General features: G+C 73.2%; 108 protein-coding genes and 1 pseudogene (2 of these 109 cut by a window edge). 66 read left to right on the forward strand and 43 right to left on the reverse strand.

Features of this window, described 5'->3' with window-relative positions; genetic code table 11:
* Nucleotides 1-174, reverse strand: partial view of a helix-turn-helix transcriptional regulator gene (locus ACIP9D_RS05510; RefSeq protein ID WP_350868825.1) — the 5' portion only. Its footprint begins 147 nt before the window's first position; only the first 174 of its 321 coding nucleotides appear in the window; the start codon lies at nucleotides 172-174; the stop codon falls past the left edge of the window.
* Between the two features lie 81 nt (nucleotides 175-255).
* Here ACIP9D_RS05510 and ACIP9D_RS05515 point away from each other — a divergent pair, with 81 nt between their 5' ends.
* Nucleotides 256-1,134: an LLM class flavin-dependent oxidoreductase gene (locus tag ACIP9D_RS05515; RefSeq protein WP_350868509.1), complete on the forward strand. Its 879-nt coding sequence runs from the start codon at nucleotides 256-258 to the stop codon at nucleotides 1,132-1,134.
* A 43-nt stretch (nucleotides 1,135-1,177) separates the two neighbouring features.
* On the opposite strand, the gene ACIP9D_RS05520 is transcribed toward ACIP9D_RS05515, so the two are convergent.
* Nucleotides 1,178-1,609: an ASCH domain-containing protein gene (locus ACIP9D_RS05520; protein ID WP_350868507.1), complete on the reverse strand. Its 432-nt coding sequence runs from the start codon at nucleotides 1,607-1,609 to the stop codon at nucleotides 1,178-1,180.
* 114 nt (nucleotides 1,610-1,723) lie between these two features.
* On the opposite strand from ACIP9D_RS05520, the gene ACIP9D_RS05525 reads away from it, so the two are divergent.
* Complete coding sequence (locus ACIP9D_RS05525) at nucleotides 1,724-2,251, forward strand: alpha/beta hydrolase (RefSeq protein ID WP_350868505.1); 528 nt, start codon at nucleotides 1,724-1,726, stop codon at nucleotides 2,249-2,251.
* A gap of 21 nt (nucleotides 2,252-2,272) precedes the next feature.
* Here the strand turns inward: ACIP9D_RS05525 and ACIP9D_RS05530 are convergent, their stop codons facing one another.
* A complete protein-coding gene (locus ACIP9D_RS05530; protein WP_350868503.1) occupies nucleotides 2,273-2,824 on the reverse strand; it encodes a phosphoribosyltransferase family protein in 552 nt (183 codons plus the stop codon).
* 187 nt (nucleotides 2,825-3,011) lie between these two features.
* Here ACIP9D_RS05530 and ACIP9D_RS05535 point away from each other — a divergent pair, with 187 nt between their 5' ends.
* From ACIP9D_RS05535 to ACIP9D_RS05550, 4 genes are all read left to right on the forward strand, one after another.
* Nucleotides 3,012-3,635 carry a septal ring lytic transglycosylase RlpA family protein gene (locus ACIP9D_RS05535; RefSeq protein ID WP_350868501.1) on the forward strand — a complete coding sequence of 208 codons (624 nt, stop codon included), beginning with the start codon at nucleotides 3,012-3,014 and terminating at the stop codon, nucleotides 3,633-3,635.
* Nucleotides 3,636-3,735: 100 nt separating this feature from the next.
* The gene (locus ACIP9D_RS05540; protein ID WP_350868499.1) at nucleotides 3,736-4,863 is read left to right on the forward strand and encodes a PP2C family protein-serine/threonine phosphatase; all 1,128 of its coding nucleotides are present in this window, start codon (nucleotides 3,736-3,738) and stop codon (nucleotides 4,861-4,863) included.
* 151 nt (nucleotides 4,864-5,014) lie between these two features.
* Nucleotides 5,015-6,871, forward strand: coding sequence for an acyl-CoA dehydrogenase (locus tag ACIP9D_RS05545; RefSeq protein WP_350868498.1), 1,857 nt, complete (start codon nucleotides 5,015-5,017; stop codon nucleotides 6,869-6,871).
* Nucleotides 6,872-7,348: 477 nt separating this feature from the next.
* Nucleotides 7,349-7,618: a DUF6458 family protein gene (locus ACIP9D_RS05550; protein WP_013730795.1), complete on the forward strand. Its 270-nt coding sequence runs from the start codon at nucleotides 7,349-7,351 to the stop codon at nucleotides 7,616-7,618.
* Nucleotides 7,619-7,657: 39 nt separating this feature from the next.
* Here the strand turns inward: ACIP9D_RS05550 and ACIP9D_RS05555 are convergent, their stop codons facing one another.
* Nucleotides 7,658-8,194: a histidine phosphatase family protein gene (locus tag ACIP9D_RS05555; protein ID WP_350868496.1), complete on the reverse strand. Its 537-nt coding sequence runs from the start codon at nucleotides 8,192-8,194 to the stop codon at nucleotides 7,658-7,660.
* A gap of 113 nt (nucleotides 8,195-8,307) precedes the next feature.
* On the opposite strand from ACIP9D_RS05555, the gene ACIP9D_RS05560 reads away from it, so the two are divergent.
* Entirely contained in the window at nucleotides 8,308-8,598 is a 291-nt protein-coding gene (locus ACIP9D_RS05560; RefSeq protein ID WP_350868495.1) for a DUF6458 family protein, read from the forward strand.
* A gap of 57 nt (nucleotides 8,599-8,655) precedes the next feature.
* Here the strand turns inward: ACIP9D_RS05560 and ACIP9D_RS05565 are convergent, their stop codons facing one another.
* Nucleotides 8,656-9,333 (reverse strand): hemolysin III family protein, encoded by a 678-nt coding sequence (locus tag ACIP9D_RS05565; RefSeq protein WP_350868493.1) that lies wholly within the window; start codon nucleotides 9,331-9,333, stop codon nucleotides 8,656-8,658.
* A gap of 109 nt (nucleotides 9,334-9,442) precedes the next feature.
* Here ACIP9D_RS05565 and ACIP9D_RS05570 point away from each other — a divergent pair, with 109 nt between their 5' ends.
* Genes ACIP9D_RS05570 through ACIP9D_RS05580 form a run of 3 tightly spaced genes read left to right on the forward strand, consistent with a single transcriptional unit; the run spans nucleotide 9,443 to nucleotide 11,683 of the window.
* Complete coding sequence (locus ACIP9D_RS05570) at nucleotides 9,443-10,093, forward strand: allophanate hydrolase subunit 1 (RefSeq protein ID WP_350868492.1); 651 nt, start codon at nucleotides 9,443-9,445, stop codon at nucleotides 10,091-10,093.
* A complete protein-coding gene (locus ACIP9D_RS05575; protein ID WP_350868490.1) occupies nucleotides 10,090-10,947 on the forward strand; it encodes a biotin-dependent carboxyltransferase family protein in 858 nt (285 codons plus the stop codon). Before ACIP9D_RS05570 ends, ACIP9D_RS05575 begins: the two co-directional genes overlap by 4 nt.
* Nucleotides 10,931-11,683 carry a 5-oxoprolinase subunit PxpA gene (locus tag ACIP9D_RS05580; protein WP_350868488.1) on the forward strand — a complete coding sequence of 251 codons (753 nt, stop codon included), beginning with the start codon at nucleotides 10,931-10,933 and terminating at the stop codon, nucleotides 11,681-11,683. Before ACIP9D_RS05575 ends, ACIP9D_RS05580 begins: the two co-directional genes overlap by 17 nt.
* 42 nt (nucleotides 11,684-11,725) lie before the next feature.
* On the opposite strand, the gene ACIP9D_RS05585 is transcribed toward ACIP9D_RS05580, so the two are convergent.
* The 6 genes from ACIP9D_RS05585 to pdhA form a co-directional block, all read right to left on the reverse strand.
* Nucleotides 11,726-13,558, reverse strand: a complete 1,833-nt coding sequence (locus ACIP9D_RS05585; RefSeq protein WP_350868487.1) for an NHL domain-containing thioredoxin family protein — start codon at nucleotides 13,556-13,558, stop codon at nucleotides 11,726-11,728.
* A 134-nt stretch (nucleotides 13,559-13,692) separates the two neighbouring features.
* Entirely contained in the window at nucleotides 13,693-16,317 is a 2,625-nt protein-coding gene (locus ACIP9D_RS05590; protein ID WP_350868485.1) for a hypothetical protein, read from the reverse strand.
* A 343-nt stretch (nucleotides 16,318-16,660) separates the two neighbouring features.
* Nucleotides 16,661-16,798: a hypothetical protein gene (locus ACIP9D_RS05595; RefSeq protein ID WP_350868483.1), complete on the reverse strand. Its 138-nt coding sequence runs from the start codon at nucleotides 16,796-16,798 to the stop codon at nucleotides 16,661-16,663.
* 222 nt (nucleotides 16,799-17,020) lie between these two features.
* Nucleotides 17,021-18,511 carry a dihydrolipoamide acetyltransferase family protein gene (locus ACIP9D_RS05600; RefSeq protein ID WP_350868482.1) on the reverse strand — a complete coding sequence of 497 codons (1,491 nt, stop codon included), beginning with the start codon at nucleotides 18,509-18,511 and terminating at the stop codon, nucleotides 17,021-17,023.
* On the reverse strand, nucleotides 18,508-19,497 hold the full coding sequence (locus ACIP9D_RS05605; protein WP_350868480.1) for an alpha-ketoacid dehydrogenase subunit beta: 990 nt from the start codon (nucleotides 19,495-19,497) through the stop codon (nucleotides 18,508-18,510). Before ACIP9D_RS05605 ends, ACIP9D_RS05600 begins: the two co-directional genes overlap by 4 nt.
* Complete coding sequence (gene pdhA, locus ACIP9D_RS05610; RefSeq protein ID WP_350868478.1) at nucleotides 19,497-20,672, reverse strand: pyruvate dehydrogenase (acetyl-transferring) E1 component subunit alpha; 1,176 nt, start codon at nucleotides 20,670-20,672, stop codon at nucleotides 19,497-19,499. Before pdhA ends, ACIP9D_RS05605 begins: the two co-directional genes overlap by 1 nt.
* 524 nt (nucleotides 20,673-21,196) lie before the next feature.
* On the opposite strand from pdhA, the gene ACIP9D_RS05615 reads away from it, so the two are divergent.
* Nucleotides 21,197-21,967 carry a hypothetical protein gene (locus tag ACIP9D_RS05615; RefSeq protein WP_350868476.1) on the forward strand — a complete coding sequence of 257 codons (771 nt, stop codon included), beginning with the start codon at nucleotides 21,197-21,199 and terminating at the stop codon, nucleotides 21,965-21,967.
* Between the two features lie 65 nt (nucleotides 21,968-22,032).
* Nucleotides 22,033-22,659 (forward strand): phosphatase PAP2 family protein, encoded by a 627-nt coding sequence (locus tag ACIP9D_RS05620; protein ID WP_350868475.1) that lies wholly within the window; start codon nucleotides 22,033-22,035, stop codon nucleotides 22,657-22,659.
* A gap of 106 nt (nucleotides 22,660-22,765) precedes the next feature.
* Here the strand turns inward: ACIP9D_RS05620 and ACIP9D_RS05625 are convergent, their stop codons facing one another.
* The 3 genes from ACIP9D_RS05625 to ACIP9D_RS05635 form a co-directional block, all read right to left on the reverse strand.
* Nucleotides 22,766-23,980, reverse strand: a complete 1,215-nt coding sequence (locus ACIP9D_RS05625; RefSeq protein ID WP_350868474.1) for a hypothetical protein — start codon at nucleotides 23,978-23,980, stop codon at nucleotides 22,766-22,768.
* 53 nt (nucleotides 23,981-24,033) lie between these two features.
* On the reverse strand, nucleotides 24,034-25,698 hold the full coding sequence (locus ACIP9D_RS05630; RefSeq protein WP_350868823.1) for a GTPase: 1,665 nt from the start codon (nucleotides 25,696-25,698) through the stop codon (nucleotides 24,034-24,036).
* A 129-nt stretch (nucleotides 25,699-25,827) separates the two neighbouring features.
* Nucleotides 25,828-27,642: an ABC transporter gene (locus ACIP9D_RS05635; RefSeq protein WP_350868473.1), complete on the reverse strand. Its 1,815-nt coding sequence runs from the start codon at nucleotides 27,640-27,642 to the stop codon at nucleotides 25,828-25,830.
* A 222-nt stretch (nucleotides 27,643-27,864) separates the two neighbouring features.
* On the opposite strand from ACIP9D_RS05635, the gene dnaK reads away from it, so the two are divergent.
* From dnaK to ACIP9D_RS05660, 5 genes are all read left to right on the forward strand, one after another.
* Nucleotides 27,865-29,727 carry a molecular chaperone DnaK gene (gene dnaK, locus ACIP9D_RS05640; protein ID WP_350868472.1) on the forward strand — a complete coding sequence of 621 codons (1,863 nt, stop codon included), beginning with the start codon at nucleotides 27,865-27,867 and terminating at the stop codon, nucleotides 29,725-29,727.
* A gap of 47 nt (nucleotides 29,728-29,774) precedes the next feature.
* Complete coding sequence (gene grpE, locus ACIP9D_RS05645; RefSeq protein WP_350868471.1) at nucleotides 29,775-30,530, forward strand: nucleotide exchange factor GrpE; 756 nt, start codon at nucleotides 29,775-29,777, stop codon at nucleotides 30,528-30,530.
* An 85-nt stretch (nucleotides 30,531-30,615) separates the two neighbouring features.
* The gene (dnaJ, locus tag ACIP9D_RS05650) at nucleotides 30,616-31,803 is read left to right on the forward strand and encodes a molecular chaperone DnaJ (protein ID WP_350868470.1); all 1,188 of its coding nucleotides are present in this window, start codon (nucleotides 30,616-30,618) and stop codon (nucleotides 31,801-31,803) included.
* Nucleotides 31,804-31,831: 28 nt separating this feature from the next.
* On the forward strand, nucleotides 31,832-32,275 hold the full coding sequence (locus ACIP9D_RS05655) for a heat shock protein transcriptional repressor HspR (RefSeq protein WP_350868468.1): 444 nt from the start codon (nucleotides 31,832-31,834) through the stop codon (nucleotides 32,273-32,275).
* Nucleotides 32,276-32,406: 131 nt separating this feature from the next.
* Entirely contained in the window at nucleotides 32,407-32,598 is a 192-nt protein-coding gene (locus ACIP9D_RS05660; protein ID WP_350868466.1) for a hypothetical protein, read from the forward strand.
* 185 nt (nucleotides 32,599-32,783) lie between these two features.
* Here the strand turns inward: ACIP9D_RS05660 and ACIP9D_RS05665 are convergent, their stop codons facing one another.
* The 4 genes from ACIP9D_RS05665 to ACIP9D_RS05680 all read right to left on the reverse strand — a co-directional run bounded on the left by ACIP9D_RS05665 (nucleotide 32,784) and on the right by ACIP9D_RS05680 (nucleotide 35,406).
* Nucleotides 32,784-33,215 (reverse strand): hypothetical protein, encoded by a 432-nt coding sequence (locus ACIP9D_RS05665; protein WP_350868464.1) that lies wholly within the window; start codon nucleotides 33,213-33,215, stop codon nucleotides 32,784-32,786.
* A gap of 180 nt (nucleotides 33,216-33,395) precedes the next feature.
* Nucleotides 33,396-34,601 carry a cation:proton antiporter gene (locus tag ACIP9D_RS05670; protein ID WP_350868462.1) on the reverse strand — a complete coding sequence of 402 codons (1,206 nt, stop codon included), beginning with the start codon at nucleotides 34,599-34,601 and terminating at the stop codon, nucleotides 33,396-33,398.
* 5 nt (nucleotides 34,602-34,606) lie between these two features.
* A complete protein-coding gene (locus tag ACIP9D_RS05675; protein ID WP_350868460.1) occupies nucleotides 34,607-35,107 on the reverse strand; it encodes a TrkA C-terminal domain-containing protein in 501 nt (166 codons plus the stop codon).
* A gap of 80 nt (nucleotides 35,108-35,187) precedes the next feature.
* On the reverse strand, nucleotides 35,188-35,406 hold the full coding sequence (locus ACIP9D_RS05680) for a winged helix-turn-helix domain-containing protein (RefSeq protein WP_350868458.1): 219 nt from the start codon (nucleotides 35,404-35,406) through the stop codon (nucleotides 35,188-35,190).
* 240 nt (nucleotides 35,407-35,646) lie between these two features.
* Between ACIP9D_RS05680 and ACIP9D_RS05685 the strand changes: the two genes are divergently transcribed.
* Nucleotides 35,647-35,910: a hypothetical protein gene (locus ACIP9D_RS05685; protein ID WP_350868456.1), complete on the forward strand. Its 264-nt coding sequence runs from the start codon at nucleotides 35,647-35,649 to the stop codon at nucleotides 35,908-35,910.
* Nucleotides 35,911-36,072: 162 nt separating this feature from the next.
* Here ACIP9D_RS05685 and ACIP9D_RS05690 read toward each other — a convergent pair whose 3' ends face one another.
* The gene (locus ACIP9D_RS05690) at nucleotides 36,073-37,209 is read right to left on the reverse strand and encodes an epoxide hydrolase (protein WP_350868454.1); all 1,137 of its coding nucleotides are present in this window, start codon (nucleotides 37,207-37,209) and stop codon (nucleotides 36,073-36,075) included.
* Nucleotides 37,210-37,294: 85 nt separating this feature from the next.
* Here ACIP9D_RS05690 and ACIP9D_RS05695 point away from each other — a divergent pair, with 85 nt between their 5' ends.
* The 15 genes from ACIP9D_RS05695 (at nucleotide 37,295) to ACIP9D_RS05765 (ending at nucleotide 50,111) form a co-directional block, all read left to right on the forward strand.
* The gene (locus ACIP9D_RS05695; RefSeq protein WP_350868453.1) at nucleotides 37,295-37,948 is read left to right on the forward strand and encodes a helix-turn-helix domain-containing protein; all 654 of its coding nucleotides are present in this window, start codon (nucleotides 37,295-37,297) and stop codon (nucleotides 37,946-37,948) included.
* 86 nt (nucleotides 37,949-38,034) lie between these two features.
* Nucleotides 38,035-40,626, forward strand: coding sequence for an ATP-dependent chaperone ClpB (gene clpB, locus ACIP9D_RS05700; protein WP_350868451.1), 2,592 nt, complete (start codon nucleotides 38,035-38,037; stop codon nucleotides 40,624-40,626).
* Nucleotides 40,627-40,769: 143 nt separating this feature from the next.
* The gene (locus tag ACIP9D_RS05705) at nucleotides 40,770-41,150 is read left to right on the forward strand and encodes a hypothetical protein (RefSeq protein ID WP_350868449.1); all 381 of its coding nucleotides are present in this window, start codon (nucleotides 40,770-40,772) and stop codon (nucleotides 41,148-41,150) included.
* Between the two features lie 71 nt (nucleotides 41,151-41,221).
* Nucleotides 41,222-42,058, forward strand: a complete 837-nt coding sequence (locus tag ACIP9D_RS05710) for a hypothetical protein (protein WP_350868447.1) — start codon at nucleotides 41,222-41,224, stop codon at nucleotides 42,056-42,058.
* An 81-nt stretch (nucleotides 42,059-42,139) separates the two neighbouring features.
* Entirely contained in the window at nucleotides 42,140-42,763 is a 624-nt protein-coding gene (locus tag ACIP9D_RS05715; RefSeq protein ID WP_350868445.1) for a DUF4178 domain-containing protein, read from the forward strand.
* Entirely contained in the window at nucleotides 42,764-43,270 is a 507-nt protein-coding gene (locus ACIP9D_RS05720; RefSeq protein WP_350868443.1) for a DUF2617 family protein, read from the forward strand.
* Nucleotides 43,267-43,692, forward strand: coding sequence for a DUF4247 domain-containing protein (locus ACIP9D_RS05725; protein WP_350868441.1), 426 nt, complete (start codon nucleotides 43,267-43,269; stop codon nucleotides 43,690-43,692). Before ACIP9D_RS05720 ends, ACIP9D_RS05725 begins: the two co-directional genes overlap by 4 nt.
* A 34-nt stretch (nucleotides 43,693-43,726) precedes the next feature.
* A complete protein-coding gene (locus ACIP9D_RS05730; RefSeq protein WP_350868439.1) occupies nucleotides 43,727-44,149 on the forward strand; it encodes a DUF350 domain-containing protein in 423 nt (140 codons plus the stop codon).
* Nucleotides 44,149-44,940 carry a hypothetical protein gene (locus tag ACIP9D_RS05735; RefSeq protein WP_350868437.1) on the forward strand — a complete coding sequence of 264 codons (792 nt, stop codon included), beginning with the start codon at nucleotides 44,149-44,151 and terminating at the stop codon, nucleotides 44,938-44,940. The genes ACIP9D_RS05730 and ACIP9D_RS05735 overlap by 1 nt, the downstream gene beginning before the upstream one ends.
* Nucleotides 44,937-46,505, forward strand: a complete 1,569-nt coding sequence (locus ACIP9D_RS05740) for a polyamine aminopropyltransferase (RefSeq protein WP_350868435.1) — start codon at nucleotides 44,937-44,939, stop codon at nucleotides 46,503-46,505. The genes ACIP9D_RS05735 and ACIP9D_RS05740 overlap by 4 nt, the downstream gene beginning before the upstream one ends.
* A 117-nt stretch (nucleotides 46,506-46,622) precedes the next feature.
* Nucleotides 46,623-47,435 carry a hypothetical protein gene (locus tag ACIP9D_RS05745; protein ID WP_350868433.1) on the forward strand — a complete coding sequence of 271 codons (813 nt, stop codon included), beginning with the start codon at nucleotides 46,623-46,625 and terminating at the stop codon, nucleotides 47,433-47,435.
* A gap of 72 nt (nucleotides 47,436-47,507) precedes the next feature.
* Nucleotides 47,508-48,152 carry a hypothetical protein gene (locus tag ACIP9D_RS05750; protein WP_350868431.1) on the forward strand — a complete coding sequence of 215 codons (645 nt, stop codon included), beginning with the start codon at nucleotides 47,508-47,510 and terminating at the stop codon, nucleotides 48,150-48,152.
* A gap of 9 nt (nucleotides 48,153-48,161) precedes the next feature.
* Nucleotides 48,162-48,971: an SDR family oxidoreductase gene (locus ACIP9D_RS05755; protein ID WP_350868429.1), complete on the forward strand. Its 810-nt coding sequence runs from the start codon at nucleotides 48,162-48,164 to the stop codon at nucleotides 48,969-48,971.
* Between the two features lie 165 nt (nucleotides 48,972-49,136).
* The gene (pyrE, locus tag ACIP9D_RS05760) at nucleotides 49,137-49,676 is read left to right on the forward strand and encodes an orotate phosphoribosyltransferase (protein ID WP_350868428.1); all 540 of its coding nucleotides are present in this window, start codon (nucleotides 49,137-49,139) and stop codon (nucleotides 49,674-49,676) included.
* A 57-nt stretch (nucleotides 49,677-49,733) separates the two neighbouring features.
* Nucleotides 49,734-50,111: a metalloregulator ArsR/SmtB family transcription factor gene (locus ACIP9D_RS05765; RefSeq protein WP_350868426.1), complete on the forward strand. Its 378-nt coding sequence runs from the start codon at nucleotides 49,734-49,736 to the stop codon at nucleotides 50,109-50,111.
* Between the two features lie 56 nt (nucleotides 50,112-50,167).
* Here ACIP9D_RS05765 and ACIP9D_RS05770 read toward each other — a convergent pair whose 3' ends face one another.
* The 4 genes from ACIP9D_RS05770 to ACIP9D_RS05785 all read right to left on the reverse strand — a co-directional run bounded on the left by ACIP9D_RS05770 (nucleotide 50,168) and on the right by ACIP9D_RS05785 (nucleotide 56,605).
* Nucleotides 50,168-50,881 carry a VTT domain-containing protein gene (locus tag ACIP9D_RS05770; RefSeq protein WP_350868424.1) on the reverse strand — a complete coding sequence of 238 codons (714 nt, stop codon included), beginning with the start codon at nucleotides 50,879-50,881 and terminating at the stop codon, nucleotides 50,168-50,170.
* 159 nt (nucleotides 50,882-51,040) lie between these two features.
* Nucleotides 51,041-53,566: a polynucleotide kinase-phosphatase gene (locus ACIP9D_RS05775; protein WP_350868422.1), complete on the reverse strand. Its 2,526-nt coding sequence runs from the start codon at nucleotides 53,564-53,566 to the stop codon at nucleotides 51,041-51,043.
* Nucleotides 53,563-55,020 carry a 3' terminal RNA ribose 2'-O-methyltransferase Hen1 gene (locus ACIP9D_RS05780; RefSeq protein WP_350868420.1) on the reverse strand — a complete coding sequence of 486 codons (1,458 nt, stop codon included), beginning with the start codon at nucleotides 55,018-55,020 and terminating at the stop codon, nucleotides 53,563-53,565. The genes ACIP9D_RS05775 and ACIP9D_RS05780 overlap by 4 nt, the downstream gene beginning before the upstream one ends.
* Before the next feature lie 82 nt (nucleotides 55,021-55,102).
* Nucleotides 55,103-56,605 carry a hypothetical protein gene (locus ACIP9D_RS05785; protein ID WP_350868419.1) on the reverse strand — a complete coding sequence of 501 codons (1,503 nt, stop codon included), beginning with the start codon at nucleotides 56,603-56,605 and terminating at the stop codon, nucleotides 55,103-55,105.
* A 161-nt stretch (nucleotides 56,606-56,766) separates the two neighbouring features.
* Between ACIP9D_RS05785 and ACIP9D_RS05790 the strand changes: the two genes are divergently transcribed.
* Together ACIP9D_RS05790 and ACIP9D_RS05795 are read left to right on the forward strand one after the other, a co-directional pair.
* Nucleotides 56,767-57,252 carry a SigE family RNA polymerase sigma factor gene (locus tag ACIP9D_RS05790; protein ID WP_350868417.1) on the forward strand — a complete coding sequence of 162 codons (486 nt, stop codon included), beginning with the start codon at nucleotides 56,767-56,769 and terminating at the stop codon, nucleotides 57,250-57,252.
* Nucleotides 57,249-58,304: an LCP family protein gene (locus ACIP9D_RS05795; protein WP_350868416.1), complete on the forward strand. Its 1,056-nt coding sequence runs from the start codon at nucleotides 57,249-57,251 to the stop codon at nucleotides 58,302-58,304. The genes ACIP9D_RS05790 and ACIP9D_RS05795 overlap by 4 nt, the downstream gene beginning before the upstream one ends.
* A 109-nt stretch (nucleotides 58,305-58,413) precedes the next feature.
* Here ACIP9D_RS05795 and ACIP9D_RS05800 read toward each other — a convergent pair whose 3' ends face one another.
* Entirely contained in the window at nucleotides 58,414-58,626 is a 213-nt protein-coding gene (locus ACIP9D_RS05800) for a hypothetical protein (RefSeq protein WP_350868415.1), read from the reverse strand.
* Nucleotides 58,627-58,763: 137 nt separating this feature from the next.
* Between ACIP9D_RS05800 and ACIP9D_RS05805 the strand changes: the two genes are divergently transcribed.
* Nucleotides 58,764-59,147: a phage holin family protein gene (locus ACIP9D_RS05805; RefSeq protein ID WP_350868413.1), complete on the forward strand. Its 384-nt coding sequence runs from the start codon at nucleotides 58,764-58,766 to the stop codon at nucleotides 59,145-59,147.
* A 161-nt stretch (nucleotides 59,148-59,308) separates the two neighbouring features.
* Nucleotides 59,309-60,334, forward strand: coding sequence for a class II fructose-bisphosphate aldolase (gene fbaA, locus ACIP9D_RS05810; protein WP_350868411.1), 1,026 nt, complete (start codon nucleotides 59,309-59,311; stop codon nucleotides 60,332-60,334).
* 58 nt (nucleotides 60,335-60,392) lie between these two features.
* On the opposite strand, the gene ACIP9D_RS05815 is transcribed toward fbaA, so the two are convergent.
* Entirely contained in the window at nucleotides 60,393-61,595 is a 1,203-nt protein-coding gene (locus ACIP9D_RS05815; protein ID WP_350868409.1) for a hypothetical protein, read from the reverse strand.
* 248 nt (nucleotides 61,596-61,843) lie between these two features.
* Between ACIP9D_RS05815 and ACIP9D_RS05820 the strand changes: the two genes are divergently transcribed.
* Nucleotides 61,844-62,272, forward strand: coding sequence for a DUF3151 domain-containing protein (locus tag ACIP9D_RS05820; protein WP_350868407.1), 429 nt, complete (start codon nucleotides 61,844-61,846; stop codon nucleotides 62,270-62,272).
* Nucleotides 62,273-62,326: 54 nt separating this feature from the next.
* Here the strand turns inward: ACIP9D_RS05820 and ACIP9D_RS05825 are convergent, their stop codons facing one another.
* Both ACIP9D_RS05825 and ACIP9D_RS05830 read right to left on the reverse strand, forming a co-directional pair.
* Nucleotides 62,327-64,144, reverse strand: a complete 1,818-nt coding sequence (locus ACIP9D_RS05825) for a chromosome partitioning protein (RefSeq protein ID WP_350868821.1) — start codon at nucleotides 64,142-64,144, stop codon at nucleotides 62,327-62,329.
* 798 nt (nucleotides 64,145-64,942) lie between these two features.
* Nucleotides 64,943-65,989, reverse strand: a complete 1,047-nt coding sequence (locus tag ACIP9D_RS05830) for a hypothetical protein (RefSeq protein WP_350868405.1) — start codon at nucleotides 65,987-65,989, stop codon at nucleotides 64,943-64,945.
* Nucleotides 65,990-66,112: 123 nt separating this feature from the next.
* On the opposite strand from ACIP9D_RS05830, the gene ACIP9D_RS05835 reads away from it, so the two are divergent.
* From ACIP9D_RS05835 to ACIP9D_RS05855, 5 genes are all read left to right on the forward strand, one after another.
* Nucleotides 66,113-67,402: an adenylosuccinate synthase gene (locus tag ACIP9D_RS05835; RefSeq protein ID WP_350868403.1), complete on the forward strand. Its 1,290-nt coding sequence runs from the start codon at nucleotides 66,113-66,115 to the stop codon at nucleotides 67,400-67,402.
* A gap of 196 nt (nucleotides 67,403-67,598) precedes the next feature.
* A complete protein-coding gene (locus tag ACIP9D_RS05840; protein WP_350868401.1) occupies nucleotides 67,599-68,537 on the forward strand; it encodes a type IV toxin-antitoxin system AbiEi family antitoxin domain-containing protein in 939 nt (312 codons plus the stop codon).
* A gap of 95 nt (nucleotides 68,538-68,632) precedes the next feature.
* Nucleotides 68,633-69,883, forward strand: a complete 1,251-nt coding sequence (gene purD / locus ACIP9D_RS05845) for a phosphoribosylamine--glycine ligase (RefSeq protein ID WP_350868399.1) — start codon at nucleotides 68,633-68,635, stop codon at nucleotides 69,881-69,883.
* Nucleotides 69,884-69,942: 59 nt separating this feature from the next.
* Nucleotides 69,943-70,464 (forward strand): SigE family RNA polymerase sigma factor, encoded by a 522-nt coding sequence (locus ACIP9D_RS05850; RefSeq protein ID WP_350868397.1) that lies wholly within the window; start codon nucleotides 69,943-69,945, stop codon nucleotides 70,462-70,464.
* Nucleotides 70,457-71,302 (forward strand): hypothetical protein, encoded by an 846-nt coding sequence (locus ACIP9D_RS05855; protein WP_350868395.1) that lies wholly within the window; start codon nucleotides 70,457-70,459, stop codon nucleotides 71,300-71,302. The genes ACIP9D_RS05850 and ACIP9D_RS05855 overlap by 8 nt, the downstream gene beginning before the upstream one ends.
* Nucleotides 71,303-71,315: 13 nt before the next feature.
* Here ACIP9D_RS05855 and ACIP9D_RS05860 read toward each other — a convergent pair whose 3' ends face one another.
* The 3 genes from ACIP9D_RS05860 to ACIP9D_RS05870 form a co-directional block, all read right to left on the reverse strand.
* Nucleotides 71,316-72,878, reverse strand: a complete 1,563-nt coding sequence (locus tag ACIP9D_RS05860) for an AMP-binding protein (protein ID WP_350868393.1) — start codon at nucleotides 72,876-72,878, stop codon at nucleotides 71,316-71,318.
* A gap of 215 nt (nucleotides 72,879-73,093) precedes the next feature.
* Nucleotides 73,094-74,308 carry an acyl-CoA dehydrogenase family protein gene (locus ACIP9D_RS05865; protein WP_350868391.1) on the reverse strand — a complete coding sequence of 405 codons (1,215 nt, stop codon included), beginning with the start codon at nucleotides 74,306-74,308 and terminating at the stop codon, nucleotides 73,094-73,096.
* A gap of 1 nt (nucleotide 74,309) precedes the next feature.
* Complete coding sequence (locus tag ACIP9D_RS05870; protein WP_350868389.1) at nucleotides 74,310-74,762, reverse strand: SCP2 sterol-binding domain-containing protein; 453 nt, start codon at nucleotides 74,760-74,762, stop codon at nucleotides 74,310-74,312.
* A 74-nt stretch (nucleotides 74,763-74,836) separates the two neighbouring features.
* On the opposite strand from ACIP9D_RS05870, the gene ACIP9D_RS05875 reads away from it, so the two are divergent.
* The gene (locus ACIP9D_RS05875; protein WP_350868387.1) at nucleotides 74,837-75,475 is read left to right on the forward strand and encodes a TetR/AcrR family transcriptional regulator; all 639 of its coding nucleotides are present in this window, start codon (nucleotides 74,837-74,839) and stop codon (nucleotides 75,473-75,475) included.
* Here ACIP9D_RS05875 and ACIP9D_RS05880 read toward each other — a convergent pair.
* A complete protein-coding gene (locus ACIP9D_RS05880) occupies nucleotides 75,450-76,091 on the reverse strand; it encodes a DedA family protein (protein ID WP_350868385.1) in 642 nt (213 codons plus the stop codon). The genes ACIP9D_RS05875 and ACIP9D_RS05880 overlap by 26 nt on opposite strands.
* Nucleotides 76,092-76,261: 170 nt before the next feature.
* Here ACIP9D_RS05880 and ACIP9D_RS05885 point away from each other — a divergent pair, with 170 nt between their 5' ends.
* Complete coding sequence (locus ACIP9D_RS05885; RefSeq protein ID WP_350868383.1) at nucleotides 76,262-77,407, forward strand: histidine kinase; 1,146 nt, start codon at nucleotides 76,262-76,264, stop codon at nucleotides 77,405-77,407.
* Between the two features lie 16 nt (nucleotides 77,408-77,423).
* Nucleotides 77,424-78,065: a response regulator transcription factor gene (locus ACIP9D_RS05890; RefSeq protein WP_350868381.1), complete on the forward strand. Its 642-nt coding sequence runs from the start codon at nucleotides 77,424-77,426 to the stop codon at nucleotides 78,063-78,065.
* A 12-nt stretch (nucleotides 78,066-78,077) separates the two neighbouring features.
* Here ACIP9D_RS05890 and ACIP9D_RS05895 read toward each other — a convergent pair whose 3' ends face one another.
* The 3 genes from ACIP9D_RS05895 to ACIP9D_RS05905 are packed head-to-tail and all read right to left on the reverse strand — an operon-like array spanning nucleotide 78,078 to nucleotide 81,001.
* Nucleotides 78,078-78,695 carry a DedA family protein gene (locus ACIP9D_RS05895; protein ID WP_350868379.1) on the reverse strand — a complete coding sequence of 206 codons (618 nt, stop codon included), beginning with the start codon at nucleotides 78,693-78,695 and terminating at the stop codon, nucleotides 78,078-78,080.
* A gap of 54 nt (nucleotides 78,696-78,749) precedes the next feature.
* A complete protein-coding gene (locus ACIP9D_RS05900; RefSeq protein ID WP_350868377.1) occupies nucleotides 78,750-79,646 on the reverse strand; it encodes a MaoC/PaaZ C-terminal domain-containing protein in 897 nt (298 codons plus the stop codon).
* Nucleotides 79,646-81,001, reverse strand: a complete 1,356-nt coding sequence (locus tag ACIP9D_RS05905; protein ID WP_350868375.1) for a 3-oxoacyl-ACP reductase — start codon at nucleotides 80,999-81,001, stop codon at nucleotides 79,646-79,648. The genes ACIP9D_RS05900 and ACIP9D_RS05905 overlap by 1 nt, the downstream gene beginning before the upstream one ends.
* Nucleotides 81,002-81,056: 55 nt before the next feature.
* On the opposite strand from ACIP9D_RS05905, the gene ACIP9D_RS05910 reads away from it, so the two are divergent.
* From ACIP9D_RS05910 to purB, 4 genes are all read left to right on the forward strand, one after another.
* The gene (locus tag ACIP9D_RS05910; RefSeq protein WP_350868373.1) at nucleotides 81,057-82,349 is read left to right on the forward strand and encodes an acetyl-CoA C-acetyltransferase; all 1,293 of its coding nucleotides are present in this window, start codon (nucleotides 81,057-81,059) and stop codon (nucleotides 82,347-82,349) included.
* A 149-nt stretch (nucleotides 82,350-82,498) separates the two neighbouring features.
* Nucleotides 82,499-83,536, forward strand: a complete 1,038-nt coding sequence (locus ACIP9D_RS05915) for a glycosyltransferase family 2 protein (protein ID WP_350868371.1) — start codon at nucleotides 82,499-82,501, stop codon at nucleotides 83,534-83,536.
* A gap of 109 nt (nucleotides 83,537-83,645) precedes the next feature.
* Entirely contained in the window at nucleotides 83,646-86,099 is a 2,454-nt protein-coding gene (locus tag ACIP9D_RS05920) for a hypothetical protein (RefSeq protein WP_350868370.1), read from the forward strand.
* A 90-nt stretch (nucleotides 86,100-86,189) separates the two neighbouring features.
* Nucleotides 86,190-87,614: an adenylosuccinate lyase gene (purB, locus tag ACIP9D_RS05925; RefSeq protein WP_350868368.1), complete on the forward strand. Its 1,425-nt coding sequence runs from the start codon at nucleotides 86,190-86,192 to the stop codon at nucleotides 87,612-87,614.
* A gap of 105 nt (nucleotides 87,615-87,719) precedes the next feature.
* Here purB and ACIP9D_RS05930 read toward each other — a convergent pair.
* Together ACIP9D_RS05930 and ACIP9D_RS05935 are read right to left on the reverse strand one after the other, a co-directional pair.
* Nucleotides 87,720-88,283, reverse strand: a pseudogene (locus ACIP9D_RS05930) (YbjQ family protein).
* Between the two features lie 23 nt (nucleotides 88,284-88,306).
* Nucleotides 88,307-88,987 (reverse strand): DUF1986 domain-containing protein, encoded by a 681-nt coding sequence (locus ACIP9D_RS05935; RefSeq protein WP_350868366.1) that lies wholly within the window; start codon nucleotides 88,985-88,987, stop codon nucleotides 88,307-88,309.
* 370 nt (nucleotides 88,988-89,357) lie between these two features.
* Between ACIP9D_RS05935 and purS the strand changes: the two genes are divergently transcribed.
* From purS to ACIP9D_RS05955, 4 genes are all read left to right on the forward strand, one after another.
* Nucleotides 89,358-89,621: a phosphoribosylformylglycinamidine synthase subunit PurS gene (gene purS / locus ACIP9D_RS05940; protein WP_350868365.1), complete on the forward strand. Its 264-nt coding sequence runs from the start codon at nucleotides 89,358-89,360 to the stop codon at nucleotides 89,619-89,621.
* Nucleotides 89,618-90,301, forward strand: coding sequence for a phosphoribosylformylglycinamidine synthase subunit PurQ (gene purQ / locus ACIP9D_RS05945; RefSeq protein ID WP_350868364.1), 684 nt, complete (start codon nucleotides 89,618-89,620; stop codon nucleotides 90,299-90,301). Before purS ends, purQ begins: the two co-directional genes overlap by 4 nt.
* 70 nt (nucleotides 90,302-90,371) lie before the next feature.
* Nucleotides 90,372-93,068: a phosphoribosylformylglycinamidine synthase subunit PurL gene (purL, locus tag ACIP9D_RS05950; protein ID WP_350868362.1), complete on the forward strand. Its 2,697-nt coding sequence runs from the start codon at nucleotides 90,372-90,374 to the stop codon at nucleotides 93,066-93,068.
* A gap of 4 nt (nucleotides 93,069-93,072) precedes the next feature.
* On the forward strand, nucleotides 93,073-93,828 hold the full coding sequence (locus ACIP9D_RS05955; protein WP_350868361.1) for a 2-phosphosulfolactate phosphatase: 756 nt from the start codon (nucleotides 93,073-93,075) through the stop codon (nucleotides 93,826-93,828).
* A gap of 113 nt (nucleotides 93,829-93,941) precedes the next feature.
* Here the strand turns inward: ACIP9D_RS05955 and ACIP9D_RS05960 are convergent, their stop codons facing one another.
* Nucleotides 93,942-95,714 (reverse strand): hypothetical protein, encoded by a 1,773-nt coding sequence (locus ACIP9D_RS05960; RefSeq protein WP_350868359.1) that lies wholly within the window; start codon nucleotides 95,712-95,714, stop codon nucleotides 93,942-93,944.
* 512 nt (nucleotides 95,715-96,226) lie between these two features.
* Here ACIP9D_RS05960 and ACIP9D_RS05965 point away from each other — a divergent pair.
* From ACIP9D_RS05965 to amcA, 5 genes are all read left to right on the forward strand, one after another.
* Nucleotides 96,227-96,580 (forward strand): sterol carrier family protein, encoded by a 354-nt coding sequence (locus tag ACIP9D_RS05965; protein WP_350868357.1) that lies wholly within the window; start codon nucleotides 96,227-96,229, stop codon nucleotides 96,578-96,580.
* A gap of 168 nt (nucleotides 96,581-96,748) precedes the next feature.
* Complete coding sequence (purF, locus tag ACIP9D_RS05970; RefSeq protein WP_350868355.1) at nucleotides 96,749-98,290, forward strand: amidophosphoribosyltransferase; 1,542 nt, start codon at nucleotides 96,749-96,751, stop codon at nucleotides 98,288-98,290.
* A gap of 61 nt (nucleotides 98,291-98,351) precedes the next feature.
* Nucleotides 98,352-99,506 (forward strand): phosphoribosylformylglycinamidine cyclo-ligase, encoded by a 1,155-nt coding sequence (gene purM / locus ACIP9D_RS05975; RefSeq protein ID WP_350868353.1) that lies wholly within the window; start codon nucleotides 98,352-98,354, stop codon nucleotides 99,504-99,506.
* A 130-nt stretch (nucleotides 99,507-99,636) separates the two neighbouring features.
* On the forward strand, nucleotides 99,637-100,740 hold the full coding sequence (gene amcB, locus ACIP9D_RS05980; RefSeq protein ID WP_350868819.1) for a cyclophane-forming radical SAM peptide maturase AmcB: 1,104 nt from the start codon (nucleotides 99,637-99,639) through the stop codon (nucleotides 100,738-100,740).
* On the forward strand, nucleotides 100,709-100,945 hold the full coding sequence (gene amcA / locus ACIP9D_RS05985; protein WP_350868351.1) for a multiple cyclophane-containing RiPP AmcA: 237 nt from the start codon (nucleotides 100,709-100,711) through the stop codon (nucleotides 100,943-100,945). The genes amcB and amcA overlap by 32 nt, the downstream gene beginning before the upstream one ends.
* 134 nt (nucleotides 100,946-101,079) lie before the next feature.
* Here amcA and ACIP9D_RS05990 read toward each other — a convergent pair whose 3' ends face one another.
* Both ACIP9D_RS05990 and ACIP9D_RS05995 read right to left on the reverse strand, forming a co-directional pair.
* Nucleotides 101,080-101,295 (reverse strand): DUF3073 domain-containing protein, encoded by a 216-nt coding sequence (locus ACIP9D_RS05990; protein ID WP_088996883.1) that lies wholly within the window; start codon nucleotides 101,293-101,295, stop codon nucleotides 101,080-101,082.
* A 305-nt stretch (nucleotides 101,296-101,600) separates the two neighbouring features.
* Entirely contained in the window at nucleotides 101,601-102,683 is a 1,083-nt protein-coding gene (locus ACIP9D_RS05995) for a Glu/Leu/Phe/Val dehydrogenase (protein ID WP_350868349.1), read from the reverse strand.
* A gap of 173 nt (nucleotides 102,684-102,856) precedes the next feature.
* Here ACIP9D_RS05995 and ACIP9D_RS06000 point away from each other — a divergent pair, with 173 nt between their 5' ends.
* On the forward strand, nucleotides 102,857-103,696 hold the full coding sequence (locus tag ACIP9D_RS06000; protein WP_350868347.1) for a hypothetical protein: 840 nt from the start codon (nucleotides 102,857-102,859) through the stop codon (nucleotides 103,694-103,696).
* Between the two features lie 251 nt (nucleotides 103,697-103,947).
* Complete coding sequence (locus ACIP9D_RS06005) at nucleotides 103,948-104,157, forward strand: BldC family transcriptional regulator (RefSeq protein ID WP_007073996.1); 210 nt, start codon at nucleotides 103,948-103,950, stop codon at nucleotides 104,155-104,157.
* Nucleotides 104,158-104,212: 55 nt separating this feature from the next.
* Here ACIP9D_RS06005 and ACIP9D_RS06010 read toward each other — a convergent pair whose 3' ends face one another.
* Nucleotides 104,213-104,602, reverse strand: a complete 390-nt coding sequence (locus tag ACIP9D_RS06010) for a PPOX class F420-dependent oxidoreductase (protein WP_350868345.1) — start codon at nucleotides 104,600-104,602, stop codon at nucleotides 104,213-104,215.
* Between the two features lie 53 nt (nucleotides 104,603-104,655).
* Between ACIP9D_RS06010 and ACIP9D_RS06015 the strand changes: the two genes are divergently transcribed.
* Nucleotides 104,656-105,435: a methyltransferase domain-containing protein gene (locus ACIP9D_RS06015; protein WP_350868344.1), complete on the forward strand. Its 780-nt coding sequence runs from the start codon at nucleotides 104,656-104,658 to the stop codon at nucleotides 105,433-105,435.
* 70 nt (nucleotides 105,436-105,505) lie between these two features.
* Here ACIP9D_RS06015 and ACIP9D_RS06020 read toward each other — a convergent pair whose 3' ends face one another.
* Nucleotides 105,506-105,802, reverse strand: a complete 297-nt coding sequence (locus ACIP9D_RS06020) for a hypothetical protein (protein WP_350868342.1) — start codon at nucleotides 105,800-105,802, stop codon at nucleotides 105,506-105,508.
* Nucleotides 105,803-106,038: 236 nt separating this feature from the next.
* Between ACIP9D_RS06020 and ACIP9D_RS06025 the strand changes: the two genes are divergently transcribed.
* Both ACIP9D_RS06025 and ACIP9D_RS06030 read left to right on the forward strand, forming a co-directional pair.
* A complete protein-coding gene (locus tag ACIP9D_RS06025) occupies nucleotides 106,039-106,896 on the forward strand; it encodes a 3-hydroxyacyl-CoA dehydrogenase family protein (protein ID WP_350868340.1) in 858 nt (285 codons plus the stop codon).
* A 52-nt stretch (nucleotides 106,897-106,948) separates the two neighbouring features.
* Nucleotides 106,949-107,692, forward strand: a complete 744-nt coding sequence (locus ACIP9D_RS06030) for an enoyl-CoA hydratase/isomerase family protein (RefSeq protein WP_350868338.1) — start codon at nucleotides 106,949-106,951, stop codon at nucleotides 107,690-107,692.
* A gap of 73 nt (nucleotides 107,693-107,765) precedes the next feature.
* On the opposite strand, the gene ACIP9D_RS06035 is transcribed toward ACIP9D_RS06030, so the two are convergent.
* Nucleotides 107,766-109,115: an ABC transporter substrate-binding protein gene (locus ACIP9D_RS06035; protein ID WP_350868336.1), complete on the reverse strand. Its 1,350-nt coding sequence runs from the start codon at nucleotides 109,113-109,115 to the stop codon at nucleotides 107,766-107,768.
* A gap of 165 nt (nucleotides 109,116-109,280) precedes the next feature.
* On the opposite strand from ACIP9D_RS06035, the gene ACIP9D_RS06040 reads away from it, so the two are divergent.
* Both ACIP9D_RS06040 and ACIP9D_RS06045 read left to right on the forward strand, forming a co-directional pair.
* Nucleotides 109,281-109,670: a hypothetical protein gene (locus ACIP9D_RS06040; protein WP_350868334.1), complete on the forward strand. Its 390-nt coding sequence runs from the start codon at nucleotides 109,281-109,283 to the stop codon at nucleotides 109,668-109,670.
* A 52-nt stretch (nucleotides 109,671-109,722) separates the two neighbouring features.
* A complete protein-coding gene (locus ACIP9D_RS06045; RefSeq protein ID WP_350868332.1) occupies nucleotides 109,723-110,430 on the forward strand; it encodes a DUF2786 domain-containing protein in 708 nt (235 codons plus the stop codon).
* Nucleotides 110,431-110,453: 23 nt separating this feature from the next.
* On the opposite strand, the gene ACIP9D_RS06050 is transcribed toward ACIP9D_RS06045, so the two are convergent.
* Nucleotides 110,454-110,628, reverse strand: the final stretch of a protein-coding gene (locus ACIP9D_RS06050; protein WP_350868330.1) for an SRPBCC family protein. It continues 350 nt past the right edge of the window; 175 of the gene's 525 nt are visible here — the last part of the coding sequence; its start codon lies beyond the right edge, outside the window; its stop codon occupies nucleotides 110,454-110,456.

The following is a 110,628-nucleotide window of genomic DNA, read 5'->3' on the forward strand; positions in this document are numbered from 1 at the left end:
CCGATCGTGCGCGACGAGCCCCTGCGCGACGAGCCGGTCCAGCGCGGTGTAGAGCGTCCCGGGCAGCAGGTGGACGCGGGCCTCGGAGATCGCGGCGACGTCCTGAATGATGCCGTAACCGTGCCGGGACCCGCCGGCGAGCGCGGTGAGGATGAGGAAGGTCGGCTCGCGCATGGAGGCCACGGGCTGACGATAGATAGATGATCGATACATGGTCAAGGCCCGTTCCCGGCCCGCCCGGCTAGGCTGGCGATCATGCGGATTGGCATCGTGATCCTTCCCGACCAGCGTTGGTCCGAGTCGCAGCGGCGCTGGCGGCAGGCGGACGAGTGGGGCTTCGACCACGCCTGGACGTACGACCACCTGGGCTGGCGGGACCTCGTCGACGGGCCCTGGTTCGACTCGATCACCACCCTGACCGCGGCGGCGACGGTCACCTCCCGGATCCGCCTCGGCACCCTCGTCGCCTCGCCCAACTTCCGGCACCCGGCCGCCTTCGCCCGGCAGATCACCGCGCTCGACGACGTCTCCGACGGTCGGCTGCTACTGGGCATCGGCGCCGGCGGCATCGGCTTCGACGCCACCGTGCTCGGCGGCGAGACCCTGCCCCCACGCCAGCGGGTGGACCGGTTCGCCGAGTTCACCGAGCTGCTCGACCTGGTGCTCCGGCAGGACGGCACCACCTGGCGCGGCGAGTGGTTCGCCGCCGTGGACGCCCGCAGCAACCCGGGCTGCGTACAGACCCCGCGGGTGCCGTTCGTGCTGGCCGCGAACGGTCCGCGTTCGATGCGGCTGGTGGCCCGCTTCGGTCAGGGCTGGGTCACCACCGGCACCGACGCCGACGACCTGGCGGCCTGGTGGGACGGGGTCGCCGAGCTCTCGGCGCGACTCGACCGGACGCTGGACGAGGCCGGCCGCGACCCGGCCAGCCTGGACCGGTACCTCTCCCTGGACGCGGCCCCGGTCTTCTCGCTGAGCAGCGCCGACTTCTTCGCCAGCCAGGTCGAGCGGGCGGCCGGCCTGGGCTTCACCGACGTGGTCACCCACTGGCCCCGGGCCAGCAGTTGGTACGCCGGGGACGAGGAGATCCTGGTGGACGTGGCCACCCGCCTCCTGCCGGAGCTGCGCGGCTGAGACGCGCGGGCGGCCCGCGCGACCTACCTCCCGCGCGGGTTGCTCAGGTGCCGAGGTCGCCGGTGCCGATGCCGCCCTCGTCGGCGGAGGTGAGCCGGAAGCGCAGGCAGGCGATCTCCGTGTCGTCGGTGACCGTCGTGCCGAGACGTGCCCAGTAGGCGGCGTGGCCGGAGCGCCAGTCCTCGATCGAGCGGTCCCCCTCGCCCTCCGACCGGGCGAAGTCCCAGCTGACGTCGGCGAAGCGGACCACCTCGACGCCGGTGATCTGCACGACCCCCACCAACTGGTCGGCGTCGTCGACCAGGACCAGCCGCTCGCCGACCTGCTCCAGCTCCTCGCCCTCCGCGGCGTACTCGGTGAGCAACCCGGCGGTCGCGGTCTTCACTCCGGCGAGCACCAGGGCGTTCAGGTTCGTCCGCAGCTCACCGGGGGTGCCGAGAGCGAGGGTGCGCAGTCCGCCGATCCGAGGCCACATCCTGCCGAGGCTAGGCGAGAGCCCTCGCCCCCGCCGCCGGTTTTCGTCCACCCCCGCGCCGCCGCCGCTGGCGTTACGGTGACGGAGCGGCTGTCGGAGGATGAGGAGGCGATCATGGCGGATCGGCGGGCGGTGCTCATCCCTGGGCAGGGCTACGACACCCGGGCTCCGCTCTTCGCCTACATCGGCGAGGCGCTCCGGCGCTCCGACTTCGACCTGCACGAAATCTCGTGGCAGGTGCCCGGCGGGCTCGGCCAGGACCAGCTCGGCGCCTGGGTGGCCGAGCAGGTCGCCGCGAGCCTGACCGAACCGACCGACCTGGTGGTCGGCAAGTCGCTCGGCAGTCTCGCCGCGCCGCTCGCCGCCGAGCGGCAGGTGCCGGCTGTCTGGCTCACCCCGCTGCTGCACATGCCGGAGGTGGTGGCGGCGTTGGAGCGGGCCACCGAACCGTTCCTGCTCATCGGTGGTGGCGCGGACCCGTTGTGGGACGGCCCGCTGGCCAGCCGGCTCACCCGGCACGTGCTGGAGATCCTGGACGCCGACCACTCGCTGCTGGTGCCCGGTCCGATGGTCGCCTCGGCGGACGCGCTCGGCCGGGTCTGCATGGCGGTCGAGGAGTTCGTCCGGATCACCTCGGTCTAGCGGGCGCCCCTCCGCGGAACCTCAGTCGGGCAGGTCGGTGGCGGTGACCAGGGCGCGGACCCGCAACTCCGCGGCGACCTCCGGCGGGCAGTCGACGGCGACGGCGGCGGTGCCGACCGGCTCGGCCCCGCGGGCCGCGCAGATCTCATAGAGGGCACGGACCTGGGCGCCGGTGGCCACCCAGTCGTCCACGACCAGCACCCGGTCGCCCGGCGCGAGGTGCCGGTCCCGGACGGCCAGGTCGACCCGACGACCCCGGAAGTCCGGTGGGCTCTGCGCCCAGGTCAGTGGACCGGCCGGCAGTCGACCGTCGCCCGGTTTGTGCGCGGCCACGAATCCCACCCCGAGCGCGGTCGCGGCCAGCGGGCCGACCAGCAGACCGGTGACCGCGGGAGAGACCACCACGGTCGGCCGGGCGGCGCGGAACGGGGCCACCAGGGCGGGCCCCAGCGCGGCCAGCACCGTCGGGTCCCGCCACCAACCGGACACGTCGCTGACCAGGTGGCTGGCGCCGGGGCCGGGGTCGATCCAGCGGATCAGGTGGGCCAGACGTTCGGTCAGCTCGGCGGGCATCTGCCCATCTTCGGCCACCGGCTCGGCGCGGGCGGGCAGTGGGGCCGGCTGGCCGACGGTGGGTCGGATGATCGGCTACACGTATCCCTGCATATACGGGCATACCACCATGATCACGTTGACTTCGGAAGTACTTCTCTCGTTACGGTCCGACCCGGCTTGTTGGCACGACGAAAGGACCGGGCTGGTGGCTGGTAGGCACCTCCGTACCCGCAGGATCTCCTCGCCGGCCGGCATTGCGGCCACGGCGGCGGTCGGGGTGGCGCTCGCCATCGGCGGCACCGTCGGCACCGTGCAGCTGACCTCGGGTTCGGCCGAGTCCCGCCCGGTCGCCGTCGACCTCACACCCACCACCGCGGCGAGCACGCCGGCACCCAGCTCGCCGGCCGCGTCGCCGAGCGTGAGCAGCACGCCGAGCCCGACCGCCAGCCGCTCGGCGCAGGCGGCCTCGCGCGGCAAGGCGCGCACCGCCGCACCGAAGCCCTCCCCGACCAAGCGGAAGACGACGGCGCCGGCTCCGAAGGTGCTGGAGAGCGGCAGCTGCGGCGCGTCGTTCTACTCCGACGGGCAGTTGACCGCGAACGGCGAGAACTTCAACCCGGACGAGCTGACCGCGGCGCACAAGACCCTGCCGTTCAACACCAAGGTCCGGGTGACCAACCCGGCCAACGGCAAGTCCGTCACGGTACGCATCAACGACCGCGGGCCGTTCATCGACGGCCGCTGCCTCGACCTGTCCCGGGCCGCCTTCGCCACCATCGCCTCCCTGGACGTCGGCGCGACGACGGTCCGGTACGAGGTGCTCGGCTGACCCGGTGCTCGACGGCGATCGGACCGGTGTCGCGATCCAGCCGGGCAGAACCTCCTCAGACGACGGGCCAGGTTCATTCACCCGTTCACGTCAATCAGGCATGCTGTCCCTCGTACGCACGCATCCCTTCCAGTCGGGCCGTAGCCCGCTGAGCCCCGGATCCCGCGCCGGCCTCGGCGCGGCCCTCGCCCTGCTCGTGATCGTCTCGGCGATCGAGCTGGCGGACGGCCGGCCGGCGCACTACATCGCGCTGATGGTGGGGGCTCCGTTCCTCGCGGCGGCGCTGGCGTCCTGGCGGGTGGTGCTCGGCGTGGGCATCGCGGCCACCGCGATCGGGACCGCCTTCGCGCTCTGCGACTGGTCGATCTCCCTGGTCAACGGCGTGAACGTGGCGGGCATCACGCTGGCCACCGCGATCGCGGCCTCGGTGGCCTCGGTGCGCCAGCGGCAGGCGGAGCGGATCGCCGAGCTGACCAAGCTCGCCGCGGTCGCCCAGCAGGCGGTGCTGCGCCCGCTCGGCCCGCAGGTCGGCACGCTCTCGGTCGCCGGGCGCTACATCTCCTCCACGGCCACCGCGGAGATCGGCGGTGACCTGTACGAGGCGATCGACACCCCGTACGGCGTCCGCATGATCATCGGTGACGTACGCGGCAAGGGCCTGGACGCGGTCCGGTTGGCCAGCATCGTGCTCGGCTCCTACCGGCACGTGGCGTACGAGCGGGCCGACCTGCGCGCGGTCGTCACCGACCTGGACCGGGCGGTGGCCCGCAGCGTGGGCGACGAGGACTTCGTGACCGCCGCGCTGGTCGAGGAGCGGGGTGGCACCCTCACGATCGTCAACTGCGGGCACCCGCCGCCGTTGCTGCTGCGGCGCGGCGCGGTGATCCCGCTCGAACCGCCCGCGCCGGCGCCCCCGCTCGGCTTCATGCCGGTGGTACGGCCCCGGGTCGAGCGGCTGGAGCCGGGTGACCGGCTGCTGCTCTTCACCGACGGGCTGGGCGAGGCGCGCCGGGACGGGGAGTTCTTCCCGACCGCCGACCGGGCCTGGCGGCTGCTCGGCCACGGCACGGTCGCCGACGGGCTGGCCTCGCTGGAGACCGCGCTGGTGGAGTGGGTGCACGGCCGGCTCGACGACGACATCGCGCTGGTCCTGATGGAGTACGCCGGTCCCCGCACCGGGGCGACGGCGGCTGTGCCGAGCTGGGAGGTCGGCGCGGCGGAGAGCTGACATACGCTCGCCTGACGTGCCGGGGGCACACCCGAACCGGAAGTGTGTAATGGCTGTCACTTCGGCGATCATCTTGTCGCTGCCTACCCACCGGTAATACAGTCGGGGTTACTGATCGGTAACACCTGTCCGGAAGCGGGGGCCAGCGAGCATGACCCACTACAAGAGCAACCTTCGGGACCTCGAGTTCAACCTCTTCGAGGTCTTCGGGGCGGACCGGGCGTTCGGCCAGGAGCCGTACTCCGACCTTGACGTCGACACCGCGCGTAGCTTCCTCGCCGAGGTCGACCGCCTCGCCCGCGAGGATCTGGCCGCCAGCTACACGGACAGCGACCGGAACCCGCCGGTCTTCGACCCGGCCACGCACACCGCGCCGCTGCCGGAGTCGTTCAAGAAGTCGTACCGCGCGTTCATGGAGTCCGAGTTCTGGCGGCTGGACCTTCCCCCGGAGCTGGACGGCACCAACGCCCCGCGGGCCCTCTGGTGGGCGCTCGCCGAGCTGGTCCTCGGCTCGAACGCCCCGGTCTGGATGTACGCCTCCGGCCCGTCCTTCGCCCACGTGCTGCACGTCGAGGGCACCGAGCGGCAGAAGAAGTGGGCCAAGCTCTTCATCGACAAGCAGTGGGGCTCCACGATGGTGCTGACCGAGCCGGACGCCGGTTCGGACGTGGGCGCCGGCCGCGCCCGCGCCATCCAGCAGCCGGACGGCTCGTGGCACATCGAGGGCGTCAAGCGCTTCATCACCTCAGGTGAGCACGACCTGACCGACAACATCGTGCACTACGTGCTGGCCCGCCCGGTGGGCGTCGAGGGCGTCGGCGGCCCGGGCACGAAGGGTCTCTCCCTCTTCGTCGTGCCGAAGTTCCACTTCGACGAGGAGACCGGCGAGCTGGGCGAGCGCAACGGCGTCTTCGCCACCAACGTCGAGCACAAGATGGGCCTGAAGGTCTCGAACACCTGCGAGATGACCTTCGGTGAGCACGGCGTACCGGCCAAGGGCTGGCTGCTCGGTGACCGGCACGACGGCATCCGGCAGATGTTCATGATCATCGAGTACGCCCGGATGATGGTCGGCACCAAGGCGATCGCCACCCTCTCCACCGGCTACCTGAACGCCCTCGAGTACGCGAAGAACCGGGTCCAGGGCGCCGACCTGATCCAGCAGGCCGACAAGGCAGCGCCTCGGGTCACCATCACCCACCACCCGGACGTGCGGCGTTCGCTGCTGATGCAGAAGTCGTACGCCGAGGGCCTGCGCGCGCTGGTCCTGTACACCGCCTCCTGGCAGGACAAGGTCGCCATCGCCGAGGCGGCCGGCGACGAGAAGGCCACGGCGCTCGCGAAGCGGGTCAACGACCTGCTGCTCCCGCTGGTCAAGGGCGTCGGCTCGGAGCGGGCGTACGAGCTGCTCGGGCACGAGGCGCTGCAGACCTTCGGCGGCTCGGGCTTCCTGCAGGACTACCCGCTGGAGCAGTACGTCCGGGACGCCAAGATCGACACCCTGTACGAGGGCACCACCGCGATCCAGAGCCTCGACCTGGTCTTCCGGAAGATCGTCCGGGACAACGGCAAGGCGCTGATGGCGGTCGCCGGCGAGATCCAGGAGTTCATCACCTCCGAGGCCGGCAACGGCCAGCTCAAGGAGGAGCGTCAGGCGCTCGGCAAGGCGCTCGCCGAGATCCAGACCATGCTGGGCGTGATGACCGGCTGGCTGGGCGAGGCGCAGGGCGGCGACGCCCGGGCGCTCTACAAGGTCGGGCTGAGCAGCCGGCGGTTCCTGCTGGCGATCGGCGACCTGGTGGTCGGCTGGCTGCTGCAGAAGCAGGCCGACGTGGCCCTGCGCGCGCTGAGCGGCGAGGTCTCCACCGCCGACCAGGCGTTCTACACCGGCAAGGTGGCCGCCGCCCGGTTCTTCGCCCGCGAGGTGCTGCCCCGCATCGGCGCCGACCGGCGGATCATCGAGGGTGCCGACCTGGAGATCATGGACCTCCCGGAGGAAGCCTTCTGAGGCGTGGCCCGCGCTCCGGCGCGGGCGCACGGCCGGACCTGCTCCGGCCACGAACCGGCACGACGGCCGGCGGGCAGCAGCCCGCCGGCCGTCGCCGTGCCGGCCCGGGCCGCGCTGCGGCCCGTGGCGGCGGCCCCGTTGTACGCGGGGCGGTGGCACGCCTTGGCCGCCCTGCTCTGCTTCAGCGGAGGCAACAGGATGGTGCGGGCGGGCGGCGGCCTGCCCTCTCGCCGCCTTTGCTCTGCTTCAGCCGAGGCGACACTCCGAGCCCGAAAGTGTTGCCGCCGCTGAAGCAGAGCAAAGGGTGTGCGTAGGGGGTTATCGCCGCCGCGCCCGTTCTGTGCCGAGTGTCCGGTTGCCAGGATGCGGTGGCGCATTCGGTGAGCCGAGCCGGGTAGCCCGTGGCCGTGGCGGGTAACCGTCGCCGGACCACGTCAGAACGCGCCCGGAGCCACCGCACGGGGGAGTGCAGCGCACATGGGCATTGGTAGTGGGATCTTCCTGATCGCGATCGGCGCGATCCTGACCTTCGCCATCAGAGCCAACGTCTGGTGGGTCGACCTGCGCGCGGTCGGCTGGGTGTTCATCCTGGCCGGGTTGGGCGTCCTGCTCACCACGCTCTGGTTCTGGCAGGACCGGCGCAAGCGGGCCCGCACCCTCATCGTGGAGGAGAACCGGCTGTCTCATCCGACGGCGATGATGCCGCCGCCGCCGGACCCACCGCCGCCGACCGCGCCACCCTCCTGAGCCATGTGACGCCGAGCCACCCGCCGACCGGCGGGTGGCTCAGCCGCGTGCGGTGTGCCGGTCGATGATCTCCGAGCCGCCCCGGTCCAGCTCGGCCCAGGGCTGCGATCCGCGGTGCACGGCCAGGTCGGTGGTGCGCAGCCCCTCCGGGTCGGCCCGCTGCGGGTCGAGCAGCGCCGACAGCAGCGAGATCCCCGGGTTGTGCGCGATCAGCAGCACCGTGCGGGCCATCGGATCCACCCGGCGGATCAGGGCCAACAGGTCCTCCGGGTGCGCCTCGTAAGCGTCCGGCTCATACCGTACGTCCGGGCGGGGACCGGCGGAACCGCCCTCCGGTGGCGCACCGGTCATGCCCATCGCCACCCCGTGCCAGGTCTCCCGGGTCCGCCGGGCGTTGGAGCAGAGCACCACGTCGGGCAGCAGACCGTGCTTGGCCAGCCAGGCGCCGGCGGCCTCCGCGTCGGCCCGCCCTCGACTGGTCAGTGGCCGATCCGCGTCCGGAGTCTCCTCGGACTGCACGGCCTTCGAGTGCCGCAACAGCACCAGTGTCCGTTCCCCGGCGTACCCGTCCGTCATGCCCCCAGCTTGCCCGATTGGCGATCACGGTGCCGGGGTAAGTCGATGGGTGCCGCAACCTCACCGATGGCCGCGGCGGGAAGTAACGCCAGCTGACAGCCGAGGAGGCGACGATGGGCATTGGTGGCAGCATTTTCCTGATCGCACTGGGTGCGATCTTCGCGTTCGCCGTGGAAGCCGACCTGGGCTGGCTCAACCTGGCCGTCGTCGGATGGGTGCTCATGCTCGCCGGTGTCGCGGGCCTGCTCGTCACCCTCTACTTCTGGAACAGCCGCCGGCGCACGGTGGTCACCAGCGCCCCCGTCCGCGAGGACCGCGTGGTGACCGACCGGGTGGTGCCGGCGCAGGACGACCGGGTCGTGCAGGAGTACCGCGAGGTGCGTCGGCCCGGCCGCACGGTCTGAGCCAACCACTGCTCCCGAGGGCCCCGCAGCGTCGCGGGGCCCTCGGTGTGCCCGGGCTCAGGCGAAGAGCGCGAAGTAGATCGCGATGTGGTGGCAGATCGCGGCCACCAGGGTGCAGGCGTGGAAGAACTCGTGGTGGCCGAAGACCGTCGGCCAGGGGTTCGGCCGGCGCAGCGCGTAGAAGACCGCGCCGACGCTGTAGATCGCGCCTCCGGTCAGCAGCAGCACCAGCGCCGTCACCCCGCCCTGGTGCAGGATCTGCGGCAGCATCGCCACCGCCACCCAGCCCAGCGCCAGGTAGAGCGGGGCGGAGAGCCAGCGGGGGGCGTGCGGCCAGATCATTTTCAGCGCCACGCCGGCGAGTGCGCCGCCCCAGACCGTGGCGAGCATGATGGTCGCCAGGCGCTGCTCCAGCAGCAGCACGCAGAACGGCGTGTACGTCCCGGCGATGAACACGAAGATCATCGAGTGGTCCATCCGGCGCATGATCTGGTAGCCCCGCTCCGACCACACGCGACGGTGGTAGAGCGCGCTGGTGCCGAAGAGCCCGCAGACGGTCAGGCTGTAGACGACGCAGCTGACCAGGGGCGCCCAGCCCGGCCGGGTGGCGGCGATCGAGCAGAGCACGATCCCGCAGACCAGGGCGACGAAGAACGCGTACGCGTGCAGCCAGCCGCGCATCCGGGGTTTACCGATGTCGACCGGCTTGAGCCGAAGCGGTGCGGAGGTGGTCACCACAACAGGCTACGACACCGTAGGTTACTTGGAAGTAGTGCGTCTCGTCACGCGGATCCATCCGCGACGGTGTGTACCACGCCAGGCCGCGGTCGGCGAAGATGGCGGGATGCGGATCCGGCCGGTCGGGGCGCACGCCCTGCTGCTCGACTGCGCGGAACCCGGCGCGCCGGCCGGGGTCGACCTCGCCGCTCGGGTGGAGGCGTGGCGGGCCGAGCTGTCCCGCCGCCGCGATCTCGGTGAGTTGACCGCCGTCGAGATCGTCCCGGCGGCCGCCACCGTCCTGCTCGACGGGGTCCCGGACCCGGCGACGACCGCCCGGTTGATTGCGAGCTTGGTTCCGCGTCCGGCCGCCGTGGCGGGCGCCGCCGGGACGGTCGAGGTGCCGGTGACGTACGACGGCGCTGACCTGCCGGTCGTCGCGGAGCACTGGGCGACCACCGTGCCGGCGGTGGTCGAGCGGCTGGCCGGCACCGAGTTCCGGGTGGCCTTCTGCGGTTTCGCGCCCGGCTTTCCCTACCTGACCGGGCTGCCGGCCGAGCTGGCGCTGCCCCGGCTGCCCACCCCCCGCCCCCGCGTGCCGGCCGGCTCGGTCGCCCTGGCCGGCCCGTACGCCGGCATCTACCCGAGCGCGTCGCCGGGTGGCTGGCTGCTGGTCGGACGGACCGAAATGGTGCTCTTCGACGTCGCCGCCGACCCGCCGGCCCGGCTGACCCCGGGCACCCGAGTCCGCCTCGCGAACGACGGGCGCTCAGCATGACCGGTGCCCTCGAGGTGCTTCGGGCCGGGGCGCTCACCACGGTGCAGGACCTGGGCCGGCCCGGCTTCGCCCACCTCGGCGTGCCCCGTTCCGGCGCACTGGACCCGACCGCGATGCGGCTGGCGAACCGGCTGGTCGGCAACCCGGAGTCGGCCGCCGGGCTGGAGGTCACGCTGACCGGTTGCGCGCTGCGGCTGACCCGGGCGGCCACCGTCGCCCTCATCGGCGCCGAGGTGGAGGTCCGGGTGGACCAGCGTCCGGGCGACGCGGGCCGGCCGCTCTCCGTACCGGCCGGGGCGGTGCTGCGGATCGGCCCCGCCCGGCGCGGCGTACGCAGCTGGCTGGCGGTCTGCGGCGGGATCGACGTACCGCCGGTCCTGGGCAGCCGCTCCACCGACACCCTCTCCGGGCTGGGCCCGCCCGCGCTGCGCGACGGTGACCGGCTGCCCCTCGGCGTGCCGGTCGGGCCGCCCGCACCGGTCGACCTCACCGTCGGCCCGTCGCCCCGCGACGAGCTGCGGCTCGCCGTCCGGCTCGGCCCGCGCGACGACTGGTTCACCCCGGCCGCGTTCGACCGGCTCTTCGACACCGCGTACACGATCAGCCCGGTGAGCAACCGGGTCGGCGCGCGACTGGTCGGCGCGGACCTGCCCCGCGCGGTGCCGGGCGAGCTGCCCAGCGAGGGGATCGTGCTCGGCGCGGTGCAGGTGCCGGCGGACGGCCAACCGTTGATCTTCCTGGCTGACCACCCCACCACCGGCGGCTATCCGGTCATCGGGGTGGTGGCCGACGTGACCCCGCTCGCGCAGGCCCGGCCAGGTACTACCGTCAGGTTCCATGGACCTCAACGCTGACCTGGGCGAGGGATTCGGCATCTGGCGGCTCGGCGACGACGAGGCGCTACTGGGCCTGGTCACCTCCGCGAACGTCGCCTGCGGCTTCCACGCCGGCGACGCGTCCACGATGCGCCGGGTCAGCGAGGCCGCGGCGCGCCGCGGTGTCGCGGTGGGCGCCCAGGTCGGCTACCGGGACCTGGCCGGGTTCGGCCGGCGACACATCGCGTACGACTTCGCGGAGCTGCGCGACGAGGTCGTGTACCAGCTCGGCGCGCTGGACGCCTTCTGCCGGCTGTTCCGCACCCGGGTCCGCTACCTGAAGCCGCACGGCGCGCTCTACCACGCGGCGGCGCGTGACGAGTCCCAGGCGGCGGCGCTGGTGGCGGCGGTCGGCGAGTACGACGATCAGCTGCCGTTGCTCTGCTCGTCCGGGTCGGTGCTCGCCCAACTGGCGGTCGGTGCCGGGCTGCGGGTGGTCGCCGAGGGCTTCGCCGACCGTGGCTACCTGCCCAACGGCACCCTGGTGCCCCGCGGCGCGCCGGGTGCCCTGGTGACCGACCCGGAGCAGGTCGCCGAGCGCGCGCTCCGGATGGCCACCGAGCGGACCGTGGTGGCGGTGGACGGCAGCGTCGTTCCGTGCCCGGTCGAGTCGATCTGCCTGCACGGCGACAGCCACGGGGCGGTCGCCGCCGCGGAGATGGTCCGCGCCTCGCTGATCGACGCCGGCGTCCAGCTCAGCCCCTTCGCCGGCTGAGCGCGGGCCCCGGCGCTCAGCGCCGGGGCCCGGAGTCGGGTCTCAGGCGTCCAGACCGCGCAGGACCAGCGGCAGGCGGGCGACGCCGGTGTCGACCACCCGGACCGGCACGCCCCAGTCCTGCCGGGTCAGGTGGCAGGCCGCGTGCTCGACGTCCGCGTCGCAGGTCGCCGCCTGCGCGGTCACCTGCAGCACGCCGCCGGTCACCTCGCCGTTGACCACCAGTCGGCGGGACAGCTCGGTACCGCTGCCGGCCCCCTCGACGAGCAGCTCGGGCGGCGAGGCGGAGATCACCAGCCGGGTGGACGGCCCGTACGTCTCGTCCAGCTTCTGGCCGGGCGCCGGGGTGAAGATGATGTCCAGGGTCAGCTCGCCGGCGGTGACGTCGGTCGGCTTCCGTTCGGTGCGGTGCCGGGGGCCGTCCACCGTGCTCGCGCCGGCAGCGGAGAGCGCGCCGGGGGCGAGCCGGGTGAGCCGGTGCGCGGCGGACTCGACCACCAGCACCTCGCCGTCCGGGGTGAGCACCAGGTCGCTCGGCTCGGCCAGGCCGTCGGCGACAGTGGAGACCTGGGCGGTCTCCGGGTCGAAGCGCCGGACAGCACCGTTGTAGGTGTCGGCGACCAGCACCGACCCGTCGGGCAGCGCGCACACCCCCAGCGGATGCTGGAGCAGCGCCGTCTCGGCCGGCCCGTCGACGTGGCCGAAGTCGAAGAGCCCCTGCCCGACCGCGGTGCCCATCACCCCGTTCTCGATGTACCGGATCGCACTGGTCTCGCTGTCGGCGATCCAGAGCCGGGTGCCGTCGGCGGAGACGGAGAGCCCGGAGGGCTGCGCCATCCACGCCTCGGCCAGCAGGCCGTCGCGGAGCGCCTCGACGGTGGTGCCGGCGTACATGCCGGCGGTCCGCTTGATCGGATCGAACCACCAGAGCTGGTGGATGCCGGCCATCGCGATGATCAGCTTGTCGTCGTGCCAGGCCAGGTCCCAGGGGGAGGAGAGGTCGACCGAGAGCGCGTCGTGCGCGTGGTCGTCGACCGTCGAGCGCCACTGCCGCCCGGTGCCGGCGACCGTGACCACCTCACCGGTCGTGAGCCGTACGCCGCGCAGCAGGTGGTTGACGGTGTCCGCGACGACCAGGTCGTAGCCGGCCACCTCGGCCACGTGCTTCGGGAGCAGGCAGAGCCCCTGCGGCTCGGAGAAGGTCGCCGCCCCGGCGGGCCCGTCGGCCCGGCCCCGGCTGCCTGAGCCGATCCGGCGGACCAGCCGCTCGCCGTCCGGGGCCAGCTCGGCCAGCGAGTGCCGGGCCGAGTCGGAGACCAGCAGGTTGCCGGAGTCGAGCAGCACGGCCTTGCCGGGGAAGCGCAGCGTGGTCTCCGGCTCGGCGGGCGGGACGTAGGGGCCGTCGCCCCGGTGCAACGTGCCCTTCGCCTCGTGGGTGGCGATCAGCTCGTCGATCAGCCGGGCCAGGCCCTCGGCGTGACCCTCGCCGGCCATGGTGGCCACCACGTAACCCTCGGGGTCGATCACCGACAGGGTCGGCCAGGCGCGAGCCGCGTACTGCTGCCACGTGATCAGCTCGGGGTCGTCGAGGACCGGGTGGTGCACCCCGTACCGCTCGACCGCCGCCGCCAACGCGTCCGGGTCCTTCTCGTGCTCGAACTTCGGCGAGTGGACGCCGATCACGACGAGCACGTCTCCGTACTTCTCTTCCAGCGGGCGCAGTTCGTCGAGCACGTGCAGGCAGTTGATGCAGCAGAAGGTCCAGAAATCGGCCAACACGATCTTGCCCCGGAGGTCGGCGAGCTTCAGCTCACGCCCACCGGTGTTCAGCCAGCCCCGACCGCGCAGCTCGGGGGCCCGTACTCGTGCGCTCATGCGTCCAGTCTGCCGGAGACCGGTGGCCGGGTCGGCCGGTACCCCGAGCGGGCTCGATCACACCTCTTTGGCGACCGGACGCGGACGCGAACGGCGGGGCCACGGAGGTCCGTGGCCCCGCCGTCGGGATGGTCCTACTGTCCGGCCGGCTTCAGGCAGAGCACCCGGTTGGACCCGCCACCCGACAGCTCCACCCGCGGCTGGGCCGGGTCGGCGCACTTGTCCTTGTTGTCCACCTTGGAGGTCACCGTGAACGCGTTGGCCTCGCCGCAGTCGGCGGCCACGGCACCCTCGCCGTCCTGCTTCACGCAGGTGCCGACGGCCGGGTCGAACGCCGGCGCCTCGTTCCCGCCGCCGACCTTGCCGAGCAGCATGAGCAGACCCAGCGGTACCGCCAGGATGAGCACCGCGGCGACCAGCACGGCCGCCAGCACCCGGCCGTTGCGCACCTTCGGCGTCGGCGCCTCGACCTTCGGCTCCTCGTCCGGCTTGAACGCGTCGAAGCGTCCCTGGTCGGACTCGGAGGCGTTCGGCGTGGTCGGCCCCCAGGACGGCAGGGGCTGCTGCTGCGGAGGCGGCGGGAACGGCGGGGGGAACCCGCCGGGCGCCGGGTCGGCCGCGCCGGGCGGACCGTAACCGGGCATCCCACCCATGCCGGGGTCGCCGTGCGGCGAAGCCGGCGAGCCGAACGGGTCAGCCGGCCGCTCCGTCCCGGGGTGCGGGCGCACGCCGTTCATCGGCCGGTTGCTGCTCGGCGCGTCGACGAAGGACGGCACGCCCGGTGGGAACGCCGGTGGGGCGGACGGGCCGGAGTTCAGCGGCGGGTTCTCGGCGAAGCCGCTCGGCGGCGACACCCGGTCGTCGAAGCGAGGCTCCGGCCCGGACTCGGGCCGGTGCTCCACGCCGTACGGGTCGGGCTCGGCCTGCGCCGGCTCGTCCGCGGTCTCCTGACGGGCCGGACGGCCGTAGACCCGGGGCTGCGGGGCGGGTGAACCCGTCGGCCGCATGGCCTGGTCGGTCGGGGGCATCACCCGGCTGGCCAGCGGCACCGAGGCGCTCGCTGCGGCCCGGCCCACCGCGCCGGCGTCGGCCTGCGGTACGGACGCGCGCGCGGCCGCACCCGACTCCGGCGAGGTACGCGGCGCGGGCACCACCGGCCCGGCCGACGACGGCTCCTCGTTGCGGGCCTCGGCCTGACCCCAGCCGGACTGCTCCTGCTCGTACGACTGCCCGGCACCGTCGCCACCGGCCCGGTCGGGCCAGTCGGCGCGCTCGCCCGCCGGGGCGCCGTACGGGGCCGGCGAGCCGAACTCGGCCGGCGGGGCGTAGTCGGCGGGCGGGGCGGCGGCCAGGCTGGCACCGGGTACCCGCTGCTCCTGCGGGGGCAGCGGCACCGCGTTGGCCGGTGAGATGCCCGGCGCGGGGCCGGGCTGGTAGACCGGCTGCTCCTCGGCCTGTTCCGGGGCGCGGCCAGCCGCCGGGTCGGCGTCGGCCCGACCCCACGCCTCGCTGGCCGACCACGGCTCGACCTCCGACGCGGCGGGCCGCTCGGCGCCGGTCCACTGCGCGGGGCTCTCCGCGCCCCAGGCCGGCGCGGAGTCGGCGCCGGGCACGCTCGCGCTGGCCCGGGCCGGCGCGCCGTTCGGCTCCGCGGCAGCCCAGCCGCCGGGGCGGGCGGCGTCGTCCTGAGCCGAGCCGGCAGGGCTCTCGCCCCAGCCGGCCGGGGCGGCGTTGCCCTGCGGCCGCTCGTCGTTCTGCGCGATCATCCAGTCGGGCTGTCCCGGCCGGTCCTCCGGCGCGGCGGCGGTACCCCAGCCGGCCGGCTGCGCGGCCTCGTCCGGCTGTGCCCCGGCCGCTGCCGGCCAGCCGCCGGAGCCGGCCGGGTCCTGCTGGCTGGCCCAGCCGCCGGAGGCTGCCGGGTCCTGCTGCGCGGCCCAACCGCCGGAGCGGGCCGGGTCGTCCGCCGTCGGCACCTGCGCGGCGCCGCGTACGGCGGGCTCGGGCTGGCCCCAGGCCGGGGCCGACTGCTCGGCCTGTCCCCAGGTCTGGCCGGACTGCTCGGCCTGGCCCCAGGCCTGCTGACCGTTCTGCTGGCCACCGTCGGCCCAGCCGCCGGCGTTCGCCGGGGCGTCCTGCTGCGCGGGCCCGTCGGACCAGCCGCCGTTCGCCGGGCCGGGCTGCCCGGTCCCGGCCCAGCCGTCGGCGCGGCCCGGGTCGTCCTGCGCTGCGGTGCCGGCGGCCTCCTGCTGGGCCCAGCCGCCGGAGCGGGCCGAGTCGTCCTGGGGCCAGGCCTGCGTAGCCGGCGCGGGGGCCGGCACCTGTGCCGCACCCCGGGCGGCCGGCTGGGACTGCGCCCAGGCGGGCTGCTCGGCGCCGGCCCAGGCCGGGCCGGGCTGCTGCTCAGGCTGCGCACCCCAGCCGGGCTGGGCGGTACCGGTCGCGGCCCAGGCCGGGCCGGGTTGCTCGGGCTGGGCAGCTTCGGTGCTCGCCCACGGGCCGGGTTGCCCCGCCTCGGCGGGCGGCGGCACCTGCGCGGTGCCCCACTGCGGAACCGGGGGCTGGTCCTGCTGCCCCGCCCAGGCGGGGGCGGGCGGGTTGGAACCTGCCGGCGGCGGGGGCGCCCAGCCCAGGTCCGGGCCGGCGGCGCCGTAGCCGTTCCCCGGCTGCGCCGGCCGGTCGCCGTACGGCGCCGGTCCGCCGGCGCCCGGTGGCACCTCGTCCGGCTCCTGGCCGGGGTGGTGCGGGCCCTCGGACGTCATCGGTGCGCCTCCTCCATCACATTCGGCCGCCCGTGCCGATCGGTCTCCTCGGCAGGGCTGCCGGTGTCGCCGGCATGCCGGCCGTGCCGGGCTCCCCGCACCGTATCCGGTGGCCGCCCACGGCCTCCGGGGAGCACCGGTCGTCACTCCCTGTGGCCGGACGATGTCGAACTGCTTCTATCGGCTCGACCTCTCCGGGCCGGCGGGCGACGACCGAAGCCCACCGTACCGGGCGCTGCGGCTAGGTGGAATCCCGGTGCCGACGGGTGTGAAACGCCGATGACCCGCCCGGGGCGTCCGGGCGGGTCATCGATCTGGAGGAGAAGAGGAACGTCGTGGTGCGTCAGCTCATGTGACGCTGGGCGATGGCGAGAAGCTCCTCGCGGACCGCCGGCGAGTTCGCCGAGCGCAGCGCGTGCTCGATGGCACGCGCGCGGCGGGTGGCGTCGCGACGGGTCCGGATCCGCTCGATCATGCTCATGGTGTCTCTCCTCCTGGCTATTCGGTTGTCAGCCCCTGGTGTCTCTATTTAACCGCACCAGGGAGCCAACTTCCATCGATTATTAGGTGAGCTGAGACACCAGCCGAACAATCGAAGGTGAAACCGGTCGGCTGCTTAGGTTTCCGTCTGCCAATGGACACGGCCGGTGTGCCGGGCGTTAACCCGAGGCACACCGGCCGTGGCTGGTGCAGAAAGGACCGGTCAGGTCCAGGCGAGCAGCGCCGCCTCCGGGTCGGCGAGGAAGTCGCCGATGTCGCGGAGGAACTTCGACCCGAGCTCACCGTCGATGATCCGGTGGTCGAAGGAGAGGCCCAGCGTGGTCACCTGCCGCGGGCGGACCTTGCCCTTGTGCACCCAGGGCATCTCCCGGACGGCACCGAAGGCCAGGATCGCCGACTCGCCCGGAGGCAGGATCGGCGTACCGGTGTCCACGCCGAACACGCCGACGTTGGTGATGGTCAGGGTGCCGCCGGACATGTCCGCCGGCGAGGTGCGGCCGGCCTTGGCCGTCTGCACCAGCCCGGTCATCGCGTCGGCCAGCTCGCGCAGCGTGAGCCGCCCGGCGTCCTTGATGTTCGGCACGATCAGGCCGCGCTCGGTGGCCGCCGCGATGCCGAGGTTGACGTACTCCTTGACCACGATCTCGTCGCCGGCCCAGGTCGAGTTGACCATCGGGTGCCGCTTGACCGCCAACAGCACCGCCTTCGCCACCAGCAGCAGCGGCGAGACCCGGACGTCGCGCCACTCCCGCCGGCCGCGCAGCCGGTCCAGCGCCTTCATCGCCCGGGTCATGTCGACGGTCAGGAACTCCGTCACGTGCGGGGCGGTGAAGGCCGACCGGGACATGTTCTCGGCGGTGAGCTTGCGTACCCCCTTGACCGGGATGCGCTGCTCGCGGTCCACGCCGAAGCTCGGTGCCGTCGTGCCGACCACCGTCGCCGCGATCGGCTCGGCCGCCGCCACGGCCCCGCTCGCCGCCTGCTGCACGTCCTCCCGGGTGATCGAGCCCAGCGGGCCCGACCCGGTCAGCGTGCTCAGGTCGACGCCGAGGTCCTTGGCGAGCTTGCGTACCGGCGGCTTGGCCAGCACCAGCCCGCCGACCGCCGTGCCGCCCTGCCCGTTGCGGCCCGGCGCCGGCACGGCCGCCGGCTGCGGGGCCGGCGCGGCCGGCGCGACCGGCGCGGGGGGCGTCGCGGCCTGCGCCGGGACGGCGCCCTTGCGCGGGCGGCGCTTCGCCGCGGTGGTACGCGGGCCGTAGCCCACCAGCACCGCGGTCCGCCCGCCCGGGGCGGGGCCGCCGATCAGACCCGGCTCGACCATGCCCTCGGCCGGCGCCACCTCGACCGCCGCCAAGGACGCGGCCGACGGGGTGGGCAGGTCGCCGCTGGGCTGACCGGTGGTCGACGGTGTGTCCGGGGTGTCCAGCGGGCCGGCGTCCGGGTCGGTGTCGATCGCGATGATCGGCGTGCCGACCTCGACCGTGGTGCCCTCCGGGTGGAAGAGCCGCTGCACCCGCCCGGCCCACTTCGCCGGGATCTCCACGGCCGCCTTGGCGGTCTCCACCTCGACGATCGGCTGGTTCAACTCGATGACGTCGCCGACCTTGACCAGCCAGCTGAGGATCTCGCCCTCGGTCAACCCCTCGCCCAGGTCGGGCAGGTTGAATTCCTTGATCCGGGACATGTCGCTCACCAGCCGAAGGTGCGGTCGACGGCGTCGAGCACCCGGTCGAGGTCGGGCAGGTACTCCTCCTCCACCCGGGCGGCCGGGTAGGGGATGTCGAAGCCGGTCACCCGCAGCACCGGCGACTCCAGCGAGTAGAAGCACTGCTCGGTGATCCGGGCGGCCAGCTCGGAGCCGAGACCCAGGTTGGACGGGGCCTCGTGCACCACCACGGCCCGGCCGGTGCGCTTCACCGACTCGTAGACCACGCCCAGGTCGAGCGGGGAGATCGTGCGCAGGTCGATGACCTCCAGCTCCCGACCGTCCTCGGCTGCGGCGGTCGCCGCGTCCAGGCAGGTCCGGACCATCGGCCCGTACGCCAGCAGGGTGACGTCGGTGCCGGGCCGGACCACCCGGGCCGAGTGCAGCGGGTACGCGTCGGACAACGGCGCGTCCAGGTCGACCGGGCCCTTCTCCCAGTAGCGCCGCTTGGGCTCCAGGAAGACGATCGGGTCGTCGGAGGCGATGGCCTGCTGGATCATCACGTAGGCGTCCTGCGGGTTGGCGCAGGAGACCACCTTCAGGCCGGCGGTGTGCGCGAAGTACGCCTCCGGCGACTCGGAGTGGTGCTCCACCGCGCCGATGCCGCCGCCGAACGGGATCCGGATCACCATCGGGATGCTGAGCTTGCCCCGCGAGCGGTAGTGCATCTTCGCCACCTGCGACACGATCTGGTCGTACGCGGGGTAGACGAAGCCGTCGAACTGGATCTCGCAGACCGGCCGGTAGCCCCGGATGGCCAGGCCGATCGCGGTGCCGATGATGCCGGACTCGGCGAGCGGGGTATCGATCACCCGCTGGTCGCCGAAGTCCTTCTGGAGCCCGTCGGTGATCCGGAAGACGCCGCCGAGCTTGCCGACGTCCTCGCCCATGATGACGACCTTGGGGTCGTTCTCGAGAGCGCGGCGCAGGCCGGTGTTCAGGGCCTTGCCGAGGGTGAGCGTCTCCGTGGCCATCAGTGGGCGCTCCCCTCGAACGACTCCATGTAGCGGCTGAACTGCGCGCGCTGCTCGTCGAGCAGCGGGGACCCGGTGGGGTAGACGTGGTCGAACATCGTCACCGGCTCCGGGTTGGGCATGGCGAGCACGCGCTCGCGCAGGTGCACCGACTCGCGGCGGGCCTGCTCGTCGACCTCGGCGAAGAAGTCCGCGTCGGCGATCTGCTGCTTCTCCAGGAACACCTTGACCCGGGCGATCGGGTCCTTGGCCTGCCACGCCTCGACCTCGCTGGCGATCCGGTAGCGGGTCGGGTCGTCGGAGGTGGTGTGCGCGCCCATCCGGTACGTGTACGCCTCGATCAGGCTCGGGCCCTGCCCGTGCCGGGCGTTGTCCAGCGCGGTGCGGGTCACCGCGTAGGAGGCCAGCACGTCGTTGCCGTCCACCCGGACACCGGGGAAACCGAAGCCGGCGGCCCGCTGGTAGAGCGGGATCCGGGTCTGCCGCTCCAGCGGCTCGGAGATCGCGTACTGGTTGTTCTGGCAGAAGAAGACCATCGGGGCGTTGAACACGCCGGCCCAGACGAAGGCCTCGTTGACGTCACCCTGGCTGGTGGCGCCGTCGCCGAAGTAGGCGATCACCGCCTCGCCGTCCTCGGTGCCGGTCTTGCCGTCCATCGTGATGCCCATGGCGTAGCCGGTCGCGTGCAGGGTCTGCGCCCCGATCACGATCGTGTACATGTTGAACTTGAACTCGTTCGGGTCCCAGCCGCCCTGGTCGACGCCGCGGAACAGGCCGAGCGGCATGATCGGGTCGATGCCCCGGCAGTAGAGGACGCCGTGCTCCCGGTAGGTCGGGAAGGCCATGTCCTGGGTACGCAGCGCCCGGCCGGAGCCGACCTGCGCCGCCTCCTGCCCGAGCAGGCTGGCCCAGATGCCCAGCTCACCCTGACGCTGCAGGGCGGTGGCCTCGGCGTCCAGCTTCCGTACCAGCACCAGGTCGCGGTAGAGGCCGCGGTACTCCTCGTCGGTGAAGTCGACGCGGTACACGGTGCCGTCCCGCCCGGTGAAGCTCTCGATCCGCTCACCCTCCGGGGTGAGCAGCTGTACCAGGTCCGGGTCGCCGACCGCGGACTTCCTGGAGCGGGGTGCGGCCCGCCTGCCGCGGGTGGTGACCCCGGGGTCGCCCTTTGCCATCCGTCTCTCCCTGTCGTCTCTGCGTCGGCACCGGGGGGTGACCCGGCCGCGCAAATCCTGCACCTGTCCGGCCGGTGCCGGACGGGTTCCTGGCGGCCGCGCCTAGCCCGGGTGGGGGTTGCCGCGCGGCGCGAGCCGGATTCGGTGCCGAACCCGGTTCGGGAGCGCCGGCGCCCAGCCGTACCTGCCGCGAGGGTGCGCGGAGGCCGCGGCTGCGTTGCCGTCGTGGTCCATATTCGCAGAGCAGGTGAGTGGGCCCACAAGTACGCCCGCCCTTCCGGCTGGCACCAAATTGCTTCGCGGCATTTGTCAACATCAGGCCCGTCGGATGCCGCTCGACGATCCGGTGCTGATTCGTCACCGTTCGGCCAGTTGGGTGTGTCGACACGCTGTGGAGGGCTGGTCAACGCAGCGTCACTAAGCCAGGCTGATTGCCGTGGGATCGCCACGATCGGGTGGTTTGCCGCATCTCCGGGTCACGTCCGCGTCCCGGTCCGTCCACGGTCGACAATGAGGGAGGCGTGGTGTCCGAGCCAGCCGACGGTCCCGGTACGCCGCTGCTCGGTCGGCACCGCTCCACCAACGGCGGCTACCGCCGGGTGGTCGGCGCGCACCGTGCCCGCGGCTCGGCCGCGCCGGCCAAGGGCTACCTCTTCACCGTCGCGCTGCTCGCCGGCACCGCGTCGATGCCGATCCTGGCGGCGATCAGCGCCGGCTCGGCCACGGTGGGCAGCACCGCCCTGCCGGACAACAGCACCCCGTTCATCCCGACCCCGTCGGTCGGGCCGGTGGTCATCCCGCTGCCGGTGACCAGTCAGCCCGCACTCCCGCCGGCCCGCCCGGTGATCACCCCGTCGGCCGCCAACGGCTGGTCGCCCGGGGTCGCGCTGGAGACGCCGGACCGCCCGGACCGCCCGGACCAGGCCGGGCCGCGTCCACCGGGCCTCGGCCGGCCGGTGCCGCCGGCCCCGCGCCCGCCCCGGCCCAACCCGCCCTCCGCCTCGCCGAGCCCGTCGCCGACGCCGACCGGGTCGCCGACCGGCGGGCCGTCACCGACGGCGTCCGCGACCAGCACCATCTCGGTGCCGCCCCGGCCCACTCCCACCGGGACGCCCAGCCCCACCCACTCGGCACCACCGGACAGCCCGCCCGAGCCGACCGATCCGCCCGCGACCCTGACCGCCGGCCCGACCCCCAGCAGCGCCGGGAGCCCGACCCCGCCGGCCGCCAGCACCGTTCCGGCGCCCCGGGAACCGGTGGACCCGCACCCGGCCACCTCACCGCCGGTACGGTGACGATCAGAAGCGGCTGAGCCGTCCCGGCCCGTGCCGGCCGGCGGTGCGGGAGCGGAGGAGACGGCGTGGGCGGCGGTGCGGAACCCCGTCCGGGCACCGTCGCCCGGCCCGGTCCGACGTTGCGCCTGGCGCGGCTGGTCACCGAGCTGACCGCGCCCGCGGTGCTGGTCTCGGTGCTGATGCTCACCATCGGCTGGCACAGCGCCCGGGGCGGTGCCCACGGGCTCGCCTGGGGGCTGCTGGCCACCGTCTTCGTCAGCGGCATCCCGTTCGCGTACATCCTCGGCGGGGTGCGGCGGGGCCGGTTCACCGATCACCATGTGGGGCTGCGCGAGCAGCGCAGGGTGCCGTTGCTCTTCGGGCTCTGCTCGGTCGCCGCCGGGCTGGCCCTGCTCGCGGCGCTCGGTGCCCCGCGTCCGGTGCTGGCGCTCGCCGCGGCCGGCGTGGTCGGCCTGGTGGTCGCGGTGACCGTGAGCCACTGGTGGAAGATGTCCATCCACTCGGCGGTCGCCGCCGGCACCGTGGTCGTCCTGGTGCTCACCTTCGGGGCCCGGCTGCTGGTCACCGCCCCACTGTTGGCCGTCGTCGGCTGGTCCCGGGTCCGGCTGGGCGACCACACCACCACCCAGGTGGTCGCCGGTGGCCTGGTCGGCGGGCTGGTCGCCGGCGTGGTCTTCGCCGCGCTCCGCTGACCGGCCCTCCGCCCCTTCCCGCCGATCATGAGGTCCGCGGCGATGTCGATCCCCTTCCTCGCCGCAGACCTCATGATCAGTCCGATCGAATGGGTAGGGGTGGGGGTCAGTCGTCGGCCAGTCGGTGCCGGTTGGCCTCGATCCAGGCGTCCAGCGCGGCCGGGTCGTCCGGGTCCACCCCGTCGGCCATCAGCTGCGCCACCGCCGCCGTCGCCGGGCTGCGCCGTTCGCCGGTGCTGTAGAGCCGGGCGAACTCCGGCACCATCTCCTCGATCGCCGTGTCGGTCTGCTCCGCCGCCGACTCGGGCAGGCCGCGCCGGTGGGCCGCGTAGCCGGCCCAGGCCCGCAGCACCCGGGGCAGCATCGCGGCGTCGTCCATGTCCAGCACCGCCCGCCGGTGCACCCAGTCGAGCAGGAACAGCCCGGCGACCGCCGGGCTCCAGCGCAGCGGGTCGGCATCCGGGAAGGTCGCCGCGTGGTCGAGCAGCAGGCTGAGGCAGAAGTGCAGCGAGGCCAGCTCGGGGCCGTCGACGGTGTCCAGCCCGGCGCGGGCCGCCTCCGGCGAGGCGAGGAAGCGCCGGACCAGCTCGGTCCGGTCGTCGGCGGAGAGCTGTTCGGGCTCCCGGGGCGCCGGCAACGACGCGGCGGGCAGCAGCGCCAGCCGGGCGCCGACCAGCGCCCGGTCGGTGGCGAGCGACCCCTCGCCGGGCAGCTCGCCGAGGTCGTCCGTGATCAGCAGGTGCCGGGCCACCTCGCTGCGCATCCGGGCCGGGTCCTCCTCCCGGAACCAGGTCAGGTCGTCGCTGGCGCACATCTGCCGGACCTGCTCCAGGATCCGCTCGGCGGGGCCGCCGACGAAGACGTCCTTGGTGATGCCGATGTTGTGGTCGACCAGGGCCACCAGCGCGTGCTCCGGGCCGCCGACCGCGTCGTCGTAGGCGAAGGTGGCCAGGTAGGAGGTCTGGTCGCCGTAGACGTCGCCGTACGCCCAGCTGCCGGTGAGGTGTACCCGGCCGAGCTGACCGGACCACGCCGGTGCCTGGCTGCCCGGGCGGACCCGGCCGGCGCCCTCGGCGTCCGGCACCAGGGTGGCGAAGACCGAGCGGATGGTGGTGGCCGCGGCCGTACGCCGGCGCGCGGTGGCGACGAGGAAACCGGCGACGAACTCCCGGACGGCAGCGCTGCGGTCGGTCTCGGCGATCGCGTAGACGCTGCCGAGCAGCGCGGCGCCGAGCATCTCGGCGTCCAGGGCGCAGTCGAGCTTGGTCACGTCGCGTGCGGCGTGCAGCACCGCGTCGTAGGGGGTCTGAGGCGTGGCCATGCTCCGACCCTACGCCCGGCGGGCGCTCCGGCGAGCGGTAGCGATCGGCCGGATCAGCGGCGGGCGGCGTCCTTCAGCGCGTCCCGGGCCTCGGCGTAGGAGGCGAGCACGACCCGGACGGGGGTGAGGACGTACTCGTCGCCCACGGTCGCCACCGCGGCGGTCAGCCGCCGCTCGGCCCGGCGCCGCGCCCGCCGCGCCGCCCAGCGGACGACCGGCCGGGTCAGCGCGGAGATCAGCAGCCCGGCGAGCAGGCCGCCGAGCAGCAGCACGGTGGGCAGCGGGACCTCACCCACGGCCGGGTTGTCCAGCTTCGGCAGGCCGAGCGCGCGCAGCGCGTAGCCGAGCACCAGCCAGCCCAACCCGACCAGCGCGGCCAGGGTGACCAGCCACTGCAGCGCGCCGACCACCCGCCACCAGACCGGCCGGTGTCCCATCCCGAGATCGGTGCCGGCGACCGCGCGGTCCAGCTCGTCCGGCAGGTCGCCGAGGCGCGACCGCGCCGCCGTGGTCACCGCCGCCGGCCAGTCCGCCGGCAGCTCGGCCGCGGCCCGGTCGGCCACCGCCCGGATGGCCAGCCCGAGCGCGGAGCGCTGGGCGGCGGTGGGGTCCGGTACCGAGGTCGCGGCGACCAGGCTCTCCGCCGGGTCGGCGGTCTCGCCGCCCGGCCCGGGCAGGTGCAGCCGGCGCAGCGGGTCGGGGCGCAGCCTCCGCCAGCCGCGGACCAGCGGCCAGCCGGTGCTGGCGACCGCCCGGTGCCGGTACGCCCGCTGCACCGCGTCGGTCACCGCCGGCACGCCGGCCGCCCCGGCCAGCGCCCGGGTGAGCCCGTCGACCGTGGCGTCGTCCGGGCCGCCCGCCGGTCGGGCGGAGCCCACCAGCTCGTCCAGCTCGCTCACCACCGTGTCGACGTCACCGGCGAGCCGGCGCAGCGCCGCCTGCCGCTCGGCCACCGTCCGCTCCAGCGCCGCGCGCAGGTCGCCGATCCCGGCCGGGTCGATCGCGGTGGTCGCCAGCAGCGGGACGCCGTCCAGCCCGTCCGCGTCGAGCAGCCGGCGCAGGTCCGCCAGGACCCGGGGCAGCTCGGCCGGGGGCAGCCGGTCGGCCTGGTTGAGTACGACCAGGGTGACGTCCCGGTGCCGGTGAAACTCGCGCAGGTAGCTGCTGTGGATCACCCGGTCGGCGTACTTCTGCGGGTCGACCACCCAGATCACCTGGTCGACCAGGCCGAGCAACCGGTCCACCTCCGTCCGGTGGGACCGCTGCACCGAGTCGAAGTCGGGCAGGTCGAGCAGGACCAGGCCGTGCAGCGCCGACTCGTCGTCGCCGTCCAGGGCGCTCTCCCGCACGAACCGGTGCCGGGGCAGCACGCCGACCCAGTCGAGCAGCCGGACCGCGCCCTCCTGCTGGCCCCAGACGCAGGCGTGCGTCACCCCGGTGGTCGGCCGGCGCACCCCGACCGGGGAGAGCTCCAGCCGGGCCAGCGCGTTGAACAGGCTGGACTTGCCGCTGCCGGTGGCGCCGGCCAGCGCGACCACGGTGTGGTCCCGGGAGAGCGCCAGCCGGGTGCCGGCCCGCTCGACCAGGGTGTGCGCCGGGACGAGTTGAGAATCGGGCAGGTGCCCGTCCGCCGCGCCGAGGAAGCGACGGACCGCGTCCAGGCGGGCGAGCAGCGCGTCCGGGTCGACCCGCTGGTCACCCCGGAAGGCCTCACGCATCCGACCGACGACGTTGCTCACCGGGCGGGCCTTTCGTTCGCGACTGCGGGGCTCGCAAGCTCACTCCTCGCGCTCACCGGGCGGGCCTTTCGTTCGCGACTGCGGGGCTCGCAAGCTCACTCCTCGCGCTCACCGGTCACCCTCCCCGGTGGTGAGGCCGCTGCGGTGCCGGGCGATCTCCACCCGGGTCGCGGCGCGTCGCAGGGCGTCGGCGGTCTCCGGGCCGGGCCGGGCCGCCTCCGTCCGGGCGAGGTAGCGGGCGGCCTCCTCGTCCAGCAGCGTCCGCACCCGGTCGAGCAGGTCGATGCGGGCCTTGCTGGCGAGCGTACGAACCGCCTGGTCGCCGAAGATCGCCTGAAGCACGGCCTGCGCGGCCACCGTGGTGCCGGCTCCGGTGGCCACCTCGAGCCCGGTCGGGATGAACGCGGTCGAGGCGAACACCGCGATCATCACCGCCAGCCCGGTGGCGTTCACCGCGTACGCGGCGGTGCGGGCCACGAACCGCTTGTCGCCGCCCTCCGCGCGGACCAGGTCCAGCACCGCGCGCTGCCACTCCCGGACCAGCCGCTCGGCCCGCTCGGGCAGGTCGTCGCTCGGATGGGCGAGCCCGGGTTCGAGCAGCGCCGCGCCGGCCGGGTGCGCCTTCCACCCGGTGTACGCGTTCTCGGCGGCCTCGGCGGCGACCCCGCGCAGCAGCGTCACCAGCTGGGACTCGATCGCGGTACGCAGCTCGGCGGCGGGCGCCGGTCGCCCGGTCACCGCGGCGATCAACCGGTCGCGCAGCCGCCCGATCCGGGCTTCGAGAGTGCGGAAGAACTCGCCGGTGCCGACGAACTCCTGCCAACGGGCGAGCACCTCCCCGCGGAGCAGGCGGCCGTCGGTCAGCCCCTGCTCCACCGTGCGGTGCGCGCCCCGGTAGGCGGCCTGGACCCGCTCGTCGAGCGCGTCGGCCGTGGCGACCTGCTCGTCGGCGGCGTCCGCGAGCCCTTCGATGGCGGGGTGCACCGCGGCCAGCGCCCCGTCCAGGGTCTGGCGCACCACGGCGGCCCGGGCGTCCGCGTCGGCGGCCAGCCGGGCGAACCAGTCGGCGAGCGGGGCGGTGACCCGCCCCGGCAGCAGCCCCTGGCCGTCGACCCAGGTCTCCGGGAGCACGAAGAGCGGCGCCTGACCGAGACCCTGCTCGGCGAGCATCTCGGAGAGGTGGGCGGCGATCTCGTCGCTCGCCTCTGCCGGCACCCGGTCGAGCACCATGGCGATCACGGCGCCTCGCGACCGGGCGCTGCGCAGCAGCTCCCAGGGGACGGCGTCGGCGTAGCGGGCGGCGGTGGTGACGAAGAGCCAGAGGTCCGCGGCGGCGAGCAGTTGACCGGCGAGTGCCCGGTTGGCGTCGACGACCGAGTCGATGTCCGGCGCGTCGAGGAAGGCGAGGCCGGGCGGGAGCGCGGGGGCGGTGACGAGCTGGAGGGTGCCGGGATCCTCGCTCGGCTCGTTGGTGCGGGTGAGGCCGGGCAGCAGCTCGCCCTGACGGAACCAGGACGAGTCGGCCGGGCTGCACACCAGCACCGGCGAGCGGGTGGTCGGGCGGAGCACGCCGGCCGCGCTCACCCGGGCCTGGACCAGGCTGTTGACCAGGGTCGACTTGCCGGCGCCGGTGGAGCCGCCGACCACCACCAGCAGGGGGGCGTCGAGCCGGGTGAGCCGGGGCAGCAGGTAGTCGTCGAGCTGGTCGGTGAGCCCGGCGGCGGTGCGCCGGGCCGGCTCGGCCGAGGGCAGGCTCAGCGGGAAACTGGTCGCCCCGATCGCGGCCCGCAGGCCCTCCAGGGCGGCGGGGAGGGTGTCGTCCCCGGTGGTGGCGGGCGGGTCCTCCGCGTCTTCCGGCGGGCCGGTGCGGGCTGCGACGGCGGGCGCGCCGGAGTGGGTGGCGGGATCGCCGTGCGTCGTCACCGCTAAAGCGTGCCCGACCGATGCAAGGGAAGACAACCGATCGGTAGCAAACGAAGGTTGCGTCGGGTTCACTCAACCCCGACTTGACGATCTGCGGACGCGTGGCACTATTGAGTCCGGTTCACTCAACTTGCGGTGGGGCCCGCTGCGGCGGCGCCCACCGAGCAGCTCAGCGGGCGGTGCCCGTCACCTGCTCAACCTTTACGAAGCGAGGAAGCGAAGATGGCACGTGCGGTCGGTATCGACCTCGGCACGACGAACTCCTGCGTCAGCGTTCTCGAGGGCGGTGAGCCCACCGTCATCGCCAACGCTGAGGGCTCGCGGACGACCCCGTCGATCGTCGCGTTCGCCCGCAACGGTGAGGTGCTCGTCGGTGAGGTCGCGAAGCGCCAGGCGGTGACCAACCCGGACCGGACGATCCGGTCGGTCAAGCGGGAAATCGGCACCAACTGGTCGGTGGACATCGACGGCAAGAAGTACACCCCCCAGGAGATCTCGGCCCGCACGCTGATGAAGCTCAAGCGGGACGCCGAGGCGTACCTGGGTGAGCAGATCACCGACGCGGTGATCACGGTTCCGGCCTACTTCAACGACGGCCAGCGCCAGGCCACCAAGGAGGCCGGTGAGATCGCCGGCTTCAACGTGCTGCGGATCGTCAACGAGCCGACCGCGGCCGCGCTGGCGTACGGGCTGGACAAGGGCTCCAAGGAGCAGACCGTCCTGGTCTTCGACCTCGGCGGTGGCACCTTCGACGTCTCCCTGCTGGAGCTGGCCGAGGGCGTCATCGAGGTCAAGTCGACCAGCGGTGACAACCACCTCGGTGGTGACGACTGGGACCAGCGGATCATCGACCACCTGGTGAAGACCTTCCGTGGCGAGCACGGCATCGATCTGGGCCAGGACAAGATGGCCCTGCAGCGGCTGCGCGAGGCCGCCGAGAAGGCCAAGATCGAGCTGTCCGCGGCCACCACCACCAACATCAACCTGCCGTACATCACGGCGGGCTCCGCCGGCCCGCTGCACCTCGACGTGACGCTGAGCCGCGCCGAGTTCCAGCGGATGACGCAGGACCTGCTGGACCGCTGCAAGGGCCCGTTCGAGCAGGCCGTGAAGGACGCCGGGATCAAGGTCTCCGACGTCGACCACGTGATCCTGGTCGGCGGCTCGACCCGGATGCCGGCCGTCACCGACCTGGTCAAGCAGCTGACCGGCCGTGACCCGAACAAGGGCGTCAACCCGGACGAGGTAGTCGCCGTCGGCGCCGCGCTCCAGGCCGGTGTGCTCAAGGGCGAGGTCAAGGACGTCCTGCTGCTCGACGTGACCCCGCTGAGCCTGGGCATCGAGACCAAGGGCGGCATCTTCACCAAGCTGATCGAGCGCAACACCACCATCCCGACCAAGCGCTCCGAGGTCTTCACCACGGCGGACGACAACCAGCCGTCGGTGCTGATCCAGGTCTTCCAGGGTGAGCGGGAGATCGCGTCCTACAACAAGAAGCTCGGCACCTTCGAGCTGACCGGCCTCCCGCCGGCGCCGCGCGGCGTGCCGCAGATCGAGGTCACCTTCGACATCGACGCCAACGGCATCGTCAACGTGCACGCCAAGGACCTTGGCACCGGCAAGGAGCAGAAGATGACGATCACCGGCGGCTCCTCGCTGCCGAAGGACGACATCGAGCGGATGCGCCGGGACGCCGAGGAGCACGCGGACGAGGACAAGCGCCGTCGCGACGAGGCCGAGACCCGCAACGTGGCCGAGGCGCTGCAGTGGCAGACCGAGAAGTTCCTCGCGGAGAGCGGCGACAAGCTGCCCGCGGAGAACCGCGACCAGCTCAACGAGGCGCTCGGCGAGCTGCGTAGCGCCCTCGGCGGCCAGGACATCGAGAAGATCAAGTCGGCGCACGAGCGGCTGGCGCAGGTGTCCCAGCAGGCCGGTTCGCTGCTCTACTCCCAGCAGGGTGAGCAGGGCCAGCAGCCGGGCGGCGAGGCCGGCCCGGGTGCCGCCGGGGCGACCGGTCCGCAGGCGGCCGGTGGCGCCGACGACGTGGTCGACGCGGAGATCGTGGACGAGGACGGCAAGAAGTGACCGTCGGCCTCCGACACGTGTCCACGGTAAAGGGATGAGGTAGCCGCATGACGGAGAAGCCACGAGCCGCCGACCGGGGCAAGACCGGGTCGACGCCGGGTGGCTCCGCGCCCGCCGAGCCGGCCACCGGTGACGCGCCGCGGGTCGTCATCCGCAACAACCGCAAGATCAGCCAGCCCGCCGAGCCGGAGGGTACGGCCGCCGACGCCGCCACCGACGTCTCGGCTGAAGGGTTGGTCGAGGACGCCGAGGTCGTGGTCGACGAGATCGAGGTCGAGACCGGCACGATCGACGGCGCGACCGCCGGCGGCCCGCCGGTGGTGGACGCGCCGGCCGAGCCGGTCGACGCCGCGACCAGCACCAGTCTCGGCGCCGAGCTGGAGGCGCTCCGCGCCGACCTCGACGAGCGGACTCGGGACCTGCAGCGGGTGTCGGCGGAGTACGCCAACTACCGCAAGCGGGTGGACCGGGACCGGGGCGTGGTCACCGAGCAGGCGACCGGGGCGGTGCTCGCCGCGCTGCTGCCGATCCTGGACGACCTGGACCGGGCCCGGGAACACGGTGACCTGGTCGGGCCGTTCGGAACGGTGGCGGAGCAGCTCACCACGGCGCTCGGCAAGTTCGGGTTGACCCCGTTCGGGGAGCAGGGCGACCCGTTCGACCCGACGCTGCACGAGGCGGTGGCGCACCAGACCTCCGCCGACGTGACCGAGCCGACCTGCGTGCAGGTGATGCGGCGGGGCTACCAGCTGGGTGAGCGTCTGCTGCGGCCGGCTCTGGTCGCGGTCGCGGAACCGGAATAGTGCGAAGCAGTGACCGGGTCGCCCCGTCCGCCGTACGACGGCGGGCGGGGCGACCGGGCCACCACGGTCGGAAGGGGGTGGACCGGTGAGTTCCAAGGACTGGATCGAGAAGGACTTCTACGCCGTGCTCGGCGTGGACAAGGCCGCCTCCGCGGACGAGATCAAGAAGGCGTACCGCAAGGTGGCCCGGGAATCGCATCCGGACCACAATCCGGGCGACCCGAAGGCCGAGGAGCGGTTCAAGGCCGCGTCCGAGGCGAACAACGTGCTCTCCGACCCCGGCCGACGCCGGGAGTACGACGAGATGCGCTCCCTCTTCGGTTCCGGAGCGTTCCGGCGTAACGCCCGGGGTGCGGGCGAGCCCGGGGGCATGCCGTTCGACGTCTCCGACCTGTTCGGCGGCGCGACGGCCGGCGGCGGAGGCGACCGCCGCTTCGGCGGCGCCGGCTTCTCCGACCTGTTCAGCTCGATCTTCTCGGGCGGGCAGGCCGGCTCGACCGCCCCGCGCGGCCCGGCCCGCGGGCGGGACGTGGAGACCGAGGTGGCGCTGGACTTCGGCGACGCCGTGCGCGGCGTGACCCTGCCGTTGACCCTGCGCGCCCCCGGCGTCTGCGACACCTGCCACGGCAACGGCGCCAAGCCCGGTACCCAGCCGCGCACCTGCCCGGTCTGCCACGGCGCCGGTGTGACGACCCGCAACCAGGGTTCGTTCAGCTTTTCCGAGCCGTGCCGCAACTGCCAGGGCGTGGGCACCGTGGTCGAGGAGAAGTGCCCCGAGTGCCACGGCACCGGCGGGGTGACGAAGACCCGCACGCTGAACGTCCGCTTCCCTGCCGGGGTGGCTGACGGCCAGCGGATCCGGTTGGCCGGGCGAGGCGAGCCGGGCGAGCGCGGTGGGCCGGCCGGCGACCTGTTCGTACACGTCAAGGTCCGGCCGGACGAGCTCTTCGGGCGCAGCGGCGACGACCTGACGTTGACCGTGCCGATCACCTTCGCGGAGGCCGTGCTCGGTACCGACCTGCGGGTGCCCACGCTCGACGGCGCGGTGACCCTGCGGGTCCCGCCGGGTACCCCGAGCGGCCGGGTCCTGCGGGCGCGGGGCAAGGGTGTGGCCCGCCGGGACGGGCAGGCCGGCGACCTGCTGGTGACACTGGACGTGGTTGTGCCGGCACGGGTGTCGGACGAGGCGCGCGCGGCGCTGGAGGAGTTCGCCGAGCAGACGGCGCCGGCGGCGCGGGAACATCTCGACGCGCGGGTGCGTCGAGTCGGTTGACGCGGTCAGTGACGCGGAGGTGAGCGGGATGTCGGATGGGTTCGCTGGTTCGGCGGGTGACCCGGCCTACGAGGCCAAGGTGCTGATGATCTCGGTCGCGGCGCGGATGGCGGGAATGCACCCGCAGACCCTGCGCCAGTACGACCGACTCGGCCTGGTGCAGGCCGGCCGGGCGGCCGGCGGCGGTCGCCGCTACAGCGTCCGGGACGTGGTGCTGCTGCGCGAGGTGCAGCGGCTCAGCCAGGACGACGGGATCAACCTGGCCGGGGTCAAGCGGATCATCGGGCTGGAACGCCTGGTCGAGCAGGCGCAGCAGCGGGTGGCCCGGCTGGAGGCGGAGCTGGACGCCGCGTACCACCGGATCGCCGAACTGGAGTCGCTGGCCCGCTTCCCGGGCCGCGACCTGGTGCCGACCAACCGCACCTCCACCGCGTTGGTGGTCTGGCGGCCCCGCCGCGGCCCCGAACGCTGACCCGACACTCACCTCCGGGACCTGAACGGCCCGGTCCGCTCGCTGGTTTTCCGGCGCGGGCCGGGCCGTTCCCGTTAGTGTGCAAATGAGGTCCTTTCCGCGCAAAGCAGTCCCACTGGCATGGGGGAGCGATGACGGATGCGGCGAAGCAGGTGGCCCAGCAGGCCGACGATCGGCTCGACAAGATTGCCGAGACGATCCGGGAGCGGTTCGAAGAAATCACCAGAGGACGCTTCACCGACGTGGTGAAGGAGGGGCGCTTCGCCGACCGGCCGGACCACGGGGCCGACCGGGAGCCGGCGGAGAGCCGACCGGGAGGGTAGGGCGGGCCGGGCCGAGAACCGGACGCCGACGTGCGGGCCGGGACCCACGGGGGGTCCCGGCCCGTTCGCCTTCTTGCATGCGGGCCGGGACGCAGTGACGCCCGGGCGGAGGTCCCGGCCCGTTCGCCTCCTTGCATGCACGCATGCACACGGGCCGGGACGCGGTGACGCCGAGGCGGGGTGGGTCAGCCGATCCGGCGGTTCTCCCGGACCAGGCCGCCCTCGCACCAGTCCCGGTAGACGAAGAGATCCTGCCGGGCCAGCAGCACCCGGCTGTTGTGCGCCCAGGTCCGCATCATCTCGTCGCCGGTCTTCTCGGCCTGCTCGACGAGCTTGCGGAAGCGGCGCTTGGGGTGGGCACGGAAGTTCGTCCGGATGCCGTCGGCCGCGTAGATGTAGAGGCAGTGCAGGGCGAATCGGCGGGCCGGGCAGCTCGGGTCCATGGCCAGGTCGAAGAGGGTCAGCACCAGCCGGTCGCCGGAGACCAGCAGGTCCCAGTCGGGTGGCATCGACGCCAACGGCACCGAATCGGGTTGGTAGGCCCACGCGCGCAACTCCGCCGGCGATGGATCGACGGGGTTGGCAAAGCCGTGGAACGTCGACTCCTGCACGCTCACCGGCCAACCTTCCACTCTGCCCGCAGTGGTACCAGCCGCCTGCGGACCTTGGGCTGCTGGGGCGACACGCTAATCGCAACCGGACAGCGGCGGTAGCCCCTCAGGGGAGCAATTCAGCAACCGTTGGCCTAGCCGGGTCGACCGTACGGCCGACCCGGCTCGTGATGGTAGCGACGGGCGTCAGTCCCCCACCGGCACCGGCTCCCGCCGTTGCACGGCGGCACGGCGGCGCAGCCAGCGCTTGAACCACGGGAAGTCGGGCAGCCTGGCCAGCATCGGCCCGGTCACGACCGTGATCAGGACGTACGCCGTGGCGAGCGCGGCCAACCGCGGCTCGACGCTGCCGGCCGCCACCGCGAGCCCCGCGATGACGATGGAGAACTCGCCTCGGGGGACCAGCGCGAGCCCGGCCCGCCACCGACCGGGTTCGGCGATGCCGACCCGCCGGGCGGCCAGATAGCCGGTCAGCGTCTTCGTCGCCATGGTGACCACCGCCAGCGCGAGCGCCGGCAGCAGCACCGGCGGGATGTCGCGTGGGTCGGTGACCAGCCCGAAGAAGACGAAGAACACCGCGGCGAAGAGGTCGCGCAGCGGGCTCAGCAGCTCGGTGGCGTGGTGCGCCACCGGGCCGGAGAGCGCGATGCCGACCAGGAACGCGCCGACCGCCGCCGACACCTGGAGCTTCGCCGCGACGCCGGCGATCAGCAGGGTCAGACCGAGTACGCCGAGCAGCAGCGCCTCCGGATCCTTCGCGGACAGGGCGGCGGAGATCAGGTGGCCGTAGCGAATGGCGACCAGCAGCACCAGCAGCACCGTGCCCACCGCGACGGCGAGCGCGATGCCACCGCCGAGCAGCCCGCTGCCGGCCAGCACCGCGGTGACCAGTGGCAGGTAGAAGGCCATGGCCAGGTCCTCGATCACCAGGACCGAGAGGATCACCGGAGTCTCCCGGTTACCGAGCCGGCCCAGGTCGGCGAGGACCTTGGCGATCACTCCGGAGGAGGAGACCCAGGTGATGCCGCCGAGCACCAGGGCGGCCACCCAGTCCCAGCCCATCAGCAGGGCGAACGCCGCGCCAGGCAACGCGTTGAACAGACCGTCGATCAGGCCGGCCGGGGCCGCCGAGCGGAGGTTGCCGACCAGTTCGTTGGCCGAGTACTCCAAGCCGAGCATGACCAGTAGCAGGATCACGCCGATCTCGGCGCCGACGGCGAAGAACTCCTCGCTGGCGGCCAGCGGGAGCAGCCCGCCGTGCCCGAACGCGAGCCCGGCGAGCAGATAGAGCGGGATGGGTGAGAGACCGACCCGGCGGCTGAGCCGGCCGAGGACACCGAGCAGCAGCAGCAGCGCGCCGACTTCGACGAGCAGCGTGGTGGATTCGTGCATCCGCCTCAGCCGTCCGGGTCACTGTCGGCGAGGATGGCGGACACGCCGTCGAGACCCCTGCGGGTCCCGACCACGACCACCACGTCGCCGGCCGCGAAGCGGAAGGTGGGAAGCGGCGAGACGATGACCTCGCCGTCGCGCAGCACCGCCACGATGGAGGCGCTGGTGCGGGTACGCGCCTTGGTGTCACCCAGCTTCCGGTTGACGTACCGCGATCCCGCCGGGATGGCGATCTGCTCGGTGAGCAGACCGGCGGCCTGCTCGCGCAGCCCGGAGAGCTGACCGAGCATCAGCGACGCGCCGAGGATGTCGGCCAGCGCCTCCGCCTCGTCGTCAGTCAGCGGGATGTCAGCCTGGCAGGAGTCGGGATCGTCGGGATCGTAGAGGACAAGATCCCGGCGGCCGTTGCGGTGGGAGACCACGCCCAGGCGGCGTCCGGACTCCGTCACCAGATCGTGGCGTACCCCGATCCCCGGTAAGGCAACCTGCTCGACACGTACTCGCACCAGCCAAGGCTACCGCTTGCTGAACCAGGGGTAGATCTTGGTCGAACTCGGCCCCTCCAGGGGCCTCTCGGCACCGGAATCTAGGCCTTCTCCGCAACGAACACGCCGACGCCTTCCAGCGTCTCGGTCAGCCCGGTTGCTCGGAGAATCATCATGGCCTTGCCGACCACCGTGTCCGAGACGCCGTACTCCTTGCAGAGCTGTGACCGGCTCGGCAATTTCGTGCCGGGCGGCCACTCGCCTGATTCGATCTTGGCCCGCAACTCGTCTGCGAGAACCTGGTACTGCTGCTTGGGCATGCACACTCCCCGGATGGCACGCCCATTCGATCACGCGACCACCTCCGACCTCAAGCAATCGGAGCTTGGTCGTTGACCTACAACCGCCACCAATTGTAGGTTCGGGACGAACGCTTCCGGATGGCACTGGGGCGCTCAACAGGCCGGGGCGAACTTCCCCCGTGGTTCGTCCCGGCCCTGCTTCTTCCACCGCACCGCGAGGAGAGGACCACGACTCATGCCTGACCTGGGGCGGCGGCGATGAGCGGGCGCTACGTCATCCATCTACCGGTCGCCGCGCCGGACCTGGCCCGCGCCAAGATGCTGGGCCGGACCGCCGGCCGGTCGCTGGCCTTCCTCGCCCGGATCGACCTCGGCGGGATCACCGTCTCCACCGAGGACAACCAGGGGGTACGGCACTGGGTCTTCTGCGATCGGCGGCTCGACGGTGGCCGCCGTTGTGTGCTGCGGGCCGACCACGAGACCCCCTGCACCGCCCGCCTGCCCCGGCGGACCAGGGGCTGACGGTCACGGGAGCTGCTACCTGAATGATCGACTCGGCTTCCGGGAAGTCGGGGCATCCGAACTGCTCGGACACCCCGACTTCCCGGAAGTCGAGTGGATCAACCCGGGACGCGGCGGCGCCCGCCCCGGCGGCGAGCGGGGCGGGCACCGGGTGCGCCATGGTCAGCGCAGGCTGGCGAAGAACTCGCGGATGTCGGCGGTCAGCACGTCGGTGGCCTGGTGGGCGGCGTAGTGGCCGCCGACGTCGCCGCGCCCGTCGACGTCCGTGTCGTACGACGTCCACCGCACGATGTTGGCGTGGTCCCGGTCGGCGAAGCGGCGGATCGACTGGAAGTCGCCGGGGAACATGGCCAGGGCGGTCGGCACGGTGGTCGGGTCGGTCGGCGGCTGGCCGGCGTGCGCGTCCTCCCAGTAGAACCGGATCGCCGAGGCGGCCGTGCCGGTGAACCAGTAGAGCGCGACGTTGGCCAGGATGAAGTCCGCGTCCAGGCTCTCGTCGAAGAGCTGCGCGTTCCAGGCCAGCAGCCCGACCGGCGAGTCCGCCAGCCCGAACGCCAGCGTCTGCGGCTGCTGGCTGTGCACCTGGTTGAAGGAGAACTTGTTCTCGTAGAACCACTGGAGGTGCTGAAGCGCCGCCTGGTCGGCCGCAGAGAGCCCGGCGAACTCGGCCGGGTCTCCGGAGGGGAACGAGAAGAGCTGGGTGACGTGCACCCCGAGCACGTGCTCCGGGTCGATGCGGCCCAGCTCCGGCGCGACCATCGAGCCGGCGTCGTTGCCGACCGCGCCGTACCGGTCGTACCCCAGTCGGTTCATCAGCTCGGCCCAGGCGCGGGCGGTGCGGAACCGATTCCAGCCGGTGCTGCGGGTCGGGCCGGACGGCCCGAAGCCGGGCAGCGACGGGATGACCAGGTGGAAGGCCGGCGCGTCCGGTGCGGTCGGCTCGGTGAGCGGGGCGATCACGTCCAGGTATTCCAGCACCGAGCCGGGCCAACCGTGGGTGAGCACCAGCGGGGTGGCGTCCGGCCGGGAGGACCGGACGTGCAGGAAGTGGATCTGCTCGCCGTCGATCTCGGTGACGAACTGCGGGTGGGCGTTCAGTCGGGCCTCGACGGCCCGCCAGTCGAACCCGTCCCGCCACCGGTCCACGAGGGCGCGCACCCGGTCGGTGCTCATCCCGTACGCGTCGCCGACGCCGGGCAGCTCGGCGGGCCAGATCGTGCGGCTCAGCCGCGCGGCCAGGTCGTCGAGGGCGGTCTGCGGGATCTCGACGCGGAACGGGCGGATCGCGGTGCCGGTCATCTCGATACTCCTTCGGAACGGAATGTTTCGTTCTGCAATGACAGTAGCAGACCGGAACGATCCGTTCCACTGTTAGTCTGAAGTCATGCCGACTCCCCCCGGAAAGACGGACGCGCCGCTGGCCGGTCGCCGCGCCCAGGCCGCCCGCAACAACGAGGTGATCCTCGAAGCCGCCCGCGCGGTCTTCCTCGACGACCCCAAGGCGCCGATCGCCGCCGTCGCCGAACGCGCCGGCGTCGGCATCAGCGCGCTCTACCGGCGGTACGCGGGCAAGGAGGACCTGCTGCGCCAGCTCTGCCACGACGGGCTACGCCGGTATGTCGCCGAGGCCGAGGCGGCCCTCGCCGAGCCGGACGACTGGGCCGCGTTCAGCGGATTCCTGGCCCGGGTGGTCGACGCCGACGTGCACTCGCTCACCGTCCACCTGGCCGGCACGTTCACCCCGACCGAGGAGATGGGCCGGGACGCGATGCGCGCCAACGGGCTGGCGACCGCCATCTTCGACCGGGCGCGAGCGAGTGGTCGGCTCCGGTCCGACGTCGTGGTCCAGGACCTCGGGCTGGTGCTGGAGTCCTGCGCCGCGATCCGCGTACCTGATCCGGATCGGACTCGGCAGTTGCGCCGGCGACAGCTCGCGGTGCTGCTGGACGGCCTCACCGCGCGCGACGACGCCGAGCCGTTGCCCGGCCCGCCGCCCGCGGCCGGCGAGTTCGACTGGCGGTGGCGACCGCGGAAGTGATGGGCGTCACAGCATCGGAGTTGAGCGGAATAGGCTCAACTCTGGTTGTGTCGTTTCCCAGTGGACACGCCTATCCGGGGGAGCCCATGAACACGGAACGTCTCACCACCAAGAGCCGCGAAACCATCACCGGTGCCGTCGCGCTGGCGAACCAGCGCGGCCACGCGACCGTGGAACCCTGGCACCTGCTGCTGTCACTGCTCGACACCGAGGGCTCGACCGCCGCCGGTCTGCTGCGCGCCGTCGGGGCCGACCCCGCCGAGCTGCGCCGGGTCACCCAGCGCGCGGTCGACGCCCTGCCCGCCGCGCGCGGATCCAGCATCGCCGAGCCCACGCTGGCCCGCGAGTTCGTCAACGCCATCGGCGCCGCCGAGCAGATCGCCCGGCCGCTCGGCGACGAGTACACCTCCACCGAGCACCTGCTGGCCGGCCTGGCCCGGGTGGGCGGTGCGGTGGCGAACGCGTTGAAGGACGCCGGCGCCACCGAGGAGAACCTGGTCGCCGCCTTCCCGTCCGTACGCGGCGGGGACCGGCGGGTGACCACGGCCGATCCCGAGCAGACCTACCAGGCCTTGACCAAGTACGGCGTCGACCTGACCGCCAGCGCGCGCGACGGCAAGATCGACCCGGTGATCGGCCGGGACTCCGAGATCCGCCGGGTGATCCAGGTGCTGTCCCGGCGTACCAAGAACAACCCGGTGCTGATCGGGGAGCCCGGCGTCGGCAAGACCGCGATCGTCGAGGGCTTGGCGCAGCGCATCGTCGCCGGCGACGTGCCCGAGTCGCTGCGGGACAAGAAGCTGGTCTCGCTCGACCTCGGGGCGATGGTCGCCGGCGCGCAGTACCGCGGCCAGTTCGAGGAGCGGCTGAAGTCCGTGCTGGAGGAGATCAAGAACTCCGACGGACAGGTCATCACCTTCCTCGACGAGCTGCACACGGTCGTCGGCGCCGGCAAGGGCGAGGGCTCGATGGACGCCGGCAACATGCTCAAGCCGATGCTCGCCCGTGGTGAGCTGCGCATGGTCGGCGCCACCACGCTGGACGAGTACCGCGAGCACATCGAGAAGGACCCGGCGCTGGAGCGCCGCTTCCAGCCGGTGCTGGTCGGCGAGCCGACCATCGAGGACACCATCGGGATCCTGCGCGGGCTCAAGGAGCGCTACGAGGTGCACCACGGCGTCCGGATCACCGACGCCGCCCTGGTCGCCGCCGCGTCGCTCTCCGACCGCTACATCACCGACCGGTTCCTGCCGGACAAGGCGATCGACCTGGTCGACGAGTCCGCGTCCCGGCTCCGGATGGAGATCGACTCCCGGCCGGTCGAGGTGGACGAGATCGAGCGGGCGGTGCGCCGGCTCGAGATCGAGGAGATGGCGCTGGCCAAGGAGCCGGACGCCGCCTCCGCCGAGCGGCTGGAGCGGTTGCGCAAGGAGCTGGCCGACAAGCGCGAACAGCTCACCGCGCTCTCCGAGCGTTGGCAGACCGAGAAGAGCCACATCACCAAGCTCTCCACGGCCAAGGAGGAGCTGGAGCGGCTCGGGGGCGAGGCCGAGCGGGCCGAGCGTGACGGTGAGCTGGAGCGCGCCGCCGAGCTGCGCTACGGCCGAATTCCCGCGCTCAAGGTCGAGCTGAAGCAGGCCGAGGAGGAGCTGGCCCGGCTCCAGGCCGACGGCGCCATGCTCAAGGAGGAGGTCGGCGCCGACGACATCGCCGCCGTGGTCGCCTCCTGGACGGGCATCCCCGCCGGCCGGCTGCTGGAGGGCGAGACCGCCAAGCTGCTGCGGATGGAGGAGTCGCTGGGCGGCCGGGTGGTCGGCCAGGCCGAGGCGGTCGGCGCGGTCTCCGACGCGGTCCGCCGCGCCCGGGCCGGCGTGGCCGACCCGGACCGACCGACCGGCAGCTTCCTCTTCCTCGGCCCGACCGGCGTCGGCAAGACCGAGCTGGCCAAGGCGCTCGCCGAGTTCCTCTTCGACGACGAGCGGGCCATGGTCCGCATCGACATGAGCGAGTACGGCGAGAAGCACTCCGTCGCCCGCCTGGTCGGTGCCCCGCCCGGTTACATCGGCTACGAGGAGGGCGGCCAACTCACCGAGGCGGTGCGTCGACGGCCGTACTCGGTGATCCTGCTGGACGAGGTGGAGAAGGCCCACCCGGACGTCTTCGACATCCTGCTCCAGGTGCTCGACGACGGTCGGCTCACCGACGGGCAGGGCCGGACGGTGGACTTCCGCAACGCGATCCTGATCCTCACGTCCAACCTCGGGTCGTCGGTGATCAGCGACCTGACGCTGACCGATGAGCAGCGTCGCGAGGGCGTGCTGGCCGTCGTCCGCACGCACTTCAAGCCGGAGTTCCTGAACCGGCTGGACGACATCGTGGTCTTCGCCGCCCTGCGCGGTGACGACCTGCGGTCGATCGTGGACATCCAGTTGACCCGGTTGAGCCGTCGGCTCGCCGATCGCCGGCTGGGCATGGAGATCACCGAGGCGGCCCGCGGTTGGCTGGCCGAGCACGGCTACGACCCGATCTACGGCGCCCGCCCGCTGCGCCGGCTGGTGCAGTCGGCCATCGGCGACCAGCTCGCCAAGGCCCTGCTCGCCGGCCAGATCCGGGACGGCCAAACCGTCAAGGTCGACCTGGCCGACACCAAGGACGCCCTGTCCGTAACCCCCGCCTAACCCACCCCCACCCCCCACCCTCCCACCCACCCCGAGCGACCAGGCCGGTGATCAAGAGGTTTGCGTCACGGAGACGGCTTCCGCTGACGCAAACCTCTTGATCAACAGGGTGGGGCGGGTCGGGGCGGGGAAAGGATGGGGGCATGTTCGGGATCGGTGGGAAGCGGGACCGGGAACTGGCAGCCGCCGTCGAGGAGCTGGCGCGGGCCGACACGGTGGCCTTCGGCGGGGTGGGGTTCGCCGGCACGCTGCTGCCGGTCACCGAGGCGTACCAGCGGGTCGAGGCCGCGCTGGCCGAGCGCCCCGAGGAGGTACGCGAGCAGATCGACCGGCTGCTCGACCGGGGTACGCCGGCCGGGCGGGCGTACGCGGCGACCCTGCTGGAACGGATCGACCCGGCGGCGGCGCGCGCCGCCTGGACGGCCTTGCGCGACGATCCGGCCGAGTTCACCACCTTCACCGGCTGCGTGATGGACCGCGCCACGCTCCGCGAGTACGCCACGCAGCGGCTCACCGAAGCGTGATCCTTTCTCCGGTGGAGGCTGCCCGATCGGGTCTGCCGCCACCGGGCCGGTGAGCCGTAGCTTTCCGAGCCATGACCCCGCCCGCCGGCGCTCCGGCACGCCCACCCCGACCCGTCACGGTCACCATCGCCTTCTGGGCGCAGCTCGCCACCGTACTGGTCCTGCTCGCGCTGGTCGCGCTGGTCATCGCGCAGGCGGTGCAGTGGGACGGCGAAATCGACCGGGCCGTGCGGCTGGTGCCCGACGCCGACCCGGACGAGGTACGCGGCGAGCGGTGGATCAACATCACCATGGCGCTGATCCTCGGCATACCCGCCCTGGTGCTGGCGTTCTGGCTGGCCGCCACCGCGCTGCCCCTGCGCCGCGGCGGCAACACCGCCAGGATCCTGGTCTTCGTGGCTGGTGGCGCCCAGTTGCTGATCTGCCTGGCCCAGGGCTGCTCCGGGGCGTTCTTCGTTCCGCTGATCTTTGCCGGCGGCATCGAGGACGAGACGTTTCCGGAGGAGACACCGACCGGGCCGGACGGCGACTCCTGGCAGGAGTCGCCGTTCATGCAGGCCCTCTACGACAGCTCGAACCCCTTCGACGCGGTGCTCTTCCCGCTGGCCGGGGTCGGGATCCTCATGGTGCTGGTGCTGACCGTGGCGGTGGTGCTGCTGGTGGCGCTGCCGCCGGCGCACCGCTGGTTCGTCCCCCGGGCCGCGTCGCCGGCCCTGCCGGTGCCGCCCGTCGGCTACCCGTTGCCAGCGATCTCCTACCCCGTGCCGCCCGGCTACCCGATTCCCCCGGGCTATCCGGCGCCGCCGGGTTACCTGATCTGCCCGGATCCGGCGGTGCACCTGGCCCCCGCCGCGCCGCCCGCCGGGCCGGAGGGCCCGGTCTCGGATCGGTCGCCTGCCGGTGACTGAGTGCTCAGTCGAGCGTCAGCGGGCGCTCACCGGTGCACGGGGTTGTTACCGTCTGCGCCGACGTGACAGGGGAGGTGGTCGGTGAACGGCTCGGTGGCGTACCTGGTGACGGCCGTGGGCTGCCTGGTCGGGGTGGCCGGGGTGGTGGTCGCCGTGCTGGCCGTGCGCCGGTCCCGCACCCGGCCGTCCGGCCGGACGCAGGCGGCTGACCCGCTGCGGGACGCCGACGCCGACGTGCTGCGCGGTGACCCGCGCCGGCTCCGCGCCGGCGACGTCGTGGAGATCCGCCAGGTGTCCTACGTGGTACGTGGCACCATCCGCCTGGTCGAGGGGGGCTGGAGCTGGGCGGAGCACCTGCTCGACGACGCGGGCGGCGTCCGGCGCTGGCTCTCCGTCGAGGACGGCCCGGACCTGGAGCTGGTGCTCTGGGCCGCCGAGCCCGGTGCCACCGTCACCCCCGGCGCCCCGACCATCGACTTCGCCGGCCGCCGCTACAGCTGGGACGAGTCCGGCCAGGCCCGCTACACGGCCATCGGCGCCACCGGTCTCGACCCGGCCGGCACCATGCGGTACCACGACTACCAGGCGCCCGGCGGCGCCCGGCTCTCCTTCGAGGCGTACGGGGAAGCGGGCTGGGAAGTGGCCCGGGGCGAGCTGCTGCACCGTGCAGAGGTGATGATCTACCCGCAGGCCGGGGAGGACTGAGTGCTGGTCACCCTCGACGCCCCGTACGTCGACACCCGCGCCGCCGACCTCAGCCTCGCCCGCGACGACGTGGAACGCCCCGCGCTGCACGTGCTCGACCTCGACCTGCCCGGGGCGGTCCGGTTGCGGTTGCGGCTGCTCGGCGCCTCGCACCAGGTGCTGCTCCGAGCGGGCGAGGTCTCGCTGACCGAGACGGTGGCCTGCCTGCCCGGTCGGCCGCCCGAGCTGCCCGCGGCGCTGCTCGACGAGGCCACCGGCTACCGGTTCGCCGCGACCGTGCTCCGGCCGGCCGGCACCGGCCTGCGTGACCGGGTCGCCGCGCTCCGCGCGGAGCTGGCCGACGACCCGTACGCCCTGGTGGGTGTCTTCCCCGGCGATCCGGACGCGGTCACCGCGCTCGCCGTCCGGCCCGAGCCGCCCGTCGGCGCCCTCGGCTGGCGGACCTGGCACGCCTATCCGCAGACCAACGAGCTGGTCCTGACCGAGACGGTGGTGGCACTGCGATGACGTACCGACGCTGGTTCGTGGTGGGGGTGGCGTTCGCGGTCATCGGCGCGTTGCTGGCCGCCTTCGCGATCTTCTACGGCAACTTCTCCCCGCGCGGCTACGTCGAGGACCGGTACACCCGCGCAGCCGGCCAGGACATCGGCCGGGACGCCGTCGCCTACACCTCGACCCGCACCCCCAGCGAGGTGGCGGAGGACGTCACCAACGCCTGGCGACCGGCCGACCAGTACGTCGACGGCAGCGGCGTCTACCTGCGCTACGACGACGACTCGGTGGTCATCCTGCCGGTCGCCGCCGGTTCGCTGATCCTGCTGGAGCGACTCAACACCGCCTACCCGCGCTACCACTCCACGGTCGGCTCCGGCTGGGGCTGGGGACGTGGCAGCACCGTCCGAGGCGGCGGCCCCGGCAGCGGAAAGTAGCCCCACCGATCGACCCCTCACCCCTGGAGCACCCGTGCAGACCCTCGTCACCGATCTGCTGGTCACCCTCGCCTACGGGGTGGTCGGCGTGCTGCTGATGGGCATCGGCTACGTCCTGGTGGACGTGGCCACCCCCGGCCGGCTCAAGGAACTGATCTGGACCGACCGCAACCGCAACGCCGCCCTGCTGCTCGCCTCGAACCTGGCCGGGGTCGGCGTCATCGTGGTCGCCGCGATCGCCGCCAGCGAGGACGACTTCGTCCTCGGCATCGTCGGCGCGGCCGCGTACGGCGTCCTCGGGCTGGTCATCATGGCGGCGGCGTTCCTGCTGCTCGACGCGGTGACCCCGGGCCGGCTCGGGCAGCTCCTGGTCGACCCGGAGCCGCACCCGGCGGTCTGGGTCTCCGCCGTCGTCCACCTGGCCACCGGCGCGATCATCGCCGCCGCGATCAGCTGATGGCCACCGGGAAGCGGGGGGCGACGAAGTCCTCCGGCGCGGCCAAGGCGGTCGCGATCGGCGCCGTCGTTCTGGTGCTGGGCGGGGTCTGCCTCGCTGGCGCGCTCGCCGACGACGACGGTGGCACCACGGTCCTCCCGCCCATTGCCACCGAGCGGGCCGACACCGTGCCGATCCTGAAGAGGGCGACCGACGCCCAGGGCATCTGCTACGGCTGGCGGCTGACGGACGGCAGCGCGGTGGTGAACGTCGGCTCCAGCCTCGGCGACGGCGTGCCCGCCGAGGGCGATCCGCGCTGCCCGCGTTGGGTGCAGGTTGCCGCGGAGATCACTTACACCGCAGAGAGCAGCGAGTCCGAGGACAGCGCGCTCGTCGATGTCGAGGGCTCCGCCGACCTGGACCGGTCCGACCTCAGCACCGTCCGGACCGGGCTGGCGCGGTTCGGGCTCACCGAGGACGCCTTCCTCGACGACCCCGGTTGGGCGGTCACCCGGGCCGCGGTCAGCCTGCCGCTGCTGGTCGCCGAGGTCGGTGCGGCGAGTCCCGCGCCGGCCGCCGCGGCCACCCCGGCGTCGACGCCGACGCCGCTGCCCGACGCCGGCAACGACCTGTGGCGCGACCGCTGGGGCTACCTCCTCACCGCCGTCGGGTTGCTGCTGCTCACCGCGCTGCTGGTCACCGTCGGTCTGGTCCAGCGCCGCCGGCAGCGTCGTCCCCCCACCGCGACGGCGACGCCGGCAACTCCGCGTCCGGCGGACGCGGCCGCCGGCCGTACGCCGGAGCGAGGGTGACAACCGAGGCGCCCGCGCCCCCGACCCGGCGGCCGGCCCGCGCGGCGGTGCTGGCCGCGGTCTTCGTGTGTGCGGCCTGTGGTCTCGTCTACGAGCTCGCGCTGGTCGCGCTCGGCAGCTACCTCATCGGGGACACCGTCGGTCAGGCGTCGATCGTGCTCGGCGTGATGGTCTTCGCGATGGGCGTCGGCGCGCTCGCCGCCAAGCCGTTGCAGCCCCGGGCCGCCGCCGCGTTCGCCGCGATCGAGCTGGCCCTGGCGCTGCTCGGTGGGCTCTCGGTGCTCGGCCTCTACGCGGCGTTCGCCTGGCTGGATCTCTACGGTCCGGCGCTGGTCGGCACGGCGTTCCTGCTCGGCCTGTTGATCGGGGCGGAGATTCCGCTGCTGATGGTGCTGCTGCAACGGATCCGGGAGCAGGCGGCGGGCAGCGCGGTGGCCGACCTGTTCGCCGCCGACTACGTCGGCGCGCTGCTCGGCGGGCTAGCCTTCCCGTTCCTGCTGTTGCCGGTCTTCGGGCAGCTCAAGGGGGCGATCGTGGTCGGCGCGGTCAACGCCGTGGCCGGGCTCGCCCTCGTCTACACGGTCTTCCGCCGGGAGCTGGGTCGGCGGTCCCGCGTCGCGCTCGGGGCCGGCGCCGTGGTGGTCGCCCTCTGCCTCGGGTACGCCTGGCTGACCGCGCACGACTTCGAGGTGACCGCCCGACAGCAGCTCTACCGCGACCCGGTGGTGCACGCCGAACGGAGCCGCTACCAGGAGATCGTGCTGACCCGGTCGGTGCGCGAGGTCGGGCACGCCGACACCGACCTGCGGCTGTACCTCAACGGCGATCTCCAGTTCAGCTCGGTCGACGAGTACCGCTACCACGAGGCGCTGGTGCATCCGGTGCTGAACGGGGCTCGCGGCGAGGTGCTGGTGCTCGGGGCCGGCGACGGCCTCGCGGTCCGGGAGCTGCTGCGCTATCCCGACATCCGACGGATCACGGTGGTCGACCTGGACCCGGCGGTGGTGGTGCTGGCGCGTACCGAGCCGCAGCTGCGCCGGCTCAACGGGGACGCCTTCGCCGACCCCAGGGTCCGGGTGGTGCACGCCGACGCCTTCGGGTGGCTGCGCAGCAACACGGCCCGCTTCGACGCGATCGTCGCGGACCTGCCCGACCCGGACGAGACGGCCACCGCCAAGCTCTACACCGTCGAGTTCTACACGCTGGTCCGCGCCGCGCTCGCCGACGGCGGACGGCTGGTGGTGCAGTCCGGCTCGCCGTACTTCGCGCCCCGGTCGTACTGGTCGATCGAGGCGTCGCTGCGCGCGGCCGGCTTCGCCACCCTGCCGTACCACGTGGACGTGCCGTCCTTCGGGGACTGGGGGTTCGTGCTCGCCGGGCCCGGCGCCGTCCCGCCCGCGCTGGCGCTGCCGGCCGACGCGCCCCGGTTGCGTTTTCTGGACGAGCCGACGCTGCGCGCGGCGGCCACCTTCCCCGCCGACCGGGGCCGGATAACGGTCCCCGCCTCGACCTTGCTGCAGCCGCGGGTGCTCGAGTACGCCCGGGCGGAGTGGCGGGGCTACTGACCGACCGGCGTGGTGCGGGCTCCGCCTCGCCCTTTGCCGACCGGCCCCGGGGCGTCGCGGCATGCCGGGTTGGCCGGTTGCCGATACGGTGTGGGCCCGATCTAGGGAAGGAGCACCGTGGTCGACCCCCAACGCCCGCCGGCCCGCACACGGCCGAGCGTGGTGACCATTTCCAGCTACCTGCTGATCCTGTTCGCCGTCCTCCAGGTGATCAATCTGATCATCACGCTGACGACCATCGGCACCATCCGTGACGTGCTGCGGGACGCCTACCGCGGCACCGAGGCGAACGGCGCGGAGACGATCGCCGACTTCACCTTCGCCTTCGGCATCGGCACCGCGATCTTCGTGCTGCTGCTGGCGATCGGTCTGGTCGTGCTGGCCATGCTGAACAACCGCGGCAAGAACGGATCCCGGATCACCACCTGGATCCTCGGCGGCATCCTGATCTGCTGCACGGGCGGCAGCCTGATCAGCGGTGCGGCGGGCGGCCTCGGCGGTGCCGGCGGCGGCAGCACCAGCGGTGACATGCCCAGCGGCGAGGAGATCCAGCGGCGCCTCGACGACGCGCTGCCGGGCTGGTTCACGCCGCTGAGCACCGTGCTCGGGGTACTCGGCGTGCTCGCGCTGCTCGCCGCGCTGATCCTGCTGGCCCTGCCGAAGTCGAACGAGTTCTTCCGCAAGCCGAAGGCCGGCTGGGAGCCGCCGGTGCCCGGCGCCGCCTACCCGGGCTACCCGCCGGCCCCCGGCTACCCGCAGGGCCCGGGCCAGCCCGGTCAGCCCTCAGGCGAGCCGGGCTACCCGCCGGCTCCGGGCTACCCGCCGCCCAGCCAGCCCGGCCCGTCGGGGCAGCCGCCGGCGCCGGGTCAGTCCGGCGACCAGCCACCCCCGTCGGATCGACCCGGCTCGACCCCGCCGCCGGTGAGTTGACCGTCGGATAACGGCGACGCTGACGGTCCCTCCGAGTAGGTTGCAACCCGACGCCTACCGGAGGGATCCGTCGTGTCGTACCCGCACCAGGCACCGGCCCGCCGTCCCCCCGTGGTCGCGCTGGCGACGGCGATGCTGCTGCTGATGGCGCTCGTCGCGCTCGCGTATGCGGTCGCCGGGCTGCTCGTGCTCGGCGGCACCGTCGACCGGTTCCGGTCCGCTGCCACCGGCACGTCCGCCACCGCCGGTGACATCGACGAAATCGTCACGCTGCTTCGCACGTCCGGGGTGGTCGCCGCGGTGCTCAGCCTGCTGGCCGGGGTGCTCCTCGCCGGCCTGGCCGTCGGCCTGGGCAGCGGCCGCGCGGGCGCCCGGGTGGCCACCTGGGTGGTCAGCGGGCTCGGCCTGCTCGGCGGCTGCTGCGGGCTCGCGGTGCTGGTCGGCCAGCGGGCCGCCCCGCTGCGGCTCGGCGCCGACGAACGCTCCACCGCCGAACTTCTCAACCTGGTCGGCGACGCCTACCCGCCCTGGTGGATTCCGCTCAACGCGGGGCTTTCCGTCGGCCAGACGCTCGGTTACCTTGTGGTAGCCGCGTTGCTGGCGCTGCCGGCGGCGAACGCCTGGTTCCGCCGACGCCCGGCCGCGTCGTCCGGGTTTCCATCTGCCCCGCACCCGGCCCCGCCGGCGCCCACCACGCCCCCGTACCCGCCCAGCTGAGGATCGCCCGTGACCCCCGACTCCACCTCCACCGAGCGACGGGCCCTGGTGACCGGCGCGACGGCCGGCATCGGCGCGGCGTTCGCCCGCCGGCTGGCCGCCGACGGCTCGCACCTGGTGCTGGTGGCCCGCGACGCCGCCCGCCTCGGTGAGCTGGCCGCCGAGCTGACCGGCCGGCACGGTCGGGAGGTCGAGACCATCGCGGCCGATCTGTCCACCGACGACGGTTGTGCCGTCGTCGAGCGTCGGCTCACCGACGGGAGCCCGATCGACCTGCTGGTCAACAATGCCGGGATCAGCCTCAACAAGCCGTTCCTGCGATCCTCCGTCGAGGACGAGGCCCGACTGCTCCGGCTCAACGTGCACGCGGTGATGCGGTTGACCCTTGCCGCGCTGGGCCCGATGACCGAACGGCGGGACGGGGCAGTGATAAATGTCTCTTCCGTCGCCGGGTTCGCGGCGGTCATGCCGGGCTCCACCTATTCGGCCAGCAAGGCGTGGGTGACCAACTTCAGCGAATCGGTCGGCCAGTCGGCGCGTCCGTTCGGCGTACGGGTGATGGCGCTCTGCCCCGGCTACACCCGCACCGAATTCCACCAGCGGGCCGGCATCAACATGTCCAAGACTCCGGAGTGGATGTGGCTACGGGCCGACGACGTTGTCGACGGCGCGCTTCGTGACCTGCGGAAAGGCAAGTTGGTAAGCGTTCCGGCGTGGAAGTACAAGTTCGCCGTCGCCGGCCTGCGGCACGCGCCTCAGCGGCTGCTGCACGCGGTCGCCCGGGACACCCGGGGCCGGATCGGCCGCGACGAGCGCTGATCGGCCACCACGCGGCGTTCCGACGGCGTCACAGGCCTTTGCCGGCAACTGATCCGGCTTGATCGCGCAGAGTAGTGGTACATCGCCACTCATCGGTCGCCCGGCGGATGGATCCGGGTGGACCCCACACCCGGCTCCCAGACTTGCGCAGTACCCTCTATCGCCATGGGGGACCACGACGACCTGCGTAAATTCATCACTGACCTGGCTGTGGTGCACGGCCGGGTGGTGCTCTCGTCCGGGCGCGAAGCGGACTGGTACGTGGATCTGCGGCGCGTCACGCTCCATCACCAGGCCGCACCGTTGGTCGGCCGGGTGCTGCTCGACCTCACCGCCGACTGGGCGTACGACGCGGTCGGTGGCCTGACCCTGGGCGCCGATCCGGTCGCGCTCTCGATGCTGCACGCCGCCGCGCCGAGCGGCCGGGCCCTGGACGCCTTCGTGGTCCGGAAAACCGGTAAGGCGCACGGGTTGCAGCGCCGGATCGAGGGGCCGGAGGTGGCCGGTCGCCGGGTGCTGGCGGTGGAGGACACATCCACGACGGGTGGAAGTGTGTTGACCGCGGTCGAGGCGCTTCGTGAGGCCGGGGCCGAGGTCGTAGGGGTTGCGGTTATTGTTGATCGAGGCGCCGGCGACGCGGTGCGAGCCGCCGGACTGCCGTATCGGGCGGCCTATACGTTGGCTGACCTCGGCCTTGTGGCGTAAAAGTCTGCCGATTCGGATCTGCTGATATGCAGGCGGATCGATGCTGCTGGTGGAAGGATGGAAATCGTGGGAACTGCGTTGGCTGAAATGACTATGCCTCAGATCTCGCCGCTTGCCGGCGAGCCGATCGAACGTGCCGATGCCGAGCGTCTCGCGGGGGTCCTCAAGGCCCTCGCCGACCCTGCCCGGCTGCGGCTGCTCAGCCTGATCCAGTCGGCCCCCGAGGGCGAGGCGTGCGTCTGTGACCTGACCGCACCGCTCGGCCTCTCTCAGCCGACGGTCAGCCACCACCTCCGCATCCTCACCGAGGCCGGCTTGCTGGAGCGGGAGAAGCGCGGTGTGTGGGCCTACTACCGGCTGGTCCCGAGCGCGATCGCGACGATCGCCGATCTGCTGACTCCGCCGCGCAAGCGGGCCACCAAGAAGGCCCGCTGAACTGAACCGATCGTCCGGTGCCCTCCCCGCAGGGAAGGCGCCGGACGGCCGGCCGGTCAGTGCTTGCCGTAGTGCTCCCGGGTCTCCCGGATCGCCTGCTCGGCGGCGGCCCGCTCGGCGGCCGTCGTACCCCGCTTCGCCGCGATGCGCGCCCGGAGCAGCTCGATCGCGATCGGCACCACCGAGATCGCGACGATCGCGATCAGGATGAGTTCGATGTGCTCCTTCACGAACGGGATCTGGCCGAGGAAGTAGCCGAGCACCGTCACCCCGGTGCCCCAGAGCACCCCGCCGATCACGTTGTAGATCACGAACGTCCGGTAGTTCATCCGGCTGACGCCGGCAACGATCGGCGTGAACGTCCGCACGATCGGCACGAAGCGGGCCAGCACGATCGAGCGGGCACCGTACTTCTCGAAGAACTCGTGCGCCTTGACCACGTTCTCCTGCTTGAACAGCCGGGAGTTCGGGCGGCGGAAGAGTGACGGCCCGACCTTGCGGCCGAACGCGTACCCCACCTGGTCGCCGGCGATCGCCGCGAGCGTGATGAGCAGGCAGACCAGCCAGAGCGGGTAGGTGATGTACTGCCCGTCCGCGGTGAGCAGCCCCGCGGTGAACAGCAGCGAGTCGCCCGGCAGGAAGAACCCGATGAGCAGGCCGGACTCGGCGAAGACGATGGCCAGGATGCCGAGCAGCCCGAACGTCGAGATCAACCACTCCGGATCGAGCCAATCGGGCCCCAGGGCCAGGGTGGTGGTGGGCGTCGGCACGAGCGGACCTCCGATGGCTACCAGTGGGGGTGGCGTTCAGCCGCCACCGGCGACGCCACGTCCGTAGTCTAGGTGCCCGTCCGACACGCCCGGTGCTCGACGTCACACCTGCCGGCCGCAGCCCGGGCCGACGCGGGTGCGCGCCGGCCCGGACGACGGCTAGAGCCGCGGGTCGACCGGCTCGGACTCGCAGGCCAGGATCGCGAAGACCAGCTCGTGCCGGCGCCACAACGGCGCCCCGGCGGCCAACGCGTCGAGCGCCGCCAGCCCCAGCCCGTGCTCCCGCAGCGCCAGCCCGCGCTTGCGGCCCAGCGAACGCCGGCGCAGCGCGGCCAACTGCTCCGGCTCGGTGTAGCCCGGTCCGTAGATGATCCGCAGGTACTCCCGCCCCCGGCACTTGATCCCCGGCTGGAGCAGCGAGCCACGCTCGGTCCGGGCGGCCAGCCCGGCGTACGGCTTGACCACCATTCCCTCGCCGCCGGCCGCGGTCAGGGAGAGCCACCACCGCGTGGCCGAGGCGACCGCCTCGTCGTCGGCGAGGTCGACCACCTGCCGCCGGGTCGGCGTGAAGAACTCCGGGTCGGCGGCGCAGAGCCGGTCGGCCACGTCGAGGTGCCAGCCGTGGTCCCGGTCGGCGTAGCTCTTACCGGCCCCCGCGAGCACCGCGAACGGCGCCAGGGTCACCCCGCGCAGGCCATCCGTCGGCCGCACGTACGCCCGGTAGGCGTCGGTGTAGGCGCGCACCTCCTCGTCGCGGCGGGCCATCTTCTCCCGCAGCCCGGTCAGCGGCAGCCCACGGGCGGTCGCCGCGTCGAGCACTCCCAGCACCGCGGGGAGAGCGGCCCGCCCGGCGGCCCCCACCCCGGCGTACTGCTCGCGGATCAGCCCACCGGCCTTCGCCGACCAGGGCAGCAGCTCGGTGTCGAGCAGCAGCCAGTCGGTGCCCAGCTCGTCCCAGAGCCCCGCCTCGGTTACCGCCCGGCGGACCCGGTCGAGCAGCGCGGCGTCCAGCGGTTCGCCGAAGAACGGCCGGCCGGTGCGGGTGTGCACCACCCCACCGCCCGGTCCGAACGGTCCACCCGCGGGGTCGCGGCAGACCAGCACCACGGCCCGCGAGCCCATGTGCTTCTCCTCGCAGACCACCCGGTCGACCCCGGCCGCCCGGTAGTCGGCGAACGCCTGCGCCGGGTGCTCCAGGTAGCCGTCCTCGGTCGCGGTGGAGCAGGGCGCCATGGTCGGCGGCAGCCAGGCCAACCAGCGCGGGTCGACGGCGAACCGGCTCATCACCTCCAGCGCCGCGGCGGCGTTCTCGGCGGGCACGGTCAGCGAGCCGTACCCGTGCTCGATGTGCCGCCGGCCGGTCACGTCGGCCAGCTCCAGCACCAGGTCCGGGCGGGTCGGCGCGGCGGTCAGCGGCCGGGCCGGGGCGTACCACTCCCGCTCGGCCGGGACGGAGACCTGCTCCTTCTCCGGGTAGCGCAGCGCGGTGAGCCGGCCGCCGAAGACACAGCCGGTGTCGATGCAAATGGTGTTATTGACCCACTCCGGCTCGGGAGTGGGCGTGTGCCCGTAGACCACCATCGCCGAACCCCGGTAGTCGCGGGCCCACGGGTAGCGGACCGGCAGCCCGTACTCGTCGGTCTCGCCGGTGGTCTCCCCGTAGAGCGCGAACGAGCGGACCCGACCGGACGCGCGCCCCTGGTACTCCTCCTTCAGCCCGGCGTGCGCGACCACCAGCCGGCCGCCGTCGAGCACGAAGTGGCTGACCAGGCCGTCGATGAAGCCCGCCACGGTGGTGGCGAACTCCGGCTCCTCCGTCGCCAGCTGGGCCATCGTCTCGGCCAGGCCGTGGGTGAGCCGCACATCGCGCCCGCGCAGCTTGCGCAGCAGCTTCTGCTCGTGGTTGCCCGGCACGCAGATCGCGTGCCCGGCGGCGACCATGCCCATCACCAGGCGGAGCACCCCGGGGGAGTCCGGGCCGCGGTCCACCAGGTCGCCGACGAACACCGCGGTACGCCCCGACGGATGCGTCGCGTCGACCGGGCGGCCCCGGTCGTCGTGGTGCAGCTGCCAGCCGAGCCGGCCCAGCAGCGTCACCAGCTCGGACCGGCACCCGTGCACGTCGCCGATGATGTCGAACGGCCCGGTCAGCTCGCGCCGGTCGTTGTAGAGCCGCTCGTAGCGGACCTCGGCCGCCTCGATCTCGGCCATCCCGCGCAGCACGTGCACCTTGCGGAAGCCCTCCCGGGCCAGCTGCCCGTACGTACGCCGCAGGTCGCGCTGCATCCGGGCGAGCACCTGGCGGCCGAAGGTCCGGTCGGCGCGCCCCTCGGTGCGCTCCCAGGCCAGCGCCTCGGGCACGTCCAGCACCACGGCCACCGGCAGCACGTCATGCTCCCGGGCCACCCGGACCAGCCCGGCCCGGGCGTGCGGCTGGAGGTTGGTCGCGTCGACCACGGTGAGCCGGCCGGCGCGCAGTCGCTTGCCGGCGACGTAGTGCAGCACGTCGAAGGCGTCGGCGGAGGCGGACTGGTCGTTCTCGTCGTCGGCCACCATCGCTCGGAACGCGTCCGAGGAGAGCACCTGGGTCGGGGCGAAGTGCCGGCGGGCGAAGGTCGACTTGCCGGAGCCGGAGATGCCGACCAGCGCCACCAGCGCGAGTTCGGGAATGTCGAGGGTGGTCACGGCCGGTCCTCCTGCCGGGTCGGGGCCTGCGCGGCGAGCGTCAGCACGGCCAGTTGGGTGGGGGCGCCGACCTCCGGGTCCTCGTCACCCACCCCGCTGATCCGGGCGGTGTAGCCGTAGTCAGTCGCCACCCGGTCGACCCAGGCCGCGAACTCGGCCCGGGTCCACTCGAAGCGGTGGTCGGCGTGCCGGAACCGGCCCGCCGGCAGCCCCTCGTAGCGGACGTTGTACTCGGCATTCGGGGTGGTCAGCACGACCGTGCCCGGCCGAGCGTGACCGAACACGGCGTCCTCCAGCGCCGCCAGCCGGGGCGGGTCGACGTGCTCGATCACCTCCATCAGCACCGCCGCGTCGTAGCCGCGCAGCCGGTCGTCCCGGTAGGTCAGCGCGGACTGCCGCAGCGTGATCCGGTCCCGCTGCCGCTCCGGCAGCCGGTCCAGCCGTACCCGGCGAGCGGCCATGGCCAGCGCGTGCGGGGAGACGTCGGTGCCGACGACCTCGGTGTAGCGGCGATCGCCGACCAGGGCGGCGAGCAGCGCGCCACCGCCGCATCCCAGGTCGAGCACCCGGCCGGCGCCGCTCTCGGCGAGGGCGGCGAGCACCGCCTCCCGGCGGCGGGCCGCCAGCGACGGCCGGCGCTCGGTGGCTCCGTCGGTCTCCTCGTCCACCGTGTCGACGACAGCCGGCTCGTCGGCGAGCCGCTGCTCGGCGAGGCGGGCCAGGGCCTGCCCGGCCAGCGCCCGCCGGTGGGCGAGGTAGCGCCGGCTGATCATTCCCCGCTCCGGGTGGTCGGCCAGCCAGCCGGCGCCGGCCCGGAGCAGCTTCTCCACCTCGTCCGGCGCCACCCAGTAGTGCTTGGCGTCGTCGAGGACCGGGAGCAGGACGTAGAGGTGATTGAGCGCGTCGGAGAGCCGGAGGGTGCCGGTCAGCCGCAGGTCGACGTAGCGGCTGTCGCCCCACTCCGGGTGCTGCTCGTCCAGCGCGAGGGCGGTGGCCTCGACCGCCCAGCCGAGCGGGGCGAAGACCCGGGTCGCCACCTCCGCGCCGCCCCGACAGCGCAGCACCGGCACCCGCACTTCCAGCGGGATCGGGGTCGCGGCCAGCTCCGGCCGGTCCCGGGACTCGCCGCGCAGCGCCGAGCGGAACACCTTAGCCAGCGCCGAGGCGAGCAGGCTCGACGCCGCGTACGGCCGGTCGTTGACGTACTGGCCGAGGGTGAAGGTCTCCGGGGTGGCCGTCGAGCCGCCGCGACCGCGGCGACGGGCACCGGCCAGCCGCAGCGGGTCCACGTCCAGCAACAGGGCGGCGGTGCAGCGCTGCTCGTCGGCCTCCGGGTAGAAGACGTGCGCGGTGCCGACCGGCACGTCGAAGGCCTGTGCCCGGTCGGGATGCTTGACCAGCAGGTGACCGAGGTCGGTCGCCGGCTGGTGGGTGGTGGTCAGGGTGAGCAGCACGCCGACCATGGTGGCAGCCGCATCGATCTTGCGTCGCCCGGTTTTGTGCGTGGCCGGGGCCCCAGCACCCGCCAGCAGTGGATCAGGCGACGAAGCGGGTGCGGCGACGCCGTGTCACGAGGTGGCCGGTGAGGCCGGCGGCGAAGAGCAGCACACCCAGGGCGGCGAGCGCCCCGGTGGAGCCGCCGGTGATCGGCAGGGAGTCGTCGTTCCCGCCACCGACGCCGCTTCGGGCCGCGCTGCGCGGGGTGAGGGTGATCTGCGCCGTGTCGTTGGCGGCGTTGGTGTCTCCCGGCATGTCGATGGTCACCGGAGCGGAGGTCGGCGTGGTCAGCCGGTCCACCCGCAGGGTGAAGGTGAAGGTCACCGGTCGCCCGGGGAAGGCGAAGTCGGTCTGGGGGCGGCAACCGTACGCCCGGGCTCCCAGCTGACCCCAGGTGTCTCCCGGCTTCCATTCCCCCTCGCCGATCGGCGCGCAGGTCTCCGGCACCGTGACCGCCGTGCTGCCCTCGGGGATCCCCACCCGCACCAGCGGCGACATCCGCCAGGTCTCCACGGCCGCCGGCCCGAGATTGTCGAAGCCGGGCGACACCCGCACCCGGTCGCCGGGCCGGGCGCTGGTGCTGCGGCCGACGGCGGCCGCGTCGGCAGTCTGGTCACCGGTGACCCTGAGATCGACGGCGGTGAAGCTGTCCCAGGGTGACGTCTCGGTCTGCCGGGTCGCCGGCTGCTCGACCAGGCGCAGCTCCTCGCCGGTGCCCGGGGTGTCCGGCGGAAGCGACTCGTCCGGAGCCCGCTCGACCAGCGCCCAGTCGTCCGTCGTCCACCACTGCAGGCGGTTGACCAGCACCAGCCCGCTGCGCGCACTCTGCCTGAGGGCGAGCGGCAGCGGTACGGAGAGCCGGTAGGACACGCCGGGTCGTAGTTCGGTGTCGAACCGGCAGATGGTGGGCAGGCCCTCCTGGTGGCGGCAGTTGCGGAAGTTGCCGGTGTATCCGAGGAGCCAGTCCGCGGTGAACACCAGCACCGCGCCGTCCACCGGAACGGGACCGGCGTTGCGTACCGTGCTCGGCAGCTCCAGCCGGGCGCCGGGGGCGGCGGCGAGCGGCGCCCGCGGCTCGGTCTGCAGGTCGATTCCCTCGACGACGGTGGCCGTGGTGGTCCGGGAGGCCGTCCCGACGGCCGACGTTCCGGTGATGCTCAGCTGGGCCTCATCGCCCAGCGTCGCGTCCGCCCGCGCGGACACCCGGTAGTAGAGCCGGGGCGTCCGTCCCCACCGGTCGGCGGTGGTGGTGCAGCGCAGCAGGTTCGCGCTGCGGGTGCAGTCCCACCCGTTGTCGGTCAGCTCGAAGCCGCCCAGCGCCGCCAATTCGGACGCGTCGATGTCGAGGCGCACCTGGAGGTCCTGGCCCTCGATCCGGACGTCGATGTAACCCAGCGCGCTGTGGCCGGGCGCCACCAGCACGTCCCGGGACGCGATCCGCAGCTGCCCGGGCGCGGCGACCGCGGGCGTGGCGCCCACGGCGATCAGCGCGCCGGCTGCGCTGATCCCGGCGAGCCAGCGTCGGACGGAGTGCCGGAACATGATGTCCTCCCGTCGGTGGCGGAGTGTGGTCAGGCTCTCACGGATGTCACTGTCCGGGGAGCCGCCGCGCCCGGCCGGCTGGGCTGCCGGTCGGCTAGAACCGGGCCGCAACGTTCCGCCCGCCCGGATCCGTCATCAGGGGCAGGAGACCGGGAGGTGCAGTGACCTACGAGGAGTTCGCGGATTCGCGGCTCGCCGCGCTGCTGCGGTACGCGGTGATGCTGACCGGTGATCCGCATCAGGCCGAGGACCTGGTGCAGGAGACGATGGTCCGGGTACAGCTCAACTGGCGGCGGGTGGCGCGGGCGGATCTGCCCGAGCGGTACGTGCGCCGGATGCTCACCAACCAGTACATCGACTGGCGGCGGGGCTCCTGGGTGCGCCGGGTGCTGCTGCGCGCGGAGCCCGACGAGGTGGTGCCGGAGCCGACCGACCACGCCCAGTCCGCAGTGGACCGGGACCAGGTCTGGTCCTGGCTGGCCCGGCTGCCGCGCCGGCAGCGGGCCACTCTGGTGCTGCGCTACTACGAGGACCTGCCGGACGCCGAGATCGCCGAGATCCTGGGCTGCGCCGTCGGCACCGTCCGCTCCTCCATCTCCCGCGCCCTGGCCACGCTCCGGACCGAGTACGTGGAGGTCAGTTCATGATCGAGGAGAACCTGCGGGCCGCGTTCGCCCGGCACGAGGCGCTGACCCCGGCCGCCGGCCCGGTGCGCGCGGCGATCGACCGGGTGGCCGCCGTACGTCGCCGTCGCCGGCAGCGGTTCCGGGCGGCCGGCGTCGCACTCGCCCTGGTCGGCGGCCTGGGGGTCGGGATTCCGCAGCTCACGCCCGCCCCGGCGGTCACGGACGGCACCCTGGCCGAGCGGTCCGCGTCCCCGGCCCCGGCCGGGGCGCTGAACGTGCTGCTGGTCGGCCTGGACCTGAGGTCGGGCCAGGCGCCACCGCTGGCCGACTCGGTGCTGATCGTGCACATCCCGGCCGACCGCAGCCGGCCGTACCTGATCTCGCTCCCGCGCGACCTGGAGGTCGACATCCCCGGGTTCCACCGGGACAAGCTCAACGCGGCCTTCGCGTACGGCGCCTGGACCGACCGCCGCGACCTGAGCCGGGGATACGACCTGACCCGGCGGGCCGTTGCCGACGTGACCGGCGTACCCGTCGACGCCGGCGTCGTGCTGACCTATCCGGTGCTGCGGAAGGTGACCGACACGTTGGGCGGGGTGGAGGTCTGCCTGCCGCAGCAGGTCCGCTCGGTCCACACCGACCGGGTCTTCCGCGCCGGCTGCCAGCGGCTCGGCGGCGCGGCCTCCGTCGACCTGCTGCGCCAGCGGCAAGGGCTGCCCGACGGTGGTCTGGACCGCGACCGCAACGCGCAGCGCTTCGCGGCCGGGCTGGTCCGCCAGGCCGCGGCGCGTGATGTCCTGACCAATCCCGTGCAGCTATCCCGCCTCGTCGCCGAGGTCGGCCCGGAGCTGACCGTGGCCGGCGGCTCGCTGCCCGACCTGCTGCGGGTGGTACCGCAGTTGGCGTCGACCGAGCCGGTCGGGCTCAGCCTTCCGGTCGCGCCGCCGGAGGGCCCCGCCTGGCGGCTGCATGCCGATCCGAAGGCCGCGCCGGCCTTCCTCGGCGCGCTGCGGGAGGACCGGCTGGCCCAGTGGGCCGCCGCCAACCCGGACCGGGTCACCCGGCTGCGCTGAGCGGGCCGCGCCGTCCGGCAGGTACGCCGGGCGGCGCACACCGCTCTCCGAGCCGGGGCAGCTCCCGCGCCGCGTCGCTCGCGGCCGGCGCTGGTCACGGCTGGTCGGGTCAGCGGTAGTCGTCCTCGTCGCCGACGACCACCCGCGCCTGCTCCATCGCGTCCCAGTCGTCGACCTCCAGGCCGCGGTGCGGCTCCGGATCGCCGTCAACCGGGTCGACGGTGGTGGCCTGCTCGACCGCGTCGGCCGGCTCCGCTTCCAGGTCGCGTTCCTCCGGACTGAGGTGGGCGCTGGGGGCGAAGTCCTCGTCGGGCTGACTCATCGTCCCTCCCTGGATCTCGGCGGGCGGTTACCCCACACACCGTACGGGCTGCGTCTGCGGGGCGCTCGCGGAGCGCGGCGGGACCGAGTCGGCCGAATCGCCCCTCCGGCGCGTACGGCCGGTGCCAGGATGGGGCCGTGGGCTTCCTGATCCGGCTGGCGATCACCGCGGTGGCGCTGTGGATCACCACGCTGATCGTGCCCGGCGTCGAGGTGAGCGGCCGGTCCGGTGCCAACACGGTGCTCACGCTGGTCGTGGTCGCAGTGATCTTCGGCGTCGTCAACGCGGTCCTCAAGCCGGTGATCAAGGTGATCGGCTGCCTGTTCTACCTGCTGACCCTGGGCCTGTTCGCGCTGGTCGTCAACGCGCTGCTGTTCCTGCTGACCGACCGGATCGCCCATGCGCTCGACCTGCCGTTCCGGGTGGACGGCTTCTGGGCCGCGTTCTGGGGCGCCATCGTGATGACCGTGGTCACCTGGCTGATCAGCGTGGTGCTGCCGGACAGCCTGGACGACCGGTGACCGGCCGCGCCGGGGCCACCGACGGGTGGACGTGCACCGGGTCGGTTGCGTCCGCGCGCACCGGCTGCGGGATACTGCCGGGCGGAGGACAGCGCGGTCCGGCGCACCCATGGACAACAGCGGCCTGCACGGCCGAGAGCGGTAAGTAAGGAGCGTTTGACATGCCCATCGCTTCCCCCGAGGCCTACGCGGAGATGCTGGACCGCGCCAAGGCGGGCCGGTACGCGTACCCCGCGATCAACGTGACCTCCTCCCAGACGCTCAACGCGGCGCTCAAGGGCTTCGCCGACGCCGAGAGCGACGGCATCATCCAGGTCTCCACCGGTGGCGCCGAGTACCTCTCCGGCCCGTCGGTCAAGGACATGGTCACCGGCGCGGTGGCGTTCGCCGCGTACGCGCACGAGGTGGCCAAGAAGTACCCGGTCAACGTCGCCCTGCACACCGACCACTGCCCGAAGGACAAGCTGGACAAGTTCGTCCGGCCGCTGATGGGCATCTCGCAGGAGCGGGTGAAGCGCGGCGAGGAGCCGCTGTTCCAGTCGCACATGTGGGACGGCTCGGCCGTGCCGGTGGCGGAGAACCTGGAAATCGCCGCGCAGCTCCTCGACGAGGCCGCCAAGGGCAAGATCGTCCTCGAGATCGAGGTCGGTGTCGTCGGTGGCGAGGAGGACGGCGTCGAGAACGCCATCAACGAGAAGCTCTACACCACGGTCGAGGACGGCCTGGCCATGGTCGAGGCGCTCGGCCTCGGCGAGAAGGGCCGCTACATGGCGGCGCTGACCTTCGGCAACGTGCACGGCGTCTACAAGCCGGGCAACGTCAAGCTGCGGCCCGAGGTCCTCGACCACATCCAGATGGCGGTCGGCGCCAAGTACGGCAAGGAGAAGCCGCTCAGCCTGGTCTTCCACGGCGGTTCCGGCTCGCTGCTGTCGGAGATCCGCGAGGCGCTGGACTACGGCGTGGTGAAGATGAACATCGACACCGACACCCAGTACGCCTTCACCCGGCCCGTCGCCGACCACATGTTCCGCAACTACGACGGCGTGCTGAAGATCGACGGCGAGGTCGGCAACAAGAAGCAGTACGACCCGCGCACCTGGGGCAAGGCCGCCGAGGCCGGGCTCGCCGCCCGGGTCGTCGAGGCCTGCGAGCACCTGCGCTCCACCGGCACCACGATGAACAAGTAACCACCCGCTCACCGCGACGGCCGGCCCCCCGCCCGGGGAGCCGGCCGTCGCCGTCTGCTCAGGCGGCGGCGGTGAGCACCCGGACGGCCTCCCGGACGTCGTCGGTGAGGTGGATCGTCGGCGACAGGTCACCGAACGGGGACGCGCCCAGCAGCGGACGCAGCAGCGACTCGACCGGCAGCTCCCGGGTCCAGTAGGCGCGGTCCAGGAAGACGTACGCGCCGCTGGCGCCGTCGGTGCCGTAGTAGGTCTTGGTGGCCGCCTGGAACACCTCCTGCACGGTGCCCGCCCGACCCGGCGCGAACACGATCCCGCCCCGGGCCAGCCGCAGGATGGTGTCCTCCCGGATCGCGTTCGAGAAGTACTTGGCGATCCGGCCGGCGAAGAGGTTCGCCGGCTCGTGCCCGTACAGCCAGGTCGGGATCGCCAACCCGCCGGTGCGCGCCCAACCCAGGTCGGCGGCACGCTGCTGCGGCACCGGCGGCGGGGCGTAGCGCTCCCGCACCCCCAGCGCGGCTGCCGTGTACCGGTCGTGGTCGGTGAAGTCGGGCGCCGCGGCCAGCAGGTCGATCGCCGCGGTCAGCTCCTCCGCCGGCCGGCCGGCCAGGTAGGCGCCGAGGTTCGCGGCCTCCATCACCCCGGGCCCGCCGCCGGTGACCACCAGCCGGTCGGCCCGGGCCAGCTCCCAGCCCAGCACGGCGGCCATCCGGTACGACACGCTGCCGCGCGGCACCGCGTGCCCGCCCATGATCCCCACCACCGACTGCGGCCCGTACGCCGCCAGCCAGGCCCGGGTGGCGTCGGCCAGCGCGTTGTCCACGCCGTGGTCGTGCAGCCGCTGGCCGAGCGCCTCCCGGACGTCGGGCAGCGCGCCGCCGTGCGCCCGGAAGTGCGCGTACACCCGGGTGTCGTACATCCCGGCGAACCCGCCCTCGGCGAAGCCGGCGGCCAGCTCCTCGGGGGTGTAGAGGTGCGACGGCTGGGTCGGGTACGGCAGACCGGAGAACGGCGGCACCACGTTGGCGCCGCGCCGGACCAGGTCGGCACCGACCTCCCGGGAGGCGAACCGGCATCCGACGAAGAGCGTCCCGGTCACGGTGACGGCGGTGAGGTCCGGGACCGGCGCCAGGTCGAGGCGGAGCCCCTGGACGGTCAGCCCGGCGAGGCTGCCGGTGGCGAGCCGCCGGTCGAACTCGGCGCGGGTCTCGATCTCGTCGGTGGGGTGCGGCTCGATGACGTCCGCGGGCGGTGGGGTCGGCACCTGGCCATCCTGCCCCGCCGACCGGCCCGGCCAAACGCCGGCCGGGGCCGGAACCGACAGGAGCCCGGTGGCCGTGGCCACCGGGCTCCTGCGTAACCGGGTCCTGGGGAGGCTCCGGACCAATAGTTGTAGTGGAAAACACCTCCGAGCGGCATAGGCCGCAGGCGTGACCAACTCCTCAGCCGTTCAGCCATCCGGGTCGGCCGACCCTCTCGCGTGTCGGCCGGCGAAGCGGGTTGAATGGGGCGATGCAGAACCTCATGCCGGAGCCACCGGCCACCCTCCTCCCCGCGCACGACGAGGCCGCCGCCGCCCTGGCCGCCGCCGAACAGGCCGGCGACGAGGCGGCGTTCGCCGAGGTGGCGGCGCGGTATCCCACCAACAGCGCGGCCTGGGCGGCGCTGGCGGCGCGGGCGTTCGCGGCGGGCCAGGTGATTCCGGCGTACGCGTACGCGCGCACCGGCTACCACCGCGGCCTCGACCAGCTGCGCCGCAGCGGCTGGAAGGGCCACGGCCCGGTGCCCTGGTCGCACAAGCCCAACCGGGGCTTCCTCCGCTGCCTCTACGTGCTGTCCCGCGCCGCCGACGAGATCGGCGAGGCGGACGAGGCGGCCCGCTGCGCCCAGTTCCTCCGTGACTGCGACCCGGCCGCGGCGGACGCCCTGGCCAGCAACTGACCCACGCCGACGGCCGGCCCGGCAGCACCGGGCCGGCCGTCGCAGGGGGTGTTCCTACAGCCCCTCGGCCACCGCGGCGGCGATCTTCAACCAGGCGTCCCGGGTGGCCGACGAGAGCGCGCCGTAGCGGATCGGCTCGCCGCTGTCGATGAGCCGCTCGTACGGCGCCAGCAGCACCGCCCGGGTACGCGCCGCGAAGTGCTCCTGGATCGCCGGCAGGTCGATCTCCTTGCGGGACGGCGGCATCGACACCACGGTGACCGCCTGCCGGACCAGCCGCTGCCGGCCGCTCTGCTCCAGGTGGTCGAGCATCCGGGCGGCCGTCTCGGCCGAGTCGTTCCGGGCCGACATGGTGACCACGAGCTGGTCGGTGGCGTCCATCGCGGCCTGCCAGTTCTGCGCCCGGACGTTGTTCCCGGTGTCCACGAAGATCAGCTTGTAGAAGCGGCTGACCACCTCGCGGATCTCCGCGAACGCGGCCGCGGTGAGCATCTCGCCGCCGGTGGCCGACTCGTCCGAGGCGAGCACGTCGAACATGCCCTCGCCCTGCGAGCGGACGTACTGCGACAGGTCGCCGACCCGCCCGTGCGCGCCCTGGAACTGGCCGAGGTCGCGCAGCATGTCCCGCACCGTGCGGGAGTGGAAGTCCTGCTGGGCCCGCATGCCCAGCGTCCCCTGGGTCTCGTTGTTGTCCCAGGCCAGCACGTAGCCGCCGCGCTTCTGGCCGAACGTCATCGCGAGCAGCAGGATGGCGACGGTCTTGCCGGCGCCGCCCTTCGGGTTGACCACTGTCACCTGGCGCAGCCCGCCGAAGTTGCGGCGCACCATCTCGATGTCCCGCTTCAGCTCCTGCTCGTGCCGCCCGGGCGCGAGACGCAGGCCGATCTTGTTGGCCACCGCCCGTACGCCCATCGTGGCCACCGGGTCGGCGGGACGTACCTGCCGGCGACGGGCGAAGTCCTCGGCGGTCGGCGCGGCGGTGGTCTCCGGGGTCCAGTTGGCGTCCGGATAGCCCGACGGCGCCGGGGCCGGCTGCTCCGGCTGCGCCTGCGGTGCCTGCGGCGTCCCGGCCGCACCCTGCTGCCAGGGCGGCGGGTACCAGCCGGGCGACGGCGGGAACGGGCCGGGCGGCGGGGGCGCCCCGACCTGGGGCGCCGCCGGTACCGGATCGCCGGGCTGCGCGGTCGACGGCGGTGGCGGAGGCTGCTGCCCGGCGACGCCGGGCCAGGGCGGGGCACCGACCGCGGGGCGATCACCGGGCGGCGGCGGCACGGCCGTCACTCCGGGGCTGCCGGCGTCGGGCGTCGTCGCGCCGCCCACCGCGTGCGGACTGCCGGCGCCGGGAGTCGTGGCGGTGCCGACCGCATGCGGATTGCCGACGCCGGGCGCCGTCGCGGTACCGACCGCGTGCGGATTGCCGACCTCGGGCGGTGGCGGGGTGCCGACCGGGCGGCTGGTCGCGTCGGGCGCTGCCGTGCCGGTGGCCGGCGCAGTCTCCTCCCGGGTCGCGTCGATGGTGGTCGGTCGCTGGGGCGGATAGGCCCAGGGCGACTCGCCGGGCCGGCCCGCGCCACCAGACCGATCGCCGTCTCCCGGACGCTCCCCGCCGGCCGCGACGTCGCCCACCGCTGCGGACCCGACTGGCCGGGGTGCCGCCTCCCCGCCGGGCGTGGCCAGCCCGGGTGCTGCCTCGCCACCCGGGGTGGCCGGCCCGGGTGCTGCCTGGCCACCTGGGGCGGCCGCCCGGGGCGCTGCCTCCCCACCGGGCGTGGCCGGCCTGGGTGCTGCCTCCCCACCCGGGGTGGACGGCTCGGGCCGACCTTCGGTGACCTCCCGGTCGGCCGCCAGTGGTGCGGGCCGTTGATCAGGAATCGTGCGACCGGTGGCCGCCTGCTCGACGGGAGGCCCGCTGGCTGGGGCGGCCGGCTGGTCGGGGCCGGCGCTGGCCGTGGCCGGTGTGGCCGGCTGGTCGCGGCTGGTGCGGCCGGTGGTCGGCGGCGGTGGCTGGTCGAGGGTGAACGGCATGTCGAGATCGACCCGGCCGGTGGCCGGCGAGCCACTGGTCGCCGGCTCGGCGGTGCTGGCCGGCCCGGCTGTGCTGGCCGGCCCGGCTGTGCTGGGCGGCGCGGCGGGCGCGGGCGGTTGCCAGCCGGTGTGCGTTGCGGGCGTGCCGGCCGTCGGTGGTTGCCAGCCGGTCTGCCCAGCGGGAGTGTCCGCTGTCGGTGGTTGCCAGTTGGCCTGCGGGGCCGCGGCTGCGCCGGAGGTAGGCGGCGGCGTCGTCCAGCCGCCCGACGTCGGCATCGCGCTGGTCAGCGAGGGGTAGTCAGCCGCGTAGGGCGGGGCGGGAACCGGCGGACCGGACGGCGGCTGGCCGGGAACCGGTGCCCCGCCCGACGGCGCGGCGTAGGGCCCGGCGGGCGGACGCGCGCTGTTCGGGTCGGCCGGGGACGGCACGGCCACCGCAGCCCAGGGCGGTGTCGCCCCAGCCGCCCCGGAGTCGGCTGGATCCGGCGGCCAGAGTGGTTCGATGTCCCGCTCCGGCACCGGCTGCTGGCCGGGTACGCGCACCCGGTCGGCGTTCTCGTCCACCACGGTTCCTCCCCATTCCTCCTGCCGAGGATAGGCCCACCGGCCGACGATGGTCGGACCGCGAAACCGGGGCCGCGAGGGTCAGGCCGCCCAGACCGCCCAGGCTCCCGGCTCCGTCCACCAGGACCGTTTGCGGCTCAGCTGGCCCTCGACACCGTCGTCGAGGTACGGCACCTTCTCGTCGCGGGGCAGCACGGCGACGGCCCGGCCCCGGGCCCGGCGCACCTCGAGGCGTACCCGCTTGCGACCGAACGTGGAGCGGGTCACCACCGGTACCGCCACGGCCACCTCGACCAGACCGTCGGTCGGGTCCACCCGGCCCAGCAGGGCCACGTCGTCGAGCGTCGCGTAGCCGCCGGCGTTCCCGATCGCGCACGCCAGCAGCGGGTCGTCGCCGTGTGAGAGGACGGTGTCGTCGACCTCCACCCGGCCCCGCCAGTGCAGCGGCCGACCGGCCTCGTCGGCCGCACCCAGCAGCGCGCCGTCCAGCGTCACCGAACCACCGTCGTTGCGCAGCAGGTCGAGCCGGCGGGGAGTGCCGTCGAGCACCGCGGTGGCCACCGCCGCCGGGTCGCGGGGCAACCCGAGCTGCGCGGCCAGGTCGCGGTGCGCCGTGCCACGGGCCGGATCGAGCGGCAGTACGCCGACCGGCGGCAGGTCCGGCACGGTCCGGCCCATGGGCAGGTCGTCGGGGCGGCGGCTCGGGGGCGGGGCGTACCGCCGGACCAGCCGGCGCAGCACGGCCCGTAACTGTGCGTCACTAGCGGTAGCGACCACGAGCCGGGTCTTCGAGTCCGGATCCGGCCAGACGAGGCCGTCCGGGCGGGGCGGGCCGTCGAGCCGGGCCAGCACCTCGTCGATCTGCGCGTCGGTGCGGGCGGTGACCGTCTCCACCCGGGCGCCCCGGGCGGTCAGCGCGTCCGCGCAGGCCAGCACCGGCACCCGCGGCGTCTCGCACCGCTCGGCGGTGGTCGCCGGCTTCCCGTCGGGCGTCGTCGCGTCGGTCTGCGCCGGCGCGTCGGCCTTCTGCGCGGCGTCAGTCGCACCGCCGCAGCAGGCTCCGCCGCTGCCACAGCCCCCGGGAGCGTCCCGCTCCGAGCCGAGGGTGAGCAGCACCACGTCGTACACGGATGGAGCCTCCTGCCTCTCGACGCGACCCCTGCCGGCCACGCCGTCACTACTTGTTAACCTGACACCCCGGGCTCGCCAACCGGTCGCCACCTGGCACCCGAGCCTTCTGGAGGCGAAAAGATGCCAGCGATCGTGCTCATCGGCGCTCAGTGGGGCGACGAGGGCAAGGGCAAGGTTACCGACCTGCTGGGTGAGCGGGTCGACTACGTGGTGCGTTACTCAGGCGGCAACAACGCGGGGCACACGGTGATCACGCCGGACGGCCAGCGGTACGCCCTGCACCTGATGCCCTCCGGCGCCCTCTCGCCGAGCGCGAAGATCGTGATCGGCAACGGCGTGGTGGTCGACCCGAAGGTGCTGCTCGCCGAGATCGACGGTCTCGCCGAGCGGGGTGTGGACGTCTCCCGGCTGCGCATCTCCGGCGACGCGCACCTGATCATGCCGCACCACCGGGCGCTGGACCGGGTGGTCGAGCGCTACCTGGGCTCGTCCCGGATCGGCACCACCGGTCGCGGCATCGGCCCCGCGTACGGCGACAAGGTCGCTCGCATGGGCATCCGGGTGCAGGACCTGCTGGACCCGGGCATCCTGCGCAAGAAGCTGGAACTCGCGCTGCGCGAGAAGAACCAGATCCTGTTCAAGGTCTACAACCGAAAGGCCATCGACGTCGAGGCGACGATCGAGGAGTACCTGGAGTACGCGGAGCGGCTGACGCCGTACATCGCGGAGACCCGGGGGCTGCTCTGGGACGCGCTCGACCGGGGCGACATCGTCCTGCTCGAGGGCGCGCAGGCCACCATGCTGGACATGGACCACGGCACGTACCCCTTCGTGACCTCCTCCAACCCGACCGCCGGCGGCGCGTGCGTGGGCGCGGGCATCCCGCCGACCGCGATCAGCCGGGTCATCGCGGTGAGCAAGGCGTACACCACCCGGGTCGGCTCCGGGCCGTTCCCGACGGAGCTCTTCGACGCGGCCGGCGAGCACCTGCGCAAGATCGGCCGGGAGTACGGCACCACCACCGGCCGGGAGCGCCGGTGCGGCTGGTTCGACGCGGTCGTGGCCCGCTACTCCTGCCGCCTCAACGGCGTCACCGACCTGGTCATCACCAAGCTGGACGTGCTCACCGGCCTGCCGAAGGTGCCGATCTGCGTCGGCTACGAGATCAACGGCAAGCGGGTCGACGACATGCCGATGACCCAGACCGACTTCCACCACGCCACCCCGGTCTACGAGGAGATGGACGGCTGGTGGGAGGACATCACCGAGGCCCGTAGCGCCGACGAGCTCCCCGAGAACGCCCGCCGCTACATCGCCCGCATCGAGGAGCTCTGCAACACCCGCGTCAGCGTCGTCGGCGTAGGCCCCGGCCGCGAAGAAAACGTCCTCCTCCACCCCCTCCTCCCCTAACCCCCCAGGCCGCGGGCCCGGGCCCGCCCCGCTTTCACCGCGTTGATCATGAAGTTATTGCCACGCCGGTCGGCGTGTCGCAGCAATAACTTCATGATCAACCCTGCGGGCTGGGTGGTCGGGGTTGTCCACAGGGGTGGGGTGGTTATCCACAGGGGGTGTGGCGGAGCGAGCCGGGCCGGGACAGTGGGTCGGCATGGAGGCTCTGACCGTGGCGCGGCGGATCGCTGCCGCGCGGGACGGCATCGTCACGCTCGCACAGGCACGCCTGGCTGGTCTGACCGTGCACGAGGTGCAGCGACTGTGTCGGGCTGGCCTCTGGCGCCCGGTCGCTAGAGGCAGTTACCTCGTCGATGCCGATCTCCACGACGGCGTCCCGAGGAGAGCGCGGATCAGGGCGGCAATCGCATCCTTCGGGCCAGCTGCCGCTGCTGTCCTCGGCACCGCCGCCGAGTTGCACGGGATCGCCGGGCTTCGGACCACCGAGCAGATCCATCTGACGGTGCCGGGTCCGATCGCGAGGCCGGCTCGGCTTGCCCATCCTGAAGTGGTCGTGCACCAGTTGGTGATCGCCCCGGCGCACATCGTCGCCGTGAACGGCATCGCCGCCACCAAGCCGCTGCGCACGCTGGCGGATCTCATTCTGCGCGAGCATCGCTATCCGGCCATCTCCGTGCTCGATTCGGCGCTCAACAAGGGCCTCGTCACCCCGGACGACCTTCTGGCGATTCCAAGCCTGATTAGTGGGCGCCGAGGTGCGGTCGCGGCTCGGCGCCATCTGGCGGAGGCGGACGGGCGGGCGCAGTCGCCGCTGGAGACGCGTACCCGGTTGCGGTGCGTCGACGGCCGGGTGCCACCGGACGCGCTCCAACTGGAGGTACGCGACGACGACGGCTATCTGCTCGGCATCGGCGACCTGGGTTGGCGCGGCCCGAGGGTGATCGCCGAGGCCGACGGCCGAGCCGCGCACGATACCGCGGCGGCGGTCTTCGCTGACCGCCGCCGCCAGAACCGCCTGGTCAACGCCGGCTGGACCATCCTCCGCTTCACCTGGGCCGACACCCTGCATCCCGACTACATCCCTTGGACCGTCCGCCAGGCGATGAACGCGGCCCGCTCCGGTCGTCGATCATGAAGTTGTTGCCCGGCCCCTCGGCGTGTCGCGGCAATAACTTCATGATCACCGGTGCTTTCCGGGCCGGGGGGAGGGGGTGCGTAGGATCTGGGGGCGTGCGGGTTCTTCTGGTGGGTGGTGGCGGGCGGGAGCATGCGCTCGCGCTCGGGTTGGCGGCCGATCCGGCCGTTTCGCAGCTGATCGCGGCACCGGGGAATCCCGGGATCGCGGCGGTCGCCGAGCTGCGGGCGGTCGACGCGAACGATCCGGCGGCTGTGGCCGCGCTCGCGGTCGAGACCGGGGTCGACCTCGTGGTGATCGGGCCGGAGGCGCCGCTGGTCGCCGGGGTCGCTGACGCGGTCCGGGCCAAGGGCATCGCGGTGTTCGGCCCGTCCGCCGAGGCTGCCCGGTTGGAGGGCTCGAAGACGTTCGCCAAGGACGTGATGACCGCAGCCGGGGTACCCACCGCGCGCGCCCACACCTGCACCGACCCGGAGAGCACCGCCCGCGCGCTGGACGAGTTCGGGGCGCCGTACGTGGTGAAGAACGACGGTCTGGCCGCCGGTAAGGGCGTGGTGGTGACCGACGACCGGGCCGCCGCGCTGCGACACGCGCAGGAGTGTGGCCGGGTCGTGGTCGAGGAGTACCTGGCCGGCCCGGAGGTCTCGCTCTTCGTGGTCACCGACGGCGAGGCCGCGGTGCCGCTGCTGCCGGCGCAGGACTTCAAGCGGATCGGCGACGGCGACACCGGCCCGAACACCGGCGGCATGGGTGCGTACGCGCCGCTGCCGTGGGCTCCGCCCGGCCTGGTCGACGAGGTCATGCGGGACGTGGTCCACCCGACCCTGACCGAGCTGCGTCGCCGGGGCGCCCCGTTCGCCGGGCTGCTCTACGTCGGCCTGGCGATGACCGCGGACGGCCCCCGGGTGATCGAGTTCAATGCCCGGTTCGGCGACCCGGAGACCCAGGTGGTGCTCGCGCTGCTGGAGACCCCGCTCGCCGGGCTGCTGCACGCGGCGGCCACCGGCACGCTGGCCGCGCACCCGCCGCTGCGCTGGCGGGACGGCGCCGCGGTGACCGTGGTGCTGGCCTCCGCGGGCTACCCGGGCACGCCGCGTACCGGCGACGTGATCACCGGTGGGGACCGCCCGGGCATCATCCACGCCGGCACCGCCCGCCGGGCCGACGACGGCGCGTTGCTCTCCGCCGGCGGCCGGGTGCTTTGCGGTACGGCCACCGGGCCCGACCTGGCCGCCGCGCGGGACGCCGCGTACGCCCTGGTGGGCGGGGTGGAGCTGGCCGGCGCCCAGCACCGGACCGACATCGCCGCGGCGGCGGTCGAGGGCCGGATCAGAATTCCCGGCTGAGTCGGGCAACCGCCACCCCTTTCGTCTCCGTTTGATCGGTGAGGCGAGGAGGTGGCCGGTTGGCGGCCGACACAGAGGGCTACCGCGAGTACGTCGGCGCACGGCTGGAGCCGCTGCGCCACACGGCGTACCTGCTCTGCGGTGACTGGCACACGGCCGACGACCTGGCGTCGACGGCGCTGGTCAAGCTGCTGCGGCACTGGCGGCGGGTGTCCGTCATGGAGAATCCCGACGCGTACCTGCGGCGGACCCTGCTGCGGGTCTGGCTGGACGAGCGGCGCCGGCCGTGGCGTCGGGAGGCCGCCTGGGCACAGGTGCCGGAGCGTCCGGCGTCGGCCGGCGGCACCGAGGGTACGGCGGACCGGCTGACCATCCTCGCCCTGCTGGCGGAGCTTCCGCCGCGCCGACGCGCGGTCCTGGTGCTGCGCTTCTTCTGCGACCTGTCGGTCGAGGAGACCGCGCGTGAGCTGGGCTGCACGCCGGGCACCGTGAAGAGCCAGTCGGCGCGGGCGATCGAGGCGCTGCGGGGCCGCCTCGTCGGCGCGTCGCGGGGAGCCGAGGAGGTAGGCACCGATGGATGAGCTGGTGCAGCAGTTGCGGGCGAGCGTCGCGGGGGCGCCGCCGACCCGGATCGACGTGGACGAGCTGATCGCCGCCGACCGGCAACGCCGCCGGCACCGCACCTGGACGATGGCCGGCACCGGCATCGCGGCCGCCGTGGCGGTGGTCGCGGTGGCACCGGCGCTGTTTGCCGGCCCGGGAGCGCAGCCAGGTGGCCTCCCGCTGCCGCCGGTCGGCACCGGCTCGCCGGCCGACGAACCGTCACTCTGCCCGGTGCTCACCCCGAAGCCGAGCGGCCCTCAGCCGCCCCTGCAGACCTACGACACGGTGCGCGCCCGCCCGACCGAATCCCCCGACGCCGGGGTCGCCCGGCTGACCGCCGCGCTGCGGCCCGCGTTGGCCGCGAACCTTCCGCCGGGGCTCACGGTGGACGGCTTCGACGGGCTGGTGCCGGATTGCGACCTGGTCCAGTTCACCTACCACCCGAGCTACCGCGAGTATTCGGCGCACGCCCGGTTGGCCCGGGATGGACGGATCAACAACTTCTGGGTCTCGTTGCTGCCCACCGCGATCCACGATCCGACGGATTGCTCGGTCGCGTCTGATCCACGCGGGTGCACGAGCGAGCTGCTGGACGACGGAAGCGTCCTCGTCACCAGCGTCGACCAGGCGAGCGATCGGCGTCATGAGCACCGCCGGGTGTTGTTGCAGCGATCGGACGGGACGTCGGTGGTCGTGGCGGTGAACAACTACCCGGTCGCCGGCCGGGACAGCCCCTCCGGGGGTGCCCCGCTGATGGTCACGGTGGACCAGCTGGTCGCCGTCGCCCGTACCCCGGGCCTGACGCTCTATCCGTGAACCGCCCGGGTGTTCAGCCGTAGTAGCGGCGTAGCTCGCGGCTGAGCACCTTGCCGGTGGCGTTGCGGGGCAGGTACTTCACGAACACCACGTCGCGGGGGACGGAGAAGCGGGCCAGGTAGTGCCGGACGTACTCGCGGACCGCGTCCGGGTCGAGGGTTTCGTTCGGGTGCAGGGCGAGGAAGGCGGCCAGCCGCTGGCCGTACTCGGGGTCGGGTACGCCGATCACCGCCGCCTCGCGGACCTGCGGCAGCTGGGCCAGCAGGTCCTCCACCTCGGACGGGAAGACGTTCTCGCCGCCGGAGACGATCATGTCGTCGGCGCGGCCGTCGACGAAGAGCAGCCCGTCGGCGTTGATCCGGCCGAGGTCGCCGGTGTCGAGCAGGCCGTCGTGGGTCTCCCGGCCGCCGCCCGAGGTGTAGCCCTCGAAGAGCATCTCGTTGCCGACGAAGATCCGACCGACCCGCCCGTTCGGCACCGGCTCACCGGCGGCGTCGAGGAGTTCCAGCCGGGTGCCGTGCGGCGGTCGGCCGGCCGTGGTGGGGGCGGCGCGCAGGTCGTCGGGGCCGGCGATGGAGGCCCAGGAGACCTCGGTGGAGCCGTAGAGGTTGTACATGACGTCGCCGTAGACGTCCATGAACCTGGGTGCGAGCCCGCCGGGCAGGGCCGAGCCGCTGACCGCGACGACCTTGAGCGGTGGGCGCGGGTCCGGCGGCGGCACCTCCAGCAGCCGTTGCACCATCACCGGTACGGCGAAGAGCGCGTCGCACCGGTGCGCCACCAGGGCGGCGAGGGTGGCGGCCGGGTCGAAGCGGCGGTGCAGCACGATGGTGGCCCGCAGCGCGAAGCAGACCTGGAGGGCGGCGAACCCCCAGGTGTGGAAGATCGGCGCGGCGATCATCACCCGGTCCCGGGTGTGCAGCGGGATGCGGTCGATGATGGACACCAGCGGGCCGAAGCCGCCGGGGGTGGGCCGGCGGGCGCCCTTGGGCGTGCCGGTGGTGCCCGACGTGAGCACGATGATCCGCCCGTCCCGCTCCGGCGGGTGCAGCTCGCCCGGCAGCGCCCCGACGACCAACTCCTCCCGGGCGCGTTCGTCGAGGCGGGACAGTTCGGCGGGGAGGCCGAGGACCCGGTCGGCGAACTCGTCGTCGTGCACGAGGATCCGCAGCCGCTGCTCCTCGGCGACGGTGGCCAGCTGCGCCGCGGAGAGCCCGGTGTTGACCAGCACGGCGTCGACGCCGAGCAGGGTGGCCGCGACGATCGTCTCGATCAGCCCGTGGTGGTTGCGGCAGAGCACCCCGATCCGGTCGCCGGCCTGGAGGCCGAGCCCCGCCCGCAGCGACCGGGCCAGCCGCTCGGCCCGGTCGAGCAGGTCCTGATAGGTCAGCTCGACGCCGTCCTCGTCGATGACCGCCGTCCGACCGGGGTCTCGGGCGGCCGCCTGGCGCAGCTCACCGGCCAGGCTCCAGCCCCATTTGCGCAGCGCGCTGAGCTGCGAGGCGACCCGGATCGGGCGGCCGGGGGTGAGCAGTCCGCGCCGGGTCAGCGTGGTGACGATGAACGGCAGGTCCATGCCGCAGACCTCCTTGGCGGTGGTGCGCGGACGGGGCGACGGATGCCCCGCCCGTCGGGGCGTCTCACTTGATCATGCACCGGGCGCGGCATCCGGCCCAGTCGGCGGCGGCACGGCGTGACGAAGCACGCACGGATCGTGCGATGCGCGGGTGGGCGGGACGACGGCGACCGCCGGCGCCGGTGTGCGTGACACCGGCGCCGGCGGCGCGGTCGTCAGCGGATCTGCATCCCGGAGATCGCCCGCGAGATGACCAGCCGCTGGATCTCCGAGGTGCCCTCGAAGATGGTGTAGATCTTCGCGTCCCGGTACCAGCGCTCCACCGGGTGGTCGCGGAGGAACCCGGCCCCACCGAGCAGCTGCACCGCCTTGTCGGTGACCGAGACGGCCACCTCGCCGGCCTTCAGCTTGGACATCGAGCCCTCGCCGGCGGTGAACGGCCGGTTGTTGCGCCCCATCCAGGAGGCCCGCCAGACCAGCAGTCGGGCGGCGTCGATCTCCATCTTCATGTCGGCCAGCGCGAACGCGACCGCCTGGTTCTCGATGATCGGCCGTCCGAACTGGACCCGCTCCTTGGCGTAGTCCAGGGCGTACTCGTAGGCGGCCCGGGCCACGCCGAGCGCCTGCGCGCCGACGGTGGGCCGGGACAGCTCGAAGGTGCGCATCGCCGCCTGCCCCGAGGCGCGCTGCCCGGAGCGGGCCCGGTCCAGGCGTTCGAGCAGCGCCTCCCGCCCACCGAGCAGGCAGCTGCCGGGCACCCGTACGTCGTCGAGGAAGACGTCGGCGGTGTGCGAGGCGCGCAGCCCGAGCTTGCGCAGCTTGCGGGTCGCGTTGAGCCCGGCGGTGCCCGGCGGTACGACGAACGCCGCCTGCCCCCGGGACCCGAGCGACGGCTCGACGGAGGCGGTGACCACGTGCACGCCGGCGATGCCCCCGTTGGTGGCGTACGCCTTCTGCCCGGTCAGCACCCACTCGTCGGCGGCCTCGTCGTAGACCGCCCGGGTGCGCATAGCGCCGACGTCGGAGCCGGCCTCCGGCTCGCTGGTGCAGAACGCGGCCACCGCCGGCTCGTCGACCGAACCGAAGCACTGCGGTACCCATTCGACCATCTGGTCGGGGGTGCCGGCGCCGTAGATCGCGGCCACCGCGAGCGAGGTGCCGAAGATGCTCAGGCCGATGCCCGCGTCGCCCCAGAAGAGCTCCTCGCTGGCGATCGGGAGGGAGAGCCCGGTGGGGTCGGCCCAGCAGGTGGCGAGGAACTCGAAGCCGTAGAGGCCGACCTTCGCCGCTTCCTGGATGACCGGCCAGGGGGTCTCCTCGCGGGCGTCCCACTCGGCCGCGGCCGGGCGCACGACCTCGGCGGCGAAGCCGTGCACCCAGTCGCGGAGATCCCGCTGCTCCTCGTTCAGGTCGAGCGAGAACTCGGGCATGTCAGGCCTTGGGGATGTCGAACAGGTTGGCGATGTTGGCGGCCAGACCCAGGTCGCCCTTGGCCTTGAGCTTGCCGGTCATGAACATCATCACCGGGTTCGCCCCGCCGGAGACGATCTTGAGGAACTCGACCGGGCCCATGGTCAGGGTCAGCTTCGGGTCGCGCTGCGGGGTCTCCGGGACGGTGCAGGTGCCGTTCTCGATGACCACCTCGTAGGTGTCGCTGCCGCCGTCCGGCCGGCCGGTGATGGTCCAGTGGATGACCGCGTTGGTGGCGCCGGCCCGGTCGGCCCGGAACAGCGACGGCATCCGGCCGAAGACCTCGCCCAGGATCTTGCCCCGCGCGTCGCCGGACATCACCTCGGCGATCTTGTCGTCGGGGGTCGACTTGACCAGCTTGGCGAACTCCTTCGGGCCGACGTTCGCGAAGTTGGCCGGATCGAAGTCAGTCATGGGGGAACACCTCTCGGGCGGGCCGACTTGGTTACTCCGGCGTAACCTTACGCACGAGTAGGTATGCTCGCAAGGTGTCCACCGGTCCCACCTTCAAGCGCCTGCCCCGGGCCGTACGCGAGCAGCAGATGCTCGACGCGGCCGTCCGGGTCTTCTCCCGGCGTGGCTTCCACGCGGCCAGCATGGACGAGATCGCCGAGGACGCCGGCATCTCCAAGCCGATGGTCTACGCGTACCTGGGCACGAAGGAGGAGCTCTTCGTCGCCTGCCTGCACCGGGAGGGCACCCGGATGATGCAGGCGATCGCCGGCGCCGCCGCCCCGGACCTGCCGGCCGACGAACGGCTTTGGCGCGGGCTGCGGGCGTTCTTCGGCTTCGTCGGGGCACACCGGGACGGCTGGGCGGTGCTCTACCGGCAGGCCCGGGGCGAGCAGCCGTTCGCCGGCGAGTTGGCGACCATGCGCGCACGGCTCGTCGAGGTGGTCGCCGGCATGCTCGACCACGCGCTGCGCGGCGAGGGGCGCGAGGTCGCCGCCACCGACCTGGAGGTGGTCGCGTACGCCCTGGTGGGCGCGACCGAGTCGCTGGCGGACTGGCTCGCCGACCATCCCGAGGCCGACCCGGAGAAGACCGCGACCCGGATGATGAACGTCGCCTGGCTCGGCGCCGGCCAGTTGCTGCACGGCGTCACCTGGCGCCCGCCCGCGTTCTGACCGCACCGCCCGTCCCGCTCCCGCTCGGTCGGCGCCGGGCGAGCCGGCGTACCCCCTCGACCACGAGGGTCACCGTGAGCGCCAGCCCGAGGCCGAGCAGCAGACCGCGCACCGGGTCCTGTTCGAAGGCCAGCCCGCCCAGGTAGCCGACGAGGGCCGAGTAGAGCCCCCAGGAGCCGGCGGCGAGCGCGTCGAAGGCGAGGAAGCGCCGCCGCGGATAGTGGACGGCGCCCATGGTGAGCGTGACGGCGGTCCGTCCGCCGGGGACGTAGCGGGCGACGGTGAGGATCAACCCGCCCCGTTGCGCGATCCCGCGTCGGGCCCACTCCACGCCGGCCCGTCGCCGTCCGCCGGCCGGGAGACGGCCCAGCAGCCGGGTGCCGCCGGTCCGGCCGATGGCGTACGACACGTGGTCGCCGACCAGCGCACCGGCCGCGGCCACCACGATCACGGCCGGCAGGTAGGGCTCACCGGACGCGGCGAACACCCCGGCCGTGATCACCGCGGTCTCGCTCGGCACCACCGGGAAGAAGCCGTCGAGCACCGCGATGGAGAAGAGCGCCAGGTAGACCCAGGGCGAGGACATGGTCTGGTGCAGCAGGCCGAGCAGATCCATGGTTCCGATGCTGGTCGTGGCGGCGCTGCCCGCCATCGGCCGCTGGTCACCCGGGGACCACTACTTAAGTAGCGTGCGCCCCGGACCGGGGATCCGGGTCTCCCCCCACCCGACCCGGGTCCGTCCGGTCGCGGCCGGCCGCGCCGCCGGGCAGCACCTAGGCTCGGCCCGTGGCCATCAGCGCCGTCATGCTCCGGCGGCTCGTCGAGCGGTACGTGCCACCGCTGCTCGCCCTGGTCGTGGCCACCGCCGTCTGGAGCTCCGCCACCGGCGCGATCGGGGTGCGTTCGCCGCTGCCGGCCGGGCTGGTGCTGCTGATCGCCGTGGCCTGCGGCAGCGCGGCCGGTGTCGTCCGGTCCCGCCGGTGGCCGCTGTTCCTGGCCGCCGCCGTCGGGTGGCTGGTGCTGGCCGCGGGGCCGGTCGTGGCGGTCGCCTCGTACCAGGCGGGCCGGCGGTTGCGGGAGCGGCGCCGGCTGGCCGGCTATCTGATCGGGGCGGCACTGGTGATGGCGGGCGGGGTGCTGGTCGGGATGTCCGTCGGCGGCCTGCGCCGGCTCACCACCGCCACCCCGGCCAACGCGGCGTTGCTGGTTGCCTGGCTGGTGGTCTTCCCGCTGCTCGCCGGCCTGCTGGTCCGATCCCGGTGGGACGTGCTGGCCGCGCTGCGGGACCGGGCCGAACGGCTGGAGCGCGAGCAGTTGGCCCACACGGAACGGGTCCGGGCCGAAGAGCGGGCCCGGATCGCCCGGGAGATGCACGACGTGGTGGCGCACCAGGTGTCGCTGATGGTGGTGCACGCCGGGGCGCTCGAGGTGACCGCCAGCGACGCGTCGACCGTCGAGGCGGCAGCCCTCATCCGGTCCACCGGCCGGCAGGCCCTCACCGACCTGCGTGAGGTGCTGGGCGTGCTGCGCCAGCCGGGTCCGCCCCGGTCGGCGGCCTCGGACGCCGCGGGCGACCCGCTCCAAGCGGTCGACGAGCTGGTCCGCGAGTCGCAGGCCGCCGGTCTCCGCGTGCGGCGCTGGGACGAGGGCGCTGCCCGGCCGCTGCCGCCGACCGTCGGCCGTACCGTCCACCGGGTGGTCCGGGAGGCGCTGACCAACGTCCGCAAGCACGCCCCGGACGCCGAGACGACCGTCTGTCTGCGCTACCTGCCGGACGGGGTGGAGGTCGTGGTGCGCAACGGCAGTTCACGGGGGGCCCGGCGCTGCCCGGTGCGGGGCTGGGGCTGCTCGGCCTGCGCGAGCGGGTCGAGTTGCTCGGCGGCCGGCTGGAGACCGGTCGGGTCGACGGCGGCTTCCTGGTCCGGGCGCTGATCCCGGTGGCGGTGCCGTGATCCGGGTCGTGGTGGTGGACGACGAGCACCTGATCCGCGCGGGGCTGCGGGTGATCCTGGAGGCGGCGCCGGACATCACCGTGGTCGGCGAGGCGGCGGACGGCTCCGCCGCCCTGGTCGAGGCGCGCCGGCTCCGCCCCGACGTGGTCCTGCTCGACGTCCGGATGCCGGGCACCGACGGGCTGACCGCCGCGCCCGAGGTGGTCGCCGCCGGACCAAAGGTGATCATGTTGACCACCTTCGACCTCGACGAGTACGTGCACCAGGCGCTGCGCGCCGGTGCCGTGGGCTTCCTGCTCAAGGACACCCCACCCCGGGAGCTGGCGGCGGCGGTCCGCACGGTGGCGGCCGGGAACGCGATGCTCGCCCCGACGGTGACCCGGCGGCTGATCAGCTCCTTCGCCGAGCGCGGCCCGGCTCGGCGGGAGGCTGCCCGGCAACGGCTCGACCTGCTCACCGGGCGCGAGCTGGAGATCATCCGGGAGGTGGCGCACGGACACGCCAACGCCGAGATAGCCCGCCGGCAGGCGATGAGCGAGGCGACCGTCAAGGCGCACGTCAGTCGGGCGCTGGCCAAGCTCCAGGTGGCCAACCGGGTGCAGGCGGCGATCCTGGTGCACGACGCCGACCTGACGTGACGGCGGTTCCGGTCAGCGACGGGCGGCGCGGCCGTGGGCCCGGCGGCGTAGCCGACGGACCACTTCCAGGGCCAGCGTGATCGCGACCGCCAGGCCCAGCCCGGCCACCACACCCTTGATCGGGTCGCGCTGGAAGGCCAGCCCGCCGAAGTAGCCGAGCAGCCCGCAGTAGCAGCCCCAGGTGACCGCGGCGATCGCGTCGAAGACGAGGAAGCGCCGCCGCGGATAGCGGACCGCGCCCATGGTGAGGGTGACCGCGGTCCGCCCGCCGGGGATGTACCGGGAGGTGGTCAGGATGACCCCACCGCGCCGGTCGATCGCCCGCCGGGCCCACTCCGTTCCGGCCCGCCGCCTGCTCTGCTCGGGGAAGCGGGCGAGCCGCCGTGATCCGCCGCCGCGGCCGATCGCGTACGAGATGTGGTCGCCGATCAACGCGCCGATCGCGGCCGACGCGATCACCCCGATCAGGTTGGGGTGACCACCTGCGGACGAGAGGACGGCGGCGGTGATCACCGCCGCCTCGCTCGGCACGGCCGGGAAGAACGCGTCGACCGCGGTGATCGCGACGAGCACCAGGTAGACCCAGGGCGAGAGGACCGTCTCCCGGAGCAGGTCGAGCACGGCTTCCATGCCCTCATGCTCGGTGCCCCGCCCTCCTCCGGGGCTTCTTCGGCGAAACTCCGATCAGCCGACCGAGCCGGCGAGGTGCGGCCGGGCCGAGCGGGCGTCGTGCAGCGCGAACTCCCAGCCGGAGTCCGCGGGGGTGGCGCTGAACGCGACGGTTCCGGGCAGCGGCACCGGCAGCTTGAACGCGACCTCGACGGTGAACGCGTCGGGCAGCCGGTTCGCCAGCGCGGCGAGGCAGCGGGCCTTGCTCCACATGCCGTGCGCGATGGGGCGCGGAAAGCCGAAGAGCCGCGCGCCCAGTCGCGAGGTGTGGATCGGGTTGTGGTCGCCGGAGACCCGGGCGTAGTCGGTGCCGACCCGCGGGGTGACCCGCCAGCTTGCCGAGGCGGCCGGCGCCGCTGGCCGCTCACCGCGGTCGCGCCGGTCACCGCCGCCGCGCCGCTCCCGGCTGAGGTACGTCGAGACGCCGCGCCAGACCTCCACGCCGCCGACCGACCCGACGAGCACGACGTCGAGCTGCCGGCCCCGGTCGTGCGGCCGCAGGTTCTCCGCGTACGCGGCGAAGTCCAGCACCTCGTCGGTGCGGATCGGCCGGTGCACGGTGATCCGGTTCGCCACGTGCACGACGCCGGTCAGCGGCACCGGGAACTCGGGCGCGGTCATCAGCCGCAGCGCCAGCGGGAAGCCCATCACGTGCGGGTAGGTGGCCGGCAGCCGGTCGGCGAGCCGGAACCCGCAGACCCGGTCGTAGTCGGCCAGGTGGTCGAGGTCGACCGGCACGTCGGTGACGGTGAGCCGAACCGCCGGCGGTTGGGCGGCCCGCCGGCCACCGGTGCCGGGCAGGGCGCCGACCAGCGCCCGGCGGTAGAGCGCCCCGGCGGCGGGCATCCGGGGCAGCTCGACGGTCGTGCGGGCGGTCGCCGGCTCGGGCGTGCCGGTGGTGGGCTCGGTCATCACGCCCCCAGCAGACTCTGGCCGCAGACCCGGACCACGTTGCCGCTGACCGCCCCGCTGGCCGGCCACGCCAGCCAGCCGATCGTCTCGGCGACATCGACCGGGAGGCCGCCCTGGGACATGCTGTTCATCCGGCGGCCGGCCTCGCGCAGCATCACCGGGATCCGGGCGGTCAGCCGGGTCTCGATGAAGCCCGGCGCGACCGCGTTGACGCTGACGCCGCGCTCGCGCAGCGCCGGGGCGAGCGAGTCGACCAGCCCGATCACGCCGGCCTTGCTGGTGGCGTAGTTGGTCTGGCCCCGGTTGCCGGCGATCCCGGCGATCGAGGAGACCGAGACGATCCGTCCGCCGGCCGGGATCAGCTCCCGCTCCAGCAGCACGTCGTTGATCCGCTCCTGGCTGGAGAGGTTGACGTCGATCACCTGGTCCCACCGGTCGGCATCCATCCGGCCGAGCGTGCGGTCCCGGGTGATGCCGGCGTTGTGTACCACCACGTCGACCCGGCCGTGCCGGGCGGCGAGGTGCTCGGCCAGCCGGGTCGGGGCGTCCGGCGCGGTCAGGTCGAGCTGCACCGCGCTGCCGCCGATCTCGTTCGCCACCCGGGCCAGCTCGTCGCCGGCGGCCGGCACGTCCAGGGCCACCACCTGCGCGCCGTCCCGGGCGAGCACCCGGGCCAGCGCCGCGCCGATGCCACGGGCTGCCCCGGTGACCAGCACGACCTGGCCGTCGAGCGGTCGGTCCCAGTCGGCCGGCGCGCTCGCCTGGCCGGCGCCGACCCGGATCACCTGCCCGGAGACGTACGCCGAGCGGCCGGAGAGCAGGAACCGGAGGGCCGCGTCGAGGCCGGTGAGCGTGCCGGGGTCGCCGTCGCGGGTGACGTACACCAGTTGGGCGGTGACGCCGCGGCCGAACTCCTTGCCGATGCTGCGGGTGAGCCCCTCCAGGGCCCGCTGGGCGGTGGCCTCGCGTGGAGTGGGGCACTCGGCCGGCGGGGTGCCGAGCACGATCACCCGTCCGCTCGGCGCGACGGAGCGGGCCGGCGGGTGGAAGAAGTCGTACAGCTGCCGCAGGCCGGTGGAGTCGGTGATGCCGGTGGCGTCGTAGACGAGGGCGCCGAAGCGCGCGTCGGGTTCGATCCCCGCCGGGTCGCGCAGCTCGACCCCGGCGGCGGTCAGCAGCTTGCCGACCGGCTCGACGAGCCGGCCGCCGGTGGCCGCGCCGAGCAGCGCGGGCCCGGGCAGGATCGGGTCGCCGGGACGGTGCCGGCGCAGTCGGGGCGGGTCGGGCAGCCCGAGGCGCTTGACCAGCGTGCGGCCGGCCCCCGATTGGACGAAGCTCGCGTACCTGTCGGTCATAGGCGTAGCCTACTGGCGAGTAGGGTATGGGCAAACACTGTCGAGGAGGCCGATCGTGCAGAGCATCCGGCGGGTGGCGGTCATCGGCGGCAACCGCATCCCCTTCGCCCGCTCCAACTCGCGCTACGCCAGCGCGTCCAACGCGGACATGCTCGGCGCGGCGCTGGACGGCCTGATCGCCCGCTACGGCCTGGCGGGGCAGCGGGTCGGTGAGGTGGTCGCCGGGGCGGTGCTGAAGCACTCCCGGGACTTCAACCTCACCCGTGAGGTGGTGCTCGGCTCGCGGCTCGACCCGCACACCCCCGCGTACGACATCCAGCAGGCCTGTGGCACCGGCCTGGAGGCGGCGATCCTGGTCGCCAACAAGATCGCCCTCGGCCAACTCGACGTCGGCATCGCCGGCGGGGTCGACACCACCTCCGACGCGCCGCTGGCCGTCAACGAGGACCTGCGCCGCACGCTGCTCAAGCTCAACAGCGCGCGCACCCTCGGCGAGCGCCTCAAGGTGGCCGCGAAGCTCCGCCCGCTCCAACCGTTCAAGCCGGAGATCCCGCGCAACGCCGAGCCGCGTACCGGGCTCTCGATGGGGGAGCACGCCGCCCGCACCGCGCTGCGCTGGAACGTCGACCGACGCTCCCAGGACGAGCTGGCGCTCCGCTCACACCAACGGCTGGCAGCAGCGTACGACCGGGGGTTCTTCGACGACCTGATGACGCCGTACCTCGGGCTGACCCGGGATGCGAACCTCCGCCCGGACACCACCCTGGAGAAGCTGGGCTCGCTGCGGCCGGTCTTCGGGGCCAAGGGGCCGGACGCCGAGCAGGCGACGATGACCGCCGGCAACTCGTCGCCGCTGACCGACGGGGCGTCCACCGTGCTGCTCGCCTCGGAGGAGTGGGCCCGCGCGCACAGCCTGCCGGTGCTGGCCTGGTTCTCCTGGTCGGAGACGGCCGCCGTCGACTTCGTGCACGGCGACGAGGGGCTGCTGATGGCCCCGGCGTACGCGGTGCCCCGCATGCTCGCCCGGGCCGGGCTGACCCTGCAGGACTTCGACTACTACGAGATCCACGAGGCGTTCGCCTCGCAGGTCCTGGCCACCCTGGCCGCCTGGGAGTCGCCGGAGTTCTGCAAGGACCGGCTCGGCCTGGACGCCCCGCTCGGCCCGATCGACCGGGAGAAGCTCAACGTCAACGGCTCGTCGTTGGCCGCCGGGCACCCGTTCGCCGCGACCGGCGGCCGGATCGTGGCGACGCTGGCGAAGCTGCTGGCCGAGCGGGGCGGCGGGCGTGGGCTCATCTCCATCTGCGCGGCCGGCGGCCAGGGCGTGACGGCGATCCTGGAGCGCTGAGCGAGGGCTCCGGAGCGCTGATCCGCGTTCGCCGATCGTTCACACCGGAGCCAGGCCGCGGTCACCTCGGCACGCGAGGGTGACTGGCCACGTGCCCGCGCACGTGACCAGGTGAAAGCCTTTCTGCGTCCGGAACGGGGCCGGCATCGATGGGAACCAACACACCTGGGACGGTCACGCTCTCCGTGGTCGTACCCATGTTCAACGAGGAAGCGGTGATTCCCGCCCTCGTCGCCCGGCTCCGGCCGGCGCTCGACGGGCTCGAGGTCAGCTACGAGGTGGTCGCCGTCGACGACGGCAGCCGGGACGACACCGTGGCCCTGCTGAGCGCCCACGCCCGCGACTGGCCGCAGCTTCGGGTCGTCCGGCTGCGCCGCAACAGCGGGCACCAGGCGGCGCTCACCGCCGGTCTGCACCGGACCCGGGGCGCCTGGGTGGTCAGCCTCGACGCGGACCTGCAGGATCCGCCGGAGGCCATCGCCGAGATGCTCCGGCTCGCCCGCGAGGGCGCCGACGTGGTGTACGGGGTCCGGGTCGACCGCCGCACCGACACCTTCTTCAAGCGGCACACGGCACGGGCCTACTACCGGCTGATGCGTCGGATCGTCGGCGCCGAGGTGACCGCCCAGGCCGGCGACTTCCGGCTGGTCAGCCGGGAGGTGGTGGAGACGTTGCGCCGGCTGCCGGAACGGACGCCGGTCTACCGGCTCCTGGTGCCGGCGCTCGGCTTCCCGAGCGCCGAGGTGCCCTACGTACGGGCCGCCCGCACGGCGGGCGAGACGAAGTACCCGCTGCCGAAGATGCTCGCCCTCGCCTGGAACAGCGTGGCCGACTTCTCCGCCGCGCCGCTGCGGCTGGCCACCTGGCTCGGCGCGGTGAGCTTCCTGGGCTGCCTCGCGCTGATCGGCTTCGGGATCACCGCCCACCTGCGCGGGATGACCATCCCCGGCTGGACCTCGACGTTCGTCGCGGTGCTGCTGCTCGGCGGCATGCAGTTGGTCTGCCTTGGCCTGCTCGGCGAGTACGTCGGGCGGATCTACGCCACCGTGCAGAACCGGCCGACGTTCCACGTCGGCGCGGACTCCGTGGACCCGGAGCCGGCCGCGGCCGTCGCGGACCCGGACGGGGAGCGGGCGGCCGAGGTGGACCTTCCGGCAGCCCGCCGCTCCGTGCTCGCCGGTGGCTGAGTCGCTGCTGGCCGAGCGCGTCGCGCCGCTGCACGGCCCTGCCCTCCGCGTCCAGCGCCTCGGCCACTTCGGGTCCGGAACCCGAACGCGGCCGACCGGCCGATGGACCTTGACGGTTCTGCCCTGGTTGGTCGTCCTCGCCGCCCTCCCGTCGGCCTGGTGGCTGACCGGCGTGCCGGCGACCGACGTCGCCCGCTTCGCCGCCTACTGGGCGTTGGCGCTGGTGCTGCCGGGCACTCTGGTGCACCGCGCACTGCGCGGCAGCCGGGGCAACCTGCCGGAGGACCTGGGTCACGGTGCCGCCACCGGCCTGCTGCTCGAACTGGCGGCCTGGGCGCTCGCCGCCGCGACCGGCGGTCAGCACCTGCTGCGCTGGTGGCCGGTGCCGCTGCTGGTGGCGTTCGTGGCGGTGCCCCGGCTGCGCCGGCACTGGCGGGTCGGGCCGCGGCGACCGCTGCCGGTGGCGTGGCACTGGTCGGTCTGCGCGGTGCTTCTGCTGCTGGTGCTCTGGGGCGTCACGCAGTGGCGCCTGGTGCCGTTGCCCCCGGTCAGCCACGCCTACTACCCGGACCTGCTCTACCACCTCGGGCTGGTAAACGAGCTGACCCGGTCGATGCCGTTCGAGCTGCCGCACGTGGCCGGTGAGCAACTGCGCTACCACTACCTCTCCGACGCCCACCTCGCCGCCAGCAGCATGGTCACCGGAGTGTCTCCGGCGGTGCTCCTGCTGCGCCTCTGGCTGGTGCCGGTCGCCGCCACCGCGGCGCTGGTCACCGCGGGCCTCGCCCGGGACCTCGCCGGATCGTGGTGGGCCGGCCCGGTGGCTGCCGCCGTCGCCTACCTCGGGGTGCCGGTGGTCCTCGGGTCCGCCGTCGCGGACGGCTCGGCCGCGCTGTCGTACGCCAGCCCGTCGCAGACGTACGTGCTGTCGCTGGTGGTGCTCCTCGCCGGCGTCTGCGTCACGGTGGCTCGGGGCGAGGGCCTGGGCGCTGGCTGGGTGCTGGTGCCGGCGCTCGGGCTGGCCTGCGCCGGGTCCAAGTCCAGCGCAATGCCCCCGCTGATCGCCGGCCTCGGCCTGGCTGCGGTGGTCGCCTGGTGGACCCGTCGCCGGGTGCCGTGGCGGGCGTTGGTCGCGCTGCTCTGCCTGGTGGCGGCGATGGGGCTGGGCTACCAGCTCTTCGCCGGTGGTGGCGCCGGCACGCTGCGGGTGCAGGCGTTCGGGCTGCTGCGCTTCATGCTGCCGTACGGCGAGACGGTCGGCGCCGACGACGGCGCCCAGGCCGGCGGTCTGCTCCCGCCGGGCCTCGCCGGCACCGACGCGACCGGCTGGCTGCTGGCGCTCGCCCTGTTCGGCTGGTGGTTGCTGACCCAGGCGCCCCGCCTGGCCGGCCTGCTCCTGCCGGCGTCTCGGGAAAACCGATCGGATCCGGCCGGCTGGTTGCTCGCCGGGGCGGTGCTGGCGGGCGGGGGTGCCACCTGGGTCTTCCACCACCCGTCGGCGAGTCAGATCTACTTCTGGCTCGCGGTGATCCCGTTCGGCGCGGTGTTGAGCGGCTGGCTGCTCGCGGCCGCCCGCCCGGCCTGGCCGGTGGCGGTGGCCGCCGGCGTGGCCGGCGCGGTCGCCCAGCTGGTTCTGCCGGCACTCGCCCGGCCGGCGCCGACCCCGCAGGGCTGGCTGGGGGTGCTCGCGGTCAGCACGGGCCGGTTCGCCGCCTTCGTCGCCCTGGCCGCGCTGCTCGCGCTCGGCACCGCCCAGCTGTTGCGCCGTCGGCAGGAGCGCGCCTCGCGGACCGCGACCACGCTGGACACCGCCAACCCTGTCGCCGTCGATCCCGGTGACCTGGCTCGGAGCGGCGAGACCGATTCCGGTGGTCCGGCTGCGGCCGACGACGCGGGTTCCGGTGATCCGGCTTCCGCCGACGTAGCGGGGCCCGAGGGAGTGCGCGCCGGGCGGGGCCGGTCGGCACGGGTCCGGTCCGGTCGCCGCAGGTGGGTGTCGGTGGCGCTGGTCGGGGTGACCGCCGCGTTCCTCGGCGCCAGCGTCGCCCAGGGCGTCGACGGGGTGGTGCGGTCCGTCCGGACGGAATCCCCACCCCCGGATGCGAAGACCCGGGCGCTGGTGGTGACCGCCGACGAGATGCGCGCCGCCCTCTGGCTGGACGGCCACGCCGGTGCCGACGATGTGGTGGCGACCAACGTGCACTGCCGGCCGGTGCGGACGACCGATCACTGCGACGCGCGCGCGTTCTGGGTGACCGGCCTGGGCGGGCGTCGCGCGGTGGTGGAGAGCTGGGGTTACACCGATGCGGCGCTGGCCGCGCACGGTCGGGACGGTCTGGGCTACGCCCGGCAGGCCCCGCCCGACGGCGAGCAGTTCGCGTTGAACGAGCGGATCTTCGCCGCCCCCACCCCTGCCGAGCTGGAACGGCTGCGCCGCGAGTACGGAGTGCGCTGGCTCGTCGCCGACGCCCGTGCCGGGACGGTCTCGCCGGAGCTGGCCACGCTGGCGGTCGTCCGCCACCGCTCCGGCCCGGTCACCGTCTACGAGCTGGGGCGCTCCTGAGCCGTCGCGGCTGCCGGGCGGCTCGACCACCTCGGTGGGCTGAGCCGCCCGGCGACGCCCCCGGCGACCAGGTGCGGGAGAATGAGGTACGTGACGACGATCCCGAACGTGCTCGCCCACCGTTACGCCTCGCCCGAGTTGGTCGGCCTCTGGTCTCCGGAGGAGAAGGTCCGGATGGAACGGCGGCTCTGGTTGGCCGTGCTCCGCGCGCAGCGCGACCTCGGCGTGCCGGTGCCGGACGGGGTGGTCGAGGCGTACGAGCGGGTGGTCGACGACGTCGACCTCGCCTCGATCGCCGAGCGCGAGCGGGTCACCCGGCACGACGTGAAGGCCCGGATCGAGGAGTTCAGCGCGCTCGCCGGGCATGAGCACGTGCACAAGGGGATGACCTCCCGGGACCTCACCGAGAACGTCGAGCAGCTCCAGATCCGTGCCTCCCTGGAGCTGGTCCGGGATCGGGTGGTGGCCACCCTGGCCCGGCTGGCCTGGCACGCCAACGAGTACTCCGGCGTGGTGATGACCGGCCGTTCGCACAACGTGGCGGCGCAGGCGACCACGCTCGGCAAGCGCTTCGCGTCGGCCGCGGAGGAGCTGCTCATCGCGTACGAGCGGCTGGAGGAGCTGATCGCCCGGTACCCGCTGCGTGGGATCAAGGGGCCGGTCGGCACCGCCGCCGACCAGCTCGACCTCTTCGACGGCGACGCCGACAAGGTGGCCGAGCTGGAGCGCCGGGTGGCCGAGCACCTCGGCTTCGCCCGGGTGCTGGACAGCGTCGGCCAGGTCTATCCCCGCTCGCTGGACTTCGACGTGCTCGCCGCGCTGGCCCAGGTCGCCGCCGGGCCGTCGTCGCTGGCCACCACGATCCGGCTGATGGTCGGTCAGGAGCTGGTCACCGAGGGCTTCAAGCCCGGTCAGGTGGGCTCCAGCGCGATGCCGCACAAGATGAACACCCGGTCCAGCGAGCGGGTGAACGGCTTCGCCGTGATCATTCGGGGCTACCTGTCGATGGTCGGCGAGCTGGCCGGTGACCAGTGGAACGAGGGGGACGTCTCCTGCTCGGTGGTCCGCCGGGTGGCGCTGCCGGACGCGTTCTTCGCCGCCGACGGACTGTTCCAGACCTTCCTCACCGTGCTCGACGAGTTCGGCGCGTACCCGGCGGTGATCAACCGGGAGTTGGAGCGCTTCCTGCCGTTCCTGGCCACCACGAAGATCCTGGTGGCGGCGGTCCGCCGGGGCGTCGGCCGGGAGGTCGCACACGAGGTGATCAAGGAGCACGCGGTCGCCGTGGCGCTCGGCATGCGGGAGAAGGGCGCGCTCGAGAACGACCTCTTCGACCGGCTCGCCGCCGACGGACGGCTGGGTCTCACCCGGGCCGAGATCGACGAGCTGGTGGCCGACCGGGCCGCCTTCGTCGGCGCTGCCCCCGCCCAGGTCCAAGCCGTAACCCGCCGCATCACCAGGGTCGTCGAAACCCACCCGAACGCCGCCACCTACTCCCCACCCCCCATCCTCTAACCCCCACCCCACCCCCACCCCGGGTTGATCATGAAGTTATTGCCACGACACGCCGAGGCGATTGGCAATAACTTCATGATCAACGGGGCGTGCGCCGGGGCGGGGTTAGTCGCGGGTGGGGGTTTCGGCGGCGGTGCGGAGGTTGGGGGCGCTGGCCGGTTCGGCGATGCCGCCGGGGGCCTCCGCGATCTCCGACTCGTGGGCGGTTTCCGCGGCGACCAGGGGCTGGTCGGGCGGCATCACGTCGGGGACCTTGGGAACCACGATCACCGCCGTGCCGTACGCGCAGATCTCCATCCACATCTCGCCGCAGTCGCGGCTGTCGAACCGCATGCCGATCACCGCGTTCGCACCGAGCCGCATGGCCTCCTCGCCGAGTCGGGCCACCGAGTCGGTACGCCAGCGGGTGAGGTTGTCCGGGGCCATCGGGTCGTACGCGCCGCCGCGCAGGTTCTTGACGCCCTCGCGATAGGGGTTGCGCGTCCTGGCCATCGATGACACCACCTCACCGAGGATCTGGCGGATCTCGTAGCCGGGCAGTTGCTCCGTCGTCACGACCAGCACGGTTCTGATGCTGTCAGCCGGTCAGCGGGGTGTTCGCGAGGGTTGTTCACCTGATCGGATGCTGCAAAACGGCGCGGCGCGGACGGCCGGCGCGGGGCCGACCATCCGCGCCGCAGGGGCGCTAACCGTCAGACACCGGCCACCGAGGTGATCCAGGCCCGGTTGTACGCGACACTGCCGTAGTTCTGGATGCTGGAGCCGTCGGCGGTCGAGGCCACCCCGACCTGCCGACCGCTGTAGAACTGCGGCCCGCCCGAGTCGCCCCGCCAGGCGTTGCCGTTGATCCGCGTGCTGCGGATCGCCTGCCCGCCGTACGCGTCGGTGGCGCTGTTGCTGGTCACCTGGACGTTGGCGGTCTTGAGCTGGCTCGACGCGGAGCAGCCGCTGTAGCAGGTCATGCCCCAGCCGTAGATCGAGTTGGTCGAGCCGATCGGCGGGTTGCTGCTGGCCAGCGTGACCGCGGAGGTGCTCACCGAGCTGGAGAGGCGCATCAGGGCCAGGTCGTAGCGGGTGTAGGTGGCGCTGACCGTGCGGGTCACGCCGCCCGAGGCGCGGTAGACGCTGCCGACGCGGACCGACATCGTGCCGCTGATGCAGTGCCGAGCGGTGAGCACCCACTGCGAGGCGATCACGCTGCCGGAGCAGGTGAACGAGCCGTTGCTGAAGACCGCGGCGGCCCACGGGGCGGACGAGACGGTGCCGCCGCCGATGATCAGCGGGCCGACCGGGGCAGCGGTGGCGCCCGAGGCGGCGCCGAGGACGCCGACCAGCGCGGTGCTGATCGCTACGAGCAGGGAACGGATGCGCATGTCGCTGGACTCCTTGACGGTGGGCGGGGCCCGGGGTCGCCGGGCGGGGACGGCCGGCGGCGGGGGTCACCCACCGGCCGCGTCATCGAACTCTGTCGATGTACGATAGGGCTCGGCGGCGGCGTTTTCAATATTGTGATTGAGATCGATCTATGTAACGATTTGGCCTCCCCGGACGCCATGAATGGCCTGGTCGGGCCGGGTGCCGCGCTCGTCGGGGCGATCCGCCAGCCGCTCGGCGGGTGGTTATGTTGATCACTGTCTGGACGGAGCCCGGCCGGTGCGGCCGGGGCGGTATCTGCCAGGTAGGCTGGCTGCGCTCGCCCCTTGTGGGTAGGCACCCAACTGCGTACACAGTCAGGAGTGCCCAGTGCCTCGCGTCGTCGTCGACGTCATGCTCAAGCCCGAGATCCTCGATCCGCAGGGCCAGGCCGTCGCAAACGCGCTGCCCCGGCTCGGCGTCAGCGACGTCGCCTCGGTCCGGATCGGTAGGCGGATCGAGATCGAGTTCACCGGTGAACCGGACCTGGACCAGGCCCGGGAGATCGCGGACAAGCTGCTCGCCAACCCGGTCATCGAGGACTTCACCGTCCGCCTGGTCGAGACCGACGAGACCGCGGGCGCGCGACCGTGACCGCGCGGGTCGGAGTGGTCACCTTCCCCGGCTCGCTCGACGACGGGGACGCCGCCCGGGCCGTCCGCATCGCCGGCGCCGAGGCGGTCCGGCTCTGGCACGGTGACCCGGAGCTGCACGGGGTCGACGCGGTCGTCCTGCCCGGCGGGTTCTCCTACGGCGACTACCTGCGCTGTGGCGCGATCGCCCGGTTCGCCCCGGTGATGGAGACCATCGTCGACGCGGCTCGCGGCGGCCTGCCGGTGCTCGGCATCTGCAACGGTTTCCAGATCCTCTGCGAGGCCCACCTGCTGCCCGGCGCGCTCACCCGCAACCAGCACCTGCACTTCCGCAACCGGGACCAGTTCCTGCGCATCGAGACGGCCGGCACCGCGTGGACCAACGCGTTCCAGCCCGGCCAGGAGGTGCTCGTCCCGGTCAAGAACGGCGAGGGCTGCTACGTCGCCGACGAGGCGACGCTCGACCAGCTCGAAGCCGAGGGTCGGGTGGTCGCCCGCTACCTCGGCGGCAACCCGAACGGGTCGCAGCGCGACATCGCCGCCATCACCAACCAGGCCGGAAACGTGGTCGGCATCATGCCGCACCCCGAGCACGCCGTGGAGGCGCTCACCGGGCCCTCCCTGGACGGCCTCGGCTTCTTCACCTCGGTCCTCAAGCACCTGGTGGGAGCGCCGGCGTGACCGGCGGCGGCAGGATCATCGGTCAGCTCAACCGTCCGGCGGGCGGCCACGAGCGCAGCGAGGAGAGGTCATGACCACCCATCCGGACCCGGTACGGGAGACACCGGACGCCTTCTCGGCTGCCCCGGCGCAGCCGGCGGAGTCGCGCCCGGCCGACGTCGTGCCGCCGGCCGCTCCGGCCCGCGTGGTCGAGCCGGTCGCCGCCGAGTGGGTCGACGGCGTGGACACCGTGCCACGCGCCGGTGGCACCCCCGGCGAGCTCCAGCCGTACGCCGAGCTCGGTCTCCGCGACGACGAGTACGACCGGATCCGGCAGATCCTCGGCCGCCGGCCCACCCAGGCCGAGCTGGCCATGTACTCGATCATGTGGAGCGAGCACTGCTCCTACAAGTCCAGCAAGGTGCACCTGCGCCAGTTCGGTGAGAAGGCCCCGCCGAGCGACCGGCTGCTCGCCGGCATCGGCGAGAACGCCGGCGTGGTGCAGGTCTCCGACGAGCTGGCGGTGACCTTCAAGGTCGAGTCCCACAACCACCCGAGCTTCGTCGAGCCCTACCAGGGCGCGGCCACCGGCGTCGGCGGCATCGTCCGCGACATCCTCGCCATGGGCGCCCGCCCGGTCGCGGTGATGGACCCGCTGCGCTTCGGCGCGGCCGACCACCCGGACACCGCCCGGGTGCTCACCGGCGTGGTCGCCGGTGTCGGCGGCTACGGCAACTGCCTCGGCCTGCCGAACATCGGCGGCGAGCTGGTCTTCGACCCCAGCTACCAGGGCAACCCGCTGCTCAACGCGCTCTGCCTCGGCGTGCTTCCGGTCAACCGGCTGCAGAACAAGGCCGCCGCCGGCCCCGGCAACATCGTGGTGCTGATGGGCGCCAAGACCGGCCGGGACGGCATCGGCGGCGTGTCGGTGCTGGCCAGCGCCACCTTCGACGAGGGCAGCGAGCAGCGCCGCCCGGCCGTGCAGGTGGGTGACCCGTTCATCGAGAAGCTGCTGATCGAGGCCTGCCTGGAGCTCTACGACGGTGAGCTGGTCGTCGGCATCCAGGACCTCGGCGGCGCGGGCCTGACCTGCGCGCTCACCGAGACCGCCGCCGCGGCCGGCACCGGCATGCGGGTGTGGCTGGAGCGGGTGCCGCTGCGCGAGCCCTCGATGGAGCCGCACGAGATCCTGGCCAGCGAGTCGCAGGAGCGGATGCTCCTCGTCGTCGCGCCGGACAAGCTCGACGCGGTGCTCAAGACCGCCGACAAGTGGGGCGTGCTGGCCACCGCGATCGGCGAGGTCACCCCGCCGGAGCCGGACGGCCGTCCGGGCCGACTGACCATCACCTGGCGGGACCACCTCGTGGTCGACGTGCCGCCGGGCTCGCTGGTCGACGACGGCCCGGTCTACGCGCGCCCGATGCGTGAGCCGGCCGACCTGATCCTGCTCCAGGCCGACCGGGCCGAGACGCTGCCCCGCCCGGCCGACCCGGAGGCGCTGCGGGAGACCGTGCTGCGCATGATCGCGTCGCCGAACCTGGCCGACAAGACCTGGGTCACCGAGCAGTACGACCGGTACGTGCTGGGCAACACCGTGCTCGCCCAGCCGGAGGACTCCGGCGTGATCCGGATCGACGAGCGGACCGGCCTCGGTGTCGCCCTCTCCGTCGACGGCAACGGCCGCTACGCGCGACTCGACCCGTACCACGGCACCAAGCTGGCGCTGGCCGAGGCGTACCGGAACGTGGCCGTCACCGGTGCCAAGCCGATCGCGGTCACCAACTGCCTCAACTTCGGCTCGCCGGAGGACCCGGGCGTGATGTGGCAGTTCGCCGAGGCCGTACGCGGCCTGGCGGACGGCTGCGCCGAGCTGGGCATCCCGGTGACCGGCGGCAACGTCAGCTTCTACAACCAGACCGGCGCGGCGGCGATCCACCCGACCCCGGTGGTCGGCGTGCTCGGCGTGCTGGACAACGTGGCCGAGCGGGTGCCGATGGGCTTCGTGCCGCGGCCGAACGGCGACCATGACCAGCTCTTCCTGCTCGGCGAGACGCACGTGGAGCTCTCCGGCTCGGAGTGGGCCTGGGTCACCCACGAGCACCTCGGCGGCATCCCGCCGCAGGTCGACCTCGCCCGCGAGAAGGCGCTCGGCGACCTGCTGGCCGAGGCGGCCCGGGTGGGTCACCTCAGCTCGGCGCACGACCTCTCCGACGGTGGCCTGGCCCAGAGCCTGGTCGAGTCCTGCCTGCGTCGCGGGGTCGGTGCCCGGGTCGCGGTGCCGGAGCAGTTCGCCGGTGGCTCGATGCCGTTCGTCTACCTGTTCAGCGAGTCCGCCGGGCGGGCGCTGGTCTCGGTGCCGCGCGGGCACGAGAAGGCGTTCACCGCGCTCTGCGCGGAGCGCGGTGTGCCGTTCGAGCTGATCGGGGTCACCGATCCGGGCGCCGGTGCGCTCGAGGTGCACGGCCAGTTCCGGATCGGTCTGGACGAGCTGCGCGCCGCGCACACCGCCACCCTGCCGCGGCTCTTCGGGGGCGCGGAGCTGGTCGAGGTGCCGGCGCCGGCGGCCGGTGTCGCCGGGGCCGTCGAGGCGGTCCCGCTGCCGGTCACCGAGCCGACCGCCGAGGTCGCGCCGGTGGACCCGGAGTCCGTCGAGTCCGAGCCGATCGCCTCGTCCGGCCCGGTGGCGCCGGTCGGTCCGGCGGAGCCGGTCGCGACGACCGGGAGCGACGAGGTGGCCGACCGCGACGCCGGTGACACCGAGCAGCCGTCGGCGCCTGACGAGCGCTGAGGCGGTGGACGCGGCGGTCCACGCCCAACCCGGTTCCGGCGCGCGGTTCGACTGGGGGCTGACCGGCGCGGCGGAACTCGGGCGGGTCTGCGCGGCGCTGGTGGTGGTGGACGTGCTCTCGTTCACCACCGCCGTCGAGGTGGCGGTCGCCCGGGGCATCCGGGTGCACCCGTTCCCCTGGGGGGAGCAGGCGGCCGACTACGCCCGCCGGGTCGGCGCGGTCGCCGCGGTGGGTCGCCGACAGGCCAGCCCGGAGCAGCCGTGGTCCCTTTCGCCCGCGGCGCTGCGGGTGGCCCCGGTCGTTCCGGACCTGGTGCTCCCCTCGCCTAACGGTTCGGCGATCAGCGCCGCGGCCAGCGCCACCGGGCTGCCGGTGGTCGCGGCCTGCCTGCGCAACGCCCGCGCCGTCGGGCGGTGGCTGCGCCGCCAGGGGTACGGCACGACGAACGCCCCGGTCGGTGTTGTCGCCGCGGGGGAGCGTTGGCCGGACGGCTCGCTGCGCCCCTCGGTCGAGGACCAGCTCGGCGCGGCCAGTGTGCTGGACGCCCTCTCCGGGGTGCCCGGTGGGCTCTCCGTCGAGGCGGCGATGGCCCTCGCCGCGCTGGCCAGTACGCCGGACGTGCCGGCCGCGATCCGTGGCTGCGTCTCCGGCCGGGAACTCGTCGAGCGCGGCTTCGCCGAGGACGTCGAGATCGCGGTCCAGCTCGACGTGTCGGACGTCGTCCCGCTGCTGCGCCAGGGCGTCTTCTCCGCCGCCTGAGCTACCGAGACAGCCGCCTGAGCTACCGAGACAGGATCCGAAGAAGGGGCCGCCCGGGTTGACCCGGGCGGCCCCTTCTTCGATCGTCGTGCGGTCAGGCGGTGGCCCGCCGGTCAGTCGTCCAGCCAGTCCAGCCGGCGACCGCTGCGGTCCTGCTGCGGCGCCGTGGCGTCCCGGCCCCGGCCACCCTGGTTCTGGTCGCCGTAGCCGCCGCCCTGGTCGTAGCCGCCCTGCTGACCGTAGCCCCGGTCGTCGTAGCCGCCGCGCTGCGTCGGGGGCTCCTGGCCGTAACCGCCGGGCTGGGCCGGGGGCTCCTGGCCGTAGCCACCGGACGACGCCGGGGGCTCCTGGCCGTAGCCACCGGACTGGCCGTAGCCGCCGCCCTGGCCGTAGCCGCCCTGGTCGTAGCCCCGGTCGTCGTAGCCGCCGCGCTGCGCCGGCGGCTCCTGGCCGTAGCCGCCCGGCTGGTCGTAGCCGCTCTGCTGACCGTAGCCACCCTGGTCGTAGCCGCCACCACCCTGGCCGTACCCACCGGCCGGCTCGGCGCCCCGGCCGTACGGCGCGGGGTCGGCCTGGCCGTACCCCTGGGCCTGGTCCTGCTGGTAGAGCCCGGTGGCGTACGGGTCGGCCGGAGCCGGGTACTGGGTGCTGTCGCCGGTGTAACGCCCGGTCGGCTCGTCATAGCCGGCAGCGCCCGCGGTCGCCGGCGGATAGCCCGCCGCCCCGGCCGGCGCGCCGTAGTCCCGGCTGCCGTAGCCGCCGCCGGAGGAGGGCGCGCCGCCGTAGCCGCCGTCGGAGGCGGGCGGAGTGCCGTAACCGTCACCGGCGGCGCTTCCGTAGCCGCCGTCGGCTCCCGCGCCGGCGCCGTAGCCGCCGCCCGAGCCCGGCGCGTTGCCGTAGCCGCCACCAGAGGCGGGCGCGTTGCCGTAGCCGCCACCGGAGGCGGGTGCGTTGCCGTAGCCGCCACCCGAGGAGGGTGCGTTGCCGTAACCGCCGGCGCCGTAGCCGGCCGGCTCGTCGCCGTAGCCGTTGCCGGCCCAGCCCTGCTGGGGGCTCGCGCCGTAGGACTGCGGCGGGGCGCCGTACGGGTCCGGCGGGACGTCGTCGACGACCGGGCGGTGCATCATCGTCGGGGCCTCGCTCAGCGCGGCGCCGCCGACCATCGTCGGGTCCGGGCCGGCGCCGGCCCGGTTGACCACCCGGGTCTGGTCGTCCGCCCCGCGGAAGGCACCCCGGGCTGCCGGCACGGGGCCGCCCGCGGGGCCACCGGCCGGCGCGTCGTCGCCGGCGTCGTCCGGGTTCTCCCGGCGCTTCATCCAGAGCAGCACGATCGTGCCCACGCCGGCGGCGACGAGCAGGCCGCCAAGCAGGATGATCACGTAGGATCCCATGCTGCTGCCGGAGTCCTCGTTGCTGGCGTTGGCCGCCGCGCCCTCGGTCGCCTCCGGCGTCTCGTCGGTGGTCTCCTCGGTCGCCTCGTCGGTCGGCAGCGGCTCCTCGGTGGCCGACGGGGTCGCGCTCGGCGTCACCTCAACCTTGATCGCCAGGTTGATCCGCTGGCCGGTGATCGACTGACCGGCCGAGGCGTTCAGGCTCTTGATCGCCCGGATGTCGTCCTTGCTCGCACCGAGATCCAGTCGACCCGGGGTGATCGGGTTGTCGGTGCTCCCGCTGAACCGGAAGTTGCCGCTGCCGTCGCTGGTGGTCTCGAACCGCTTGTTCTTGCTGTCCTGCAGGATCACGATCGCGTTCGGCACCGCGCTGCCGTCGGCCTGGGCCACGACCTTGCCGGAGACCGACTTCACGGTCTGCACCTGCGGCGGCGGCGGCGGTGCCTCCGTCGCCCGGACGGTCAGGTTGAACGACTCGCCCTGAGAACCCGTCACATTGACGGTGATCCGTTGACCGTTGACGCCGGGAGCATTGTTCGCAGCTCGCAGCCGGATTTCCTGGGTCGCCGCCTGGGGGAAGTCGAGATCGACCTCCCCGCAGCCGGCGGCGCAACTGACACCCTGCGGCAGGCCCGCCAGGTTGATGTTGACGGAGTCCTCAGTCGGGCTTGTTGGCCTGATCGTGACGGTTACCGAGGTCTCGTTTCCCGCCTGCACGGTGGCAGACTGTGGTGAAACGTCGACGTCGGCAGCCATTGCTGGTGCGGCGGGGAGGATGACCAGGGCGCCGGCAACCAGCGCTACGACCACACCGGCCCGCTGCTTCCAGGCACGTCGGTGTGTTGACACGTCCACCGCCTTCCGGGCTGACTTCCCTCACCGGCGGGCGCCGGGCCGGGGATCATCACGGTACGAATACGCCGTCGGCAACTATGCCTTGTCCGGCTGTCTCGGCGCGACCCAGGGCCAGCGTCGAGTCGCGCCGGCTCGGGTCGTATCGTCCCGTCGTGTCCTCTCCGCACATTAAGTCCGCCGCGGTAGCGGCGGCGTTGTCGGCGCTCGATGAGGGGCGTACGCCCGAACGGCCGGTCCTCCGGGAGGCGGTCCGGACGCTGTTGGCCGTCCTCGCGGAGCGCGCCCCCGGCCGATCGGTGGAGGTGCGGGTCCCACCATACGGCGCTGTGCAGTGTGTTCCGGGGCCTCGACACACCCGTGGCACCCCACCGAACGTGGTGGAAATGGACCCGGTGACCTGGCTGGCGGTGGCCACCGGCCGCCTCGACTGGGCGGAGGCGGTTACCGAGGGTCGCGTACGGGTGAGTGGCCCTCGGGGCGATCTCTCCGCCCATCTGCCGCTCTAGCTGCGTGGACGGGCCAGGAGATGTAACTGGTCGGAGGCGGATCATCACTTTCTGTATCGACGGCGATTCGCGTACACTGTCAGGCGACGACAGCGGTCCCGGCCGAGGGTGCGGATCTTGACCCGTGATCCCGCCCGGCCATCCAGACCCAGCATGAGGGAGCGGCAGGTGCCTCGAGGCGACGGCCGGCTGAGCCACGACCTTGATCCCCAACGACCCGGCCCCCAGGACGAGTGCGGCGTCTTCGGCGTCTGGGCTCCCGGGGAAGAGGTCGCCAATCTGACCTACTTCGGTCTCTACGCGCTGCAACACCGGGGCCAGGAGGCGGCGGGCATCGCGGTGAGCGACGGCTCGGGCGTGGTGGTCTACAAGGACCTCGGCCTGGTCGCCCAGGTCTTCGACGAGCCGACGCTGGCCAGCCTGCGCGGGCACCTCGCCATCGGGCACGCCCGCTACTCCACCACCGGCGGCTCGACCTGGGAGAATGCCCAGCCGACCATCCGCTCGACCACCGCCGGCACCACGATCGCCCTGGCGCACAACGGCAACCTGGTCAACACCGCCGACCTCCAGCGTGAGGTCGCCGAGCGGGGCCTGGTCGACGACGGCTCGACCAACGACACCTCTCTGGTGACCATGCTGCTGGCCAGCCGACCGGATCTCTCGGTCGAGGCGGCCGCGCTGGAGGTGCTGCCGCAGCTGCGCGGCGCGTTCAGCTTCGTCTTCATGGACGAGTCGACGCTCTACGCGGCCCGCGACGCGCACGGCGTACGCCCGCTGGTGCTCGGCCGGCTGGAGCGCGGCTGGGTGGTGGCCAGTGAGACCGCGGCGCTCGACATCGTCGGCGCGAGTGTGGTCCGCGAGGTCGAGCCGGGTGAGCTGATCGCGATCGACGAGAACGGCCTGCGCTCCACCCGGTTCGCCGCGCCGGAGCCGAAGGGCTGCCTCTTCGAGTACGTCTACATCGCGCGCCCGGACGCCACCATCGCCGGGCGTAACGTGCACTCCGCCCGCGTGCAGATCGGCCGCCAGCTGGCCAAGGAGCACCCGGTCGAGGCCGACCTGGTCATCCCGGTGCCGGAGTCCGGCACCCCGGCCGCGATCGGCTACGCCGAGGAGTCCGGGATCACCTATGGTGCCGGCCTGATGAAGAACCCGTACGTCGGGCGCACCTTCATCCAGCCGTCGCAGACGCTGCGCCAGCTCGGCATCCGGCTCAAGCTCAACCCGCTGCGGGAGAACGTGCGGGGCAAGCGGCTGGTGGTGGTCGACGACTCGATCGTGCGCGGCAACACCCAGCGGGCCATCGTGCGGATGCTGCGCGAGGCGGGTGCGCTCGAGGTGCACGTGCGGATCTCGTCGCCGCCGGTGCAGTGGCCGTGCTTCTACGGCATCGACTTCGCCACCCGGGCCGAACTGCTGGCCAACGGGCTGGACAACGAGGGCATCCGGCGCTCGATCGGCGCCGACACGCTGGGCTACGTATCGCTGACCGGCCTCATCGCCGCGACCGAGCAGCCGAAGACCCGGCTCTGCCGGGCGTGTTTCGATGGGGAGTACCCCATCGAGCTGCCGGCGGGAAACCTGATCGGCAAGCACGTGCTCGAAGGGGTGGGCCGGCGGGTCGCCAACGGCGGCCCGGACGCCCCGGAGCGCAGCACTCCTCCGCTCGTCGCCACTTCGGGCGGCTCAACCGTCCACCGCCCGTAGCACCGCCCGGCGCGGGCCGGCCACCTCCGGCACCGCACCGAGAACCACAAAGGGGAGAACCGTGACGCACGTTTCCGAGCGCAGCGGCGCAGGAACCAGCCCGACGGGCGCCGGCGGCGACCGTCAGCCCTGGACGGCCGGCAACAGCCGCCAGGCGCGCAAACGGGCGGTCTCGTACGCGGACGCCGGCGTGTCCATCGAGGCGGGCGACCGCGCGGTCGAGCTGCTGAAGTCCAAGGTGCGGCAGACCCGGCGCCCGGAGGTGCTCGGCGACCTGGGCGGGTTCGCCGGTCTCTTCCGGCTCGACACCCAGAAGTACAAGAACCCGATCCTGGCCTCCTCCACCGACGGTGTGGGGACCAAGCTGGTGATCGCCCAGCAGATGGACATCCACGACACCGTCGGCATCGACCTGGTCGCGATGGTCGTCGACGACCTGGTCGCCTGCGGCGCGGAGCCGCTCTTCCTGCTGGACTACATCGCGACCGGCGAGGTGGTGCCGGACAAGGTCGCCGAGATCGGCGCGGGTATCGCCGACGGCTGCCGCTACGCCGGCTGCGCGCTGCTCGGCGGCGAGACGGCCGAGCACCCGGGCGTGCTGCGCCCCGACGAGTACGACATCTCGGCCACCGGTGTGGGCGTGGTGGAGGAGAGCGACATCCTCAGCCCGGAGCGGGTCGAGGTGGGCGACGTGGTGATCGCGATGCGCTCCTCGGGCCTGCACTCCAACGGCTACTCCCTGGTCCGGCACGTGCTGCTCGGCGCGGGCCGGATGCGGCTCGACGTGGTGATCGACGACTTCGGCCGGCAGCGGACCCTCGGCGAGGAGCTGCTCACCCCGACCAAGATCTACGCCCAGGACTGCCTCAAGCTGATCGCCGAGGCCGAGGTGCGGGCGTTCGCCCACGTCACCGGCGGTGGCATCCCGGGGAACCTGGTGCGGGTCCTGCCCGAGCACGTCGACGCGGTGGTCAACCGCTCCACCTGGCGGCCGCAGCCGGTCTTCGACCTGATCCAGTCCAAGGGACGGATCGAGGACCCGGAGATGGAGGCGACGTTCAACATGGGCGTCGGCATGTTCGCGATCGTCTCCGCCGAGGACGCGGACCGCGCGCTGGCCACCCTCACCGGGCGGGGCGTCGAGGCGTGGCAGGCCGGCGAGATCATCGAGGGCTCCGGCAACGTTCAGATGATCGGGCAGCACACCCGCGGCTGATCACGCTCTGCTGATCATACGAGCACCTGATCAGGGGTTCACCCGAGTGGCCAATGCCGCCTAGCCTGAAGGGCACCCTCAGGCTAGGCAAGGGAGGGCAATGGCTGCTCGGGGACAGTCGTTCAGCGGGATGCGCGGGGTCGCCGCCGTTCCGTCGTACGTCGTGATGCAGCCGACCACCCTCTGCAACCTGGACTGCGCGTACTGCTATCTGCCGTTCCGGGCCGCCGATCGGCGGATGCCGGTGCCGGTGGCCGAGGCGGTGGCGGCGGCGGTCAACCCGTGGGCGACCGCCGGCCGGTTCTCCGTGGTGTGGCACGGCGGCGAGCCCCTGGCGGCCGGCCGGGAACACCTGGCGGCCCTGCTCGCGCCGTTCGGCCCCGAGGTCGAGCACCACGTGCAGACCAACGCCACGCTCATCGACGACGCCTGGTGCCGCTTCTTCACCGAGCACCGGGTCCGGGTGAGCGTGAGCGTGGACGGGCCCCGGGAGCGCAACGGCGACCGGGTGAGCCGGGCCGGCTCACCGGCGTACGACCGGATCCTGCGCGGTGTCGGCGCGCTGCGCGCGCACGGGCTGCCCTTCTCCGCGCTCGCGGTGGTCTCCCGGCCCGAGCCGGGGCTCGCCACCGAGCTGTACGACTACTTCCTCGATCTCGGCTGCGACGTGCTGGGGATCAACATCGAGGAGACCGAGGGGGTCAACACCCGCGACAACTCGCACGAGCCGGCGGACGTGATCGCCTTCTGGGCCGAGCTGGTCGCGGCGTGGCGGCGGGATCCCCGGATCCACCTGCGCGAGGTCGAGTGGTCGCTGCGGTACGCCGCGGCGGTCCTGGACGGCATGGCGGACGACGTGCTGCCCCGCCGGCTGGACCCGATCCCCACGATCGGGCACGACGGCTCCGTCACCGTGCTCTCCCCGGAGCTGGCCGGCTTCACCGACCCGAGGTACGGCGACTTCAGCAGCGGCAACGTGCTGGAGACCCCGTTGGCCGAGATCCTGGCCGGCGCGGAGCGCACGCCGTGGGTGGGCGAGTTCCTCGCCGGTGTCGAGGCGTGCCGCTCCGGCTGCCCCTACTTCGGCTTCTGTGGCGGCGGTCACGCCGCCAACCGTTACTTCGAGCTGGGGCGTTTTGACGGTACGGAGACCGAGCACTGCCGCAACAGCAAGATCCGCCTATTGGAGGGAGTGTTGGAGCATGCCCGAGACCACCAGTCACCGGCAGCCTGAGCGGGTGGCGGGCGCCGCCCCGGTCGGAGTCGCCGAGCGGGTGCTGGACGCCGCCCCGGGGCTCATCGCACTGCTGCGTGAGGCGGAGGCCGCACGACGGCTCCGGTCGGAGGTGGCGGGCGGAAACGGCGAGGGCGCGGTCTGCGCCTGGAACCATTTCGAGAACATCCCGACGTTCTACAACTGGAACAACCGGCCGCGCTGAGGGTGCGGTACCGGGATCAGGGACCTGTCTGGCGATTCTGCAGGGCAGGCCCCTGATCGTCGGTCGCTACGCCGCTGCGGCGGGCACATGCGTGAGCACGCGGGGGCTACCGCGTGCTCAGCTGCGTCGGGAGGTCAGCGGGTCGGACGGACCCAGGTGTCTGGGTCCTCGTCCGCGTGATCCTCATCATCGTCGTCGACATACTCTTTGTAGTCGTCGTCGAAGTTGTGCTCAGACTTACCAGCACCCGCCAGTTCACGCTGCAAGGCGGTGAGGTCGGTGTTCGGGGAGTGGTACTTCAACTCCCGCGCCACCTTCGTCTGCTTGGCCTTAGCACGGCCGCGCCCCATGGCTCGACCCCCTCGCACAGAATGCGGGGCAGCCCGAAGGCGGGCCCCGATGACGTCAGGCATCTCTCGTGGCTCTTACGGTACATGGGGATGCCACCGTTCGGCACCTCGGGTTACCGTCAGCCGGCCCTGCGCGTCGCAGTGATCCGGCCGTCACCCAGTGTACCCGGTAAGGGGTGGAGCCATGAGCACCCGTGACACCGGACGAAACGGCACGAACCTGTCCCATCCCCAAGCTTAGAGCCCGGCCGGGGTCGGCATGGCCCCGGGAGCGGATCCGGACGGTCCGCTCCCGGGGACGGGGGTCACCGGAGGTGGATGGTGCGCAACCGGCCGACGTCGGCCATCCGCCGCTCGGCCAGCCGGTCCGCCGCGACCGCAGGCGGGACGCCCTCGGCGTCGGCGAGCTGGAGGATCTCCCGGGTGGTGTCGTAGATCCGGGTGGCCCGCAGCTTGGCCCGCTCGAAGTTGAAGCCCTCGATCTCGTCGGCGACCTGGATGACGCCGCCCGCGTTGACCACGTAGTCGGGGGTGTAGAGGATGCCCCGGTCGGCCAGCAGCTTCTCGATGCCGGGGTGGGCGAGCTGGTTGTTCGCCGCGCCGGCGACCACCTTGGCGCGCAGCGCCGGCACCGTGTCGTCGTTCAGCGCGCCGCCGAGGGCGCACGGCGCGTACACGTCGATGTCGCCGGCGACCATCATGCTGGCGTCGTCGACCAGGGTGACCTGCGGGTGGTTGGTGCGCGCCCACTCCAGGGCCCGCGGGTTGACGTCGGTCGCCACCACCTCGGCCCCGTCGTCGAGCAGGTGGCGGACGAGGTACTTGCCGACCTTGCCCAGCCCGGCCACGCCGACCCGTCGACCGGAGAGCGACGGGGTGCCCCAGACGTGCTCGGCGGCCGCGCGCATCCCCTGGAAGACGCCCCAGGCGGTGAGGATGGAGGAGTCGCCGGCGCCGCCGTGCTCGACGCTGCGGCCGGTGACGTAGCTGGTCTCCCGGGCGATCACGTCCATGTCGGCGACGTAGGTGCCGACGTCGCAGGCGGTGTAGTAGCGCCCGGCCAGCGATTCCACGAACCGGCCGTACGCGCGCAGCAGGGCCTCGCTCTTGATCTGCTCCGGGTCACCCCAGATGACCGCCTTGCCGCCGCCGAGATCCAGCCCGGCGAGAGCGTTCTTGTACGCCATGCCGCGGGAGAGGTCCAGCACGTCGGCGAGGGCGGACTCCTCGCTGTCGTACGGGTAGAAGCGGGTGCCGCCGAGCGCGGGCCCCAGCGCGGTGGAGTAGATCCCGATGATCGCCTTGAGGCCGCTCTGCTTGTCCTGGCAGAACACGACCTGTTCGTGGCCGGTAGATCCGGGGTCGTCGGTGCTGGCGAATACGCCCATGACTGGCTCCTGGTGTCGGTGCGTCCTTGTGGGACGCGTGCCTGGCGGACGCCGGCGGGGATGCTGCCGGTGAGGTTGAGCCTAATATCGGCCGCCGGCTGCCCGTCGAGCGCGGCACGCGTGGTGGGCGGGCGCTGACGGCGACGGGGCGAGGTTCGTGGGAGGATCGCGCCGTGCCGTCGCTCTTCGCTTCTTACCTGCGCGTGTACGAGCCGCTGACCGCCTTCGACCGGGACCGCCAGTCGTACTGGCGTCGCTACGTGTCGGAGGGGCGGGCGGTCGCCCCGGTGGAGGGGCCCGGCCGGCAGCGGACGGCGGTGATCGAGGCGCTCGGCGCCGGCTGGACCCGCCTACCCGACCTGCCCGAGGAGGCGTACGTCCTGGAGACGGACGACACGCTGCTGGTCTGCCCGTGGAACCTGCGGATCCGGGTGGCCGAGGCGGCGCTGAGCGCCCGCGACGGCGTGCCCTCGGTGCTCGCCGACGCCTTCGTGCCCCCGGTCCTCGCCGGTCAGGCCAAAGCCGTGGTGGACGACTGGCGCAGCGGCGCCCGGGTGCTGGAGCACGGCGTACCGCGGGTGCACGAGCAGATCGCCACCTGGGGCGTGCCGCTGCGGTGGTTCGTGCTCTTCGACCCGGCGGAGCGCGACCTGGTCACCGAGCCCGGTCGGCGGTCGCTGCGCTACCGCACCGAGATCTCGAAGGCCCGCCGCCGGTCGTCGCGGGCGCTCTCGGTGCTGCGCAAGTCGGTCGGCGAGGCGCCGATCACCGAGGCGGTCGAGGAGGCCGCCCGCTGGTTGGAGGAGTTCCACCCGCGCTCGGTGGTGGAACTCGACTACGGCGGCCTGGTCGAGCTGCTGCCCGACGAGACGCTCACCGCGGACGACTCGCCAGAGCTGGTCGCGGCGGGACTGGCGGGACTCTCCCGTGGCGAGGCGGAGGACGCCTCGGCCGCGTACGACAAGCTGGTCGCGCGTTGGCGAGCGGTGCAGCTGCTCGAGCGGTGCAACTAGGGGCATATCGCCCGAGAAGCGCTCCCAAGGCGAGGGGTGCTCGTAGTTGACGCTTCACGAACCGTGATCATGAGTCCGAATAAGGTACTTTCTGCCGTGTAAAAGTCGCATAAATCGGGCATGGTTCATCCGTCCGTCTAGGGACGTTCGGCCGTTCGGCCCATGTCGGACATCGGGGACTAGCCGGACCATGGGAGACGCGTCGGCCGGCGGGACCCCGGCCGATGTCTATACATGTGGAGGAGTGACCGATGGCATCGCGAACGCATGAACCAGAGCCGCTACTCACGCCGGCCGAGGTGGCGTCGATGTTCCGTGTCGACCCGAAGACGGTGACCCGGTGGGCCAAGGCGGGCAAGCTCTCCGCCATCCGCACCCTCGGCGGCCACCGCCGCTACCGCGAGTCGGAGGTCAGGGCCCTGCTGCAGGGGCAGATTCCCCAGCAGCGCCAGGGGGACTGAACCGGCACCACGTTCGTGGATCAGGGGTGGAGGACTTCGGTCCGCCGCCCCTTTTTCATGCCCGCTCCTCGGTCAGCTCGATCCGGATGCCGACCGTGCCGCCCTCGCCCCGGCGCAGCCGGCTGCCGAGCAGGGTGAGTCGACCGAGGACCCGGTACTTGTGCTTGAGCAGACCACGGATCCGCCGGCTGCCGGCCGAGTCGTAGAGGCTCGCGTGCGCCGGCACCGGCACGCCGTGCGGGTGCCCCCGCACGTCGCACGGGCCCACCGTGACCGTGCCGTTGTTGCGGATCCGCTTCACCTTGCCGGAGTCGGCCGCCGTCCAGACCGCCAGACCGTTGCCGTCCCGCACCGCCCAGACCGGAGTCGGCACCGGCTGACCGTCCTTGCGGAAGGTCGTCAGCAGGATGTACTTCTCCGCCGACAGGCGGTCCAAGGTGGTCACGTGGCCAGGATACGGCCGCGCGGCTGACTGACCGGCCGGATAGCGTGAAGACCGTGACGAGTGGACCGCAGATCGGCGATGTGGTGGGTGAGCTGCTGCGGGACACCCTCGCCGTGGCCACCGGGGTCGGTCCCCGACCGATGGTCGGCGGGCGGCTGCCCCGGCCGGTCATCGAGATCATTGAGCGTGACGACGGGCTGATCAACGGCGCGCCGGCCGCGCACTACCTCGACGGGCCGGCGGACTGGCAGCCGTACGACCACCGGGCGGTGGAGCGGGCCCGGGGCGAGACGCTCGACATCGGGGTCGGGGCCGGCCGGATCGCGCTGCGACTCCAGGAACTCGGCGTACCGGTCACCGGGCTGGACACCTCGCTCGGCGCGCTGAAGGTGTGCCGCCACCGGGGCGTGCACCGGCTGGTACACGGGACGGTGGACGACCACGTCGCCGACGGCCACCGGTACGACACGTTCCTGCTGCTCGGCAACAACCTGGGTCTCTTCGAGGGGCGGGAGCGGGCGCCGGAGCTGTTGGCCGCGCTCGCCGCGCTGGCCCGGCCGGGAGCGCAGATCATCGCGCACGGCACCGACCCGTACGGCACCCGGGATCCGGTGCACACCGGCTACCACGAGTTGAACCGGCGCCGGGGCCGGCTCGGCGGTCAGCTGCGGCTCCGGCTGCGCTACCGCGAACTGGCCACCGACTGGTTCGACTACCTGGTCTGCTCGCCGACGGAGTTCGCCGAGCTGGTCCAGGGCAGCGCGTGGCGGTTGACCGATGTGGACGACCGCGACGCGCCGTACTACCTGGCCACCCTGCGGCTGGCCGGCTGACGAACGCGGGCCACCAGGGAGCGGCAGCGGGCCCCCGCGCCGACCTGGCGGCGGCAGGGGGCCCGGGCGCTCAGACCTGGACGGTCGGCGGCAGCGGCTCGGGCGGCAGGCCCCCGTCGCCGTCGACCACCTCGTCCGGGGTGCCGTCCTCGTCGAGGTCGACCATGGTGACGTCGACCTTGCCGTCACCGTCCGTGTCGAACTGGAACAGGTCCGCCTTGCCGTCGCCGTCGGTGTCCACCACCCAGACGTCGGTGCGGCCGTCGTTGTTGGTGTCCGCGCGCAGCAGGTCGACCCGCTCCTCCCCGCGGGTCTCCACGGTCTCGGTGGTCTCCGCGTCCGCGACGCCCTCCGGTGCCTGGCTCATGTCGACTGGTCCTTCCCTCGGTTGACCGCCGTCTGTACCCGATCCGCCGCGCCCCCACGCATGCCGCCGCGATCCGGACTCATAGGGTCGCAGCATGAGCGAGTGGAGCGCACCGTCGGGCGTGGGTGACCCCCGCGCCGCCTGCGGACGCGGCGGGGAGGCGTAATGAGCGAGCGAATCATCAGGTGCAGCGAGGCTGAGCCTCGTGGCGGCACGGAGCGCAGCGGAGTGCCGGCATGAGTGATCGGTTCGTGGTGGTCGGCGCCGGCACGATGGGGCTCGGCATCGCGTACGTGGCGGCGGGCGCCGGGCACGCCGTCGAGCTGGTGGAGGTCGACCCCGCCCGGGGCGCCACGGCTGTGGCCCGGCTCGGTGAGCTCTGGGACCGGGCGGTGGAACGCGGCAAGCTGACCGCCGACCAGGCCGGCGCGAACCGGGGCCGGGTGACGCTGCGCGCCGCCCTGAGCGAGGTCGCCGAGGAGCCGGACGTGGTGGTGGAGGCGGTGCCGGAGCGGCTCGACCTCAAGCGGGCGGTCCTGCGCGACGCGGAGGCGCTGCGCCCCGCGTTGCTCGGCAGCAACACGTCCAGCATCTCCATCGGAGACCTGGCCGCCGGACTGGCCCGGCCGGAGCGCTTCCTCGGGCTGCACTTCTTCAACCCGGTCTGGGCGATGGCGCTGCTGGAGATCGTGGTCGGCCCGGCCACCGCCGAGCAGACCACCGCGGCGGGCGTCGCGCTCGCCGGCCGGCTGGGCAAGGACCCCGTCGTGGTACGCGACCTGCCCGGCTTCGCCACCTCGCGGCTCGGCGTCACGCTCGGCCTCGAGGCGATCCGGATGGTCGCCGACCAGGTGGCCAGCCCCGCCGACATCGACAAGGCAATGGTGCTCGGCTACCGGCACCCGATCGGGCCGCTGGAGCTGACCGACCTGGTCGGGCTGGACGTCCGGCTCGACATCGCCCGCACCCTCCAGGCCGCGTACGGGGACCGCTTCGCGCCGCCGCCGCTGCTGGAGGAGATGGTGGCCGCCGGCCGGCTGGGCAAGAAGTCCGGGCAGGGCTTCTACCGCTGGGAAGGCGGCGTGAAGCGGTGAGCGCGAGGAGTGAGCTTGCGAGCCCCGCAGTCGCGAACGAAGGGCGAGCCGAATGAGCGGGCTGCGGATCGAGGAACGGCCGGACCGGCTGGTGGTCACCCTGGACCGGCCGGAGAAGCGCAACGCGATCGACGCTGACCTGATCGCCGAGCTGCACGCTGTCTGCGCCGAGTTGGAGGCCAATCCCCGGCTGCTGCTGCTCACCGGCGGCACCGACGGCATCTTCGCCGGCGGCGCCGACATCGGCCAGCTACGCGAGCGGGGCCGGCTGGACGCCCTCGCCGCGATCAACTCAGCCGCGTTCGCCCGGATCCGGGCACTGCCCATGCCGACCGTGGCGGCCGTGGACGGCCCGGCGCTGGGCGGCGGCGCCGAACTGGCGTACGCCTGTGATCTGCGGGTGTGCACCCAGCGGGCGGTCTTCGGCCAGCCGGAGGTGCGGCTGGGCATCCTGGCCGGCGCAGGCGCGACCCACCGGCTGCCGGCGCTGATCGGCGAGGCCCGGGCCAAGGAGCTGCTCTTCACCGGCCGTCGGGTGGACGCCGCGGAGGCGCTGCGGATCGGGCTGGTCAACCGGGTGGTGGCCGAGCCGGCCGAGCTGCTGCCGGCCGCGCACGGTCTGCTCGACGAGATGGCCAAAGGCTCGGCGCTGGCGTTGCGGCTGACCAAGCTCGCCGTGGACGCACCGCCGGCCGCCCATCCCCAGGTCGACCTGATCAGCCAGGCGGTGCTCTTCGAGGACGAGGAGAAGCACCGCCGGATGACCGAGTTCCTGGACCGGCGACGCGACCGCTGACCCGCACGGGCACGAAAAACGGCCGCACCGGTTTCCCGGTGCGGCCGTCGTCGTTCGTCGGGCTGTGGCCCGCTCAGTGCCGGATCTGCACGCCGCCGTCGGCCAGCGCCCGGATCACCTGCGCCGACTCGCCGAAGCCGATCACCAGCACGGCGTCCGCGCCGAAGTCCTTGATCTCCTTCGCGCCGGCGCCGAAGTCCACCGGCGGAGCGTCCGGGGCGTCCGGCGGCTGGTAGGTCAGCAGCTTCAGCCGGTCCGCGCTGATGCCCGCCTGCTCCAGCTCCGTCTTGACCACGGCCTGCAGGCCCTCGCCGTAGGAGTCCTTGCGGGCGACGATCGCGATCCGCTGCGAGCCGTCGCGCAGGATCACGTCGGCCAGCGCCCGACCCTGGAGGCTGTCCGGCGGCGCGGTACGGAAGTAGAGGCCGTTGTCCTCCACCTCGGTCAGGCTGCTGTCGGTGTTGGACGGGGAGAAGAGGATCCGACCCGCCTGCACCACGTCCGGCAGCACCTCGCGGGAGATGCCCGAACCGCCGGCGCCGATGATGACGTCCACGCCGCTCTGAACGAACCGGGCCACGGTGGCCTTCGCCACCGCCGGGCTGGTGCCGTCGTCGCCGTCGAGCCAGGTCACCGGGTCGCCGAGCACACCGCCGGCGGCGTTGATCTGCTGGATGGCGAGAGTCGCGCCAGCGGCCATCGGCGGGTACGCGATCGCCAGGTCACCGGTCTTCGGCAGCAGGCCCCCGATCACCAGCGGTGAGCCGTCGGCGGCGTCCGCGGCGCCGGTCTTCTGCTTCTTCGGCTTCGGCGGCGCCTTGGTGCTCGCCGCCGACTCGCTGCCGGCGCCAACGAACTCGGTCTTGCTGTCGTTGAGCTGCTGACCGTCGAAGTGCAGCGTCGCGTAGCTGGCGGTGGCCGGCTCACCGGCGTCGGTGAAGCCGGCGCGGGTCAGCGAGACGCTGCGGTACTCGATGTCCTGGCCGTTGCGGGCCAGCGTCAGGCAGGCCGCGATCTCCTCGCAGCGCTCGCCCTCGTTGGTCACGGCGACGATCTGCTTGGCGATCGCCGCGGGCTCCGTGCTGCCGGCCAGCTGCGCGGCGAGCGCGCTGATCATGACCGCGTCGTACGTCTCCGCGGCGTAGAGGTAGTCGGTCAGCTTGGGGTCAACGGACCGTAGCCGACTCTTGAAGTCCTCCGGCAACGGCGTCAGCGGCGTGGTGCCCTTCATGCCATCGACGAGGTCTGCCCGTTCCTTCAACTCAGCGGGGAAGGAGTTGAGCATGTTGCCGTCGGTCCCGTAGAGGCGCGCCTGTTGGGTCGTCGCCTCCTCGGGGCTGTCAGTCCCGCAAGCGCTTGTGGCGAGCAGGAACGTGGCGCAGGCAGCCAGTGTGGCCACACGCGAGCCGCGCGATACGAGCATGATCGTCCTTCCTCCGGCGAAGGTCCGCTGCGCACATTAGCGTGCCGACGCTGGGCGCGGGACCGTGGAGCCGGCTTACTCCGCAGGTCGTCCGCGGTGAGCACGGAGAGTAGCAGCCGGCCCGGTGGCGATGGTCCCTTGACCCGTCCGCCTACTGTGCGGTGCGTGACGGAGCTACCACAGCAGCTGCTCGACGACGCGACCGCCGTGCTCCGCTCGGCGCTGGCCGGAGACGGCGACGCGGTGGTGGGCACGTTCGACGCGGTCGTCGACCGATCCGGGCTGGCCGGGGCGTACGGGGTGGCCTGGTGCCTCGCCGCCACCATGGTCGGCGACCCCGGGCCGCCCGGCTTGTGCGCCCTGGACTTTCCCGGCATCGACGAGGCCGGCTACGACACCCGCTGGGTGGCCCGCTTCGTCAGCGCGTACGCCAACCGGGACGTGGACACGGGGGAGGCGCTCTTCGGCGCGGCGGCGGCCGACGGGCAGTTGCCCGACTGCCTGCTCACCCTCGCCGGCTCGACGGTGGCCACGCTGCGCAGCCGCGCGGACTGACCGGGCCGGCGGGCCGGGCCTCGACACCAGCCGGTGTGATAGCTCTGGTGGCATGTCCGAGGCCATGCTCAGCAAGGTCCGCAAACTGCTGGCCCAGGCCGAAGACCCGGCCTGCACCCCCGCCGAGTCGGCGGCGTTCACCGCCAAGGCGACGGAGTTGATCGCCCGCTACGGGGTGGACCGGGCGCTGCTCGCCGCCCGGGACCCGGCGACCGACCCGGTCGGCGATCGGGTGGTCGAGGTCGTCGCCCCGTACGCCCGGGACAAGGTCGGCCTGCTCGCCGCGGTCGCCGACCCACTGCGCTGCCGCTGCGTACGGCGACCGCAGGGCAACGGCTTCGCGATGCATCTCTTCGGTTTCGCCAGCGACCTGGAACGGGTCGACCTGCTCTTCACCTCACTGCTGGTACAGGCCGCCCACGGGCTGGCCGGCACGCTCGTGCCCGCCGGCGAGCAGCCGGCCGCCTTCCGCCGCTCCTGGCTGGCCGGATTCGCCCAGGTGATCGGGGCGCGGCTGCGCGAGGCCGAGACCGAGGCGGCGAGCGGATCGGCGGCCCCCGGGGTGGCACTGGTCCTGGCGGACCGCTCCGACCGGGTGCGGCAGCGCCTCGCCGAGGTCTATCCGCGACTGCGTACCGCCCCGCGGCGGCGGCTCGCCGGCGGTGGATTCGGCCCGGGGGCGGAGGCGGGCCGTCGGGCCGACCTCGGCGGTCCGGAGGTGGACGCCGGCCCGGGCGCGGAGCGCGGGATCGGACACTGACCCGACGCCCGCGGGCCCGGGTTTCAGGTGAGCGGCGGGCGGTGGCCGTCGACCGTGGCGACGTAACGGGAGAGCAGCTCGTGCCAGCCGACGGTGAGCGCCTTCCGGTAGCCCTCGGCCGCCTCGCCGTGCCGGTCGAAGTGGCGGTGTTCCAACTCGAGCCGGGTCTGCTCCGGCTCGTCGGCGAGGAAGAGCACC

It is taken from the genome of Micromonospora sp. NPDC093243 (genome assembly GCF_044753725.1).
Classification (GTDB): Bacteria; Actinomycetota; Actinomycetes; order Mycobacteriales; family Micromonosporaceae; genus Micromonospora.

What these genes read in the sequence shown, in the direction of transcription:
- ACIP9D_RS05880 (WP_350868385.1), bottom strand. Translation starts at nt 76,091, where the DNA reads ATGGATCTGCTCGGCCTGCTGCACCAGACCATGTCCTCGCCCTGGGTC.
- ACIP9D_RS05735 (WP_350868437.1), top strand. Translation starts at nt 44,149, where the DNA reads ATGGCCACCGGGAAGCGGGGGGCGACGAAGTCCTCCGGCGCGGCCAAG.
- ACIP9D_RS05695 (WP_350868453.1), top strand. Translation starts at nt 37,295, where the DNA reads ATGCCGACTCCCCCCGGAAAGACGGACGCGCCGCTGGCCGGTCGCCGC.
- ACIP9D_RS05870 (WP_350868389.1), bottom strand. Translation starts at nt 74,762, where the DNA reads ATGACTGACTTCGATCCGGCCAACTTCGCGAACGTCGGCCCGAAGGAG.
- amcA (WP_350868351.1), top strand. Translation starts at nt 100,709, where the DNA reads ATGCCCGAGACCACCAGTCACCGGCAGCCTGAGCGGGTGGCGGGCGCC.
- ACIP9D_RS05800 (WP_350868415.1), bottom strand. Translation starts at nt 58,626, where the DNA reads ATGAGTCAGCCCGACGAGGACTTCGCCCCCAGCGCCCACCTCAGTCCG.
- ACIP9D_RS05705 (WP_350868449.1), top strand. Translation starts at nt 40,770, where the DNA reads ATGTTCGGGATCGGTGGGAAGCGGGACCGGGAACTGGCAGCCGCCGTC.
- ACIP9D_RS05935 (WP_350868366.1), bottom strand. Translation starts at nt 88,987, where the DNA reads ATGCGCATCCGTTCCCTGCTCGTAGCGATCAGCACCGCGCTGGTCGGC.
- ACIP9D_RS05840 (WP_350868401.1), top strand. Translation starts at nt 67,599, where the DNA reads ATGGAGGCTCTGACCGTGGCGCGGCGGATCGCTGCCGCGCGGGACGGC.
- grpE (WP_350868471.1), top strand. Translation starts at nt 29,775, where the DNA reads ATGACGGAGAAGCCACGAGCCGCCGACCGGGGCAAGACCGGGTCGACG.
- ACIP9D_RS05585 (WP_350868487.1), bottom strand. Translation starts at nt 13,558, where the DNA reads ATGAGCGCACGAGTACGGGCCCCCGAGCTGCGCGGTCGGGGCTGGCTG.
- ACIP9D_RS05625 (WP_350868474.1), bottom strand. Translation starts at nt 23,980, where the DNA reads ATGGCCACGCCTCAGACCCCCTACGACGCGGTGCTGCACGCCGCACGC.
- ACIP9D_RS05545 (WP_350868498.1), top strand. Translation starts at nt 5,015, where the DNA reads ATGACCCACTACAAGAGCAACCTTCGGGACCTCGAGTTCAACCTCTTC.
- pdhA (WP_350868478.1), bottom strand. Translation starts at nt 20,672, where the DNA reads ATGGCAAAGGGCGACCCCGGGGTCACCACCCGCGGCAGGCGGGCCGCA.
- ACIP9D_RS05580 (WP_350868488.1), top strand. Translation starts at nt 10,931, where the DNA reads ATGGACCTCAACGCTGACCTGGGCGAGGGATTCGGCATCTGGCGGCTC.
- ACIP9D_RS05915 (WP_350868371.1), top strand. Translation starts at nt 82,499, where the DNA reads ATGGGAACCAACACACCTGGGACGGTCACGCTCTCCGTGGTCGTACCC.
- ACIP9D_RS05785 (WP_350868419.1), bottom strand. Translation starts at nt 56,605, where the DNA reads ATGTTCCGGCACTCCGTCCGACGCTGGCTCGCCGGGATCAGCGCAGCC.
- ACIP9D_RS06045 (WP_350868332.1), top strand. Translation starts at nt 109,723, where the DNA reads ATGTCCGAGGCCATGCTCAGCAAGGTCCGCAAACTGCTGGCCCAGGCC.
- ACIP9D_RS05895 (WP_350868379.1), bottom strand. Translation starts at nt 78,695, where the DNA reads ATGGAAGCCGTGCTCGACCTGCTCCGGGAGACGGTCCTCTCGCCCTGG.
- purL (WP_350868362.1), top strand. Translation starts at nt 90,372, where the DNA reads ATGACCACCCATCCGGACCCGGTACGGGAGACACCGGACGCCTTCTCG.
- amcB (WP_350868819.1), top strand. Translation starts at nt 99,637, where the DNA reads ATGCGCGGGGTCGCCGCCGTTCCGTCGTACGTCGTGATGCAGCCGACC.
- ACIP9D_RS05590 (WP_350868485.1), bottom strand. Translation starts at nt 16,317, where the DNA reads ATGACGTCCGAGGGCCCGCACCACCCCGGCCAGGAGCCGGACGAGGTG.
- ACIP9D_RS05660 (WP_350868466.1), top strand. Translation starts at nt 32,407, where the DNA reads ATGACGGATGCGGCGAAGCAGGTGGCCCAGCAGGCCGACGATCGGCTC.
- ACIP9D_RS06030 (WP_350868338.1), top strand. Translation starts at nt 106,949, where the DNA reads ATGAGCGGGCTGCGGATCGAGGAACGGCCGGACCGGCTGGTGGTCACC.
- ACIP9D_RS05560 (WP_350868495.1), top strand. Translation starts at nt 8,308, where the DNA reads ATGGGCATTGGTGGCAGCATTTTCCTGATCGCACTGGGTGCGATCTTC.
- pyrE (WP_350868428.1), top strand. Translation starts at nt 49,137, where the DNA reads ATGGGGGACCACGACGACCTGCGTAAATTCATCACTGACCTGGCTGTG.
- ACIP9D_RS05690 (WP_350868454.1), bottom strand. Translation starts at nt 37,209, where the DNA reads ATGACCGGCACCGCGATCCGCCCGTTCCGCGTCGAGATCCCGCAGACC.
- ACIP9D_RS05835 (WP_350868403.1), top strand. Translation starts at nt 66,113, where the DNA reads ATGCCAGCGATCGTGCTCATCGGCGCTCAGTGGGGCGACGAGGGCAAG.
- ACIP9D_RS05530 (WP_350868503.1), bottom strand. Translation starts at nt 2,824, where the DNA reads ATGCCCGCCGAGCTGACCGAACGTCTGGCCCACCTGATCCGCTGGATC.
- ACIP9D_RS05605 (WP_350868480.1), bottom strand. Translation starts at nt 19,497, where the DNA reads ATGGCCACGGAGACGCTCACCCTCGGCAAGGCCCTGAACACCGGCCTG.
- ACIP9D_RS05990 (WP_088996883.1), bottom strand. Translation starts at nt 101,295, where the DNA reads ATGGGGCGCGGCCGTGCTAAGGCCAAGCAGACGAAGGTGGCGCGGGAG.
- ACIP9D_RS05855 (WP_350868395.1), top strand. Translation starts at nt 70,457, where the DNA reads ATGGATGAGCTGGTGCAGCAGTTGCGGGCGAGCGTCGCGGGGGCGCCG.
- ACIP9D_RS06035 (WP_350868336.1), bottom strand. Translation starts at nt 109,115, where the DNA reads ATGCTCGTATCGCGCGGCTCGCGTGTGGCCACACTGGCTGCCTGCGCC.
- ACIP9D_RS06025 (WP_350868340.1), top strand. Translation starts at nt 106,039, where the DNA reads ATGAGTGATCGGTTCGTGGTGGTCGGCGCCGGCACGATGGGGCTCGGC.
- ACIP9D_RS06005 (WP_007073996.1), top strand. Translation starts at nt 103,948, where the DNA reads ATGGCATCGCGAACGCATGAACCAGAGCCGCTACTCACGCCGGCCGAG.
- ACIP9D_RS05865 (WP_350868391.1), bottom strand. Translation starts at nt 74,308, where the DNA reads ATGCCCGAGTTCTCGCTCGACCTGAACGAGGAGCAGCGGGATCTCCGC.
- ACIP9D_RS05900 (WP_350868377.1), bottom strand. Translation starts at nt 79,646, where the DNA reads ATGACCGAGCCCACCACCGGCACGCCCGAGCCGGCGACCGCCCGCACG.
- ACIP9D_RS05725 (WP_350868441.1), top strand. Translation starts at nt 43,267, where the DNA reads ATGACGTACCGACGCTGGTTCGTGGTGGGGGTGGCGTTCGCGGTCATC.
- ACIP9D_RS05525 (WP_350868505.1), top strand. Translation starts at nt 1,724, where the DNA reads ATGGCGGATCGGCGGGCGGTGCTCATCCCTGGGCAGGGCTACGACACC.
- fbaA (WP_350868411.1), top strand. Translation starts at nt 59,309, where the DNA reads ATGCCCATCGCTTCCCCCGAGGCCTACGCGGAGATGCTGGACCGCGCC.
- ACIP9D_RS05655 (WP_350868468.1), top strand. Translation starts at nt 31,832, where the DNA reads ATGTCGGATGGGTTCGCTGGTTCGGCGGGTGACCCGGCCTACGAGGCC.
- ACIP9D_RS05860 (WP_350868393.1), bottom strand. Translation starts at nt 72,878, where the DNA reads ATGGACCTGCCGTTCATCGTCACCACGCTGACCCGGCGCGGACTGCTC.
- ACIP9D_RS05570 (WP_350868492.1), top strand. Translation starts at nt 9,443, where the DNA reads ATGCGGATCCGGCCGGTCGGGGCGCACGCCCTGCTGCTCGACTGCGCG.
- ACIP9D_RS05630 (WP_350868823.1), bottom strand. Translation starts at nt 25,698, where the DNA reads ATGCGTGAGGCCTTCCGGGGTGACCAGCGGGTCGACCCGGACGCGCTG.
- ACIP9D_RS05710 (WP_350868447.1), top strand. Translation starts at nt 41,222, where the DNA reads ATGACCCCGCCCGCCGGCGCTCCGGCACGCCCACCCCGACCCGTCACG.
- ACIP9D_RS05550 (WP_013730795.1), top strand. Translation starts at nt 7,349, where the DNA reads ATGGGCATTGGTAGTGGGATCTTCCTGATCGCGATCGGCGCGATCCTG.
- dnaK (WP_350868472.1), top strand. Translation starts at nt 27,865, where the DNA reads ATGGCACGTGCGGTCGGTATCGACCTCGGCACGACGAACTCCTGCGTC.
- ACIP9D_RS05685 (WP_350868456.1), top strand. Translation starts at nt 35,647, where the DNA reads ATGAGCGGGCGCTACGTCATCCATCTACCGGTCGCCGCGCCGGACCTG.
- ACIP9D_RS05995 (WP_350868349.1), bottom strand. Translation starts at nt 102,683, where the DNA reads ATGGGCGTATTCGCCAGCACCGACGACCCCGGATCTACCGGCCACGAA.
- ACIP9D_RS05555 (WP_350868496.1), bottom strand. Translation starts at nt 8,194, where the DNA reads ATGACGGACGGGTACGCCGGGGAACGGACACTGGTGCTGTTGCGGCAC.
- ACIP9D_RS05595 (WP_350868483.1), bottom strand. Translation starts at nt 16,798, where the DNA reads ATGAGCATGATCGAGCGGATCCGGACCCGTCGCGACGCCACCCGCCGC.
- ACIP9D_RS05515 (WP_350868509.1), top strand. Translation starts at nt 256, where the DNA reads ATGCGGATTGGCATCGTGATCCTTCCCGACCAGCGTTGGTCCGAGTCG.
- ACIP9D_RS05670 (WP_350868462.1), bottom strand. Translation starts at nt 34,601, where the DNA reads ATGCACGAATCCACCACGCTGCTCGTCGAAGTCGGCGCGCTGCTGCTG.
- ACIP9D_RS05820 (WP_350868407.1), top strand. Translation starts at nt 61,844, where the DNA reads ATGCAGAACCTCATGCCGGAGCCACCGGCCACCCTCCTCCCCGCGCAC.
- ACIP9D_RS05765 (WP_350868426.1), top strand. Translation starts at nt 49,734, where the DNA reads ATGGAAATCGTGGGAACTGCGTTGGCTGAAATGACTATGCCTCAGATC.
- ACIP9D_RS05520 (WP_350868507.1), bottom strand. Translation starts at nt 1,609, where the DNA reads ATGTGGCCTCGGATCGGCGGACTGCGCACCCTCGCTCTCGGCACCCCC.
- ACIP9D_RS05540 (WP_350868499.1), top strand. Translation starts at nt 3,736, where the DNA reads ATGCTGTCCCTCGTACGCACGCATCCCTTCCAGTCGGGCCGTAGCCCG.
- ACIP9D_RS05905 (WP_350868375.1), bottom strand. Translation starts at nt 81,001, where the DNA reads ATGACCGACAGGTACGCGAGCTTCGTCCAATCGGGGGCCGGCCGCACG.
- ACIP9D_RS06020 (WP_350868342.1), bottom strand. Translation starts at nt 105,802, where the DNA reads ATGAGCCAGGCACCGGAGGGCGTCGCGGACGCGGAGACCACCGAGACC.
- clpB (WP_350868451.1), top strand. Translation starts at nt 38,035, where the DNA reads ATGAACACGGAACGTCTCACCACCAAGAGCCGCGAAACCATCACCGGT.
- ACIP9D_RS05795 (WP_350868416.1), top strand. Translation starts at nt 57,249, where the DNA reads ATGATCGAGGAGAACCTGCGGGCCGCGTTCGCCCGGCACGAGGCGCTG.
- ACIP9D_RS05680 (WP_350868458.1), bottom strand. Translation starts at nt 35,406, where the DNA reads ATGCCCAAGCAGCAGTACCAGGTTCTCGCAGACGAGTTGCGGGCCAAG.
- ACIP9D_RS05575 (WP_350868490.1), top strand. Translation starts at nt 10,090, where the DNA reads ATGACCGGTGCCCTCGAGGTGCTTCGGGCCGGGGCGCTCACCACGGTG.